Raw genomic sequence first — 112,065 nt, forward strand, 5'->3', positions numbered from 1 at the left:
GTGACCTTTGAGGGTCCAAGCCACTCGCCATCGTCGTCAGCCCGAAAGCGGATTGCACCGAGCCTGGTTTCGTCTGCGGTGATTGCAAGGTAGTCGAAATCGTCAATCGTGCGAGGAGTTGTCGGATCGGTGCGGCGAGCGTTCGCAAGGTCAGCGTCAAAAACCCGCCGACCCCAATCATCGGGGGTGAGGTCCTGGAAGGAGCCGAAGAGGCGTTGGTCATTGCCGGAGAAAATCTGGCCCGACCCGCGCGTGAGCCGAGGGTCGAGCTCGTATGCGCCCGGCACCCGAAAGTAGTCCTGGTCGTATGCGAAACTGCTTCCGCCCAGGTTCCGCCCGCCAGCGAACGAGGCAACCAGCCGTCCTGCCTTTACCGGGGCCCCACCGATCTCAACGTAGACGGTGAGCGCGTCATAGAGCTTCATTTGCTGTCGACCGCTTCAAGCGCCAAGGCCCGTCCAGCTTCGGTTTCGAACGGGTTAGAGGCCTGCACGAAGTGCTCCGCGAACCCGAGGGCTGACACCACCGACATGAGGGAGTCCAGCCGGGGGGTCCCTGTTCCCTGCTCGATCGCACGCAGAGTGTCTCGAGTCACATGGGATCGGCGAGCCAACTCTGAGGCGCTCAACCCTTGCAGCTTTCTCCAGGCACGGATGTTCTCACCAAGCGCCTTCAGGCGGCGATCACGCGCTGGAGACTCTCGACGAACCATGATTAACACCTCCAATGACAGGTAGTAGCAACAGTCTACCACCAAGTTGACCGTTCTAGCTGTCAGTTTAGGGTGGGACCCATGGATCTGAACCGCTGAGATGCGTTACAGATACTGCTGACCACGGGACGAAAACCCAGTGCTGAGCGGCGGCGGTGGAGGTGTCGCTGATGTGAGAAATGGCCCAGATCAAGGTGCTGATCCGAGTCATTTTCCAAATTTCACGATAATTGGGTTCGCTCATTACACGCCACCACCAGGCTCGTAGACTGATTGCATGCACTCCCAAAAAGCGGCGCGACCGGGCCCCTTGGTCGCACCCGTGGCTGGCCCACAGCCCTACGACTGGGGGCGGGTGAGTCGTCAGCTGGTGCTGCCCGAGTTCGGCGATGAGGCGCAGCGACGTCTGGCGGGTGCGCGCGTGCTGATCGTCGGCGCCGGTGGCCTCGGGTGCACCTGCGCTCCACTGCTGGCGGGCGCCGGGGTGGGCACAATCGGGCTCGTGGACGACGATCTCGTCGAACTCTCCAACTTGCACCGCCAGGTGGCCCACCGCACAGCGACGGTCGGGCGACCCAAGGTCGATTCCCTTGCCGAGGCGCTTGAGGCGCTGAACCCAGACGTACGGGTCAATCGACACCAGCTGCGTCTCACCGCGTCACATGCTGCCGAGCTCTTCGCTCACTACGACCTCGTGATCGACGGCAGCGACAATTTCGACACGCGCTACCTCACCGACGACGCGGCCCGGCTGCGCGGTCTGCCCGTCGTGTGGGGTGCGATTCAGCAGTACTCGGGGCAACTCAGCGTGGCCTGGCATCGCTACGGTGCGGGGTACCGGGATGTCTTTCCCGAACCCCCCGCCGAGGGGATGGACTGCGCCGGGGGTGGGGTCTTGCCGAGCCTGTGCGGCACCATCGGGTCGCTGCTCGCCACCGAGGCGCTCAAGCTCATCACGGGCCTCGGCGATCCACTGATTGGGCGCGTGTTGGTCTTCGACGCGTTGCAGGCGCGGATGCGCGAAATTCAGGTGCTGCCAATCGACGTGAGTGATCGGGAGGGCGCGCATGTCTGAAGCAGCGGTCGGGGCGGTGCACGCACGGGTCGTTGATACCCCACTCGACGAGACGGCGGTGCGCGCGGCGGTCGAACACCCGGAGTGCGGGGCCGTGCTCGTCTTCCACGGCGTCGTGCGCAATCACGATCAGGGCCGGGGGGTCAGCCTGCTCGAGTACCAGGCGCACCCCGAGGCGGAGCGTCTGCTTGCCGAGTGCGTCGGGGCGGAGCAGGAGCGCACCGGCGTGCGACTCGCGGCGGCCCACCGATTCGGCACCCTCGCCATTGGTGATGTGGCGCTGGTCGCCGCCGCCTCGTCGCCCCACCGGGCGGAAGCGTTCGCCGCGCTTGAGGCGCTGATCCACCGTATCAAGACCGAGGTGCCCATTTGGAAGCGGCAGTCGTTCGACGACGGGCCGAGCGAGTGGGTGGGGCTGTAGGGCTATCCGCCGATGTACGACATTTCGATGCGGGGCCGTGTCGATGCGTTGATCGTGGATCGGAGCTCCGAGTATCGGTCAGCTCGCAGCCCCCAGGTACCGGCAAGTGCCTCGCGCACGGCATCGTCGCCTGTGGAGTCGCGAAGGATGGCCCGGAGATCCACTCCCTCGGTGGCAAAGAGACAGGTGAACAGTTTGCCCTCGGGCGAGAGCCTGGCGCGTGAACAGGTGCCGCAGAAGGCCTGGGAGACGCTTGAGATGACGCCGATCTCACCGGCGCCGTCGACGTAGCGCCAGCGCGCTGCGGTCTCGCCCTCACGGGTCGGCGCGCTCGGCTCGAGCGGGTAGACGGCTGAGATTTGGCGCACGATCTCGGCGGAGGGCACCACGGCATCGAGATTCCAGCCGTTGGTGTTCCCGACGTCCATGAACTCGATGAACCGCAGGATCTGACCCGTTCCGCGGAAGTGTTCCGCGAGCGAAACGATCTCGTCGTCGTTCACACCGCGGGTGATGACCGTGTTCACCTTGACCGGGCCAAGCCCCGCCGCCGCCGCCGCGGTGATGCCGTCGAGCACCGCCGAGAGGGGAATGCGCACGTCGGCGATCCGCTGAAAGCGTTCCGGGTCGAGTGAGTCGAGCGAGACGCTCACGCGAGTGAGACCCGCGTCTTTGAGTGACTGGGCCTTCAGACGCAGCGCGGCGCCGTTGGTGGTGAGCGCGAGATCGAGCGGTCCTCCGCCCGGCGTACGCAGTTCCGCTAACCTGGCGATCAGTTCTTCGAGACCCGGGCGAAGCAGCGGCTCACCCCCGGTGAGCCTGATCTTCTCGACCCCGAGCGAGACGGCAGCTCGGGCGACCCGCAGAATCTCGTCAAAGCTCAGAAGCGCGGACTTCGGGAGAAACGCATAGTCGGCACCGAAGATGTCGCGCGGCATGCAGTAGACGCAGCGAAAATTGCAGCGATCGGTGACCGAGATGCGCAGATCGTGCAGGGGTCGGTTTCGGGCATCGCGTACCCCGACTGTGTCGGCCGCGCTCTGCGGTTCCCTCATCATGACCCCCTCGAGCGTCTCACCCTAACACCGGCGTTCAGAATGACCGCGAGGTCTTGCCGCCCAGCATCAGGAGCACGGTGAGTGAGGTGACGATGAGCACGAGGGAAAGGGCGAGCGCGACATCCTGGGTGACGCCGGCTCCGTTGAAGGCGCTGTAGATGGCGAGGGGAATGGTGCGCGTCGACCCAGCCGCATTGCCGGCGAACAGGGCGGTGGCACCGAATTCCCCTAAGGCGCGCGTGAAGCTGAGGATCACCCCGGCGATGAGTCCGGGCGCGATGGTCGGCAGGGTGACGCGGAACAGCACGACCAGGGGCGAGGCCCCGAGGGTCGCGGCGGCCTCTTCCGTCGCTGGATCGAGCGCGCGCAGTGACCCCTCGACGGAGATGACGAGGAACGGCAGAGCGACGAACACCTGCGCGATCACCACAGCCACGGTGGTGAACGGTATGCGTACGCCCAGCTCGGCGAGCGCGTCACCGAACACGCCGCCCCGCCCCAGCAGCGTGAGCAGGGCGAGACCGCCCACGAGCGGTGGAAGCACGAGTGGCAGCGTGATCAGGCCGCGCAGCACTCCCGACAGTGCGCCAGACGTGCGCGCGATCACGACAGCGAGGGGCACGCCGAGCACCACGCAGCAGATCGTCGCGATGGCGGCGGTCGCGAGGGAGAGACCGAGGGCACTGGCGGTCTCGGGAGCCACGAGGGTAGCGGGAAGCAACTGCCAGTCGATGCGCAGCAGCAGCGCGATGATGGGGAGCAGCAGCACGGCGGCACCGAGGAGCGCCGGGGCCACGAGTGCGGCGGGAATGCCCCGGGGGTCGATCGCCCGTGTGCGCGGGTTCATGCCGCGCCGAATCCGTGGTCGCGCAGCAGGGCCTGTGCGGAATTAGTGAGCAGGAAGTTCGCGAAGGCCCGCGCGGCCCGCGCATCTCGGGCACTGCCCAGCACGCCGACCTGGTACTCGGTTGCGGCCTCGTCCGCGCGGGTAATCGGCACACCATCGGCGGCATCTCCAGCGCTCCGCACATCGGTGCGGTACACGAGACCGGCGTCGGCGTGCCCGGCGGCGACCTTGCGTAGTACCGCGGTGACATTCTGCTCCTCGCTGGCGGCGCGCAGCACCACGCGGTCGCGATCGAGTAGCATCTGCGCCGAGCTCCCGCACGGCACCTCGGCGGCGCACATTACCACAATGGGCAGCACCCCGACCTCGTCGGGCTCGACGAGGTCGCCGAGCGACTGAATGCCCAGCGGGTTGCCGGGTGCCACCGCGATCACGAGCGCGTTGGTGGCGAAGGGCAGGGGGGGTGCGTCGAGCAGGCCCCCGTCTTCGACCTGCCGCATCGTGCGCTGATCCGCTGAAAGGAACACATCAACCGGAGCCCCGGCCATGATCTGCGTGGCCAGCAGGGCCGAACCGTCAAAGGTGGGAGCGGCAACCGAGTACTCCGGATGTTCGCGCTCGAACTCGGCCGCGAGCTCAGTAAAGACGGGCTCGAGCGAGGCCGCCGCGGCAATGTGGATCACCCCGCCTCCCTCGGTGCCAGCGGACGCGGGAGCCGGGCCACCCGCAGCGCACCCGGTGGCGGCCAGCGTGAGCCCCAGGGCGCACACCCTGAACGCGAGTGGCCAGCGGAGCATGATCTTCACCGTGCTACTGCGTGACCGGTCGGCCCACACCTACCGGTGTGTTCGAAGCCTCGAGGCGGATCACGACCGCCTTCGACACGGGCGTGTTGCTCTCGAGTGCGGTGCTGTCGAGCGGCACGAGCACGTTTGCCTCGGGAAAGTAGGCCGCCGCACAGCCACGAGCGGTGGGGAACGCGACGGTGCGGAAGCCGCGCAGCACCCGATCCGGTTCGTCTTTCCACTCGCTGAAGATGTCGACCGTTTGCCCGTCGTCGAGGCCGAGCTCGGCGAGATCGTCGGGATGCACGAAGATGACCGAGCGCCCCTTCTTGATGCCGCGGTAGCGATCGTTCAGGCTGTAAATGGTCGTGTTGAACTGGTCGTGCGAGCGCAGCGTCTGCAAGAGCAGCCGCCCGGGCGGGCAGGCGACCGGCTCGAGCTCGTTTACCGTGATGCGGGCCTTGCCCGTCGCGGTGTCGAATCTGCGCTCATCGCGCGGCCCGTTGGGCAGGATGAAGCCGTCACGCTGCCGGGTCTTCTCGTTGAAGTTTTCGCAGCCGGGAACCACGCGAGAGATGTGATCCCGAATCGTGTCGTAGTTGTCGATCATGCCGAGCCAGTCGATCCCGTGCCGATCGCCGAGCGTGGCGTGCGCCATGCCGGCGACGACCGCGATCTCCGAGCGCACCTCCGGCCCGATCGGCGGAATCTGTCCGTGGGAGGCGTGCACCGCGCACACCGAATCCTCGACGGTGATGTACTGGGGGCCGGCGCGCTGCACGTCGACCTCGGTGCGCCCAAGCACCGGCAGAATGAGGGCCTCCTCGCCCGTGACCACGTGCGAGCGATTGAGTTTTGTCGAGAACTGCACGCTGAGCCGCGCCTTGCGCATGGCGGCCTCGGCGAGGTTGGTGTCAGAGATGGCCCCGATCAGATTGCCGCCCAGCCCGACCCACACCTTGATCTGGCCCGCATTGAGGGCGCGGATCCCGTCGACGGCATCGACGCCGTGCTTGCGGGGAGGATCAAAGCCGAACTCCGTGCCGAGTGCGTCGAGGAACGAGTCGGGCATCTTCTCCCACACCCCCATGGTGCGGTCGCCCTGCACGTTGCTGTGCCCGCGCACGGGGGATGCGCCGGCACCGGGCTTGCCGATGTTGCCGCGCAGCAGCAGCAGGTTAATGATCTCCTTGATGGTGTCGACCCCGCGACGGTGCTGGGTGATGCCCATCGCCCACGCGATAATAACGCGGTCGGAGCTCATGTACCGCTCGGCGAGCTCGTCGATCTGGGCGCCCGTGAGGCCGGTGGCCTGCTCGACCTCGCGATCGTCGACCTCGGCGATGTGCGCAGCGAAGGCCTCGAACCCGTCGCAATGTTGCGCGATGAAGTCGTGGTCGAGCACCTGACCCGGCCGCTCCGCTTCGGCGGCGAGCACGCGCTTCGAGATCGCCTGCAGCAGCGCCATGTCTCCGCCGAGCCGGATCTGCAGGTACTGATCGGCGATGGCCGTGGGTTTCCCGACGTATCCGCGCAGCTTCTGCGGGTCTTTGTAGCCGATGAGACCCGCCTCCGGCAGCGGATTCACGGCGACGATCTTGGCGCCGTTTTCCTTGGCCTCCTGCAGCGCGGTGAGCATGCGGGGGTGATTCGTGCCCGGGTTCTGGCCCATGATGATGATGAGGTCGGACTCGAGAAAGTCGCTGTAGGCGACGGTCGACTTGCCGATGCCAACGCTGTATTGCATCGCGCTGCCGGTGGATTCGTGGCACATGTTTGAGCAGTCGGGGAGGTTGTTGGTGCCGAGCACTCGCGCGAAGAGTTGGTAGAGAAACGCCGCCTCGTTTGACGCGCGGCCGCTCGTGTAAAACGCCGCCTCGTCGGGGTGATCGAGCCCGTTCAGGCGCTCGGCAATGATGCGAAACGCGCTCTCCCAGTCGATGGGTGCGTAGTGATCTGAGTCGGCCGACTTATAGACGGGCTCGGTGATGCGCCCCTGCATCCCCAGCCAGTACTCGGTCTTGTCTGCGAGTGAGGTGAGCGAATTCTCGGCCCAGAAGGCACGCGGAATCTTCAGCGGGGTCGCCTCCCACGTCACCGCTTTCGCGCCGTTCTCGCAGAACTCGGCGAGCTTGCGGTGCTCGGGGTCGGGCCAGGCGCAACTCATGCAATCGAAGCCGTCTTTGTGGTTGATCTTGCTCATGAGCTTGAGCGTGCGGCCCACGCCCATGTTCTTGATGGCCGGCTCCATGGAGTGCAAGACCCCGCCGAGGCCTGCGGCATACTCCTTCGGCTCGGTGACGATCATGTCGGCGTCAGAGAAGTCCTCGTGCGGGGCGTGCGGGGTCATGGCGTGGGGGCCTTCCTTGTGGCTACGGGGTATCTGCGGTGACGGTCGAGACCGCAGTGAGGCGGGAATCTGCGGGAGCGAGGGAATCTGGGGAATATGACACTTCCTCGTGGCGGATCCGGTCGGGGCGACTGTACACGACCATCGAGGGCCCGCGAAGAAATCCCACCAGGGTGATCCCCGCCTCCTCGGCCAGGTCGGCGGCGAGCGAAGACGGCGCGGAGACGGCGGTGAGCATCGGAATGCCGGCCATCATCGCCTTCTGGGTGAGCTCGAAGCTTGCACGCCCCGAGACCATCAGCACGCACGAACGTGCGGGGATCCGCCCATTCTCAAGCGCCCACCCCACGACCTTGTCGACGGCGTTGTGCCGACCCACGTCTTCGCGCAGCACCAGCATCTCGCCGGTGACCCCATCGAAGAGCGCGGCGGCGTGCAGGCCCCCGGTGCGGTCGAAAATGGCTTGTTGCGCACGCAACGCCTCGGGAAATCGCGCGATGCGAGAGCTGTCGATCACGAGTGGATCATCGCCGACGGCGAAGTGCGACTGGGTACGCACGGCCTCGATGCTGGCCTTGCCGCAAATACCGCACGAACTGGTCGTATAGAACGATCGCTCGAGGCTCGGGTCGGGGGGAGCCACGCCGGGCGCAAGGCCGACGTCGAGCACGTTGAAGGTGTTGCCGTCGTCGACGGTCGCTCCCGCGCAGTAGCGGGCGGTCGCGTAGTGCTCGCGATGGTGGATCACGCCCTCGGAGACGAGGAACCCCGCAGCGAGCTCGAAGTCGTGGCCGGGGGTGCGCATGGTGATCGCCAGGGGACGGCCGTGCACCCGGATCTCGAGGGGCTCCTCGACGGCGAGCGAATCCGGTGCGACCCGGGCCGGTTCGCCGATCGTGAGACGAGTGACGCGGCGACGCGCGGCGATACGGGACATGGTACTTGGATAGCATCGATCACGGGGCGAGGCAAACGGACCCGCCTGTGAACGGACGGGATCGCGATCGTGAGAAGCGTGGCGGAGCACCTCGAGTGGATCCTGGCGCGCACGGAACTGCTGCCGGTGCGCGAGCTTCCACTTGCCGAGGCGCACGGTCTGACCCTCGCGGAGGCGGTCACCGCGCGTCACGACTTGCCCCTGTGGGATTCCTCAGCAATGGACGGGTACGCCGTGCGCGCCGCCGATGTGGTGGGCGCGACCGCCGAACGGCCCATGCCGCTGCGCGTCGTCGCCGAGGTTGCGGCGGGCAGCTCCGACGACCCGAGTCTGCGGCCGGGCGAGGCGGCCCGCATCATGACCGGGGCGCCGGTGCCGAGCGATGCCGATGCCGTGGTGCCCGTGGAGCTCACCCTGGGCGACCAAGCGGACAGCCCGTGGGCGCGAACCGAGGTGCGCGTGCTGCGCGCCGTGCCCGCTTTGGCGAACGTGCGTCAGCGCGGTGAGGATCGAAAGATCGGCGACTCGATGGCCGAGGACGGTGACGAGCTGGGCTCGCTGCGACTCTCCGCGCTCGCCGCAGCTGGGATCGACCGGGTGCTCGTGCGTTCGCGCCCGCGGGTGGCGGTTGTCGTGACTGGCTCGGAACTCGTGCCGCCGGGCCAGGCACCGCGGCGCGGTGAGATTCCGGAGTCGAACTCGCTCCTGTTGGTGGGCCTGCTGCGCGAACTCGGTATCGTGCCGCAGGAAGTTCGCGTGAGCCGCGACACGGTGGTGGGCCTGCGGCGCACTCTCGTCGAGCTCGGCGAACGGGTCGACGTGATCCTCACCACCGGCGGCATCGGGCCCGGCCTGCACGATGTGGTGCGGCTGGCCATTGAGGATGAGCCGGAGATCGAAGCGGTGCGCGTGGCGGTGAAACCAGGTCAGCCGCAATGCGCGGGGCGACTCCGCTCCGGCGCCTGGCTCTTCGCACTGCCGGGCAACCCGGTGAGCGCGGCCGTGGGCTTCGAACTGTTCGTGCGCCCGGCGCTGCTGGCCGCGCAGGGGCGCCGATCGAGCGCGCGGCTGCGCCTTCCCGCCATCGCGGCCGTCGGGTGGCGCGGTGCCGTGGGGCGGGCGCAGGTGCTGCCGGTGCGGCTCCGAGTGAGTGAAGCTGGGCTGGTGTGTGAGCCGACGGTCAACTCGCGGGCGGTCTCGCACGCGGTGGGCGGGCAGGGCGCAGCTGAGGGGTTCGCCTGGGTGCCCGAGCACGTGGGCGACGTTGACCCGGGCGACCCGGTCGAGGTGTGGCGGGTGGGCTCGTGGTAGGTCGTGCCACTGACGCGATCATCCTGGCCGGGGGTCGCGGGTCGCGCCTCGGCGGAATCGACAAGGCCGAGCTGATGGTGCGCGGCGAGCGGCAGGTGGATCGGGTGGTCGCTGCCGCACGCGAGGCTGGCGTCGGCCAGATCGTCGTGGTGGGCCCTGAGCGCTCCGGGCTCGACGGCTGCACGCTTGTCACAGAGTCGCCCCGCTTCGGCGGGCCGCTCGTCGCGCTCGCCGTGGGAATGTCTCCCATTACGGCCGGGTCGGTGCTGCTGCTCGCCTGCGACCTGGTGCACCCGGCGCAGGTGGTGGATCGCCTACTCGCTGAGGAGTGGCCCCCCGTAGGCGCGCAGGCCCTGGTGCTGCGTGACACGGAAGGCCGGCCACAGTGGCTCGCGGGCCGGGTCGATGCTGGCGCGCTGCGGGCAGGTCTTGTCGCGGCTGAACAGCGGGGCGAGCTTTTGGGGAGGCCGCTTCGTGACGCGTTCCGGTCGTTCGAGGTGCGGTTCGTGGACGCACCGGATGCGGTCGTCGCCGACATCGATACCCCCCAAGATCTTGCACGCACGAACACTGAGGAGACCCCCATGTCGAACCCCACGCACCTGCCGCCCGAGGCCCTGGAGGCCTGGCTGAGCACGGCAGCACAGGAGGTGGGCTTGGACGTGGCCGACGTGTCGATCGCGACGGTACTTGACCTGGCGCGCGACGTCGCCCACGGGGTCGCGCGGCCCGCAGCTCCGCTGACGACCTTCCTGCTCGGGCTTGCCTATGGCAGGGCCGCCGCCGGGCCAGACGCCGATGCCACCCTTGAGGAGCTCGCGGCGTCGCTCACTCGCCTCGCCGCCGACTGGGGCGACGCCGCGAGCTGATCCACTAGAGTTTCTCGCCGAGCACCCGGCGCACCGCGGCGCGCGAGAGCATGAGCACCACGATGAGGAGGGTCACGGCGAAGAACCCGCCCAGCTTGACGGCGCCGCCAAACACGAATTCGGTCAACCAGAGAATCGCGAACTTGCTCCCGGGAAGCAGCAAGACCAGCGTGCCGATCGAGATCAGCCGAGCGAGTACTGAATCGGCTCGCCGGAGCCTCTGCAGAGTTCGCTTCTTCGCCCAGGTGATGATCTCGAGCGCGAGTTTCATGAGGATGGCCGTCAAGAGGGTCAGGGAGAACGACTCGGAAATCACGTTCGGGAAGAACTGCACGTACAGGCCGAGCACCACGAGATATGCCAGCACATCGGCGAGGTCGACGGCACGTATCGCGGGTTGCTTCGTGGGCATCGGGTCTCCTCGCGATCGTCTCGGCACCGGGTCGAGGTGGTTTCGATCCTATGCTCTGACCCATCGGGAGATGCCCCGGTTTCAGTTCGGCTGCTCGACATAGACTCGGAGGCCAGTTCACACGCATCTCAATCGGAGGGCCGAGCCATGGCACACAACGAGAACACCAGCCCGACGAATGAAGCGAGCGAGGGTTTCTCGACGAAGGGCGCGTACGTGACCAGCGGGGCCGAATTTGATCGCGACACGAATTACATCGAGGATCGCATCGTCGCCGATCCCGATGCTGTGCGCGCACTCCCCGCGCCCCCGACATCGAAGGTCGGTTCGCTCGGATACGGGCTGAGCGAGGGTGCCGAGGCGTGGCCGGTGGAGCCGGGCCGGTACCGGCTTATCGCGGCGAACGCCTGCCCCTGGGCGAATCGTGCGGTCATCGTGCGCCGCCTGTTGGGCCTCGAAGACGTCATCTCGCTGGGGCGGCCTGGCCCCGTGCACGACGTGCGATCCTGGACATTCGATCTCGACCCCGGCCACCGCGACCCGGTGCTCGGAACCGAGCGGCTGCAAGAGAACTACTTCGCGCGATTCCCCGGGTACCCGCGCGGCATCACCGTGCCGGCGATCGTCGACGTTCCGACCGGCGGGGTCGTGACGAATAACTACCCGCAGATCACGCTCGACTTTTCGACCGAGTGGCGCGAGTTTCATCGCGAGGGCGCGCCGAATCTGCTGCCCGCGGGTGAGCTCGACGAGATGTGGCCGATCCTCGCGCGCATGTTCACGGAGGTCAACAATGGGGTGTATCGCTGCGGGTTCGCCGGTTCGCAAGATGCCTATGACGCCGCGTATGAGCGCCTGTGGTCGGCTCTCGATTGGCTTGAGGATCGCCTCGCCACGCGGCGCTTTCTCATGGGGGGCACGATCACGGAAGCCGATGTGCGCCTATTTACGACGCTCGCGCGCTTCGATCCCGTGTACCACGGGCACTTCAAGGCGAACCGCAACCGGCTCAACGAGATGGAGCATCTCTGGGGCTACGCACGGGATCTTTTTCAGACCCCGGGCTTTGGCGACACCACCGACTTCGTGCAGATCAAGCAGCACTACTACATCACGCACACGGACATTAACCCGACCAAGATCGTGCCCGCCGGGCCGGATCTCGCGGACTGGCTCGAGCCCCACGAGCGGCAACTTCTGGGCGGTGAACCATTCGGTGACGGCACCCCGCCCGGCCCTGTGCGGGAGAGCGAGCGGATCGCGACCGGTCACAACCCGCTGGTTCCCGCGAGTTAGGTCGGCGTTTGCTAGGTGCGCGGTGGCGGCGCCGACCCCGACCCCTGGTTGCGGTCGCGAGAGTGAGCCTTCCCCCAAACATGTCACATGAATGCGACAGTTAGCTATTTTGTTGCTTATTTGCGACACGATTTCTATCCTTGATGTATGAATGTGGGGCTTCAGCAGGTACTCGACGAATCTGCGCTCTCGCGCGCCCAAATTGCTGAGCGCGCCGGCCTCCATCGGGCCACGGTCTATCGTGCGGCCGAGGGCTCCACCGACTTGCGAATAGACACCCTTGAAGAGCTCGCGCTCGCATGCGGCATGGAGGTCGCTTTCTCATATCGGCCCGCCTCGGTGCCCGCGGCCGCGGATGCAGGGCGAGTGATGCTCGATGCCGACAGTCTTGACCCCACGTCCGCAGAGGTTATGACCTGGATTGAGCGTCTGAGGAGATACGCGGGTGAGAACCCTCTGCGAATCGCGGAGGAGGCCGGCCGGTACTCGTCGCTCCTCCATCGCCAGGGCGCGGTGAACATGGTGGGCGACTTCACCCCGGAACGACTCGCTTCTGCCGGATATGCCATTGGGAAAAACTGGGCGCTCTCTGGAGCCGTGGCGCTAGAAGCTATGGAGGCGGAGCTTCCAGCGGACGTGGTCTCCGTAATGTGGGTGAGCGATCCGCTCGCCGTGTCGCGGTTACTCTCAGACAGTGGCAGGGTCGCCCGCCGCGGTGCGAGCAGCGCAAATCTCATCCTCGCGACACCCACGTTCACCACACTGACGGGAATGGTGCCACTCGACGGCCTCCGCTTGGTGGCGCCGGTGCAGGCGGTGATCGACTGCGCGGGGCTCCAGGGGCCAACCAGGGATGCCGCGTTCGATGTTGCGAGGACCTGGTGATGGCTGAGGGAGGCAAATGGGCGGTAGGATCGGGCCCCTACAAGAAGCGCCCAGGAACCCGACCCTTGGGCTCGGCTGCCGCACCAGCGCAACAGCCTCACGGCGATCAACTGTCGAACTGCAGCATTTGGTGGGATGCCGCGAACATCGACTTTGGCAGGATTCCCGAGTCAACGGTCGAACGTTCCCGGCATCGGTTTCGCGAATCACTGCCAAACCTCATCTGGAATGCCGCAGCGCTGGAAGGCAACACGTTCACGCTTCCAGAGGTAAAGACCCTGCTTGACGGGGTGACCGTTGGCGGAAGGCCGCAGCGGGAGGCCAGCCAGATTCTCGCCCTTAGTGAGGGGTATTCGTTTGTCGACGATCTTGTTGGTGTGGAAAAATTCTTGCTCTCCAAGGAGATTTCCGATGCGGTGCATGGGCGCGTTGCCGTCCACGAGGCGATCGAGTCTGGCCACTTCCGAGGTGAGGGCCCAACTGGCGGGGGAGGAACCGTTCAGCTCGCTGGTGGGGGATACGTTGAGGGCTTCGAAGCTGGCGAGTCGGGAAGCCCGCGCATTGACCGGTACCGACGAACTATTGAGTATCTCGAAGAAATCTCCGACCCTCGTGAACGAGCTCTCGTCTACTTCGCCGCAGCGACGAGGCAGCAGTTCTATTTCGACGGAAACAAACGCACGGCGAGACTCATGATGTCCGGCGAGCTGATGACGCATGGATTCGAGGTGGTGTCAGTTCCGTTCGCTCGCAAGTTTGAGTTCAATTTGGCTCTCGACACGCTGTTCACCACAAGCGATGCCACACCACTTCTCTCGTTCCTGGTGACCTGCACCCAGCCAGGGTGATCGCACTCGGCCGCGGGAGCCTTCCACCGGGATCAGGGAGTTGGTCGCCGAACCTGCAACCTCCACAGCGAGGTGACCTCTCGGGCACGCGCGGCGTGGAGGAGGTCTGAGGCATCTGCTGCTCGCCCGTGGGTGGGGGTCGTGTCGAGCAGATCGATCACGCGAAGCCCGGCACGATCGATCGCGTCGAGCAACATTTGCCGGCTCCGGAGGCCCAGGAGTTCGGCGAGATCCGAGATGATCAGCCAGCCCTCACCATCGTCAGTGAGGTGGTGCGGGAGGCCCTCAAGAAACTGCAGCAGCATCTTGCTGCCGGGATCGTAGATCGCCGCATCGAGCGTGGTTGCGGCGCTCCCGGGAAGCCAGGGAGGGTTGCAGACGATCAGGGGCGCCCGTCCCGCGGGAAACATGCTGGCAAGGTGGGCCGCGGCCGATTCCCACATGCCGAGTCGAGCGAAGTTGTCGTTCGCGCAGTCCACCGCGCGCTGATGAATGTCGGTGCCCACGACCTTCTCCACACCGCGGTGCACGAGCACCGCGGCCAGCACCCCGGTGCCGGTGCCGATATCGAACGCGAGGCTTCGATCGTGCAGTGGTGCCCGGGCAACGAGATCCACATATTCGTGGCGGGTGGGCATGAACGTTCCGTAGTGGGGATGGATCTTGGCACCCAGCGCGGGCACATCGACCCCGGCCACGAACCATTGGTACGCGCCCTGCACTCCGCTCAGCTCTTGCAAACTCACCACGGCTTGGCCCTCGCCAAAGCGAGGTTGCTCACCATACCCAAACTGCACCGCCGCACCGATCTCAGGCGCCCGGGGCAGGGGGAGCGTCGCAACCCCGGTCGCCTCATCAAACGTGAGGGGCACCAGCAGCAAAGACAGCATCCGTGACCGTTGGGCTCTGGCCTGGCGGATCCGGTAGAACTCCTCCGCGTCGCTCGTGACTGGCCGGGCCACCGTTCCCCGTCCGCTTTTAGATAGCCGCCGATCGATCGCGCTCAGTATCTGTTTTGCGTTGTGAAAGTCGCCCAGCCACAGCATCGCGGTGCCCTGAGCCGCGTACCTGACCGCCTGCGCGGCGGTGAGCCGGTCGTCGACCACGACCAGGTGTTTGGGCGCTGGCCGGGAGTTTGCAGACCACCATGAGGCGGAGTGCCGCACCCCGAGGTGCTCCCACGTGAGCGGTTGAATTGCGGCAGCGGGCTCCCCGGTCATGTGACACCAACCTCACTCGATCGCGCCGCTAGAGCTGTTGCTCCCGGCTCACGTGTGACCCGACCGTAGCCGCTGATTGCATCCAGCCTACCGAGGACGCGGGGCCTGGCACGGACTCGAACCGGTTCCTCGAGGAGCCGGTTCCGGTGGCCGTCGCCGCCTGGCGTGCCCCACCACGGGGAGAAGGCTCTCATAAGTTCGTGCGGTCGAACTTCGAAACGTAGCTCCCACGAAGTATGTGCTAACTTGACATGCATCGCCGCCCCAATCCGTCGCGGTGGGGATGCACAGCTGAGGAGATCGAGGTGCCCGCCACTACCAGTCCCGCTGCTCCAGCGAAGCCCGAGCGTGCGCTCTTCCGACTGCTTGGCCCGGCGTTCGTCGCCGCTGTTGCATATGTTGACCCTGGCAATGTGGCGGCGAATCTCTCGGCCGGTGCGAAATACGGCTATCTGCTGGTGTGGGTGCTTGTTCTCGCCAATGTGATGGCGGTGCTGGTGCAGTACCTTTCGGCAAAGTTTGGACTCGTGACCGGCAGGAGCTTGCCCGAGCTGCTGGGCGAGCGGATGCCCCGTCGCGGCCGACTCGCCTTCTGGGTGCAAGCTGAGGCCATCGCGATTGCCACCGACATCGCCGAGGTGATCGGCGGCGCGCTCGCGCTCTACATTCTGTTTGACCTCCCGCTCGTTCTTGGCGGCCTCATCGTGGGTGGGGTGTCGATGGCGATTCTCTCGCTTCAGCGCTCGAGCCAGCTTCGTTTCGAGCGAGTGATCATTGGTTTGCTGGCGATGATCGCGATCGGCTTTGTCGCGGGTCTGTTCTTCAGCCCCCTTGACTGGGACGGGGTTGCCAAGGGGCTCGTGCCGCGCTTCGCGGGCACAGAGACGGTGCTGCTCGCGGCGAGCATGTTGGGTGCGACCGTCATGCCGCATGCCATTTATCTCCATTCGTCTCTGGCGCGGGATCGACACGGGCACGAACTCGATCCTGTTCGCCTCGCCCGGCTGTTGAAAGCCACCCGCTGGGATGTCGTGCTTGCTCTCTTCGTCGCGGGGGGTGTCAACCTGGCAATGCTTCTGCTTGCGGCCGCCGCCTTGCCGGGCGTTGAAGGTACCGACACGATCGACGGAGCGGCGGCTGCAATCAGCGCCAGCCTCGGCCCGGCGATCGGCGTGATCTTTGCAATCGGCCTCCTTGCGTCTGGCCTTGCATCGACATCAGTCGGCGCTTACGCGGGCGCTGAGATTATGGGCGGGCTGCTGAAGACGCGGATCCCCATGCTCGTGCGCCGCCTCATTACGCTCACGCCGGCCCTCCTGCTGTTGGCTGTCGGGGTCGATCCGACCTTGGCTCTCGTGCTGAGCCAAGTTGTGCTCTCGTTCGGCATCCCGTTTGCGATCGTGCCGCTCATCTGGTTCACAAGCCGACGAGAGGTGATGGGCGAGCACGTGAACCCCGTCTGGCTGAAGGTTGCGGGCATCGTGACGGCGATCCTGATCGTCGCACTGAACCTCGTGCTGCTGGGGCTCACATTCAGCGGACGGGCGTGATGCAGGGAGCTGTCGTTGGTCACGGTGTGCTGCTGGTAGACAGCACTCGATGCATCACGTCTTGAATCGTGAGTACGTACTGAGTGGATCCCGCCCCACCGACGACCGCAAGTTGCACCTGCGCTTCCCGCATTTGTCGGAGGAGTTCGTATACCGGGAGATCTGGTTCGACCTGAAACACCGGGCGACCGTAATCTGTGGCGGGGGCATCTTGCGGCGCAGTCAAGGTGTCGCGCACATGAACTACGTGCGTGAAGGTGCCGTCCTCATCTGCGACCAGGATTCGAAGGTGCCCACTGCGACGAGACTCGTCTTGCACATCGGCCACCGTGGCAGAGTCTGGCACTGCCGATGCTGTTTGGCCTCTCTGCACGATGTCTGAAGCGGTGGTGCTTTGGAGGCGAATGACTTCGGAGATCTGGGCTTGGAGCTCCAGCTCGAGTGCACCCACTTCAGCCGAGTGCTCGACCAGTTGACGGATGGTGTCTGCATCGCGGCCGCCCACCGCGGCACGTTCAACCGGGGTAACCCCGGATCGTGCGACGAGTGCGTTCGCGATGGAGTTCACCCAGGCGAGGAAGGGCCGCAGCGGCCAGAGAAAAATCCTCGCAGGGATACCGATGAGCATTGCTGCAGTCTCCGGGTGCGCGATCGCCCATGATTTGGGGGCCATTTCGCCGATGACCAGGTGCAGGAACGTGACGATGAGCAGTGATGCCGCAAAGGCGATCCCGCCCGAGAGCCACTCTGCCAGCCCCCACGACATGAGCACCGGACCGAGCCAGTAGTCAATTGCAGGCTTGGTCACTGCGCCGAGCGCAAAGGTGCACACCGTGATGCCAAGCTGTGCGGCGGCGAGCATCAGGGTGAGTTCGTTCATGCCGCGAAGCGCGGCACGGGCGGAAGCTCGCTGGGTGGCTTCACTTTCCAATCGGTGGCGTCTCGCCCCCATCAGAGCAAACTCGATCACCACGAAGAACGCGCTCAACACGATGAGGAACACGGTGACGAGAAGCACGATCCACCCGTTCATGAGTCACCCTTTTCGGCTGAATCACGCGTGTCGGTCTCTGGGTTCACGCGTTGTGGCGTCTCCTCAAGAATCTCAACGATCACACTCGAGGGGATATGTCGCTCAATTTCGACCACCTCAGCGACGAGGATACGAGAGAGGTCTCGACCTTCTGCGAGGTCGGCCCCGGTCTCATCGAGGGGCACCCGAACGACCGCCCCAATTTCGAGGAGATCGCCGTGGGTGGCGATCAAGAGACCTGCCAGTGTCTCGAAGTCTCCCGCCGGGAGATCATGACCGAGGAGTCGTTCGAGTTCGTCAATGTGCAGGGACCCCTCTACGCGCCATCGGTCGTCAGAGAGCCGGAAAACAGCGTCTGACTGGTCGAGGTCATGCTCGTCAGTGACGTCGCCCACGAGTTCCTCGCCGAGGTCTTCAAGAGTGAGGACTCCAGCGAATCCGCCGTACTCGTCAATCACGCAGGCGAGTTCGTTTGCAGATTCCGTCAGGCTGCGCAGCGCATCAGGCAGCTTCATGAGCGAGGGGATCACCAAGGGGGTTCGCATGATCTCGACTACGGGCCGCGGATCGTCCGGCGCGCAGCGGAGGACATCTGCGAGATGAACGACACCGATCGGATCGTCATTCCGATCTACTACCGGATATCGGGTGTGGGCTTCTGCCATCAGGGTTCGGGCGAGAGCGATTGAAGTGTCGGGGGTAAGAGAGTCCGACTGTGATCGAGATACCATCGCGTGTTCAACATCGCGATTGGGAAAGTCCAAGATTCGATCCAGGAGCATCGAGAGATCTTCGGGAAGATCCCCGCTTTGGCGGGATCCTTCCACAATGTGTTCAAGGTCTTGCGCAGACGCACTGCTGTCAAGATCGTGCACGGGTTCGACCCTGATGAGCCTGAGAAGCGCATTCGAGGCTCGGTCGAAGAAGGCAATCAGCCAACCAAATACTGCCAGGTACACCAGAGTCGACTGCGCAAGCGCCCGTGCTAATGGAGTCGGGTTCGCGATGGCCAAGTTCTTGGGAAAGAGCTCACCGAATATCATCTGAAATACCGTCGCGAACACCAGTGCGATGACAGTACCGACCGCTATTCCTGTGGTTTCGCCAACTCCGACCCCGCCGAGGAGTACCCCGAGTGACTCGCCCACGAGAGGCTCCGCAACGTAGCCGACCATCAGGCCCGTCACGGTGATCCCTAACTGAGCACCAGAAAGCATGAATGAGGTGCGATCTGTCACCTTCAGCGCCCGTCTAGCAGCCCTGTCGCCACTTTCTGCACGAGCTCGCAACGTCGAGCGGTCGACCGACATGTACGCGAATTCTTGGGCCACGAAATACCCATTTGCCGCAACGATCAAGACGACTACTGCCAAGCCAAGGAGCAGTAGCAAGGCAGAGAGCATCATGGTCCACACGCAACTTCTGCCAGGCCCCGAGTACTCGTGCTTTCGCGCAGCAACTCACTGTGGGGAAGCACGGAGGGCTCGTCTGCTATCTGAATCGGTTTCGGTAGGTCCACGAGCTGGACTTCGCCTCCTATGCGTCGGGTTTCTGGGTTAAGAGACTACTGTTTCTTGATCTCGCAACGCTGAGACTTAGGCTGTTCCAGGAGAACTGATCCGTGTGATCATGCGGGAGGTGCGCCATCGTGCCCGTGGGATTGTGCCACTGCGCTCTTATCGAACCGGGATCGTGCGGACTGTTTTCCCGTATTCGCGTGCGGGTAACCGCCCTACAGCTCGATGGGCGGGGGCGGTTCCGTCTCGGCAACCTCGGGGTGACGAGCCAGGTTGACAATGGCGGCGACCAGTCCGCCCCACAGCGTGAGGATGGCGATGGTCATCATGACGATGGCGGTAGGTGTCATGAGCGTTCTCCCTTATTCGCCGGATCGAACACCGGCACGGCAGTGGTCTCCGGATCCGGAGCGTAATCCTCTGTGATGAGGAACTCGTCATACTCGGGATCGTCCTTGGCGCGCGAGCGCCCGCTCCACGGCAGGAGCGACAACAGGATCGCGAGCGTGATGAGGGCGATCACCATGCCCCAGCCAAAGACGGCGAGGAACCAGTTTGGGTATCCTCCGTATGGTTCAGAGATCTTGGCGATCAGTTCGGTGATGAACAGGTAGCCGAGCACGATCGGTGCGAGCCCTGCAACGAGCAGCTTCCACAGCAAACCGAGGCCAAAGCTGGAGCGTTCATTGAGGTGGGCCTGCAGCGTCGGCAGCTTGTGCAGCAACCAGGCGACGACGATGACGGCGACGAGCGCTACCGCCATGATGCCAAAGGAATTGACAAAGGCATCCGTGGTGTCGAGTACCGCCAGCGCCGTGGTCGTCGAGAAGAGCCCCGTGGAGACGATTGCCAGTGGAATGGACGCGGTGAGGGTCGTGCGAACGCGCGACCAGCCGAGCTTGTCTTGCAGCGCGGCGACGACGACCTCGAGCACCGAAATGAGTGAGGTGATGCCGGCAAAGACGAGCGCGCCGAAGAACAGCACGCCGATGATCGCTCCTCCGGTCGCCTGCGAGACGATCGTGGGGAAGGCGATGAACGCGAGGCCGATGCCGGAGGTTGCGACCCCGGCGACATCCGTCGACTGCGCCTGCGCCATGAACCCGAGGGCCGCGAAGACCCCGATCCCTGCGAGGATCTCAAAGCTGGAGTTGGCGAAGGCGACGACCAAACCTGAGCCGGTGAGGTCGGTCTTGCGCTTGAGGTACGAGGCGTAGGTCACCATGATGCCGAAAGCGATGGAGAGCGAGAAAAAGACATGTCCGTAGGCCGATGCCCAGACGCCGGGATCGGCGAGGGCCTCCCAGTTCGGCGTGAAGAAAGCGTTGAGGCCGTCCATCGCTCCCGGCAGGAAGAGTGACTGCACGACGAGAATGACGAACATCGTTGTGAGTAGCGGCATGAGTATGGAGTTGACACGGCCGATGCCGCGCCGCACCCCCAGGACCATGATCACAATGACCACGAGCCAGACCACGACGAGTGGGATGCCTACTTGCGGCACAAACGTCGTCGATACACCGCTGTCTGAGACATCTCCCATCTGCAGGAAGTCGGTGAAGAAGAAGTTCTCCTCATTGCCCGCACCCCAGGCGAGGCGCGCTGAGAACCAGGTGTACATCGCGGCCCAGGCGATGATGACCGCGTAGTACACCGCGATGATGGCGCAGATGAGTACCTGCCACCATCCAAGCGGCTCAGCCGCGCGGTGCATCCTTCTGAACGCGAGTGGTGCTGATCCGCGGAACCGGTGTCCGATCGCGTAGTCGAAGAAGAGCAACGGGATGCCGGCGGTCAGCAGGGCACACAGGTACGGGATGAGGAATGCACCGCCACCACCCTCGTAGGCGACGTAGGGGAAGCGCCAGATGTTCCCCAGGCCGAGGGCCGAGCCGATTGCCGAGAGGATGAACACGTTCCGTGAGCCGAATGCCTCGCGCTTGCGAGGCTGCGTCGATACGGTCGCCATGACGAAAACACTACCCCCGCGCGACCGGAGCCGACGCGGCGTGCTCGGAGCGTGTGATCCGGGTTGACCGCCCGGTTCGACGCGACGACCCGTGGAGTTGGGACAGGGCTCCGTGTCGCAGAAGGAGGCACGGCGTTTCACTCGGAACGGAGAACATCACATGAAGTGCTACCATCTGATGAAAGTAAGGGTGTCCTAAGTTTTGGCGTCCAAGCTTTTTAATCCTGACTCACTAATCCTCGGAGTATTCTGATGCCACTCAAGCGTTCTCTCTCCATGCTCGCACTCACTGCGACCGCAGCAGCCCTCCTCGTGGGGTGTAGCTCGAATTCACCTGAAGCGCCCGAAGCCGCAACCGGCGAGAAAGTAAGCGACGGGGAATTCACGCTCTACTCCGGTCGCAACGAAGAACTCGTACAACCGCTGATTGACATGTTTGAAGAACAAAGCGGGATTGCCGTAGATGTGCGTTATGGCGACACGGCCGAACTCAGCGCCCTGCTCATGGAAGAAGGCGAACAGACCCCGGCTCAGGTGTTCCTTTCGCAGGATGCCGGCGCTCTCGGCGCATTGGCGGACGGCGGACTGTTTGCCACGCTGCCCAGAGAAATCACCGAACGGGTGACACCCGGATTCACGTCAACCGACGATATGTGGGTTGGAGTGACCGGACGTGCTCGTGTCATTGTCTTCGATAGCAACGAGCTGAGCCCTGCGGATGTGCCGACGAGCGTTGATTCTTTCACGGATCCAGTCTGGGCGGATCGCTTGGGGATCGCGCCTGGAAATGCGAGCTTCCAATCGTTTGTGACTGCCTATCGGGAGCTAAACGGTGAATCGGAAGCGGACGAATGGGTGAAATCCATTGCGGCGAACGAGCCTCAGTTGTTTGATAGCAATGGTGCAATTCTGTCTGCAGTCAACGATGGGGTGGTTGATGCTGGCTTGATCAACCACTACTACTGGTTCAGACTCGCGTCGGAGCTTGGGGAGTCAAACATGCGGGCACAGCTCGCGTTCCCCGAAGCTGGTGATGCCGGATCCATCGTTAATGTGACGGGGGCTGGGATCCTCAGTTCGGCATCGACTGATGCAGATGCGCTGGAGTTCATCGACTTTCTTCTTTCGCCTCGGGCGCAGGAGTATTTCGTTGCAGAAACCTTCGAGTATCCGCTCATCGAAGGGGTGGCTGCCCCAGAAGGCCTTCCGGGCCTCGACACATTAGTGAACCCCGAACTCGATCTCGGTGACCTGAAGAGCCTTGCTGCGACGCAAGAACTGCTTCAGAAATACGGTCTCATTTAACCTGCAGTCGCGTTCCCGAAACCGTGATGCTGCCGTCGGGGAAGAGTAGCCGCCAACAACGGTCAGCTGTTGGGCGGGCACCAGCCTGGTTGATCATCGCCGCCGCAGTGTGCGCCACTGCGGCGGCGATACCGTTGGCGTACCTGTTTGTCCGCATCGGTGATGCTGGTATCAGGACGCTTGTCGACACGCTCTTCCGGGAGCGCGTGCTGCAGCTTGCACTCAACTCAGCAGCTTTGACCGTGGCAGTGACCGTCACCTGCTTCGGGCTTGGGGCCACTATCGGGGTTGTTGTGAGCCGGATTCGACTTCCGGGAGGATCAGTCTGGTTGTTCTTGTCCGCGCTCCCGCTGGCAGTCCCTTCCTATCTTGCAGCCTACGGATGGTTGGTCTTTGCCCCAGGCCTCAACGGATTTTTTCCGAGCTGGCTAGTCATGACGGCAGTCTGCCTTCCATACGTGGTACTACCAGTCTCAGCAGTTTTGCGAGGACCTTCCAACGACGTGGAAGCGGTCGCCCGAACTCTTGGCAGAGGGCCAATCGGAGCCTTTCGTGTGGCAACTTGGCCCAGGGTACGACCTGCGGCGACGGCCGGGGCTCTCCTGGTTGCGTTATATACGCTCTCGGAATTTGGAGCCGTCTCAATGCTGCGGTACCAAACTCTCACGTGGGGAATTAAGTCTGCCTACGGTTCAAGCTTCGATCGAAATCAAGCCGCCTTGTTGGCACTTGTTCTGGTCATCTTTGCTTTGTTGATTGTCGCTTCGGAGAGACTGACGCGTCGCCAGGCTGTGACTGTTGCGGGCCGAAAACCCGATATGAAGCCGGTGAGAAACGCCTGGGTACCGATCCTGCTTGCTCTCGTGCTAGCGCCTCCTGTCATTGGGGTCGGCGTCCCGCTGTCAGGGCTTTTGCTGCAGCTGACTGATGCGGAGACCCTTCGGGAGATTGACGGCCCGCGATTATTCGGCGCGGTCGGAGCGACCATCCTGCTTGCGGTTGGGGGCGCTTTCTTCGCAGTAGTCCTCGCCCTTCCGATCGCAGTTCTTTCGGCACGTTTTCGTGGTCGTATCGTCTCAGTTATCGAGTCTGTTGGATACCTGGGCCATGCGTTGCCCGGTATCGTCGTTGGTCTCGCGCTTGTATTCTTTTCTTTATCGGTTGTGCCGTATCTGTATCAAACAGTCGTTCTTCTGGTGTTTGCGTATGCGGTACTGTTCATGTCGAAGGCGATCGGATCGACTAGAAGCGGATTGGCCGCAGTGCCGCAGAGCTTGATTGACGTCTCGCGGACGCAGGGTCTCTCTCCGCGGGTGGTCTGGCAGCGGGTAACATTTCGGCTTGCCGCCCCGGCAATTGGTGTAGGTGCACTTCTTGTCGGTATCGCAGTTCTCAAAGAGCTACCTGCAACACTTCTTCTTCGGCCGACCGGGGTATCTACGCTCGCCGTCGAACTGTGGAACCGAACTTCGGTGTTGGAGTACGGTAGCGCAGCCCCGTTCGCGGCGGCGCTGGTGTTCCTCACAGCAGTGCCTACCTACCTATTGTCTGGCATTCGAAATTTGGCGAAGGAGAAACCGTGAGCTGGGTCAGGATCGACGGCCTCCATGTGAAGTACGGACACCAATCGGTCCTTGACGGGATCAACCTCGATATCCCGAGCGGCAAAATTACCTCAGTGCTCGGTCCCAGCGGTTGCGGAAAAACCACACTACTGCGATCAATCGCGGGTTTACTTCCAGTCTCAGAAGGAACGATTGAAGTGGCAGGGTCGCTCGTGTCATCTGCGAAAGTGAGCGTGCCTCCTGAACGTCGTGGAATTGGGTGGGTGCCCCAGGATGCGTCACTCTTTCCTCACCTCAGTGTGGGCGATAATATTGGGTTCGGGTTACCCAAAGGTCCTTCTCGGTCCGCCAGGGTAACTGACCTCGCTGAACTGGTCGGTCTCTCCGAACTCTTGGAACGGTCTCCCTCCCAGCTCTCCGGTGGACAGGCGCAACGAGTTTCTCTCGCCCGAGCACTAGCACCCCGGCCATCCGTGGTGCTACTGGATGAGCCGTTTGCAGCCCTTGACCCGATGCTCCGGGTGGCCTTGCGAAGAGAGGTCTTCGATCTGCTTCGAGTTCAAGGATCAACCGCGCTTCTGGTGACTCACGATCAGGAAGAAGCCCTCTCTCTTTCAGACCACATCACTGTCATGATGGGCGGGCGGATCTTGCAGCGGGGAACTCCCCGCGAGGTGTACGAGCGTCCGGCCACGTCGTGGGTTGCACGGTTTGTCGGCAGCACCGTGGAACTCTCAGGCCGATGGGGAGTCAACTCGGTGAGTTGCGGCCTTGGTGAACTCCCCGCAGTTCTGATGGACGAGAGCGTGAGACAGGGCGACGAGGTGCGGGTGGTGCTCCGTCCGGAGTGGATCGAGCTGGATCCATCCGGAGTTGAGGCGGAAGTCACTTCGGTCTCGTACGCCGGACATGATGCGCTCCTAGAGGTGCGACTTCGCGGTGGCAGTCAAGCCCGAACCCGGGTCGTAGCAACACATCTCCCTCGCGTAGGGGATCGGGTGGGACTCTCGGTGCGACGGGCAGCGCTCGCGTATCGCTAAGTCGGGTAATACTGGCTTCGCATCTAGCCCCCAAAGGGATGATGCCGAAGTTCTCGGTACAGCGCCGAAGACACGAGGGTCTTTATTCGGATCGGCGTCTGCGGCCCACTTCAGGCATCTTCCGGGATTGCAGTCAAGCCGAAAAGTGATTCGATCGCTGAATAAGCCCTCTCGGCCTCACCAGCTCGCCCGAGTTCCCGCACCCGCAAGGAAGGCGCGTGCAGCAGTCGACCCGCGAAGTGTCGAAGTGCTGCTTCAACGCTCGCCGGGTGACCAGGGGCGGCAGGGCAAGACTCCGCTGCGTTGCACGCTGAGGATTTTGCCCGCTGAATTTCGTCGTTGAGGATTGCGTGAACGTGTTCTCGTAAGGCGACAAGAGCGGGCACTGCGTCGTGTTCAGCGCGGAGCGCGGCGTATTCGTTCACCGCTTCTTGGACGATTCCGCGGGCTTCAGCCTCAGCGCTGAGCTCCTCAATCGGGGCGTGTTTTGCGATGATTTCGAGATCCAGAAGCTCGACACCAGGGAGCCGGACTACTTCTGGATCAACGTTTCGTGGCACTCCAAGATCGATCACGAGACGAGGTTGAACGATGGTCGAAGTGTAGGGTCGGCCACGCAACGACCCGCAGTACGGGCCGCGGGCGAGTCGCTGCGTCTTCTCAAAGAGCTCTAAAGCAAGGATCGGTTCTTTCGCGAGACTTGTCGTGATGATGAGGTCAGCTTCCGCTACTGCGGCCTCGAGTTCAGAGCCCTGTATTGCACGAATCTCATGTGAACGGGCGAATTGTTCAGCGCGCCCGGAAGGTGAGTAAACTGCAACATCCGTAGCGCCCCGAGCGCGAAGAGCCGCAAGGCTTGCCCCGGCGTACGTTCCTGTGCCAACTAACAGGATCCGTGCGGTTGACCAGTCACCAATCCGGCTTTGAGCCATAGCGAGTGCAAGCCGCACAAGAGACCGACCCGCCGTTTGAACGCCCGTTCGGTGCTTGATGTCTCGCGATGTACGGGCGGCGAATTGGAAGAGCCGTTCGAGCTCGCTCGTCGTTGAACCGGCTCCACGTGCTTGCTCCAGGGAGCGACGCACCTGGCCAGCGATCTCGCCTTCTCCCACCACCACCGATTCAAGTCCACCAGCGACGGAAAACAAGTGCTCGGCTGCGTCAAGATCAGTATGAACCCGGGCTAGGGAGCGAAGCTTCTGTGAATCTACGCCGGTGATTGCTGCAATTCGACTGAGAGTCAAGTCCACCCGATCGGAAGAGGGGACATCCAAGTAGGCCTCAAAGCGGTTGCAGGTTGCCAACACGACAGATCCAGTTGAGATGGTTGGATCAGAAAGCGCCTCGACCAGCGGTTGTGTGTGGTGCTCAATAGCACCGAGGAGATCAAAATCGATCCGATGATGGTCGAGTGAAAGGCAAACTAACACTGTTGCTCTCCGAAGGTGTGCAGAGCAATCCATCCACCAGAAGAATCTGGAACGGCTCGATTTATTGCATCAACAGGGACGCGTGAGTTTTGCGCATTCATCAGATGACTAGGGTAACATCACCAACGATGAACACTTTATCAGCCTCACATCCGCTATCAGATGGACGGACTTCAACTTCTCCGTTGGTGCAAGCGCTCCATGGTTTCCGGCCTGATCGTCTCCCAGTCTGGTTTATGCGCCAAGCCGGTAGATCTTTGCCCGAATACCGGAAGCTTAGGGAGGGCACGAGCATGCTTGACGCATGCTTGGATCCGCAGCTCGCCGCAGAGATAACGATGCAGCCTGTCCGTCGACACGGGGTAGACGCCGCGATCTTTTTCAGCGACATCGTCATCCCTTTGAAACTCGCCGGGGTAGATGTCGAGATCGTTCCTGGTCGTGGACCGGTGTTCGCGAATCCCATCCGGACTGCACGAGATGTTGCCCAGCTCAGAGAAGAGCACCCCGCAGAGCGGCTTCGCCAGGCGATGACGCCCATTCGGGAGACGGTTCAGTTGCTCATCGCTGAGCTGGAGTCCACACCCCTCATCGGGTTTGCCGGAGCCCCCTTCACTCTTGCTGCCTACCTTGTAGAAGGCGGTCCTTCGCGGGACCATCTCCAGGCTCGATCGCTCATGCACACCGATCCCATTGCTTGGCGAGATCTGCTGGCATGGGCAGCGGAACTGAGCGGGGTGTTTCTCGAGGGTCAAGCTCACGCGGGTGCCAGCGCTGTGCAACTCTTCGATTCTTGGGCCGGTTCGTTAAGCGTGCAAGACTATGCGGCTCATGTTGCTGCGTCTTCGATGCACACGCTCGAGGCGGTGCGCGAGCTTCACTATGTCGACCCGCAAGGGGACGGCTACTCAACACGCTCCCTCCCGCTCCCAACTGTCCACTTCGCAGTGGGTGCGGACCATCTGCTGCACGAGTTTGCGAAGTTGGAGACCAGCGCCATTGGCATCGACTGGCGGATACCGCTGGATGAAGCGAGCCGTCGACTCGAAGACACGCGAACATTGCAGGGAAACTTGAACCCCGCGCTGCTTTTCGCGTCGCCCGAGGCGCTTGAGTTCCATGTCAGAGAGGTCATTGATCGCGGAAGGCGTGCACCCGCTCATATTCTGAATTTGGGGCACGGGGTGCCCCCAGAGACCGACCCGGCAGTACTTACCAGGGTGGTTGAACTCGCCCATGCATACTGACTCACCCCATCGGGTTGCCGTCGTGGGTGGCGGTATCGCCGGACTCGTTGCATCCTGGGAGCTTGCACGCGCCGGGATGAAGGTCGACCTCTTCGAGCGAGATCAGGTTCTCGGCGGCAGAATCAGCAACGGCGAGCTCGGCGGATCACACTACGATCTGGGCGCCGAGTCATTTGCGACACGTGGCGGCGGGGTGCAGCGGTTAGTCGAGGATCTTGGGCTTGCAGGGCGAATCCAAGCCCCCCTCACGCGGCGGAGTTGGGTCCTTAACGCAGGGGCTGCCTCGCCGCTGCCTCCGGCCGGTGCGATCGGAATTCCGGTTTCACCATTAGGCATTGAAGCTCGGCGCATCCTGGGTTTCGCAGGAGCGCTCCGCTGCGCAATAGAGCCACTTCTGCCGCGTCGCATTGGCGCTCAGGCGTCCACCATCGCCGATTTGGTGGGTGCGCGCCTCGGTTCGAAAGCGCTTTCTCGCCTTGTTGCTCCGGTAGTTCGGGGAGTCTATTCCACAGATCCAGCAGCTCTTCCGCTGAGTGCGGTTCCAGGCCTGGAATCTGCGTGGCGTGCGCGCGGCACTCTCCGAGCTGCCGCTCGAGCGCAGCGGGCGAGCAACCGGTCAGCAGGCGGCGCGGTTGCCGGCCTGTCTGGGGGTCTCGGGGTGCTGGTGGCGCATCTCGAGAATGAGCTTCAGCAATTTGCAGTGACGGTGCACCGCGGGGCTCACGTGAGCGCGGCTCGAGAAACCACTGACGGAATCCGTCTTGAAACGCAGGCAATGGGTGATGCTGAAACCTATGATGCCGTTATTCTCACTGTTCCACTCGAGGAGGGTGTTGCGCAACCGGTTCAGGGCGATGCGCTGACTCGGTCGGGGAGCTTTGATGTTGCACGAGACGCTCAACCCGCAGAAGTTGAGGTTGTCGCCTTGTTGCTTGATGACAAGAGGCTGAATTCAGCACCTCGAGGTACGGGGGCCTTGGTGGCAAGTGAAGCGCAACAGGGTCCATCGCCGATTCGTGCGAAGGCGCTTACCCACGCATCGGCAAAATGGCAGTGGCTCGACGAGGAACTTCCACCCAATCATCATCTCATCCGCTTGTCATACGGGGAGTTTCAGGGACGAAGCTCTCGGAATCTGGATGCATGCACGATCGGTCTTGACGATGATTCAGTCCGGAGTATTGCTCGCACCGACGCCAGCAGAATCCTCGGGATTGATATCGAAGAGTCGAGCATCGTCGGTATGGCTCGTCAACGGCATACCATTCCACCGCGGCGAACTTCCTTGGTGACTGATGGGCCACGAAACGAACCCACCTCTGGGCTTTTCTCCGCTGGAGAATGGGTATCCGGTACCGGACTTGCCGCCGTAGTACCGTCTGCTCGACGAGCAGCGAACGACTGCCTCTCTCACTTGTCAAGTCCCAATACCGTGACTGCCAAGAACGGAGATCAACCCGGATGACCAGAATAGCCAGCCTCACCGCTTCGCGATGGAGTAGGTGTGAAGAGACTTCGTTCTCTAGCGGTCGTCAAATTCCCACAACCAAAACTACGGAGGTCCTGTGATGAGTGTCGACAACCTGGCACCCCGCGTATCGCACGCGACTGAGGCTGCACAAGCTGGCCCGGAGCATGTCGAGTCCCCGACGGCGTACGACGCGATTCTTCTCGCGGGTTTTGGTGGACCGGAGGGACAGGATGATGTGATTCCGTTCCTTCGAAATGTCACCCGAGGGCGGGGTATCCCTGACGAACGGCTCGAAGAAGTCGCGCATCATTACCGTCATTTCGGTGGTGTGAGCCCGATCAACGATCAGAACAGAGAGCTCAAGGCTGCGCTTGAAGGTGAGCTTTCACGCCGCGGTATCAATCTTCCGGTGATCTGGGGCAACAGGAATTGGGACCCTTACCTCTCCGATGCGTTGCGAGAAGCGGATGATCGTGGGTTCACACGACTGATCGCGATCGCGACGAGCGCGTACTCCTCATTCTCTTCGTGTCGTCAGTACCGTGAGGATTTTGCTCGCTCGCTCGAAGAGACTGGTCTCGCGGGCACGATCATGATCGACAAGGTTCGTCCGTTTTTCGATCATCCAGGCTTCGTTGAGCCCTTCATTGAGCGAGTTCGTGAAGGCATGCGCGAACTCAAGGATCAGTTGCCCGACCTGGATGTGGCGCGAGAGGTGCGGATACTTTTCACCACGCACTCGATTCCCACTGCTGATGCTGAACGTTCAGGGCCGCGAGACCGAGACTATGGTGCGGGGGGAGCATACGCTGCCCAGCATCTCGCCGTGAGTGAGGTTGTTGCTCATGCGGCAGGAGAGGGCGCCGCGTGGGATCTGGTCTACCAGTCGCGAAGCGGCCCCCCAACGCAGCCGTGGTTGGAGCCCGACATCAACGACGCGATCACGGCACTCCCTGCGCGGGGCATTCGCGCTGTGCTTATCGTCCCCATTGGCTTCGTGAGTGACCACATGGAAGTCTTGTGGGACCTTGATACTGAGGCAATGGAAACCTGCCGAGAGAACGGGCTCACTGCTGTGCGCGTGCTCACGCCAGGCAGCCACGACACCTATGTGCGCGGGCTCGTTGACTTGGTGCTTGAACGGCGAGACGGAGTGCCCGCTGCGGAACGGCCAGCACTCACCGACCTGGGCCCCTGGTTCGATGTGTGTCGACCGGGTTGTTGCGAGAATGTTCGGGCCGGCTTCAAACCCGCGGCTGCCGGTATCGCGCCGTGACTGGTCGTGTCTTGCGACCGGAGCACCCGCTGCCTCCCGCCCCGGGCCTGATCCGTCTCGGTACTCGGCGCAGCCGACTCGCGGTCGCACAATCCACGCAGGTAGCGCAGGAAATCGCCAGGACGACCGGTGCGGATGTCGCTCTGGTGACCGTGACGACTGAAGGTGACGTTTCCCGCGCACCATTATCGCAACTGGGCGGCACAGGGGTGTTCGTGAGCGCTCTTCGGGAGGCTCTTTACGCGGGTACATGCGATATGGCTGTGCACTCGTTCAAAGATCTCCCGACTGCCCCCTGCCCAGGAATTTCAGTTGGTGCTGTGCCGCTGAGGGCTGATGCGCGGGATGCGTGGTGCGCCCGCGACGGATTGACCTTGATCGAGATGCCGCCGGGCTCTCGAGTGGGTACCGGCTCACCGCGCAGAGCGGCACAGATACTCTCTCGCCGCCCCGACCTCATCATTGAAGATATTCGCGGCAACGTAGATACCCGGCTGGCGCGCGTCGGGGCTGATCTTGATGCAGTGATTTTGGCGGCTGCAGGCCTCGAACGAGTGGGCCGCGTCGATGCGATCACCGAGAGGTTTTCCCTTGATTTGGCCCCGTCGGCACCGGGCCAGGGCGCTCTGGCTATCGAGGTGAGGAGCGATGACCTGAGCCATGAACTGATATCGCAGGCTCTGCAGGCAGTTGAGCACGCGGAAACCCGCGCTACGGCGGCAGCTGAGCGGAAGCTTCTGGCAGCGCTAGAGGCCGGATGCGCAGCACCGGTCGGCGCATCGGCTAGCCTCGCCCACGATCAGCTTTCGCTTCGTGCAACGGTTTATCAGATCGACGGCCAGTCACAGCTGGAATCGTTGAAGACGGTGACCTGGGACGCAGCGAATGCACGCGAGGGAATCGCGTCGGACCTCGGTAGCGAAGTTGCGCGTGATCTTCTTGAACGAGGCGCGGCCAAACTCGCCGATTTAGGCCCGAAGGATAATCGCACATGAGTGCTCGGTCCAGGCAAGACTCACAGGCCAGTGACTCGTCTGCACAGGACTTGAAAGGTGCCCGGTTGTGGATCCTCCGAGGGGAGGAATGGGGAAGGCGTGTAGCCGCGAAGATCCGGGAACGCGGGGGTGAGTCTCAGATGGTTCCCCTCCTCGAGATCGTTTTCTCCGGCCAAGAGCCCCTTGAAAGGGAAGTGCACAACTGGAATTCGGGAAAATACGACTGGATGATTCTCACGAGCATGAATGCCGTGCGAGCAATCGAACGAGCCGGCGCCCGAACACCGTCCGAAAGACAAGGGCCCGGATCGATTCCAGAAAAATTCGCCCGGGTAGCCGCAGTCGGCCCCGCGACCTCACGTGCGGCGAGCGAAATGGGTCTGGTGGTGGGCGTGGTCCCAGAGCACGAATTCTCGACGGAGGGACTGGTCGACGCGATGCTCGTTGAGATGGGTGAGAGCCCGACACGCGTACTGTTTCCGGTGTCGAACCTCACAGATGATCGCCTGCAACACGCACTTGAAGCGGCGGGCCATCACGTCGAGAGAGTCACCGCGTACCAAACAGTCGATATTCGCCCGGTGATCGACCTACAGGTAGCCCTTTCCGAGCATCCAAGAACGGTTGTCCTCGTGACGAGCGGGTCAGCGGCACATGCTCTATCGCGGCAAATCAAAGACCCACCAGAAAATGTCCATATCGCGGCTATCGGACACTCAACGGCTCGAGCACTTGACAGCGTTGGTCTTCCCGCCGATGTCGTTTCTCGGACTCACACAATCGACGGGCTGCTCGATGCAGTTGCAGCGCACTTGCGTGCAGAAAACAAGAAGAAAGTTCAGTGATGGAATCGACACTTCCCGCCCCGAAACATCGCCCTCGCCGGCTGCGCAGCACTCCCGCGATGCGCAGACTTGTGGCTGAGACACGGATCCACCCGGCGAGCCTGGCTCTTCCAGTGTTTGTTCGAGAGGGAATCGACGAGGCACGCCCGATTAGTTCCATGCCGGGAGTGGAACAACACACTCTTGAGTCGGTGCGCCGGGTGGCAGTGCAGGCTGCCGAAGCAGGGATCGGCGGCATCATGCTCTTTGGTGTGCCAGAGATTCGCGACCCTAACGGTTGCGCTGGGGACAACCCCGAAGGGATTCTGAACCGTGCCGTGCGGGCTGTCCGGGAAGAGGTCGGCGACGACCTGGTCGTTCAGACAGATCTGTGCCTGGACGAGTTCACCTCCCATGGTCACTGCGGTGTACTTGATGAGCTGGGTCGTGTAGATAACGATGCCACCCTCGAACGGTACGCGTCGATGGCGATTGCGCAGGCCGAAGCCGGTGCACACCTTCTCGGACTCTCCGGGATGATGGATGGACAGGTCGCTGCAGTGAGGCATGCGCTCGACGAGGCCGGGCATACGGATACCGTGCTTCTCGCCTACGCCGCAAAATATGCCTCGGCCTTTTACGGACCCTTTCGAGAGGCCGTTGATTCACAACTTGATGGTGACCGCCGAAGCTATCAACAGGATCCAGCGAACCGTCGCGAGGGTGTTCGTGAGGCGCTGCTCGACATCGATGAAGGCGCCGACATTGTGATGGTGAAGCCTGCGATGAGTTACCTCGATGTGCTGGCAGACGTGGCCGCAGTTAGCCCGGTGCCGGTGTGGGCATATCAGGTCTCTGGCGAGGTGGCGATGATTGAGGCTGCCGCGCAGAACGGCTGGATTGATCGAACAGCGGCTATTCACGAATCGCTGATCAGCATCGCCCGTGCTGGTGCAGACGTCACCCTTACCTACTACGCCTTGGAGGTCGCCACATGGCAACGATGAGTACGCACCAGCCCACAAATGCAGAATATGCTGAGCGTGCCGAACGAGTAATTCCGGGCGGCGTCAGTTCACCAGTTCGCGCGTTCGGGTCCGTGGGCGGAACGCCGCGCTTCTTCGTCTCTGGGAACGGTGCGCGCGTTGTCGACGTAGAGGGTCAGGAATACATCGACCTCGTGGGCGCCTGGGGTCCTGCACTGCTGGGTCACGCCGATCCACGGGTCATCGCCGCGGTACACGAGGCTGTCGATCGGGGGCTGGGGTTCGGTGCGTCTGCACCCGCGGAAGTTGAACTCGCCGAACTGCTAGTGGAGCGCTTGCCCGAAGTTGACAAGATTCGGATGGTGTCGACCGGCACAGAAGCGACGATGACCGCGATCCGAATTGCTCGTGGGGCTACGAACCGACCGCTCATCGTGAAGTTCGCTGGCCACTACCACGGACACTCTGACGGGCTCCTCGCCGCCGCCGGGTCCGGACTCGCGACCCTCTCACTTCCAGGCTCAGCTGGGGTGACACCGGAGAACGCCGCACAAACAATCGTGCTGCCGTACAACGATGAAGATGCCCTGGAAGCGGTGTTCAACGAGCGAGGCTCACAAATCGCAGCAGTGATTGCTGAGGCGGCGGCGGCGAATATGGGCGTGCTCCCGCCAAAACCTGGCTTCACTCAGCGCATGCTCGAAATCGCGCACAAACACGGCGCACTCGTGATTCTCGATGAGGTACTTACCGGATTCCGCGCAGGCCCCACCGGGTATTGGGGTATCGAACGAGATTCTGTGATCCCCACGCAACGTCCGGATCTTTTCACATACGGGAAGGTCGTCGGAGGCGGGCTGCCGATGGCCGCCGTTGGCGGGCGCGCGGATCTCATGGATCTCCTTGCGCCGATGGGGCCTGTCTATCAGGCCGGCACGCTTTCTGGCCACCCGATCGCTGCCACCGCGGGGCTTGCAACACTGCGGGCAGCCGACCCCGCGGTCTATCAACGTCTGGGGGCTGCTGCGGACTCGCTGGTTGCTGCGATTGCCGAGGCGCTCACCCACGCGGGAGTTCCCCACCGAATTCAACGCGCCGGCACACTCTTCAGCGTGTTGTTCGGCGACTTCCCGGAGAGTCCTTCCAACTACGATCAGATGCAGCTGCAAGACACCGCGGCATATGGAAGGTTCTTTCACTCGATGCTTTCATCCGGGATCTCGCTTCCGCCAAGCGCATTTGAGGCTTGGTTTGTGTCAGCTTCACACGATGAAGCAACGATTGCTCAGATCGCTGATGCGCTGCCACACGCAGCGAAAAGCGCAGCACAGGCCAATCCCGCTTAGCCACCAAAAACAGTGAGTGGATCGTTGTAGTTTTTGCGTGTCTCCAATCTGTCGTTGTGGGCGGCCCCAAATCACACGTGCATCCATTTGCTCCTCACAAGCTCGCGCTCGGTGAAGTTAGATTCTGTCCTCACGCGAACCACGCTCATGGGGTTACCATGAGCGTGTCAGGCGGTCGTGCCTGCAACTAGGGAGGTCGCCATGATGTGGGGACACGGTTGGGATATGGGCTGGTGGTGGCTCTTCGGGTTGCTCGTACTGGTTGGGAGTGCGCTTCTTGTCGCGTTTATAGTGCTTGCTGTACGAATGTCCGGTGGAAACAAAGGCCGGGATCAGGGGTATGGTTCAACTGGGCCGACACCTGGCCTGACTCGGGCACGGCAGATTCTTGATGAACGATACGCCGCAGGTGAGCTGACTACTGAACAGTACCGGGAACAAATTGAGGTGCTTGGCGAGAATCGGTAGCAGATCAAGCCAGTCTGATTTGTGCCCCGTTAGCTCACTGTCTGCCGCCTTCGCGCATGTAGGGCATGGGGTCGATCGGAGTTCCGTTCAGACGGAGCGCGAGATGGAGATGGTTCCCGAAAGACATGCCGGTGTTTCCGACTCGTCCAACCATGTCACCAATCGTGATGACATCGCCAGCCTGGAAATTGTGTGAATTGGATTCCATGTGGCAGTACCGACTTGTGAGTGTTTGGTCGTCAACTCGGTGCTGTAGCTTCAGGCCGAACCCGCACCCGTCGCTCGCAAACCCGGCCTCCACCACTACTCCGCTGGCGATTGCCCGGATCGGGGTGCCGCCAGATGCGGCAAAGTCCTGCGCGTCATGGAACTGGGCGACAGGTGCCGTCCGGTACCCAAACGGATCAGTCAGTGGCACTTCCTGATCAAATGGGTATCTCACATCAGAATTCTCAAGCGTGTTGGGATCGGTAAGACCTGGTTCGTTCACGACACTGGGAAGGGCGATGGGGGTGGCACCCACCACACCCATTACATCGAGCGCCGCAGCACTCGAATCAAATGTGAGGTTGTCCAGGCTCATCTGCTGTGTTTGAAGGCCAGTGTCAGACACCATGCCCACTGCGGAAGCAGAAGAGCTTGCAAACGGAAAGACATTTGCCACTACGAGCCCACCGACCGCCACGGTGACACTGGCGACAGTGAGCAGCTTGCGAGCTCTTGAGCGAAACGACGGTTTGACTGGATCGGGCGCCGTGCTGTCCATCGGTACCGAGTCCGAACTCTCGATCGAAATCCTTCTCAGTGGTGTCTTGACCGACACGTTTCCCTGGCTGGCGAAGTCATATGGCTTCGGTTGTCCCTGTGGGTTTAGCACACTATTCTCCTCTCGCATCATTTCCGCACCGGACTCAGCACTGTGCTGTCCTGCGAAGTGACCCTCACGACCCCGCGATCGTCAACCACAACGGGCGCATCGTTCGTGCCCAGGCCGAGCGCCTCTGCGGAGCCCGAGACGGCTCCCACCTGCTCCCAGCCACCGTCGCTGGTTTCCGACCACAGGTACCCGTCCGCGCCCACTCCCACCAGCGTTCCCGAGGATGTGGCTGCGATCAGGTACATGAGGGGCGCATCGACGATTTGCGAGAATGTGGCGCCCTGATCCACGCTCGTCAGCAAACCCTGCTCGGTTGCCGCATACAGCGTGTTCCCGCTCACCGCGAGATCCACCGCCGGAACCGTCGATCGGGGTTCCCACGTTGCTCCGGCATCAGAGCTCAGGAGAAGCTCAGGGGTGCTCGAGCCGATCCCGTAGAGGGTTCCGTCAGCGCCTGCTTCGAGCACGTGGAAATCTTCAACATTGGTCAGTGCGACCGGAATCCAGTTTTCGCCAGCATCGTCGCTTCGGATGATGCCTAGGTCGGGGCTTCCAAGCTCGACGGGTGTCCTCGGCCCAGGGTGTCCGGACGCAATAAGCGAGTCTCCAAGCACTGTGAAGCCCATCGCGTCAAAATCAAATCCCCCAATCGGGCCGCTGACGAGCCCATCTTCAGCGACTCGGAAGATCCCATTGTGAGTGGCCAATAGCAGCTCCGCAGAGCGGGGATCCTGAGCGATACCGTGTACGTGTTCGATGACGGGGGCTGATTGTTCTTCAGGGGCGCTCACCGCGGAGCTGCAGGCGGTGAGCGCGAGGGCCAGTGTCGTCACGGCCGACAGGCCAAGTAGCGGTTTCAATATTTGATCTCCAATTGTGACAAGCGCAATCCTTTGCGAGTGAGCGGTTCGCGCCTAGAGCTGCGTGAGCAGATCTTCCATCGTGGCGATCTCGGCAGTTTGGTCGTCGACAACCTGCTGTGCAAGCTCGACCACATCCGGGTGCTGGCCACCGCTGGACGCCATGCGCGCCATATCGACCGCGCCTTCGTGGTGCACGATCATCTGCTCAAGAAAGAGTCGACTCGCTTCCGCGCCTGTCGCCTCCTGCAGTGCGGTCATGTCTTCGACCGACATCATGCCGTCGCCCGACATCAAGTCGTCGCCTGACCCGTGATCCATTCCGTGCCCGTTTGAGGAGTTTGGGTCGTATGCGATCCCCCAGTCCTCTAGCCAGCCCAGCATGCGCTCTATCTCCGGGCCTTGTGCAGCTTTCACCTGTTCAGCCAGGTCAGAAACACGTGGATCGACATCGTCCTTGGCAAGCACGATGTCTGCCATCTCAATGGCTTGCTGATGATGCGGGATCATCATCGTTACGAACATTTCGTCGACAGCGTTGAACGACGCAGCCGGTGATTCAGATACCGAGGGTGTGTTGGATCCGTTATCGGTGCTGGTGCTGCACCCGGTGAGCGCAACTGTCAAGGCGAGTGCGCTGGTTCCAAGCAGCATAGGGAGCTTGTTCATGGTTGTTCTACTTTCAATCGCAACAAATATGGTTCGGGTGCGCACCACCGAAGCGGCCGCGCACATCCCGACGACACGTCGGGCGAAACACATCACGTACGACTAATGGAAAGAACAATCAATGACGGTGGGTGGGGAAGGACCTCGCGTATTCTCAGCTCCACCTGTTGAGACAGCCGTCGGAGAGACACGGAGGTGTGAGTCAACCGGGCGAGGGGGAGGAGTAAGACGAAACCCGCAAGCAGCGCAAGAACACAGGCCATCATCATGTCGTCGTGGCTCATCGGCTGGTGAGCGGCCGCCACGCACCCGTCGTCACAGTTTGCCGACGCCAATGCGGTGGCCGCGTGGGTTGCGCCCATCACATGGCTCGGATCAGCCGCCTCGTGCGAGACGCTCGAGTGCGTGGCTGAAGCGTGACCCGATGACCCGGCGCTAAACGTGTGCATACCCAGCAAGCCAATGATGACCAGAAGTACTGCTCCGACAATCGTGAGAATGGTGCGAACAGATGAGTCGCCGCGAACACGAACCGGGGTTCGCCGCGAAGTCATCTGAGTGCTTTCCACCCCTGCACCGTAGCAACGATTAATGGGTGCTTGCCTGGAAGAAACTCCTGAGGGGTATCCTGCTCGGTAACTCCCGGTTTTGATCTGGCAGGGCGTTTCCACGGCAACCTCAAGGAGCAGCGGAGCATGCACAACACGCAAGAACACCCGGCTGAAGACTCCCACACGCACAGCACAGGGACCCAACATCGCGCAGCTGCCACGGAGCAACCTGCCGAGCTTGCCCCCCATCAGCATGGTGGTGGAGGAATGAATCATTCCGGGCATTCCGGGCATTCCGGCACCGGTGATCACGTCGCGCAGTATCGTCGCCTGTTCTGGATCATGCTTGTGCTGTCGATCCCCACAGTTGCCCTGTCCGAAATGTTCGCGATGATCCTGGGCTACTCGCTCCCTGACGTCCCCGGCCTGAAGTGGGTGGCACCGGTGCTGGGCACCGTCATGTACGTCTGGGGTGGCAGGCCCTTCCTCGTTGGGGCGATTACTGAGATTCGAGCACGCAAGCCAGGCATGATGCTCCTGATCGGGCTTGCGATTACTGTGGCGTTCGTCGCTTCCTGGTCCGCGAGCCTGGGTCTGCTCGATCATGCGCTCGACTTTTGGTGGGAACTCGCCCTCCTGATTGTCATCATGTTGCTCGGTCATTGGATCGAGATGCGCTCCCTCGCCCAAACCACCTCCGCCCTCGACTCTCTCGCAGCGCTGCTGCCGGATGAAGCGGAACGCCTCGATGGTGACGAGGTGGTACCCGTTCCGCCTTCGGAGCTCGTCGTTGGGGATGTGGTCGTAGTTCGCCCGGGTGGAAGCGTGCCAGCGGACGGGGTAATTGTTGATGGTCGCGCCTCGATGGATGAGTCGATGGTCACCGGGGAATCGCGCACGGCGACCCGTTCCGTGGGTGAGCCCGTCACCGCGGGCACCGTCGCGACGGATTCGGGCCTGCGCATTCGTGTGACCGCGACCGGAGACGACACCACCCTTGCGGGGATCCAGCGGCTCGTGACTGAGGCACAAAACTCGACCTCGAAAGCGCAACGAATTGCCGACACGGCTGCTGGGTGGTTGTTCTGGTTTGCCCTCGCGGCCGCGGGTCTCACCGCGACAGTGTGGTCGCTGATCGGGCAACCGGATTACGCAGTGATCCGGGCAATCACGGTTCTGGTCATCGCCTGCCCCCATGCGCTGGGGCTTGCGATCCCGCTGGTTGTGTCCATCGCGACCGAACGAGCCGCTCGCGGGGGTGTCCTCGTGAAGGATCGACTCGCGCTCGAAAGCATGCGAACCGTCGACACGGTTCTCTTTGATAAAACCGGCACTCTCACCAAGGGTGAGCCGGTCGTTGCCAAGACTTCGGCTGCCGAGGGGGTGGATCCGCAGCTCGTTTTGGCACTCGCCGCCGCCGCCGAGGCCGACAGCGAGCACCCACTCGCCCGGGCGATCGTTCGGGAGGCCCGGGAGCGGACACTGCCCATTCCGGCTGCGACCGGCTTCACTTCGTCGCCTGCCGTGGGAGTCACCGCGACGGTTGATGGAGCCGTCGTGCGGGTCGGCGGTCCACACCTGTTGACGGAAGAGTCGCAGGCTGAACTCGGTGTCGCAGACGCGTGGCGGATCGACGGCGCAACGATCCTGCATGTGCTCCGCGATGGTGTGGTGATTGGGGCGCTCAAACTCGTAGATGCGATTCGCCCGGAGTCCCGGGATGCCGTCGATGCGCTGCATGCGCTGGGCATTCAGGTGGTGATGATCACCGGAGACGCCGAGTCAGTTGCGCGGTCCGTTTCGCGCGAATTGGGGATCGACCGGTACTTTGCGGGGGTGCGCCCCGAGGAGAAGGCTGCGAAGGTGCGGCAGTTGCAGAACGAGGGGCGAACGGTCGCGATGGTGGGGGACGGGGTGAACGATGCCCCCGCCCTGGCCCAGGCCGATGTTGGTCTCGCCATCGGTGCTGGGACGGATGTGGCGATCGCCTCCGCGGGCGTCATACTCGCGAGTGACGACCCGCGCTCGGTGCTATCCGTTATCGAGCTGTCTCGGGCGGCATACCGCAAGATGAAGCAGAATCTCTGGTGGGCGGCGGGCTACAACATGATCGCCGTACCCCTCGCTGCCGGAATCCTGGCACCCATTGGATTCGTGCTTCCGATGTCGGTGGGCGCGATCCTGATGTCGCTCTCGACCGTCGTGGTAGCGGTCAACGCTCAGCTCCTTCGTCGCTTGAACCTTCACCCCGATGCCACCACGAATGCTGCTATGCAGCGATAATCCCAATTTTCGCAATAGCGTGTTGACGGGCTGGATCGTTTCCCGGCACGCGGATCGGATGCCCGGCCACAATGTTTCGAGCTCCTGTTGATATACACCGAGTGTTGAGAACCCGACTGCTGGGCTTCCGTGCCACCCGAAGTCGCGATGGAGTGATTTCACTCCGGCACCCGTGAACTGAATATCTGAAACGACGAATAGCCCGAAAGGGATCCGCAGACCCCTCAGAAATGGTTTTCCACGGCACCGAGATAGTCCGGTCTACGACTACAAGTACACGGACCTCGGCCCCCAGGGGTCGGTGCCGGGGAAGCCGTACACGCTCGAAAAGCGCGAAGAAATTCACGCGGCGCGAGCGGTCTACCAAATGATCCCGAAGGGCAAGATCGACGCTGATGGGCATCAGCGGTTCACCTACCCTGACCCGCGCACCTACGTGGGGTTTGACCCTGGCACGGGGAAGATCACGAAGGACAACCCGCGGGGGAGTGTGACGCTCGGCCTCGAGAAGGACGTCATCAAGCACCTGCAGAAGTTCCCCTGGAAGTCAGAGGACTGGTTCCGTGCGTATGGGCAGCGGAACCAGGTCGAGATGAGCAACATGCTGCTGAAGCGACCCGGAAGCACAAATCTTGCTCAGCAAGTGGTGCGCACGGGCCGCGGGTACGCGTACAACTACTTCGCGTCGATGATCGCTTCCGTCGCGACGAACATCCGTCGCATCATCCAGGGCCTCATCAAGCTCAACGCCACCGACAGTGACGGTCAGCCCAAGCACCGTGTGCGGAAGCGGCGCGATACCCGCGGCTGCCGACTGAACCACAACACTGAAACGCACGTGCTCAGTGCTGCCGAGGCGGCACTACCCGAAGTCGCGACGGAGTAGTCATACTCCAGCGCACTTGAACTGAATATCTGAAACGACGAATAGCCCGAAAGGGTTATTCGTCGTTTCTGCGTTACGGCTGATTCCGCCGGTGGCGCCATTTCGGGGTGGGTGGCGGCGCTATGAGCGTCGCTGAGACGAGAAATGGCTCAGATCAGGGTGCTGATCCGAGCCATTTTCCAATTTCACGATAGTGGTCTCGCTAATTTCGCGACACCACCCGCGTGCGCGAGGGGGGACTTGAACTGACCTCGACCCCCGAGCGCCGCGAATCTCCATACGGCGTTCTGCCGCATAAAATCAACGATCTACGGCATGTGCCCTGTGGATAAGTCCACCGCGATACCCCGACCTACAGGTTGCTTAGCACTTTCGTTAGCACTTTTCGCGGCGCAGCCGAAGCATCCGGGCCAGATGCGCGGGGTCGACTGCAGGTCAAGCCCCAGTGCGTGGTGTAGCCGGTGGTGATCCTTCTTCTGTTGGTTAGGCGCTGAGTTCGAGGACGTGTTCGGAGGTCACCTCGCTTCCGGTGTCGGGGAGGAGAGTGAGGCGGCTCTTGGCGAGGATCTCGAGTCCGAGGTAGCGGCGTCCTTCGACCCATTCGTCTGTCTGCTCGGCGAGGACCGCGCCGACGAGGCGGATGATCGCGTCGCGGTTGGGGAAGATGCCGACCGAGTCGGTGCGGCGACGGATCTCGCGGTTGAGGCGCTCGTTGGGGTTGTTGGACCAGATCTGCTGCCAGAGCCCGTCGGGGAACTGTGTGAACGCGAGGATGTCCGCGCGGGCGGTGTCGAGGTGTTCGAACGCGTCGGGGAGCTTCTCGTCGACGTAGTCCAGGAGCCGGTCGAACTGGGCGTTGACGGCTTCGGCGTCGGGTTGGTCGTAGACGGAGTGGAGCATCGCTTTCACGGCCGGCCACATGCTCTTCGGGCAGACACTCATCAGGTTCGCCGCGTAGTGGGTGCGGCATCTCTGCCAGACAGCTCTGGGAAGGTTCGCGGCGATCGCGTCGACGAGCCCGGCGTGAGCGTCGGAGGTGACGAGGCGGACCCCGGCCAGGCCGCGGGCGACGAGGTCGGCGAAGAAGCTGTTCCAGGCAGCTCCGGTCTCCGATGTCGCGACCCGCAGCCCGAGGACTTCGCGATGCCCGTCTCCGTTCACGCCGGTCGCGACGAGCACGACCGCGTTGATCACGCGGCCGCCCTAACGGACCTTCATCGTGAGCGCGTCGGCGGCGACGAACGTGAACGGTCCCGCCGCGTCGAGGGGGCGGTGGCGGAACTGGTCGACGTGCTCATCGAGGTCCGCCGCCATCCGTGACACCTGCGACTTCGATAGCGAGTGGATCCCGAGGGTCTTCACGAGCTTGTCCATCCGGCGGGTCGAGACTCCGGCGAGGTAGCAGTCCGCGACGACGGTGATCAGCGCGGTCTCGGCTCGTTTGCGGCGCTCGAGTAGCCATTCTGGGAAGTAGGTGCCTTGGCGCAGCTTTGGAATCGCGACATCGATCGTGCCGACGCGGGTGTCGAGGTCGCGGTGCCGGTACCCGTTGCGTTGCGCTGTTCGGTCGGGGCTGGGCGTTCCCCATTCCGCTCCGACGACGGCATCCGCGTCCGCGGACAACAGCGCGTTGATCGTGGTCTGCAACAGCGAACGCATCAGATCGGGCGACGCGTCGGTCAGGGCTTCAGCGAGCACGCTCGCAGGGTCGACAATATGAAGTGCGGTCATCGTGATGATGCCTTTCGAGTGGGATGTGAGAGTTTCCTCGAAGGATCACACGGTGACCGCGCCTACGTCGGAAGCGACGAGCCGGCCACCGCGGGCTACACCACTTTATGGGGCACTACTGCGCGAGGGACCGAGCGGGCTGGGGCATCGGCAAGTCTCACCTCTCGAATCGGCACACAGGAATGAAGGCCTGTGAGATGGACGATAGCGCAGCCACCATCCTCGAGACACGCACCAGCACGCGATCCCGCAACCCCGAAACTCAAGAACGGCACGCCACGTGGAATCAGCCGCTTCAGATAGCGAGACGCAACACGATGATCGTCGAACCTAGTCCCAAGGCGAGAGCGCCTGCCCCGATGACGGCGAGCGCCGCACCGCCGGGCATTTGGACGGACCCAAGCCCACGCATCACCGCAGCGACCCGTCTGTATCGTGCGCGTGCTGTCAGCCACATCACAGCGGCAGCCGCCACGCCCCCGACCCCGGCGAGCATCCATCGCGGGTCTTGCAGCGCATCAGGGAGGACGCGCAGTGCCACCAGCGAGCCCAGGGCAACGGCGAGTGACGTTCGACGCCACGCCAGTTCTGTGCGCTCCGGCTGCAGGCCGGGATCCGCGAGCACCTCAGCCCCCGGCCAAGATCGCGATGCCGGCCAGCACACCGGCGACGACGACCGCTAGCCCGAGCCACGGCCCGATCAGTGAACGCGGGAGTGGTCTCGCCAACCGCAGCGCTCGCTCGGTGAGCATCCAGCCCGCCCACGCGAACGGAGGAAGCGCGACGCCGGTGCCGAGCAGCACGAGCGAAGCTGCCAACCGAAAAGCGGGATGCATCGCAGGCCCCAATAGCTCCAACGCGACGCCCGCCGCGATCATCGCGAGAGCGGTACGGATCCAGGCGAGGAACGTACGTTCATTCGCAAGCGTAAACCGTGCATCCGGCTCCTCGCCGTGCGCATACACGGACGCCGGAAACCGTCGGCTTTGCCCTCGAGCCATCGTCACGCCCCCAGGACTGCTTCGGCGGCGCGTCCGAGCCGCACGGGATCGATCGACAGTCCATCCGCCTCCACTTTCCGAGCGATCGCTCGGGCGGCCAGTCGCAGGACTGGCACGATGATGCCGATGTTTCGCGGGGCTTCCTTGGTAACGACTCCCAGCGCCAATCTGGTCACCCCGTGTTCAACCACGGGAACTGCGATTCCGAAGTTGTTGACGCCCAGTTCCTCGTTCGTCACTGCGTAGCCGGCCCGTCGCACCTGCACCAACTCTGCCGCCAGCTGTTCGTGCGAGTCGATGGTGTGTGGTGTGAACGCCCGAAGTCCACTCCGCCGCAGACTCTCGCGCAGTGCATCTGATCCGTACGCGAGCAGCACCTTTCCCGCAGCGCTCGCGTGCAGCGGGAGCCGTTCCCCGACCTGGCGCAGCGGGTCACCGACGTTCGTCCCGGAAATGCGGGTGACGAGCACGGCTTCGGTGCCGTCGAGAACGAACAGGTTCACGACACTCTGCGTCTCATAGAGGACGTCTTGCATGTGCGGGGAGGCGAGTTCGATGATGTTGCTGCGTCGCGGTGACAGCAGCGCGATCTCCCAAAGTCGCCGCCCCACCACGTAGTGCTGAGTAGGCGTTGATTCCAGCGCGCCCCATCGGCACAATTCCCCGACCAGCCGGTGCGCGGTTGCGACGGGCATGCCTGCACGTCTCGCGATCTCCGAGACCGACAACGCTCGATGCGCGCCATCGAAGGTGTCGAGCACTGAGAGTGCCCGGGAGGTCACGGAGCGTCCGGACCTCCCAGGCGAATCTGCAGCGCGTTCAGGATTCATGTCACTTCTGGATGAAGAAGGTCGACACATCCGGCACCGACGAGATGAATCCGGTGTCGACCATCAGCGATGCCATGTACTCGATACCGGGTACGTTGAATTCCGTGTTGTACACCGGCAGCTTGACGGTGCTGGCGACCTCCTCGCTCATCTTCCCGTAGGTGATCAGCGCCTGGCGCAGTTCCGTGTCGTCCGCGGCGACGAAAGCATTGGCTTTCGCGATCGCCTCCTGGAACTTCTCGACCACTTCCGGGCTCTCCTCCAGGAAGGCCTGCGAGGTGAAGAAGAGCGTGTGCGTCGTGCCGGACTCGTACACGCCGGCGTACATGGGGGACAGCGACACTCCCCCGGCGCTCAGTGCGGCTGTCATGAACGGCTCGACAGAGAGTAGAGCGTCCACGCGCCCCTGTTCCAGTGCGCCCTGCATGTCGGGGAACGGCATGGCGACGAACTGCACCGCGTCGATGTCGACTCCGGCCTCGGCAAGCTGAGCGGCTGCGGCGACGTGCGGCAGCGAGCTCAGCGCGTTGGTCGCGACGATCTTGCCTTCGAGGTCTTCGAGCGTGGTGATCGCACTGTCAGCCGCGACGACGATGGCCCCCGTGTCGGCTTCTGCAGAGTCCGCGGTGTTCGCCGCGTTCGCGATCGCCCGAACCGGCAGACCCTGCTCCGCTGCGACGAGGAACGGAGGAGTGGCTGCGGTGCCGAACGTGAGTTGACCGTTCATGACCGAAGGAACGATCGACGCCGCGTTCGATTGCACCTCGATCTGCACATCGAGCCCGACTTCGTCGAAGAAGCCCTGATCCTGTGCGATGTACACGGTGTTGAACTCGGCGACGGGGATAATGCCGACGGTGACGGAATGGCGCTCGGTTCCGGATGCCTCGCCGGATGTTTCATTGCCGGCTGATTCACCTGAGCAGGCCGTCAGTGTCAGCGCTGCGACGCCAAGCAGCGCCACCGTGGTGAGAAGAGTGCGTGACCGCATAGGGTTCCTTTCGATGGGTTCTGCGTGAGGCAATCGGACTACACGCGAGTTTTGGCAGCCTGGATCTGTTCGAAGACGAACGTTCGGAGTTCGACGAACCGCGGGTTCGCCTTTGTCGTGATCTGGTCCCGAGGCGAAGGGACGTCCACCACCACGTTGTGACTGACCGTCGTCGGCGCACCAGACAGGACGATCACACGGTCCGCGAGATAGACGGCCTCGTCGATGTCGTGCGTCACGAACAGGATCGACATGTTGTACTTGTCGCGAACACGCAACACGAGGTCCTCGAGATCGATGCGGGTCTGGGCGTCCACCGCAGCGAAGGGCTCGTCCATGAGCAGCACATCCGGCTGATAGGCCAGGCCACGTGCGATCGCCGCGCGCTGCTGCATCCCGCCGGACATCTGCCACGGGTAGAGGTCGCCCTTCCCCTCGAGCCCGACGTTGCGCAGAATCTCTTCGATGCGCTCGCGGCGCTCAGCGGCTGAGAACTTCTTGCGGATGGGCAACTCGATGTTCTTGTACACCGTCATCCAGGGCAGCAGGCTTCGCGAGTAGTCCTGGAAGATGACCGCGAGTTTCTCCGGCGGACCGTTGACGATCTCGCCTTCGAACTCGACCGACCCCGCGGTCGGTTCGCTGAGTGCCGAGATGCAGCGCAGCAGCGTGGTCTTCCCGGATCCGGACGGACCCACGACGCACACCAGCTCCCCACGGTTCAGCGCGAAGTCGACACCGGCGAGCACTCGATTCGACCCATAGCTTTTCTCGACTCCCTTGAGTTCGAGAACCTTCTCGGTGGTCACGTGAGCACCTCCATCGATTGAATACATCTGTCCACTCCTAACTTCCTGCGAGCTCGGCGCGCATGCCGTACTGCCACTTCAGCGCCCGCTTCTCCAGCACCAGGAAGATGACCGACGCGAGATAGCCGATGATGCCGAGCACGATTGTGCCCGTCCAGGTGTTGACGACTGCGAACGTCTGCTGCGAGTGCAGGACGAAATACCCCACCCCCTGGGTGGCCGCGACCATCTCGCTGACGACGATGAGGATCACCGACAGCTGGAGCGTGACGCGCAGCCCCGAGAAGATCTGCGGGCCGGCACTGGGAAGGATCACCTTGAACAGGCGCTCCCTGAAGTTGAGCCGGTACACCGCTGAGAAGTCTTCGAGCTCCTTCGAGACGGCTCGCACACCCGCCGTCGTGTTCATCACCGTCGGCCAGATCGCACCGATGACGATCATTGCGATGTTCATCTCTGCGGTGATTCCCCAAAAGAGCAGCGCCACAGGCAGGAGGACCGGCGGCGGCAACGAGCGCAGGAACTGGACGATCGGCTCGGTTGAGCGCCGCAGCCACGGAACCAGGCCGAGCACGGTGCCAAGGATGACACCCAGGCCCGCCGCGATGAGGAAACCAGCGATGAACTTTCCGAGCGAGGGCAGGAGATCCGTGGTCACATTGGTGCCGATGCCGGGCACCCACTGCTCGACGAACGTGGTGAGGATGACTCGCAGTGGAGGGAAATACATCGACTGTGATTGGTCGGATGCCACCCACCACACTGCAAGCAGCAGCACCAAGAGCCAGAGTCGGGTGACCCAGTAACCGGGCTTGAGGTAGTTGCGTCGAGCGGTCACGATGCTGCCTCCTTTCGGTACGTGGCGTGCCAGAACAGCAGCGGACGCTCCGCGGCCTCGAGGAGGTAGTTGATCGTCAGACCGAGGACACCCGTGAACAGGATGAGCGCGTACATCGTGTCGAGACTGCCGGAGGACTGCGCCACCATGATACTGCGACCGAGGCCTCGAGCTCCGCCGATCAGCTCAGTCACCACTGAGACGATGAGGGCGATCGATGCCGACACGCGGAACCCGGTGGTGGCGAACGGCAGCAGGCTCGGAAGGTACACGCGAGTGATCACCGTCCACGGTGAAAGCCGGTAACTCTTCGCCATGTCAGAAGCGACCGTGTCGATCTCTCGAACACCGTAGGTGAGCTGGGTGTAGAACGGCCAGAACGCGCCGAACACGATCAGCACGAGCTTCATGGTCTCCGACGGGCCCCACAGCAGTAAACCGAGCGGGATCATCGCCACCGGCGGGATCGGCTTCAACAGCTCGAACGGAAGCGACGTCGATTCCCTCGCGAACTTTGAGAGTCCGGTAAGGATCGCCATCGGAAACGCGATGATGGCCATGATGACCAGTCCGACCACGGTACTGAAGAGGGTCTGTCCGGTGGCAGCCCAGAAATCACCACTGGTGACCAGGGCCGGCACGGCCGACATCACTTCACTGAACGGCGGCAGGGCGCTGCTCGGCACAAGGCCCGTTCGCGAGCTGACTTCCCAGAGCAGCAGCACCGCGATCACCGCAAGTGTCGGCTGCCAGAAACGTGCCGCCGGCGAGGCGTCCCGGCGACGCCGGCTGCGACGCGAAGCCGTTCCGATCAGTGTGGTGATGGGCGCCGCGATGCCTTGCTTCGGGGGCAGAGGCTTGGTGACGGTTTCCACGAACTGTCCTTTGCTGTAAGCAGCGTTGCCTTCAGGAGAAGGGTCTCGCCGTCGAGACTCATTGAAGTCTGACACCCGCCACACCATACGTCTAATACGCAGTTCTTGCGTCTGCCATATGCTGTGGATATGGATTTCCGACTGTTGAGATACTTCCTTCGTGTCGCGTCGGAAGGGTCCATCTCGCGCGCGGCCGAGAGCCTGCACATGTCACAGCCGCCGCTGTCACAAGCGATCGCCCAGTTGGAATCGAACCTTGGGCACGCACTGTTCATCCGGGAGTCTCGAGGCGTCACGCTCACCCCGGTCGGCGCTCATTTCGCGCAGCGAGCTTCCCAGCTGATGGCAGATCTGGACGAGCTGGAGGAGCTCACCCGACATGGTTTCTTCGCGGCAGAGGAACCGTTGCGGATCGCCTGCGTGCCGACGGTGAGCTGGCTTGTGCTGCCCGAGCTTCTCAGCGCGTTCGCGGTCCGACACCCGCAGGTGCGCTTGGATCTGGACGACCCACCACCAATCGAAGTCATCGAAGCGGTGATCGACGGCTCCGCAGACATCGGACTCATTGCGACGCTGAGCCACCGGCAGCTGCAGGACTCGTATCGAACGTCGCTCGCGGTCACCCGGCTCAGCCTGATGCCGCTCAAGATCTGCATGCCGGTCGAATTGAGCACGGGGTCGGATCGGGTCTCGTTCCGGGAGTTGCATGACCACACCTGGATCCTTCCTCGCCGCTCATTGCGAATCCGTGGTCTCCCGGAGTTGTTTGACGAGATCTGGCACACGCTGGGTTTGACCCCTCCGCCGGTGCAGCGGGTTCGAACGTTGCAGACCTCGGTTCCGCTCGTCCAGGCCGGTATCGGGATGTCGCTGATGCCGGCGACCGTTCTCCAGACCTCGCCGAACGGGCTTGCGTTGCGCGAGCCCATCGAACCGATCGCCCCACTTGAAGTGGCGATGTTTCACTCCACGCAGCGGCCGCTCAGTGTGACCGCCGAACGGTTCATCGATCTCGCGACCAGCCTGTACCCGTCCGACGACCCGGAACTGTGACACAGCTCAGCAACATCACTCCGCCGCAGGGGGCCGGAGCAGGTGAGCGATCAGAAGGACGCAGCTGATTCCGAGCGCCGCTGCCGCACCCACGAGCACCATGCTCCCCTGCCAACCGCCGACCGCGCCGACGATGATGGCGAGCAGAGGGGGCCCTACGAGGTTGCCGACGTTGAAGATCTGCTGCATGAGCCCGAACGTCACCGGCGGCGAACTGCTCCGGGGCGTGATCGTGACGCCCAGACGCGTCAGCGCTGCAGCGATGATGCCGCCGAGCGCGGAGAACACTGCAAGCCAGCAGGTGACCCAGATCACCTGTGCGGACGTGTGCATGTCGACAGCGAACGCGCAGATGATGCTGAGCGCGGTGCCCCCGAAGCACCACTGAACGAGCCGCGTGATGCGCATGCCCGCGTGCATGAGGCGTGCGCCGAGCAGCGCGCCGGCCGCATTAGCGAGCCCGACCATTCCCGCGAGGAGGCCCACGAATCCGGGCCCGATGCTGTCGACCCCGTCGAATACCGTCGGCAGGAATCCGAGCACCGCGAGCCAGGGGCCGCTGTAGCACGCGAATGCCACCCCGGCGAGCCAGATCCTCCCGGTCTTCAGTGATGCCAGCACACCGCTGAGCCCCCACCGGCCACCCGATCCTGCGCCGTCTCCCGGCGCCGGCCGCTGCGCATCGGGTGGCAGGGCGAGCGTGAGGACGAGCGACAGCACCAGTGTCGCCAGCGCCAATATCAACCACCACGTGCGCCACGACATCACAGTCAGCACGATCGGGGTCAGCGCAAGCCCGAGGAACGCCGCGATCCCTTGGAACATCGCCCATGCACCGACTGCGAAGTCCCGCTGGAGGGGTGCTGCGTGCGCGGCGATCAGCGATGGTGCGAGCACGGTGAACACCAGAAAGCCGACGCCTTCGAGTCCACGAAGCAGCACGAGCGCAAGGTAGCTGTCAACGCCGGCGCCCGCCGCTGATGCCACTGCCAGCAGCACCAGTCCGCCGCACGCGAGACGTTTGACGCCAACCGCACCGGCAAGCCAAGCGGTGGGCAGCCCACCGACGATGCTGGCCGCCTGGATGATCGCGAAAAGGACTCCCGCGCTGACGAGTGACATCTGAAAGGTGGCCAGCAGCTCCGGCAGTGCCCCGGCCAGTTTCCAGATGTGCGCAGCCGAGAGCACTCCCCCGAGGATCAGCAGCGGCCACGCCCGGGAATGCAGCTTTGGGAGCGTGCTCCCCAGGCGCGGGTCGGAGTTCACGCCGGAATCAGGCGAACCGGGATGCGCGCGTAGCCACGAAGCGAGTTGTGCACCAGAGGTTCGAACTCGGCGGTCGGTTCAATGGACTCGACCCGCTCCAGCAGCGACTGGAGAAGCGTCTCGATCTCGACGCGGGCGATCGGTTGCCCGATGCATTGATGCAGGCCCATGCCGAAGCCGACATGTCCGGACGCGTTGCGGTCGAGATCGAATGTGTCGGCGTCATCGCCCCACTTGCGCGGGTCGCGGTTCGCAGCGCCGAGGAACAGCAGTACCTTGGCATCCTTCGGCAAACGCACGCCGCCGAGCACCGTATCGGCACTGACAGTCCGATGGAACTTCTGGAACGGCGACTCGAACCGGAGCGATTCGTCGATGGCGAACTTGGCCAGGTGCGGCTCGCGACGCAGACGCGCCCACGCCTCCGGACGCTCGGCCAGCACGGCAAGCAGATTGCCGATGGCCAGCACAGTCGAATCGACTCCGGCCGAGAGCAGCGCGCGCATCAGCAATTGCGCCTGCTCGTCGGTAATGAGCCCTTCGTGCACTCGATCCCATATCCGCACGCCGAGACCGTCCGGATCGAGTGACTCATACGTGCAGCTCTCGAGAATGAGGCGCGAGAGCTCATCGGCGCGGGCGGCGGCGCGAGTCAGGATCGCGTTCTCCGGACCGAACGCGTTGAACACGATATTTCCGTACGGCAACAGCGCCTCACGCCCTTCGTGCCGAACACCGAGCAAGTCCGGAATCACCTTGAGCGGGAATGGCTCAGCGAGCTCACTGATGACTTCAATCTCGCCCTGCGCAAGCACGCGGTCGACGAGACTGTCTGCCGGCTCAGTGATGCGCGCGCGCAGCTGTCGGGACACATTCGGGTTGATGACGCCGGCAAGCGCACGCCGCATGACGGTGTGCGTCGGCGGGTCTGATTCGAGGATGCTCGGAGGCCGCCACGCCGCTTGCTTGCGAATGTCCTTCGGGCCCAGCCCACCCGCTGAGCTGAAGGTCTCGAAGTCGGTGAGGATCTCCCAGACTTCCTCGTACCCGCCCACTGCGAACACCCCGATGTCTTCGAGCCAGCACACGGGGCCGGCCTCTCGGATGCGCTGGATCAGCGGATACGGGTTCGTGATGTTCTCAACGCTGTACGGGTCTCCCTTGACCGATGCCGGCGCCACGACCTCTACCGGAGTCGTCATGTTCTTTCCCTTCTCGATTGCGTGTCAAATCAAATATCAAGTGCAAGCGTGTGGCAGCCGGCCGCCGCCCGCGAGACACACACCAGCATGACGTCGCCGGCATCCTTCGTCGCGTCGTCCAACACCGCATCGCGATGCTCGATGTCGCCTCGCACCACCCCGACCTCACAGGTTCCGCACAGTCCAGCCCGACAGCTCGACAGGATTCTGATCCCCTGCCGCTCCAACTTGTCCAGCACGGTCTCGTCGGGCCCCACCGTGACGGTGCGCCCCGTGCGAACGAGCTCGATGTCAAAGGGATCGGTATTGCTGCCTTTTCCGAGGGCATCGTTGCTGAAAAGTTCGGCGTGCAAGACACCAGGGGGCCACCCGAGGCAATAATCCTGGACTTCATCGACGAGGGCAGCCGGCCCGCATGCATACACGAGCATGTGTGCCCTCGGCATCGCCAGAATGGTGCGCAGGTCCAGGCGCCCGGCGACCGAACTGGCGTGCAGTTCCACCCGGTCGGCGCCGTATCGTTCGCGCAGCGACTGCGCGAACGCCATGTCCTCGGAGCTTGAACCCAGATAGTACAGGGTCCAGTCCCGCTGTTCGCGGTGTGCTCTCTCGACCATGCTGAGCATCGGTGTGATCCCGATCCCGCCCGCGATGAACAGATACTTCCGTGATGCCAACAGCGGGAAGTTGTTGCGCGGTTCCGACACCGCGAGCAGGTCGCCTTCGGCGATGTGCTCGTGAATTCGACTCGACCCGCCTCTGGAGTCGCTTTCGCGCAGGACCGCGATCCGCAGCCTGGTGCCGTCGCCGTCGGGCACCGGGCACAGGGAGTACTGCCGCGTCAGTTCGTCGCTCAGGTGAATGTCGATGTGCGCGCCGGGATCCCAGGAATGGAACGAACCTCCATCGACCCGCTCCAGCGTGAGCGAGACCACGCGCCGTGCCACATCCTCCTTGCTGACGATGCGAACGGGGATGCGGGCGGGTTCGTCCAGGTCAATCGACGGGGAGCCTGAACCCATGACCTTTGTCATCTCTTCCTCCTAGAGCGCCAGTGACGTCTGCGGAGCGCTGGACTCCGTTGCCAGGGAGAATACGTCTCCGCTGCGGGCCCGCGCGATAGTCCCGCTGTACGTGGAACGCGCTTCCGATACCCAATACTCGTCGTCCGCGACTCCCGCCAGGTGGGAGAGCACCAGCGTACGCGCCCGCGCCGCTTCTGCCACCCGGCCCGCGTCCGCCGGCGAGGTATGCGAAAGCTCCTGGTGCTGCAGGAAGGCAGGGTCCGCGCCACGTACGCGAAAGTAATCGAGATTCACGGCCTCATGCACCAAGATGTCGGTATCGGCGGCGAGCCGTTCCAGGGTGGCACTTCGAGCAGTGTCGCCGGAGAATGTGATCGACCCGTACTCGGTATCGAATCGAAACGAGTACGAAGGGAAGACCGGCGGATGCGGAGTGAGGACGGCGCTGACGCGCACCCGTGAGTCCTCGAAGATGACGAACGGTTCGCAGTCCTGCTCCGTCGCACCGGTCGGCGGGGTGATCTCCGCGACCTCGACCAAGTCGCGCAGCGGCGGCCGGCCTTCGTCCAGTTCGCGGATACGCAGATCGTATGAGTAGGCATCCAGGGATCGCTCCACGAACTGCCTGAAACCAGCCGTGCCCGGGTGCGCCGGATCCGCGCCGGGTCCGAAGAATCGCACCGGTTCGACGAACCCGGACACCTGGCGGCCCCAGTTCCACAACAGCAGCGCGGGCAGTTCGACCATGTGGTCCGAGTGGAGGTGGGTCAGGAAGCCGGCGACCACATCTTTGCCCTGTAGACCCGCTTCGTGCAGCCGACGCGTGATGCCCAGCCCGAAGTCGACGAGATACGCAGCGCCGTCGACGACGACTGCACTGGCGATGCCCGACTCTGCAGACCGTATCGCCGGTCCGGCCGCCGTGCCGAGTGTGATGAGATGCGCACCACCGGAATTGTTCATCTGTTCAAAGCCTTTCATTGAAAGTCAGCAGACCCGAGGTCGTCAGAGCGCTTCCGCAACGTTGATCGTCCGAGGTTCGAGATACGGGTCCAGGCCGGCGCGGCCGCGTTCCCTGCCCAGTCCCGACTGCTTCCATCCCCCGAACGGGGCATCGAGTTCGACGACCGTGTGCTGGTTCACCCACACGGTTCCCGCCTCGAGCCGCCCTGCGACATCGTCCGCCCGCTCCAGATCCGTCCCCCACACCGAGGCACCCAAACCGAACTCGCTGTCGTTGGCCTGCGCCACCGCATCGTCAAGATCCCGGTAGGCGACGATCGGCAGTGCATTGCCGAACTGCTCCTGATCGACCAGCGCCATACCTGCACGACAGTCGGCGACCAGTGTGGGCTCGTAAAAGTAACCCGGCAGTCCGACCTCGGCGGCACGCCCGCCGGTGACCACGCGTCCGCCGGCGGCACGAGCCTCATCGACCAGACCCGACACCACCTGCAGCTGGGACTGATTGTGCAGTGGGCCGTGCGATGTGTCCGGCTCAAGCCCATGCCCGAGTGTGAACTCATCGATCACCGCGGCCGCCGCATCGACAAACGACGACGCGATCGACTCCGGGACGTATATCCGCTTGGCGGCCATGCACACCTGCCCGGAGTTCTTGAAGGCACTGCCCATGAGCTGTCGGGCGACCGCCTCAATGTTCACATCCTCGAGCACGATCGCAGGATCGTTACCGCCGAGTTCGAGAGTGACACGCTTCACCGTGCCGAGGGCTCGCTGAGCGAGGGAGATGCCCACGCCTGTCGACCCGGTGAACGACAGCTTTCGCACGCCGGGATGGTTCGCCAGCGCAACACTGACTGTGCGATCCTGTCCGGTGCAGACCTGCACGACGTCTCCGGGCAGCACCCGGCCGAGCGCCTCGAAGAGCTGGATCGTCGACATCGGCGTCGTCGCAGACGGTCGGGCAACGACGGTGCATCCGGCGAGCAGTGCGGGTGCCGTCTTCACCATCAGCAGCGACAGCGGGAAGTTCCACGGCGTGATCGCACCGACGACGCCGACGGGACGATACTGCACGCGCGGGGTTCTGCCGGACCGCTCCGGCAGGTGGACCGTGTCCTCGAACGGGAGGGTGCTGTAGTAGTCGAGCAGATCGGCGCAGACACCGACTTCTGCCATTGCGTCCCGCACGGGCTTTCCCTGCTCCAGCGTCAGCGTCGATGCGATATCCGCCTGGTGTGCGCGCACCTGCTCCGCAGCCTGGCGCATCAGCACACGGCGTACTTCGAGATCCCTCGACCACTGCACGGCAGCGCGCTCAGCGGCCTCGACTGCGCGCGCGACGTCGGCCTCCCCGAAGTCGGGGACCGTGCCCAGCAGCGTCAGTGCAGCAGGGTCGAAAACCGAGTACTCGTTCTCGTACATCTCTCGCGATCTCCGTCGGTCGTCTGGCGGTCGGACTTCGTCAAAGTATGAGCGGAACCGATCAGCGTGATGCAAAAGCTTTCCGTTCGATGGAAAGCCAGAGCGCAGATGCGATCCTTTCGCGGTTTCCTAGAACGGTATCCAGATGCGTGCACACTGTCGGCACCATGCAGCGCGCACGGGAGACTACTGATGCACGTTGAACCCACGAAGGGAATATGCATGAACACGTCTGAGATCGTCGTCACCGGCGCCGCATCGGGAATCGGTGCGCAGACCGTAGAAGTTCTCCGCGCACTGGGGGCGACCGTGATCGGTGTGGACCGTGATGCGCCTGCCACCGAGGACATCTCGTTCGTGCAAGCCGATCTCTCCACACCAGCGGGCGTCGAACGTGCAGTCGACGGCATCCGTAATCTCGCGCAGGGGAGCATCCACGGCGTCGCCAACATCGCCGGCGTCCCCGGCACCGCACCATGGGAGTTGGTGCACCGCGTGAACGTGTTCGGGCTCCGCGACCTCACCACCGGTCTGGTGCCTCTGATCGTGCCCGGCGGATCAATCGTCAACCTCGCGTCAGCCGTGGCGTATCGCTGGCGGGAACTGATGCCCGAGCTCGCGCAATTCTGTGCACACCCCTCGATCGACGACGCGCTCGCAATGGCTGCCGACGCTCCCGCCATTCGTGAGCATTCATACCTCTTCTCCAAACAGTGTGTGCGCTACTTGACCGAACTGCAGGCGGCAACGCTTGTCGAGCATCGAATTCGTGTGAACTCCGTCAGCCCCGGGCCCATCGAGACACCGATCCTCGACGACTTCAAGGCCGATCACGGCAAAGACAAGGTGGAAGGCGCACGAGAGGCACTTGGCAGGTTCGGGCAACCCACGGACGTGGCGAATGTTGTCGCGCACCTCTTTAACGACTCGATGAGTTGGGTGAACGGGACGGACATCCGAGTAGACGGAGGACTCACCGCACTGCGCGAAATGGCTGCGGCTCGCGTGCAATAGTCGGTTGGCGCACGAACACGCCCAGGGCGGATCGCCGCCCTCTGCTTCAGACGCGATGGCAGGGAGATCCGGACGTTTCCACAACGGCCGGCATCGAAATTCTGGATTGTACTGGAAGTGGCGTCTCGCGCTAACTGGTGCTTGGAACTCCGTACTCTGCGTGCATCCAAGATTGTTCACGCGTTTAGTCGTTCCCGTGTTGATTGGTCATTGGATGCCAACTTCGTGGTGTCGTCGTTCAACGAGTCCCATTCAGCCGCGCTGTGGCCGCAGGGTGAACGTGTGGAGCCCGGTCGTGACGACTGCCTGAAATAATGATCCACATGCCCGAAGAAGTCTCCCTCGTCCCGATCTGGCCCGTATTTGTCGTCCCGACACTTCAAGTGCTCTCCGACGCCAAAAGCCGCCAGCGCCGGGAGATCTTCGACGCCGTGGCCCAGCACGTCGACGTCAGCGACGGCGCACGCGCAGAGACACTGAAATCAGGCGGGTCCCGCTACGAGCAGCGCATGGGGTGGGTCCTGAGCCACTTGGGTAAGGCCAATTGGGTAGACCGCCCGGAGCGTGGACACTATGTCATAAACGACGCAGGTCGAGCTGCCCTCGCAAAATACCCGGACGGCTTCGACTACGCGCTCGCGCGGGAAGTGTTCGCGCCGTTCTGGCCAGAGAAGCGCGAGTCCGTCGCGCCCACCAATGTGCCCGAACAGCCGTCCGACGAGATCTACGACCCAATCGAGGTGATCGAAGACGCCGTCGCACGTATCGAAGCGAGCGTCGGCGATGACCTGCTCGACCGTCTCCGCAACAGCCACCCCGACTTCTTCGAGCAAGCCGTCGTGGATCTCCTGCTCAGGATGGGCTACGGAGGAGCCGCACAGCGGGGTCGGCGCATTGGTGGAAGCAATGATGAAGGCATCGACGGACTTATCGACCAAGACGCACTCGGCCTCGATCAGGTCTACATCCAGGCGAAGCGCTACAAGGTAGGTAATAACGTCGGCCGAGAACCGATACAGGCGTTCGTCGGCGCGCTCCATGGCTTCGGGGCATCACGTGGTGTCTTCCTCACCACTAGCGCTTTCACTTCGGGAGCAATTGACTACGCGCAGAAGGTGCAGTCGAGGATCATCCTGATCGACGGGTCGAGGCTCGTCGACCTCATGATCAAATATCGGGTCGGCGTGCAAGAAAAGCAAAAATTCAGTGCCGTCGAAGTCGACGAAGACTACTTCGAGTAACTTACGTCGCCGGAAGCATCCCGGCGGCCGGTTGGGGCCCTCATCCCGCCATTCGACAGGGGCGCTCATAAGGTCACCCCCACACGCCTCCGCGACAGGCGACGATGACACTCTGCAATAGGCTCGGGGCGTTCTTGCTCTTTTTCGCACCAGGGGGGAACCATGAAGTCTCGCTCGCTCGCCGTCGCCGCAGCGGTTCCGCTGCTCGCCGCGCTGCTCCTTGCGGATGTGCCAGCGCCGGTAAACCCACGACCACCCCGGAACCGACCTCAGACCCCGTCGAGACGATGATCGTTGAGGCAGAAGACGTCAAGGAAGCGCCGAAGTCAGACATTCAGGAAGCCGTCGACACGTTCGTCGCGGCACTGGACGAGCTCGGCATCGAACACAGCGAGCCCGTTCGAGAAGAGGTTCAGCTCTCCGGGGCGAAGGCTCGCTTCGGCATGACCGTGAACGGGTTCGATGCGGGTATTAACGTCTTTCCAAACGCGGAGCGGCTAGAGGCGTGGGGCGAGGCAAGCGATGCGTTCGGTGGAATCTACGTCTCGTGGGGCACCTCCGCCCTGACGCTGAACTCAAGCGAAGGAGTCGCAAACTCTGCTGAGATCGCACCGCTGATCGCTCAGACGGTCGGTGGTGAAGCGCACGGGGTCTGACCCACCAGCACGAGTCAGTGAGTCCCCGTTCCGCGACGGGGACTCACTGCGAAACTCATACGAACCCCGCACACATAAGGGGTAGACACGTTCGGATCAGTAGCAAGACACGTCGGTCAACTCGATCCTGGTTCCAGTGTCGCTGAAGGCGTTCAGCGTGAGTACGGCTTTCTCACCTTTACGGACGGAACCGAGGAGATCATTCGTGTAACCAACGATCGTCCCAGCGGCATTCAGCACGTTAGCCTCGACGTACAGAGCATTGCGACAGTCTCTGAGCGCTATGGCTTCAATCTGCGAGCACCGGCCAAGTTCGCACACGGGATCAGCAACAAATCGAATCGCTACACCGGCGCCGGTGTCTTCAAAGCCGGGTGGGATACCGGAGTCCCTATCCGAACCGCTCGTATCCGGCTGCGAAGCTGCGGGACCCTCATCAGTGACCGAGGGGACGTCTGCAATGAGCGGACCGGCGTAGTTCGTTCCGACGTATACGAAGAACACCGCCAACCCAGCAATGGTGCCGACTGTCCACACGCCGAGCGCGGTGATCCCTGACCAGTAGTGCCCCTTAAGGTGGTGTAGCTCGCGGTGGCCGGCTCGTCGTTCCCGACGTGAGCGCGGTCACCGTGTGATCCTTCGAGAAGTCTCTAACCTCCACTCGAAAGGCATCATCACGATGACCGCACTTCATATTGTCGACCCTGCGAGCGTGCTCGCTGAAGCTTTGACCGACGCGTCGCCAGATCTGATGCGCAACCTGCTGCAAACCACGATCAACGCGCTGTTGTCCGCTGATGCGGACGCCGTCGCCGGCGCGGAATGGGGCACGCCGAGCCCTGACCGCGTCGCGCAACGCAACGGCTACCGACACCGCGACCTCGATACCCGCGTGGGGACCATCGACGTCGTGATCCCGAAGCTGCGGCAGGGAACGTACTTCCCGGAGTGGCTGCTGGAGCGCCGCAAACGCGCCGAGACCGCGCTGATCACCGTGATCACGGACTGCTACCTCGCCGGAGTCTCGACGAGGCGGATGGACAAGCTGGTGAAGACCCTCGGGATCCATTCCCTCTCGAAGTCGCGGGTGTCGCGGATGGCCGCCGAGCTCGACGAGCACGTCGACCAGTTCCGCCACCGACCACTCGGCGACGCCGGCCCGTTCACGTTCGTCGCCGCCGACGCTCTCACCATGAAGGTCCGCGAAGGCGGCCGAGTCATCAACGCCGTGGTGCTGGTCGCGACCGGCGTCAACGCCGACGGACGCCGCGAAGTCCTCGGACTTCGTGTCGCGATGAGTGAGACCGGGGCGGCCTGGAACAGCTTCTTCGCCGACCTCGTCGCCCGCGGCCTCAGCGGCGTCCGCCTGGTCACCTCCGACGCCCACCAGGGCTTGGTGGAGGCCATCGCGGCGAACCTGCCTGGCGCGGTCTGGCAGCGATGCCGCACCCACTACGCCGCGAACCTGATGTCCGTGACGCCGAAGGCCATGTGGCCGGCGGTCAAAGCCATGCTGCACTCGGTCTATGACCAGCCCGACGCGAAGGCCGTGAACGCCCAATTCGACCGGCTCCTGGACTACGTCGACGACAAGCTCCCCGACGCGCACGACCACCTCGACACGGCGAGAGCGGACATCCTCGCGTTCACCGGGTTCCCCGAGGGCCTCTGGCAGCAGATCTGGTCCAACAACCCCAATGAGCGATTGAACCGGGAGATCCGACGCCGCACCGACTCCGTCGGGATCTTCCCCAACAGAGACGCCATCATCCGCCTCGTCGGCGCCGTCCTCGCCGAGCAGACCGATGAATGGGCCGAAGGACGCCGCTACCTCGGCCTCGACATCCTCGCCAAGTCCCGACTCACCCTCATCCCCGACACCGGAACCGAGGAGGTGAGCGACCCCGTCCTCGAGCTCACCGCCTAACCAACACCCGAAGGATCACCAACGGCTACACCACGTCCTGGGGCTTGACCCGGGCGACATTGTCCATCGTCGCGTCAATCGTCAACCACACCGCTACCGTCAGCGACCGCACCCTCCGTTCGTTCACATTCGTTCCCCTCACGTTCCACTGCCTTTTCTCGCTTGCATGGTTCCCACTCAGCAGTCGGCCCAGCACCTACGGCGCTCATCAGAACTCACAAGATTCTCCAGCCTCCCAACCATATCCCTTCTGAATGAACGTATGCTACCGTGGTAGATACTTTAGATTCCATATTAGAAACTCTTGGCGGTGAGTCCTGTGTATGGCGGTGTGATTCTGTTCCGGGGAACCGGGGCCGATGCGCGCCGTTATGTCGAGGCCGACCGCTCTCGCGCCGATGACTACTACCTCGGCGCTGACACGTCCGTGGCGGATTTCACCGCCCTCGACGGCGAGGGGAACGTGACCGCCGCGCTGGGGCTCGCCCCGGAGGCATACGCGGGCTGGGTGGACTGGCTCAACCCGCTCACGGGTGAGTCGATGGGGAGGCCGCGTCTGCCGGGGGAAGGGCGGCAGGGGTCTCCGCGGTTTGCGGAGTTGGTGGTGAACGCCCCGAAGTCGCTCTCCATCGCCGCAGATCTCCACCCGGAAGTCTCCGACGCTTTCGACCGGGCGCAACAGGACGCGGTGGCGGAGATTCAGGCGTGGCTCGCCCTGCACTCCGTGACCCGTGTCGGGCCGCGCGGCAAGCAGGAGGTGGTGCCTGTCCAGCAGTTGCAGACGGTGGCGGTGTCGCACCGCACCAGCCGGGCGGGTGATCCGCACCGGCATATCCACTTTCAGATCGGCACTCGCGTGTGGGTGGCCGGGAAGTGGCGCGCGCTGGACACGGCGGCGCTGTTCCGGCAGCAGGGCGCGATCCGTGCCCTTGGCACTGCCGTGATCGCCGCGCACCCTGAGCTTGCGGAGATGCTGGATCGGCACGGCCTGACGCTCGATCCGGTGTCGGGTGAGGTGGTCGAGCTCGAGCGGTTCAACGGTGTGATGAGCAAGCGCGGCGAGCAAGTGCGCAGGCACCTGGAACGGCTCGAGGCGGAGTGGGAGGCGACGCATCCGGGCGAGGCAATGGGGCCGGTGGTCTCCGCGCGTCTCGCGGCGAGAGCGTGGGCGTACGAGCGGCCCGCGAAGAAGCCCACGACCCTCCGCGAAGAGCAGGCCTGGGTGACCGAGTTACGGGAAGCTGGCTACGACCCGGACACGTTGCGCCGGCCGGTGCGTCGTGCGCGGGCGTCGCTGGATGACCTCTCCGTGCAGACCGTCGCAAGCCGGGCGCTGGACCGTTGCGCGGCAGGTAGTTCGGCGTGGACGAGACATACGGTGCAGGAGCACGCGACACGGATCATGACCGAGTACGGCGTGCAGGCAGCACCCGCCAAGATACGCGAGTTCGTGAACATCGCAACATCGTTGGCGATGGAGGATTGCTTCTCGATCCTCCCGCCCAGCGCGCCTGCCCCGGAGCATGTGGCGCATCTCACATCGCTCAGGGTGGTGCAGTCGGAGACGGAGCTGCGCGACCTCATCTCCGCGCGCAGCTCGCAACAAGACCTTGAGTACCCGGACGTGCGCCGGGCGGCGCGCAGGGGCGGGCTGGATGCCGGGCAGGAGCGCGCCGCCGCCGCGGTCGCATCGACCGATCCGCTCGTGGTTGTAGAAGGTGCAGCAGGTAGCGGGAAGACGACGATGCTCGGTGCTGCAATCGAGGTCGCCGCACGACACGGGCGGGTGTCGCGGGTGGTTGCGCCGACGTTGCGCGCCGCGCAGGTCGCGCACGATGAACTCGGTGTGCCCGCGACCAGTGTTGCGGCGCTCGTGCACGCGCATGGGTGGCGCTGGAACGGTGACGGCGTATGGACGCGCCTCGCACCCGGCGACGCCGACCCCGACACCGGACGCACCTACCGCGGCCCGTCCAAGGACGCACAGCTCGCGCGGGGTGAGCGAGTGATCGTGGACGAGGCCGGGATGCTCGACCAAGACACCGCCCTCGCCCTCCTGACTGTCTGCGATGAAGCGGGCGCAACGGTCGCGCTCGTCGGGGATCGCGCGCAGCTCGCCGCCGTGGGTCGCGGCGGGGTGCTCGACATGGCCGCACAGCTCCGCGGGCGCACGTTCGACATGGCGCAGGTGCACCGTTTCACTGACCGCGCCTACGCCGACCTGACAGTGCGGATGCGCGACGGTGACAACCCCGGCGCGGTGTTCGACCAGCTCACCGCGCTCGGCCTCGTTCGCCTGCATGCCAGCAACGAGGACGTGCGCGAGCACATCGCCAGGCCAAGCCGGGAGGGAGAAGCCGTCACGGTCCCGTCCAACGACGAGGCCCGCACTGTCAACGCCCGCATCCGGGAGGAACGAGTGGCGCGTGGTGAGGTCGACGGCACCCGCACCGCGACCGGCAGCGACGGCCTCCCCATCGGTGCCGGGGACGTGATCCAAACACGCAAGAACAACACCAGCATCGGTGTGGCGAACCGGCAGAACTGGATCGTGCAACGCGTCGAACAGGACGGGGCATTGCGTGTGCGCGAAGCAGGGAACGGGCGGAAACGGCAGCGCACCGTACTGCTCCCGGCCAAGTATGTGGCCGAGCACGCACACCTGTCGTATGCGGCCACCGCCTACGGGGTGCAGGGCGCGACCGTCACCGGCTCGCACACGATCCTCACCGATGCCACCAGCGCCGCAGGGGTCTATGTCGGCATGACCCGCGGCCGCGAGCAGAACCTGTTGCACGTCGTCGCCGAGAGCCAGGAGCAGGCGCGGGAGCAGTTCGTCGCGGCGATGGAACGCGACCGCGCCGACCGCGGCCTCACCGACGCGACCGAACGCGCAGCAGATGCTGTGCGAGGGCTCGTGGAGGACGGGCCAGTGCGGCTCGTGCAGACGGAGCGGGCACGCCTCACCCAGCTCATCGAACGCGCAGAGCAGCACGCGGCACTGTTCGAGGATGCCGCTGCGCGATTCGCCGCACAGAAGCAGGCGCATCACGTCGAAGCCGAAGAGCACGCCGAGCTTGTGACCCATGCGAAGAAGACCGCCGAGCACACCCGCAAAACGGTCACCGCCGAGGTAGAGACGCGAACCCGCGCGGACGGGCAAGAACTCGTGAAGGCTCGCGCGCATCTTCACGCCGCTCGCGACGAGGCGCGGGCGGCGTGGTTCGGGCGCAGGCGCACCGCCGCCCGGAACATCGACACCGCGGAGGAGTCGGTCGAGAAGATCGAGCGGCACGTCACCCAGACATGGGGCACCGCCCCGTCTCTCTTGCGTCCCGTCGCCGAGTGGGCGCAGACGATCGCAAACGGACATGCCGCCGCCCACCCCGAGGTGCGGGCGGCTGAACAGGCCCTCAGCGACACCGAGGCCGCGAGGCAGCAGACGGCCCAGCGGCAAGCCGTCGAGCGGGATCGTCTCACCGTCGAGGTGTACGGGGCGGAGCAGGCACGGCAGATGCGAGGCACCTTCCGCATCCCCAACCCCAGAGCAGACGCCGAACACGCCAGGAGACGGGCAGCCGAGGCGCGGCGGGTCATCGCGGAGCTGGACGCGCGCCCCGTCGCTGAGGCCGCTGAATGGCTCACCCAGCGGCGAGAGCAGCAGCGGGCCGAGCGCGAGGCTCTGCAAGCCCGTCAGGAGGCCCTCACGCGCCGCAACGTCGGGCTGACCAGGACTGGCCCGGATCAGCGGCGAGACGGGCCGGGGCGCAGCTTGTGATCTGGCCTGGTGACGCTACAGAGACAGCCCGCCGTGGGGTGTTGGCGATTCCGGGCGGCGTGTCTCCGTGCCGAACGACTCCGCGGCCGAGTGAGAACGGCGGCGGCGAGCTGCGTCGAGTTCGCGATCCAGAACGTCCGGCGTCCGCGAGATACCCCGCGCTTGGAAGCTGCGCACCTGCTCCACCGTCAACGCCTCCCCAGGTCGCATGCTCCCGTCGAGCCGGTGGAGGTTCGGCCGGATCAGCGCGTCGATCCCGCTGTGATCCTCCACAATCGCGAGGGTGCGGGCGTGGGCGAACACGTCGCCGGGAATCTGCGACCAGTCGATGACCCATCCGGCGTCGCGGGCGAGCTGGTTGAACATGATGTGCTGACTGCGCGTGTTCACGTCGCGGAACGGATGGATCGCGGTCGTCTCACCCCACACCCATGCCAGCCTGTCGGAGAACGCATCCGCGTCCAGGCCGCGGAGATGGTCGCGGGCAGCGAGTTCGCCGAAGACGCGCTCAGCCTCGGGCACGATGAACGGCGGACGGCAATGCGCGATGCCCGTGCCTCCGGGGTGAGTGTCGGTGTCGCGGATGTCACCGCCCCAGACATACAGATCGGCGGTCAGATGCTGGTGGATGGTCTGCAAGTGGGCGAGGTCGTACCGGCCGGGGATGGGGTGCTCGGTGAGTTCGACCATGCGCTGATGGATCGCGGCCGTCTCGACGGCTTTCCAGCGGTCGTAGTCGGTGATGCCGAGCTTGTTGATCAGAACGAGGCTGTTCGGGTAGCTGTAGCGGTCGGGCACTGGTGCTCCTGCCCGGACGGGTTACTTCGCGGGGAAGCGGTCAAGCGCCGCAGCGATCGCCTCGCGCACCGCTTCATCCGCGGACAGTTCCCCGCGCACCTGACGGCGGGCAATCTCTTGATCCGCCTCAGTGACGACTGCACCGGCCGTGACCTGCCCGGCCTCGACCTCCGCGAGCACACGCCGGACATGGGCCTCGGATACGGGAGTCTTGAGAGCCATTCGGGGTGCCTCCTTGTGGTCGGCGTTCTTGGGTTAGTTTACGTTGCTCCGCTGACATTCGCCGGGAGGCCAGGGGCGGGGGTGCCGACTCGGCACGGCCAGTGGATTGTCAGGCTTCGCCGATGTCGGTTGCGGCGTCGGCGAAGAGGGCGAGGAACTTCTCGCGGGGGATCACGATGCGCCGCCCGAGCTTCACATGCGGGATGGTGCCTTCGTTGATGCTCGTAGTGATCGTGCGGGGATCGACGCCGAGGGCTTCTGCGGCTTCTTTGCGGGTGATGACGAGGCTGCGCCGCTTACGGAGGTCGTCCATGTCGAGGGTGCTCTGCCGCATCGTCACACCATCCGTTCGTGTCAGCGCCGAGAAATGTGGTTCCTCCCACCGTAGAGAATCGCACTTGCGCTGTCAAGCATTGCGCTGTAGTTTTCTACTATGGAAACAGACAGGGTGCGGGGCAACCCCGCAGGCATCACGAACACGCACGTCGCGCAGAACATCCGAGCCGCCCGTCAAGCGATCGGCATGGACTTGCGCACCATGTCCGACGGGCTGAAAGCCGCCGGGCGCAAGCTCTCCACCTCGGGCATCAGCAAGCTCGAGGCCGGGGATCGCCGCGTGGACGTGGACGACCTGACCGTGATCGCCTACCTGCTGCGCACCACCCCCGCCGCGCTGCTGACCCCACCCGACGAGCAGACCACGCTTACAGGCGTTCCGGAAGGGTATGAGCCGGAAGAGATCGACAGGTGGATGCGCGGGGAACTCGTCCTCACCGACGAGGGACTGTTCAACTACTGGCAGCAGGAATGGGTCATCTGCACCGACCGCATCCACCACCTCGAAACCACCCTCGCGGGCATGACCGCCCCCAGCAAAGACGACCCCGAGAAGACCCAGGCACACCCCAAGACCATCGCCGCCTACCAAGAGCGGCTGGACACGGCCAGAGCACGAGCGCGCGCAATCCGGGAACGCGGCGTGCAGCTCGATCCCGAGGGGAGAGTGTTCAACGCCGCCGACTACATCGACAACTACGCCCAGACACACCAGCCCGGCACGACGAGGGCAAGGAGCACACGGTCATGATCGCGAAAAGGCAGCCCGCCGAGCAGGGCAGCGGGGGTGAGAAGCAGCAGCGGCGTTCGCGCTCACGGCAGCCCGGCTCAATCCAGGCTTACGACACCGACAAGGGCAAGCGGTGGCGGTTCCAGATCTACGCCCTGAAAGACCCCGAATACCCCGAGATGGGATCGCGGCGGCTGACCCGTTCGGGATTCACCAGCACCGACGAGGCGAACGACGCCTTGCAGGAGGCGTTGAAGCAGCGGAAGCAGAACGAGAAGTTCGGCAACAAGGTGCCGACCGTGGGCACCCATGCGGATGAGTGGGTGGCGGGGTTGAAGCTCGCGGCGTCCACGATCAAGGGGTACAAGAAGATCATCCGCAACCACATCCGCCCCCAGCTCGGCGCGATCCGGCTCGACAAGCTCACCGCCACGAGGATCGCGCGCCACTACCGCGACCTCGAAGACCACGGCCGCCGCGACGAGTACGGCAAAGGCGAGCCGCTGTCGGCTAACAGCGTCCACAAGGTGCACGTCGTGCTCGGCGCGATCCTCGACGCCGCGATAGACGACGGGCACCTGACGGTTAACCCGGCGAAGAAGAAGCGCACCGTGAAGCCCCCGAAGTCCAGCGAGGTGCGGGCGCAGAAACCCGAGATCGCGACGTGGACGGCCGAGCAGTTGCAGACGTTCCTCACCTGGAACCGCGACGAGTTGGAAGACGAGCTGTTCCCACTGTGGCGGCTCATCGCCTACATGGGAATGCGTCGCTCGGAAGCACTCGCCCTCAAGTGGTCGGACATCAACGCGAAAACGATGCGGGTCAGCATCCGTCGCGCCGTCGATACCGACGACTGGACGAAGACGAAGACCACCAAGACCGGACAGGCCCGTGTCATCGACGTGGACGCCGAGACGTTGAAGGTGCTCGCCTCGTACAAGGTCACCCGCGCGGAGGTGTCGTTCGAGCTGGCGAAGGCCGACGCCTACGTCTTCGGCGACGATGACGGGAAGCTCCGCTCACCCGACGCAATGACGAGCCGCTGGGATCGACGCCTCAAGTGGGTGACCGCGAAGTTCGACAGCCTGCATCGGGTCACGATCAAGGGGCTGCGTCACACTCACGCGACCCTGCTGCTGGAACTCGGGGAGCATCCCAAGGTCGTGCAGGAGCGCCTGGGCCACTCAACGATCACCACGACGATGAACATCTACTCCCACGTCACTCCGACCATGCAGCGCTCGGCAGTAGACCGCTTCGCCGCCCACCTGAACGGCTGATCCAGGAGAGCGACGATTGTAAGACTCCGAACCGCTAAGCCGAGCGTCGAGGGCGGGTAACCGCGTAGATCTCGAAACAAATCCCGAGCACGATGAGGACGAAGCCGACGACACCGAGGGCTGTAAAGGTGATAACGAGAGCACCCGCAAGGACCAAGGCGATCGAGAGAATCACGCCAACAAGCGCCGCTGTGCTCAACTTCATACTTCGAGCCTATCCAACGCTGCTCTCATCGACTGAGGTGGCTGCGGCCTCACCTCACGGAACCGCTAAGCACCGTTTCTGTGGCCGTCCTGAACCACTCGCACATCGCCCTTAGCACTTTTTCTAGCACTTCCGACGCGAATGACCCCCAACCCGAGAGATAAAATCCCAGGTCAGGGGCCATTTCATTCGTGTGCGCGAGGGGGGACTTGAACCCCCACGCCCTTGCGGGCACTGGCACCTGAAGCCAGCGCGTCTGCCATTCCGCCACTCGCGCGAGTCATCACCCAGCACAACATCACTAGACAACTCAGTTAGCTTAGCAAGAGGGGGCGCTCAGCGCCAAAACAAAGGCCACTGATCCACTCCAATGACACCGCTCAACTGACGATGTCGCTCCAGAGGCACCGTGCAACCGTGTTTTTTCCCGCGAGCTTGGCTCTGTACATCGCCTGATCGGCGGAAGCGATGAAGTCGCGGGCAAACGGCGCACCCTCGCCTGGGCGCGGCGACCAGAGCACCGTCCCGATGCTGGCAGAGAGTGGTCGATCGCCAATGAGCTCGGGCAGGGGCAGGCGCACCTGCTCCAGGACTCGCTCTGCAAGCAGAGCCAGCGATGCCTCGTCGGTCGGGCCCCCGGCCAGTACGAACTCGTCGCCACCGAGTCGGCTCACAACTCCGCCTTCCGGGCTGATGCTCCGCAGTCGATCCGCGATAACGCGCAGCAGTTCGTCACCCACCGCGTGCCCGCACTCCTGGTTGAGGGCGCGAAACCCGTCGAGGTCGAGGTAGAGCACGGCACACGGTTTCTCCGCGCGAGTCGCCGCAAGCAGGATCCGACCCAACTGCTCTTCAAGAAGCGACTGGTTCGCCAGTCCAGTGAGGGGGTCATGCAGCGCCTGGTGGCGCAGTTGCTCCTGCAGGTCGTGGAGTTGGTCGTTGGCGCGATCCGCACTGTGGCGCGCTTCGATGAGTTCGCGTTCGAACCGGCCCCGCTCGGTCGCGTCGATGAGCGCGACGTGCAGCCGCATCTGGCCGTTCGCGTCGAAAACGAGGTCGGCATTCAAGATGATGGGCGAGAATTCGCCATTCATAGCACGGCCTTCAATGACGATCTCGCGAAACTGCTGCTCGACGGGTTCCTCCGCCGAAAGCAACGCTACGCAGCGCGCGAGAGAATCGGCCGACAGCCAATCCAGGGCGTTCTCTCCAATCAAGGCGCCCGACGCATCGGCCGCGGGGTGCCCGCGCCACAACGCGAGCATGAGGTTGTGGGCGACCACGGTGCCCTGCATGTCGATCGTCATGAGGCCCACGGGTGCGTGCCGCAACAAATCGCTCTGGGCCGCCTCCGACAATCGGGTCTCCGCATCTTCGACCTCGGTCAGCACCTGGGTCTCGGTCGTGCCTTCGATCAACACATCTCCCCGATTTCTCGCGTGAACACTCAAGTTTAGGCGCTCACCGCGAGACCCGTTGAACAACCTCCACAGCACTGCAATGGTGGATCGCCCAAACGTCTCGGAATGATCCCAAATACGCGCCGAAGCTCTATCGCGGGGTGGCCCCGCGGTAGGCTCCAGATGTAATGCGGGCCTGGCCCGTTCACGCATGAATGGTTTGTTTTAACGACAGAAGAGGATATGGATCGATGAAGATTCGATTTGTACTGCCCGCACTCGCCGCAGTAGTTGCGCTTGCACTCACTGGCTGCACGAACACCGAGGGCGACACGACCGCCAGCGTCGACGCGAGCGGGATCCAGCCCGACGCTGCCGCGGTAGCGTTGCTGCCTGACGAAGTGAAGGAATCGGGTGTGCTCGTCATGGGCACCGACGCCGAGTACCCGCCGAACGAGTACAAGGACGCGTCGGGCAAGCCGGTCGGCTGGGGCATCGAACTCGCCGAGGCGATCGCCGCGAAGCTGGGCCTGGCGCCCGAGTGGGAGATCCTGCCCTTCGACAGCATCCTTCCCCGCATCGAGGAAGAGGCGTTGCAGGTCGGTGCCTCATCGTTCACCGACAACCTCGAGCGTCAGAAGACGGTCGACTTCGTCAACTATCTGAACGCGGGTAGCCAGTGGGCCGCTCCGGTGGGTTCCGATGTGGATCCCGAAAACGCCTGCGGCCTCACCGTGGCCGTGCAGGCGGGCACGATCCAGCACACCGATGAACTGCCCGCCCGCAACGACGAGTGCGTCGCGGCCGGCAAGGAAGCGATCACCGTCCTGCCGTTCGACGGTCAGCCCGAAGTGACGAATGCCGTGGTCAACGGTCAGGCCGATGCATTCTCCGCTGATTCCCCAGTTACCGGCGCTGCGGTGACCGAGCTCGAGGGCGAGCTTGAGCTCGTCGGCGATCTCTTCGACGCGGCACCCTATGGTTTCGCCACCCTCAAGGGCAGCGACATGACCATGGCGGTTCAGGCGGCGCTGCAGTCGCTCATCGATGACGGCACCTACCTCGAAATCCTTGAGGCCGCGGGTATCGCCCCGGGCGCTGTGGAATCGGCCACGATCAACGCCGGTACCGAGTAGTCGAACCGGATTCGCGAGTCATGTCTGACACGCAGTCCCCGGCCGCGGGGCCACGTGCCCCGCGGCCCGACAGCCACGCGGTGCCGGAGGAGATCGTAGCGATCAAGCTCCGGCACCCGTGGCGCACGGTGTTTGCCGCCGTCCTCCTGCTGCTCGTGGTGCTGTTCATCGTCGACGCAGCGTTCAACCGCCCCGTGTACTCGTGGGGCGAGGTAGGCAAGTACCTCTTCGACACTCGCGTCATCGAGGCGATCGGGTACACCCTGCAACTCACGGTGTACTCGATGATCATCGCGGTGCTGCTCGGTGTCACGCTCGCGATCATGCGACTTTCGCCGAACCCAGTCTTCCGGTCGGTGGCGTGGGCGTACCTGTGGATCTTCCGCGGCACCCCGGTCTACGTGCAGCTGGTGTTCTGGGGCCTCATCGGGGTCATCTACAAGAGCATCGATATCGGCATTCCCTTCACCGAGCCGTGGCTCTCGTTCAAGACGCAGGATCTGCTGAGCTACTTCGTGCTCGCGGTCATCGGTCTCGCCCTGAACGAAGCCGCCTACATGGCAGAGATCGTGCGGGCCGGCCTGCTCTCGGTCGACAAAGGCCAGGAGGAAGCGGCGACCGCTCTCGGCCTCGGCTGGGGGCACACGATGACCCGCGTGATCCTGCCTCAGGCGATGCGCGTCATCATCCCGCCGACCGGCAACGAAGTCATCTCGATGCTGAAGACGACATCGCTCGTCACGGCCGTGCCGTTCACGCTCGAGCTCTACACGCGCACACGCGACATCGCATCAGTCACCTACAAGCCGGTGCCCATGCTGATCGTCGCCTCGATCTGGTACCTCGTGATCACCTCGATCCTGATGGTCGGTCAGTACTATCTCGAGCGACACTTTGCGAAGGGCGTTGACGCGCGCCCCGATACGCCGAAGATCTCGCTCGAGACCGGCACAATCGGTGTCGCTTCGGGCACGGGCAACCGTGGCGGTAGGGCCAGCACGGTTGGCACGCTCGGCACCGACGCAGGCGGTGGCGCACCCGCGACGCCCCCAGGTCCAGCAGCGCCACCCGCACTTGGAGGTGATGGACGATGAGTGGATCCGCCAGCGAGACCCCCATGGTGAAAGCCGAGGCCGTCTCGAAGTCGTTTGGCTCGAACGAAGTGCTGAAGAGCATCTCGCTCGAGGTGAACCGGGGCGAAGTGCTCTGCCTCGTGGGCCCGTCGGGCTCGGGCAAGTCCACGTTTCTGCGCTGCATCAACCACCTCGAGACGATCAGCGGGGGCCGGCTGTGGGTCGACGGTGAGCTCGTCGGTTACCGTCAGCAGGGCGACAAGATCTACGAGCTGCGCCCCGCCGAGGCCTCGAAGCAGCGCCGCGACATCGGCATGGTGTTTCAGCGCTTCAACCTGTTTCCGCACATGACCGCGCTCGAGAACGTGATGGCCGCGCCCATGCTGCTGAAGAAGGGCAGCAAGGCGAAGCTGAAGACCAAGGCCATGGAGCTGCTCTCGCGCGTGGGTCTGGCCGAGCGCCACGACTACTACCCGGCGCACCTGTCGGGCGGGCAGCAGCAGCGCGTCGCGATCGCCCGGGCGCTCGCGATGGAGCCGAAGCTGATGCTCTTTGACGAGCCCACCTCCGCCCTCGACCCCGAACTCGTCGGCGAGGTGCTTGACGTGATGAAGGGTCTTGCCGAGAGCGGCATGACGATGATCGTCGTGACGCACGAGATGGGCTTCGCGCGGGAAGTAGCCGACACGCTTGCCTTCATGGATGGCGGCGTGGTCGTCGAATCCGGAGACCCGGCCGAGGTGCTCGCGAACCCGCAGCGCGAGCGCACGAAGGCCTTCCTCTCGAAGGTGCTGTGAGGCACGACCATTGCACGCAGCAGTGGATCGGCCCGCAACCTCCGTCGGAGGCGCGGGGCCGATCCACTTCTGCGTCGGACACCGGTGCCGCGCCCGATTCTGCCGCGCGGACTGTGCCTTGTTCGCTTCAGGGTGCGCTATTTGCGCAAACAAGGCACCCTGAAGTGAATAAGGCACCGTCGGTACGCGTGTCGGCGAAGCTGCGGCACCTGTGCTCTAGTCGCGCGGGGGGAGCGGAGGCCCGCCGGGGAAGTCACTGCGGGTGAGGTCCATGAACAGTGCGTCCTCCAGGTGCCCCTCCGGGCGCACCTGGTAGTCGCGCAGCACCCCGATACGCTGAAACCCGAGCCGCTCATAGCTGCGGATCGCGCCCTCGTTGTTGATGTTCGGGTCGAGGGTGACGCGGGTGACCCCCTCGCTGAACTCGTGACGAATGGCCAGCGCAACTGCCTCCTCGCCAATGCGGCGTCCGCGGAAGGCGGTGCCGAGGAAGATGTGCATGATCGTCGTTGGGTACTCGGGATCCTCGCCGCGCAGCACGAACATCGCGCCGGCGGTCAGCCCGTCCACTTCGATCACGCGGGCGGTGTCGGGGTGCGCGAGGAACTCCTCGCGGATCCGCTCGGGGGTGTATCCCACCCACCACACCGCGACCTCGGGTTCGACGAGAATCGCGGCCAGCGGATCCACATCGCGCTCTTCGGGGTCGCGCAGGGTGACAAGGGGACCGTGCAGGGTCGGCTGGGCGCTCACGCGTTGATGCCCAGGTCACGCTTGATCTTGGTGGTCGAGATGCCCTCGGTGCGATCGAGGTATACGACGTCGCAATAGTCGGTGAGGATCTCAAAGCGCGGGTCACCCTCCCAGTCGCCGCCCATCACGACGACATCGATCTCGTAGCGCTTCACGTCGTTGATCTTCTGATCCCACGAGTCCTCGGGAATCACCAGATCGACGTAGCGCACCGCCTCGAGCATCTTCTTGCGGGTCTCGAAGTCGTGATACGTCTTCTTTCCCTTGCCCTCGTTGAACGACTCGGTCGACAGGGCCACGACGAGGTAGTCGCCCTGGGCGCGGGCGCGCTGCAGCAGGCGAATATGCCCCCAGTGCAGGAGGTCGTAGGTGCCGTAGGTGAGCACGCGCTTCATTCGGCGGTCTCCATTCGTCGGGTGATGGCCGGGGGCGGCCGCGATCCACTGTATTTCTGAGCGTAGTGCAGGGGCAGGTGCGCTGGGTGGGTGCGAGCCGGGTGGGTGCGGGCGTACGCTGGGTATGAGGGCCCGGAGCTCCGCAGCCCGTCACGAGAGGAGCCACCATGAACGAGAACAGTCAGTCTGGCACGCAGGATCATGACTCGGATCCGGCGCACACTCCCGACCAGGGATGGGGCGAGGAGGGCGGTGCATCGCACCTCGGGCCCGCCACGCACATTCAGTCGGGACAGCCGGGTGACGTTGACGTCGCGGACGATGAAGAAGACGCAGACGAAGACGAAGAAGAGTAGGTCGATTGCATGAGCGATTTTCGCCATACGGTGCGCAAGTGGGTGAAGCCCGAAGATCTGAACCAACACGGCGCGCTGTTTGGCGGTCGACTCCTGCAGTGGGTCGATGAGGAGGCCGCGATCGTGGCGGTGACCCAGTTGGGCACGATCGACGTGGTCACTCGGCACTTCTCGGCACTCGATTTTGTGGCGAGGGCGGATCGCGGCGACCTGCTCGAGCTCGAGTACCGGGTACTGAAGTTCGGCAACACCTCGCTCACCATCAGCTGCCGGGTCGAGAACGCGGTGACCGGGCAAGAAGTGCTGACGCTGGAAGAAATCGTGTTTGTGGCGGTGGATGCCGAGGGTCGGCCCCAGCCGCACGGGTACGGTGACACGACCCTGGGTACCGAACGCATTCGCGGACTGGGGCACTCGAATGCGGTCGAAGGGCGAAATCGAGGGTGAACTTTCCGCGCTCCCGGCTGGGGGTACCGCTCAGGGGGTATCAGGGTGCATCATAAAACAGGCACCCCAGCGGGTCGCTGATTCCTGAGTTCGTCACGTGAAAGGCACCCCTATGGCTGGCCCCTCTACCCTCAACACCGAGCATCGCGCGGTCGATGCGATCCGCACCATGCTGGGAGTCGGTGGACTCGTCGCGCTGATCGTCGGCATCCTGATCCTCGTGAACCCGGTGAAGTCGGGCGCGGTGATGATGCAGATCGTTGCCGTCATCGTCGCGCTGTACGCGGCGGGCGTGGGCGTGGTGTATCTCGGGTCAGCGCTCTTCGCGAAGTCGATGAAGGGGTGGCCGCGCACCGGCAACGTCGTGCTTGGCCTGCTCTACATCGTCGGCGCGGTCATCATCTTCGCAAACCTCGCCGCGACGGCCGCAGTTCTGACCGCGTTCCTGTCGATCATGATCGGCGTGCTGTGGATCATCGAGGGCATCTTCTCGTTCACCACGCTGAAGGGGTCGGGCCATCGCGTGCTCACCATCGTCTACGGCATCATCAGCGTAGTCGCCGGCCTCGTGCTGATCCTGTCGCCGCTGCTCGGTGCCATCACGCTGTGGCTGCTGCTCGGCCTGTCGATGATCGTGATGGGCGCGGTGCAGATCGTGCGCGCGTTCGCGTTCAAGCCGTCGGTGTAGTCGACTCCGGGACGGGATTGAGCCCAGGGCGGAACGCTCGGCGCAACCCCGTTCGGTGTCAGTCCGTCTGTGTCAGCTGGAGGCTGCCGGGCTCAGATCGTAAGTGACCCAGGGGGTCTGGCGTGCGACCCGATCGTAAAGGCTTCGGGCAGTCTCGTTGTCGCCAGCGGTGATCCACCGCACCACGGTGGCCTGCTCATCGCGAGCAATCTCGGCGAGCCGCACAAGCAGTGCCGACCCCACGCCCTGTCCGCGGGCCGCGGGGGCGGTGAAGAGGTCATCGAGAAAGAGGCCCCTGGCCCCGACGATCGGGCGCGCAAACGTGCGATAGTGGGCAAGGCCGACGATCGCACCACCGGCCTCAGCGACCAGCCCGCGAGTCTCGTGGAGTGGATCCATCAGCCATTCCCAGACGGTCTCGAACACCTGAGGGTCGTGGGGCATCCCGTAGAAATCTCGATAGCCGCGGTAGGCGGTCACCCACGCGTCGCGGTCTGCTGCCGCGACGGGTCGAACTACGACGTCGGTCACGATAGCTTTTCGATCTCGACGAACACGACGGGAGCCGCGGAGGTGCGGTTTTCGACCTGGTGCTCGGAGCCCGCGGGCCGGGTGTAGCTGACGCCCGCGGTGAGTTCTGCCACGATTTCGCTGCCGTCGGCGTTGGTCACGTGCATGGTGTCGGTGACCATGGGCACCACCACGTACTCGTGTTCGTGCACGTGCATCGGAATGACTCCGCCGGGATCAATCGTCCACTTTGTCACCCGAAAGTGTTCGTTCTCGAGCTGGGTTTCGCTGTGTGCTCCGGTAGTCATGTGGTCTCCTTCAGTGGGTTCGGCAAAGTGACTGTTTGGGACAGCCTAATGTGGGTCGGTGCCATTGGCTCGCGTTGCACGAAGCTGAGTCGCCGCTATCTCAGGGCGCAGGCTGAGCACCAGATTGGCCAGCGCCGGAGCCGACGTAATCGGCAACCCCAGGGCCTCCTCGACTCTTCCGAGCCGGTACCTGATTGTGTTTGGGTGCACGAAGAGCGCCTCGGCGGTGCGTCCAATGTGCTGCTCGGAAGCGAGATACGTGACGAGCGTTTCCCGCAGGCCCGGGTCGTGCAGAGGAGCGAGTGTGGCTGAAATCCGGGCCTCGAGCTGCTTCGGATCGACGTGTGAAAGCAGCCAGGTGGCGAGATCGATGCGGTCGATCCAGATCGGTCCGATGACCGCCGGGTCGTCAGACGCGGCGGCCCATTGCCGACCAATGTCAAGCGCCGTCTCGGCTTCCCTCACGCTTTCGGGAACTCGGCTCAGCGCGTCGAACGGACCTGACACGCCCACGAGGTAGCGGCGAGACACCGCCTTCAGCCAGGCTTCGCCGCTCGCTGATTCAGGGACGATCGCGGCGATGGCAGCCGGGGCCTCGCGGTCGGTGCGATGCAGCATCAGGAGCAGAGGAGTTCCGCTAGATCGGGCCTGTGTGACTAGCTGCGAGACCTGGGACTCCCGGGCTGACTCGCTGCCAAACGGCGCCAGCTCGACCGCTCGAACCGGAGCGTACGCAGGGAAATCGAACTGGGTCATGCGGCTCCAAAATCGATGCTCTCGAGAGGGCAAGATTCCGTCATGCAGTGAGGCAATGAGTTGCTCGTTATCGCGTCGATCCCTGCGAATTGCTCCGTATTGAATGCCGTGCACCGCACCGAGCAGTCGCTCAGAGGTGTCGAGAATGAGTTCGCCCAGGTGCTCGATCGTTTCTGGCCCCCGGCTCGCAATCGCGATGACGTGGATCCCGTCACGCAGCGCGACGCGGCGACTGCGCACGTGCCAGCGCCCAATTTCCGTCGCAAGATCGCTTTGGTTGGTTGCCGCGATCTCGTTCCAGATGAGTTGGGCAGGAGCAGTGCCCGTGCTTGCGACGATCTTGCCGTCGACATCGTAAATGATGGCGGTTCCGTGGCACAGGACGCCGATGCGATTCGCCAGCGTATTCACGGGTTCCGTCGAGGAAATCGCGGTGAGAAGGGTGTTTGTTATCTCAATGGTGTCGCGCAGACGCTCAAGCTCCGACGGTGGCCCTGAAGAAGTTGGCACGCAAGTCTTCCTGAAATTGTGTGAACTGGATGTTTCGTGTGTTGATTATCGTCTAATTTTGTGGATATTACAACGAGGCTTCGATAATGCTTCGAATTTTCTAATGACCCCCGCGGGTGAGCGGACGAAGGTTGAGAACACCCGAGCTCAACGTTGAACTTCTGGAGGAGCCAATGAGCACAGTCCGTGTAGCAGTCGATGTCGGTGGAACATTCACCGATGTCTGCATTTTTGATGACGAGACGAAACAGATGCGCGTCACCAAGGTGCCATCCACCCCTCACGATCCGATGATCGCGGTGATGAATGGTGTCGAACGTGGCGAGATTGACCTCAGCAATGTCTCCCTCTTCTCCCACGGCACCACCGTGGCGACGAATGCGTTAATCACCCGAAACTTTCCGGCTGCCGCCCTCGTGACGACGCGCGGATTTCGAGACGTGCTCGAGATTCGCGATGGCACCAAGGATGATCTCTGGGACGCCTACAACGATGTGTCGGCACCCTACATTCGCCGGCGCGATCGCTTCGAGGTGACCGAGCGCGTGGATTATTCCGGGAACACGCTCACCGCACTCGATGAGGGTGAAGCACGGGAACTCGCCGAGTTGCTCAAGCGTCGCGGGGTGAGCACCATCGCGGTCTGCTTCCTGAACTCGTATGCAAACCCCGCTCATGAAACCCGGATGCGCGAGATTCTCGAAGAGGTCATCCCCGAGGCCACGGTCTCGACCTCTGCAGAGATCCTGCCCGAGATTTTCGAGTACCCCAGATTCAATACGGCGGTCGCCAACGCGGTTCTGGCGCCGCTCGTGTCGGGGTACGTCAACCGGCTTTCGGATCAGCTCCGGGATGGCGGCTACAAGGGTGACCTCCTGTTGCTGCACTCTGGCGGCGGATCCATGACCCCACGGCTCGTCGAGAAGTTTCCGGTGCGGCTTGCTGCCTCGGGCATCGCGGCCGGTGCGATCTCTGCCAAGCACATCGCGCAGCAGTGCGGATACGACAACGCGGTGAGCCTAGACATGGGCGGCACCTCAACCGACATCGCCCTCGTGGCTGACGGAGAGTTGCGCATCACCCAGGAGTGGCAGGTGGAGTATGGCCACCCGATCATCTTCCCATCGATCGAAGTGCTCACGATCGGTGCGGGCGGCGGATCACTCGCACACATCGACATTGCGGGATCCCTTCGCAACGGCCCGCAGTCGGCCGGCGCAGATCCCGGCCCGGCCTGCTATGACACGGGTGGCGATCAGCCGACGAACACTGACGCGAACGTTGTGCTGGGGCGCCTCGGCTCCTCCCTCGCGGGCGGAGTGAAGCAGCTCGAAAAGTCCTTGGCTCAGCGGGCGGTTCGCCGGGTCATCGCCGAGCCCCTCGGGATGGGCCTGGAGGAAGCGGCACAGGCCATTGTCTCCGTGGCGAACGCCAATATGGCGGACGCGGTTCGCCTGGTGTCGATTCGTCGCGGATATGACCCGCGAGATTTCGCGCTCCTTGCCTTCGGCGGAGCCGGTGCCCTGCACGGCGCGGATGTCGCGCGCGAACTCGGGATCCCCACCGTCGTCGTGCCCCCGAACCCCGGGGTGACGTCGGCCATGGGCTGCCTGCTCGTCGATATTCGTCACGACCTGGCCCAGATGTACACCGGCCTGGCGGCGGCTGCCGACGAGGACAGCATCGAGGAGGCGTTTGTCGCTCTCGAGACCGAAGCCTCGACTCGCTTGCGTCACGAGGGTGTCTCTGACGAGAACGCCATGCTGCAGCGCAAGATCTCAATGCGCTACTCCGGGCAGTGGCGCTCACTCCAGGTGCCCATGGGCAGCGGGCCTGGTGCGCTTGAGCAGGCCGTTCGCACCTTTCACGAGGAATACGAGCGTGAGTTCTCCTTCCGGCAGGACGATGCTCCGGTTGAGGTGTACCAGCTGCATCTCGCGGCCGTCGGCAAGACTCCGAAGCCCGCGTTCCGGCCAGCTGAGGTGATTCCGCAGCCACCGGGCAGCCCAGCCGAGCGTCGGCCGGTCTACTTCGGCGGGCACGGATGGCTCGATACGCCCGTGTACGACCGCGAGAAACTTGCCGCTGGAACCTACTTCCACGGCCCGGCAATTGTCAACCAGCTCGATTCCACCACAGTCGTTCCCCCGCACACCCGGGCCGAGATTGACGAGTGGCTGAACATTCGCATCCACCTTGAGGAGGCCAACTGATGAGTGAAACACTCGCCCGACCGGTAGCGACCGCACGGGAAACGACCCTCGACCCGGTGACGTTCGAAGTGCTGAAAAACGCCTTCGCCACCAGTGTCGACCTGATGAGTGAGCAGATTCTGCGCACGTGCTACTCGTTCGTGATCTACTCCCGTGACTTCTCGTCAGCGCTGTGTGACGCCACGGGGAATACCGTGATGCAGGGCTCTGGCGACATCGCCGTGCACGTGGGCACCCTGCACTTCCAGTGCAAGGCGGTCATCGAGGAATTCGGCGATGACATTCATCCCGATGATGTCTTCGCCATCAACGATCCGTACCGCGGGGGCACGCACTTCAACGACGTGTCATTCATCCGGCCGGTGTTCTCCGAGGGTCGCATTATCGCCTTCGCGCAGAACAAGGGCCACTGGGCAGATATCGGCGGCCGGGTCCCGGGTTCCTTCGATGTTGAGGCCGTCGAGCATTTCGGCGAGGGCCTTCGCATCACCCCGGTGCGAATCTGGTCGAAGGGCGTCTTCTTGCACGATGTGGCTCAGCTGCTCGTCTCGAATACCCGTGCACCTGAACAGGCGATGGGGGATCTGCATGCCCAGTCGGAGGCCACCGCGGTCTGCGAGCGTGAGATTCAGCGCCTGGTCGCCCGCTACGGCACCGAAACCGTCGAAGCGGCGATGCAGGAGACGCAGGATTACGTGGAGCGGACCGTCCGGCGTCGTCTGGAGGGGCTGCCGAATGGCACCTGGGAGACGGTCGACTATCTCGACCTCGACCCTGGTGCGCCCGAATCGCTCGTGCCCGTGCGCATCAAAATGACCCTCGAGGGCAGCGGGATCCACTACGACATCAAGGGTGGCCCGGCGATCAAGACGTTCTTGAACTCAGGGTACGGCACGACCTTCTCGGCGATCTACGCCGGAACGAAGACCTTCTTCCCCGATGTCCCGCTGAACTCGGGCTTCTACGCAGCGGTAACGGCCGACATCGGGCCCGAGGGTACGGTCGTCAACGCCGGTTGGCCCTACGCGGTGACCGGCACCGTGTCTGGCCCGTACGAGAAGCTGATGAACGGCATCTTCGAGCTGTGGTCGCAGATCATGCCCGAGCGCGCGATGGCCTGCGCTTTCAACCTTGAGTACCTCCTCGTGGGTGGCCGAGACGCCCGCACCGACTCGAAGCCGTACTTCATGTGGTACGACTGGATGGCCGGCGGGTGGGGCGGCCGAGTCAGCAAGGATGGCTCGAGCGCGACGGCACCCGTATTCGGCGTCGGACTCGCGGTGCAGCCGTGCGAGGGCCAGGAGCGGCTGTCGCCGGTGATCACCACCATGCTCCAGATCGGCACGGACTCCGGCGGGCCCGGACGATTCCGCGGAGGCTGCGGTATCGAGAAGGGCGGAATCCTCACGGATGCCGAACAGGCCGTGATGAGCTACTGCTGTGACCGCGCTCGCTCGATCACCTGGGGTATTGAGGGCGGTCTGCCCTCGATTCCCCACGGGGTCTGGATGAACAAGGACACCGAGAGCGAGCGGTTCCTCGGATCGATCTTCTCCTCGGTTCCCGTGGAGCCGGGCGACACGTTCTATCGTCCCTCTGCTGGCGGTGGCGGGTTCGGTGACCCCCTCGAGCGCACCCCGGAGGAGGTGCTCGAGGATGTGATTGACGACTACGTGTCGATCGGTCGCGCGGCCGAGGACTACGGCGTGGTCATTCGCGAGATCGACCCGGAACTCGACCAGTACGAGATCGACAAGGATGCGACGCGTGCGAAGCGGACGTGGATCCGGGACAACCGGGCCGCGTGGCTGCACACCGACCCGGCCGAGGTTGCCGAGAAGTATCGCTCTGGCGATCTCGACCTCCTTGATGTCATCCGGCGTCACGGCGTGATCCTCGACTGGGGCACCGGCGAGCTGTTTGAGGAGACCACGCGTCAGCATCGCGAGCAGATGCAGCGGCGTTCGGCAGACCACTGGGGCGCTTAGCCCCTCGGTGCAGCGCCAAGATTGACGCTTGCGCGGAATGGGTCGCCCGTACGGGCGATCCATTCCGGAAACATAGATTTGTGCAAATGACAGAAATATCGCCGCTCATTCCGGCTCATGCCCAGTACTTCTCGGCGGATCCACTGACAACAATGAGATGGCTACGCGGAACTTTGGGATTTTTTCCCGGAAATACGCACCAGCTTCGCCGCGGCCCCGGCCGTTGACGAAATCCCCCGCTGCAGGGACGTGTGCACGCACCGACGCGAGTACACGGGCTGAATCCCGCAGCATCTACTGGAAAAACCAATGGAGGTACAGACAGTGAGTCTCAACCTAACCGGGAGCAACGACGACGTCGAAGCAACCGATGCTCTGGCTCGAGAGGGCAACGACAGTGACCAGATGAGCCGCGGCTCGTTGTCAATGGCCTGGTACGGCGTCGCGAGCGCCATGTTCTATGTCTACGTCGGCGCGGCCATGGCCGTCGCCTATGGCACCGTGAACGCGCTGATTGGCATCGTGCTGACCATCATCGTGTACGGCGTGATTAACGCCATTCTGTCGAAGTACGCGATCAACAACCGCACCACGGTGGCGCAGTTCTCCCGCACCATCCTCGGGACCGCTGGCTCCTCGATCGCGACGATTATCTTCGCACTCATCGCGATCTACTACTCCGTGTTCGAGGGTTCGATCGTCGCCTATGCATTCATGACCGCATTCGGCGGCGAGATGTGGATGTGGAGCCTCATCGTTGTGGCCTACTCAACCCCGCTCATCATCGGTGGAGTGCGTCGCTTCCTCGACAAGCTCAACGGTTGGTTGCTGCCGATCTACTTCTTCGGCCTGATCGCAGCGGTCATCTGGGCGGGCGTGGTCTACGGATTCAGCGACAACTGGCTCACCCAGGCACCTGAGATGCCGGTTCCGTTCGCCATGGGTGGCCCGGGCTGGCTCGCAACCTTCGCCGGGTACATGGGCGTATGGATCCTCATGATGTTCACAATGGACTTCGCGGCTCTCGGCAAGCGCAAGGACACGAAGTTTCACCAGTGGGTCTCCTTTGGTCCGGTCTTCTACGTGCTGGCCTTTGGCTTCTCGGCCGTCGTGGGTATCTTCCTTACCTTCACGATTCCCGGAATGGAGGCCTCGGAGACCGGCATCGCCGGGGGACTCGTGACCATGATGGGCCTCCTCGGCTTGCTCGTCGTGTGGACCTCGCAGACTCGCATCAACACCGCGAACTACTACCTCGGCGCCTCGAACCTGCGGGCCTTCGCTGAGCGCGTATTCCGCGTGAAGCTGCCGAACCTGTTCTGGGTGCTGCTGTCGTCGGTGATCATCTTCCTCCTCATGCTGCTCCCGATCGTGCAGTACCTGCTCCTCGCCCTCGCGTGGCAGGGTGTGCTCGTGACCGCGTGGGTTGCGATCGCGCTGACGCACGTGCTGCTGAGCCGCGGAGGGAGCCAGGAGCACTCTGCGATCGGTGACCAGCACTACCGACCGTTCAACTCGAATGGCCTGATTGCTTGGATCGTGGCAACAATCATCGGCATCGTCATGCTGCAGCTCGGCCAGTTCAACCCTGATCTCGCAGGCATCGGCTCGACCTGGGGCCCGATCCTCACGGTCATTGCAGCCTCGCTCGTGTACGCGCTTCTCTGGCAGGTGCGGCCCTCGAACCGCACCGGCCTGATCAAGGTTGTCGCAACTCGATAGTCCGAAATCCTCTCGGCGGTGTGCCTCGTGTTTCTCGAGGCGCACCGCCGATTGGTGCCGGTGAGCGACTATGCGTGGCCTAGTACGGCTCGAGCTCCACGAGCCGGAGCGCCATCAGGCAGGTCGCTCGGCAATCGAGCGTGTCGAGTGAAATGCCCAGCAGATCTTCAATGCGGCGCAGCCGGTAGCTGAGTGAATTGCGGTGGATAAAAAGCTCTTCGCAGGTGCGCGAGGGCTGCGCGTCGTTACGCAACCAGATCCGCAGCGTTGGGAGCAGTTCGGTCGTGCGCTGCTGATCGTGCTCAATCAGCGGCGCAAGGAAGCGCTCAGCTGACTCGCGAGCGCCCCTTCCCGCGGCTGCCGCCACCACCGCACTCAGGCCAAGCGCCGGTGCCCGAACTGGGCCAGTCACATGCCGCACCAGGTCGAGGGCGTGAACCAGAGAAATGCGCAGCTCGTCGATCGTGCGGGCCGGGCCGTGGAGCACCAGAGGGATCTCGGTCCCGATCCCGAGGAGGCGGGCTGAGATCTCGGCAAACTCTTCACGCGGAAATTGGGCCAAGGCTACGAGGTTGTCGTCGAGCTCGGCCACCCGCACATCGTGAAAGCTGTCGTGCAACGCGACGCGCAGCTTCCAGCCGGCGGCCGCGTGTTCCCCGCTCATGTCGGCGACGAGCAGCGTGGTCTCGGTGCGGCGACTTAGCCCAAGCTCCTGGAACGCATTCGCCACATCGCTGCGCGTGGATTCTGACCAGGCGACGCAACGGTTCACGAAGCGCAGCATGTCTTGGTGGCTGCTTGCGTCGACCACGACGGAGCGGTTGAGCTGGAGTGCGAGAATCGAGGTGACCGAGGCCAGGAGGGACTCGACATCGCCCGGTGATCCATACAAGCGGACCGCCAGCTGGCAGGGGTTACTGAGCCCCATGGGCAACGGCACGGTCAGCACGTCGGGCTGAGCCGCGCGCGCAGCGCCGGTGCGCCACGTCACCGCCTCCGGATACTGTGCGATCAGGGAGTCAAAGGCGTCGTAGACGGCGATTGGCCGTTCGAGCGCGGCGTAGATGGTCGCGAGCAGCGTCGACACCTCGGCACCCTGACTCGCCAGTCGGGCGCAATCGTCGGCGAGTGACCAGCCCCGATCGAGTACCGCGATGCGCTCTGCTTGCAGCATGCCTTCCACGTGCTGATCGATCTTCAGCAGGGGCACGGTGGTCGGCACTTCGAGGAGCGGCACATCGTGTCTCGCACAGGCGTCCACGAGCCCACGAGGGAGCGTGCGATGCGCGGTGCCGATGGCGAATGCCACCGCCGCAACGGGCACGCGAGTGAGTCGCTCGATATAGCCGTCCCAAATGCTCTGCTCCGTGAAGTTCATTCCGATGCCGGAGGTCAGGAGCAACACATTGGGGTCAAGAAAGGGAGTTGGGTCTAGGTGTTCAGTCGGCGCGCACCGAAGGATTTCGCGGCTTAAACGCTCAGCTCCGCTAGGTGTCTCTAGGCGGAGGTGGAGGGAATGCTCGGTGAGCAGGTCCGCGACACGCATGGGTGTACCCTCTCGCATTTGCACAATCACAGCACATTCTTTCTTGCATATGCATAGTAACGCGATCCAGTAACTCGGCGTACCTTTGAGGCCATGACAGCTCAACGACGCGATGTGGTTTCACTGAACTCAGATATGGGCGAGGCCTTTGGCCTGCATTCTTTCGGGAATGACGAGACGCTGATGTCGGTGATTGATGTGGCCAATGTGGCCTGTGGTTTTCACTCCGGAGATCCGGGGACCATGGATGAAACCGTGCGCCTTGCGAAGGAAAATGGCGTGAAAGTCGGTGCCCACCCGGGCCTGCCCGATCTCGTCGGATTCGGCCGACGTGAAATGAAACTCACCCCCGAAGAGGTCGAGTCGATCATTCGCTATCAGGTGGGCGCCTTGAGCGGCTTCCTCACCAAGTACGATCTGCCACTTAACCACATCAAGCCGCATGGCTCTCTCTATGGCATGCTGGCCCGCGACGAGGAACTCATGCTCGGGGCGGTGCGCGTCGCCCGTGACTACGGTGTTCCTGTGTTTGGTATCGCCGGGAGCGCTCACCAGCGGGTTGCGGAGCGAGAGGGAGTGGAATTCATCGGTGAGCTCTACGTCGATCTCGACTACAACTCGGACGGCGGTCTCATCATCCTGCGCCAGCCCCACGAAACCAACATCGAGGCTGCAGCGGAGCGCGCTCGCCGCGCGCTCGCTGACGGCACCATCCTGTCGATAGACGGTGCCGAGCTGCCTATTGAGTTCGGCAGTATTTGCGTCCATTCCGATACTCCGAATGCGGTCGACGTTGCTCGAGCCGTGCGCGCGGTGTTGGATAGCTGAACCGATCACGACTTTCATCACCCCTTCGAACAGAGAGCATCATTCATGAGCACCCAGGTCATTGCCCCGATTCCCGGCATCTTCTACCGTCGACCGGCCCCCGATAAGCCCCCATTCGTGGAGGAGGGAGACACCGTTGCGGTAGGGCAGACCATCGGCGTCATTGAGATCATGAAGCAGTTCACCGAGGTGAGAAGCGAAACGTCTGGCGTGGTCAGCGCATTCGCAGTCGAAGACAACGGAATGGTCGGCCCAGGCGACATCATCGCCACCATCGACTAACTCGCGACACTTTCAGACTGTAAAGGACTCCATCTTGAAGAAACTGCTGATTGCCAATCGCGGTGAAATCGCGGTACGCATTATTCGTACCGCACGTGAAATGGGCATTTCGACGGTCGCGGTCGTCAGCGAAGCAGACCGAGGCTCCAACGCCGAGCGGCTCGCCGACGAGTCGGTGGTGATCGGCCCAGCTCCGGCGGGCCTGAGTTACCTCAACCACGATGCCGTGATTGCTGCTGCGCAAGAGACGGGCGCAGACGCGATCCACCCGGGATATGGATTTCTCTCAGAGAACGCCGCATTTGCGCGCAAGGTGGAGGCCGCCGGACTCACGTGGGTGGGCCCGAGCCCGCAATCGATCGACCTGATGGGCGACAAGTCGCGTGCTCGGCAGGCTGCGCTCGCGGCTGGTGTGCCGGTGCTGGCTGGCACCGAAGGCGCGCTCGACACCTCGGGTGACATCGAAGCGATTGCCGACGCAATCGGGTATCCGATGGTCGTGAAGGCATCAGCCGGCGGCGGTGGACGCGGCATTCGACGCATCGAATCGCGCGACGACGTGCGATCCACCGTTGAAGTCGCCCAGGCGGAGGCCCAGGCCGCGTTCAACTCGAGCGATGTCTACTTCGAGCGCTTCGTCACCCGTGCTCGGCACGTGGAGGTGCAGGTGCTCGGAGACGGTGAAACCTGGGTGCACCTGGGCGACCGAGATTGCTCGATGCAGCGTCGGCAGCAGAAGGTCATCGAGGAGGCACCCGCGCCCAACATTCCCGACCATTTGCGTCAACAGATGCGCGAGAGTTCGGTCGAGCTTGCCCGGCAGTCGCAGTACCTGGGTGCCGGCACGGTCGAGTTTCTCTATGATCCGGAACGCCAAGAAGTGGCGTTCATCGAGATGAATACCCGATTGCAGGTCGAGCACCCGATCTCTGAAGCGATCACCGGTATCGACCTGGTGCGAGAGCAACTGCGCATCGCTTCGGGGGAGAAGCTGGGCTACACCCAGGAGGATGTCACGTTCACCGGGCATGCGTTCGAGTTCCGCATCAATGCTGAGGATCCGGACAACAACTTTCTGCCGAGCCCGGGGCGGATCGACAGCCTTGAACTCTCCGGCGGGCCCGGCGTGCGCACCGACTTCGGATTCTCGGCCGGGCAGACCGTGGTGCCCTTCTACGACTCGCTCCTGGGCAAACTCATCGTGTGGGCAAAGGACCGCGATCAGGCGATCGCCCGGGCGGCGAGGGTGCTGGGCGAAACCGAGATTACCGGCATCAAGACCACGGTGCCGCTGATGCGTAGGCTCGTCGCCCTCGAGGACTTTGCCCAGGCGAAGCATCACACCACCTACATCGAATCCGTGCCTGGCCTGTTGGGAGAATCCGCATGACACTGCCTGAACATGCTCGTTACAGCTGGGGAGGCGACGAGTTCCTGCTCGTGGAGATCGCCCCGGACATGTCGTTGGAAGCAAACTTCGTCTCGAATTCGATCGCGGTCGGTCTCGAAGAACGAGCGCTGCCCGGCATCGTTGACATCTGCCCGGCGAACGCATCGCTTTTGATCCGCTTTGACCCTGATGTGCTCGGGTACCGTGACCTCGAGGCTGCGGTGAAAGAACTCGAATCCGAGGTTCGTCATGCCACGGTGCAAGAGCTTGAAACTCGGATCATCGAAGTGCCCGTCTGGTACAACGACCCGTACACAAACGAGACTGGGGCACGATTTCGGGAGGGCTATCATCAGCGGCCCGAGGGAACGGATCTGGACTACAGCGCCGAGGTGAATGGACTGGCGAACGCGGAAGAATTCATTCGTCGCCACCACGAGACGCCCTGGCTAGTCTCCATGGTGGGCTTTGTGGCGGGTCTGCCGTTCCTGTTTCAACTCACCCCTCGTGAGCGGCAACTCGAGGTTCCGAAGTATCTGAGCCCGCGCACCGACACACCACCACTGACCATTGGTTATGGGGGCTGCTTCACCGCGCACTACTCGGTACGCGGGGCTGGTGGGTATCAAATGCTCGGCATCACGCCCACACCGATCTTCGATCCCGAACAGAAGCTTCCCGATTTCTCCGACTTCATGGTGCTGTTCCGCACGGGAGACATCGTGAAGTACCGGCCGGTTGACGAGGCTGAATACCGGAAGATCGAGGCCGAGGTTGCGGCGGGCACCTACCGCTACAAGCAGGCCCCGGTGACCTTCACCCTCGCCGACGCACTTGCCGATCCCGATGGCTACAACCGCACACTCTTGGAGGCTCTCGATGGCGCTTGAGATTCTTATCCCCGGGCTCGCGACGACCGTGCAGGATCGCGGCCGGTTTGGGTACTACCGCTTCGGGATTCCGCAGGGCGGTGCGATGGATCAATACGCCGCGGGCCTCGCCAACCGACTGGTCGGAAACACCGCCGACGAGGCGCTACTCGAGTGCACGTATCTCGGGCCAAAGTTCACGGTGGACGCGCCCACGGTGATCGCGGTCACCGGCGCACCCCTTGAGGTCTTGGTCAATGGCGAGGCGAAGCCCTCGAATTCGCGGATCGAACTCGCCACAGGAGACGAGGTGTCGTTCGGGATGCTGAAGGGTGGCAGCAAGTTCTTCATTGCGGTTGCCGGAGGGATTGACGTGCCGGAGGTGCTGGGATCCCGATCTACCTACCCCATCGGCAAGATGGGCGGCTTCAAAGGGCGCTCCCTGCAAGTGGGGGATGTCGTGCCCGTCGGAGCACCGCTGCCCGAGACACTGCCCCGGCTAGATGCGGTTCCAGACGAGCTCCTTCCGACGTACGAGCGTGAGGTCACCGTGCGGATCATGCTCGGTCTCTACGATCACAAGCTCACCGACGAAGGGCTCGCGAATCTCACCGAGTCGGTGTGGACGCTCACACCGGTCGCGGATCGCATGGGCCTGCGGTTTGACGGGCCGGGGGCACCCTGGAAAGCCGAGGAGCAGCCGTTTGGTGCGGGGCAAGACCCCTCGAACATCACCGACGCGGGTTACGCGGTTGGCTCGATCCAAATTCCCGGCGGCACCCAGCCGATCGTGCTGCACTGCGACGCGGTCTCGGGCGGTGGCTACGCGCAGGCGGGAACGGTGATCAGTGCTGACATGGACCTGTTCGCGCGCATGGCGCCGGGCACCAAAGTTCGGTTCCAGTCGGTCACGATGGATGAGGCCCTCGCCGCGCGGGCGGAACGTCGGGCGCGTCTCGATCGCGTCTGGTCATAGGTCGAAAGGGAGCAGGGATATGCCACTGGTCACCGTGAAAATGTTTGAGCACCGGCTGCAGCAAGACCCGGAGCTTGCCGAGCGGCTTGCCGTCGCGATCGACGAGGTTGTGGCTGAATATTGCACGGGGCCAGACGGGAAACGCCCCGACACCTGGGTGACCGTCGAGGGCGTACCGCGCACTCAGTGGACGTTTAATGGGGAGACGCGTTAGAGATAGTTGAGCGCTGACCCCGCGTTCCGAAGGCGCGGGGTCAGCGCATCGCTTCGAGGCTGGCGGCATCGATCGGGTCGTCACCCAGAGCGAGGTCGATGTACTTGCGCAGCACGACCAGGGCATCCGATCCCGCGTTGAACTGGGCCGCGACGAATTTGCCCGTGTGGATCAGGCGCAGCGCCTCGTCGATCGGCATGATCGCGCCCTTCGCCTGCTCGCCCTTGCCCTTCGGCAGGGCCGCCCGCAGTTCGTCCATCGAGGTGAAGAGGGGTAGCAGCAACTGCCCCTTCGTCGAGCGGATCGTGCGAATGTGCGTGGCCTTCTTCTTCGCGGTGCCCGTGACGTCGACCACGAGAAACCCCTGGCGCAGCGTGGTCAGAAACGCCGCCAGGTGCGTGTAATCGGGTGCTTGCTGCAGGGCGTGGATCGCCTCACGCACCCCGGTGTTCTCGTAGTCGGCGGTGAGCCCCTCGGGAATCTGCGCTTCAGCCATGCCTCTAGCCTACGGGCCTGGAGCCCTCGAAACGGCGTGTTTGCGGGTGCCTGGGCCCGCGGGCCTGCGGGCGTGTGGTGGAGTGCCGTCAGTCGTCGCCGAGGCCCCGGGCTTGTAACGCCTCGCCTGTGTGGCGGGCGTGCGCGACCATGCGCAGCACGAGCGGGGTGGCGTAGGCGCGCAGGTTGCGGTCAAGGCCGCGCGCGCGGGCGGCGGCGCGGGTCTCGTGCGCGATGTCGATCGCGAGCGGGATCGCGCGGAACGTGAGGGAGAACGCGAGGGCGACGCGCTCAGGGGAGACCCCCAGCGGGCGCAGCGGGCCGAGCGTCCACACCAGAGTGTCGAGCATGTCGTCGGTGGCGGTACTCGCGGTGACCGCGCTCGCCGCAAGAATGAGGGCGAGGAGGTCGGCCGCGACCTCGAGGCCCCGCTCCCACCCGTTCTGCCAGGTCTGAAAGGCGAACAGCAGCACGGCAATGATCGCGAAGCCCCGCACCGCGCGGATCAACCCGCGCGCACCCATGCCCGAGACGATCGCGAGCGCCAATCCGAGGCCGAGTGCGACGAGGGCCGACGGCCAGCCGGGTGCCGCGACGACCGCGATGCCGAGCACGAACAGCCCGAGCAGCTTCGCGCCCGGGCGCATGCGGTGCAGCACGGAGCTGCCAGGACGGTACGCGCCAAGTACGGCGCTGGTCACGCGCGCTCCCGGTACCAGTCGACCGCCTCAGTTGGCGAGGTGGTGCCTGGGGCGGCGCTGTCGTGTACCACCCGGCCCCCGGCGACCACGAGCACCCGGTCACAGCGCGCGGCCAGCTCGAGGTCGTGCGTGGCGACGACCAACTGTTGCGGGAGACCGAGCAGCAGCTCGGAGATCTGCCGACTGTTGCGCAGATCGAGCAGCGTGGTGGGCTCATCCGCGACGAGGATTGCAGGCTCGGTTGCAAGCACGCTGGCGATCGCGAGCAGCTGCTGCTGCCCGCCCGAGAGCGTGTGGACGCTGCGGTCGGCCAGCGCCTCGAGGCCGAACCGCGCGAGCGCGTCGCGCGCGGCGGCGAGGCGATCCACCTTGCGCTTGTGCTGCCGACGTAACGACAGCGCCACATCCTCGATCACCGTGGGCATGACGAGTTGGGTGGCGGGGTTCGTGAAGACGAAGCCGACGAGTTGCCGCACCGCACCGCCATCGTGGGCGGTGTCGAGCCAACGGTCCGAACTGTCGGTGCGACTCGCGCTTCTGCTGTCAGTCTCGCGAGTGGATCCGCCAGCCGGAACCGTGGCTCGCGCCTCGGCGCGCACCCGAACGCTGCCAGTGGTCGGCAGCACCAGCCCGTTCAGCAGGCGCGCGAGCGAGGACTTGCCCGAGCCGTTGGCCCCAATGAGCGCGATGCGGTGCTCGGTCAGGGTGAGGGTGGTCGGCTCGAGGACGCGCACTTCGCCGTCGTGGGTGGGCGCGACAATCGAAGCTTCGTGCAGTTCAATCATGCGTGGTCGGTGGCCACTCGCTCGTTCGCTGCAGGGGTCGAGTCATGGCCGTCCAGGCTGTCGGTCGAGCGTGCGCGGTGTCGCGGCAGCAGGTCGGGAAACGCGCGGTGCACCGCAGTGGCGACGACCGCCGTGAGTGCGATCTTTGCGAGATCTGCGGGGACGAATGCGAGGTTGATGATGAACGCCTCGCCGAGCGTCAATCCGAGCCGCCATGCGAGACCCGCGATGCCGAGCGTGTACACGAGAGCGAAGTTTGCCACGAGGGCCGCGGCGAAGATGAGCAGGCCATTGGTGGCGACCGAGCGGCGGGGGAGGCGTTCGACGATGAAGCCGGTGAGCCAGGCCGCGAGGGGCATGCCGATGAGGTAGCCGACGGAGGGGCCGGCGAACACGGCGAGGCCGGCGGATCCGCCAGCAAAGACCGGTAGGCCGATCGCGCCGATCGCGAGGTAGAGCAGCACCGAGAGGAAGCCGCGGTTCGCGCCGAGCACGGCGCCGGCAAGCAGCACGGCGAAGGTCTGCAGGGTGACGGGCACCGCGCCGATCGGGAAGGCCAGTACTGAGGCGGCGACGATGAGCGCAGCGAAAGTGGCGATGAGCGCGAGGTCGGTGGCTGGGCTGCGGCGAGCGCGGATCTTGGCCATGGGTCTTCCTATTCTCGTGAGGGGGCGTGCGCCTGTGCAAGCACATGAACAGTGTTCACCCTACACTGAACGCTGTTCAGGTGCGACATGTAGGATCTACTGTATGGGTCACAGCCGCACTGATGTCGTCGCCGCCGCGCTGCGCGTACTTGACGAACAGGGTCTCGAATTCTGTTCGATGCGTCGGGTCGCCGCCGCGCTCGACGTGCAGCCGAGCGCGCTGTACCACCACGTGCCCGACAAGCAGACGCTGCTCGCGCTCATGGCCGATGAGCTGGTTTCTGGTGTCGATGGGTCGGGCCCCGCGCAGCTGTGCCGCGAACTGCGACGGGCCATGCTCGCGGTGCGCGACGGTGCCGACGTGGTGGCGACCGCCTCCGCGTATCGGTTGGGAGCGTCGGCGGTCGAGGCTCGGCTCGCCGAAGTTTTGCGCGAGCGTTTCGACGATATGACTCTGGGCGAAGCTGTCGAATCAGCACGCACCCTGCTGCACTTCGTGTTCGGACACACGCAGTCCACCCAGATGTTGCTGCAGGCGCAGGAGTTCGCGGCGCTCGCCGCGGGTCGCCCTGCCGACGCGGCCGCAGATCCACTGGGTGCGTCGCGAGCCGACCTCGAGGCTTCGTTCGACCGCGGGGTTGCCGTCATTCTCGCCGGACTCGCCGTGCGGCTGCAATCGGTGGGCACCTCGGGTTGACGCCGGCGCAGGGTTCAGCGTCCGCGAACCCTGCGCGAGCGTCCACCTCGCGCCGGATTGGGTGAGCGGGGAACGGCTTGATTGCTCGGGTGGGCGTCGGCGCAGGGTTCGAATGCGCTGAACCCTGCGTGAGCGTCCACCCCGCGGGGAAGAGGCAGTCGGTGCCGCGATCCACCAGCGAAGGGGCGAGCTTAGGCCAGTTGGGGTCTGCTGGGGCTAGAAGAGGGTGTTGAGGTTCTGCATGCCACGCAGCGCGTCGTAGTCAAGCACCACACAGCGGATCCCGCGGTCCTCGGCAAGCGTGCGCGCCTGCGGCTTGATCTCCTGCGCGGCAAACACGCCCCGCACGGGCGCGAGCACCGGGTCGCGGTTCATCAGCTCGAGGTAGCGCGTCAACTGCTCCACCCCGTCGATGTCGCCGCGCCGCTTGATTTCGACGGCCACCGATGCCCCGTCAGCGTCGCGCGCGAGAATGTCGACCGGCCCGATCGCGGTCATGTACTCGCGGCGCACGAGCGCATGTCCCTCGCCGAGCACGTCGATCTGCTCGGCGAGTAGCTCCTGCAGGTGCGCCTCCACGCCGTCTTTGATGAGGCCCGGGTCGACCCCGAGGTCATGCGAGGAATCGTGAAACACCTCGAAGACCGAGACGGCGAGCTGATCCGCTGTCTTTGCGTGCACGACCCGCCACACCTCGGTGATGCCGAACTCGCGCTGCTCGTCGTCTGGTTCTTCGGTGGCAATCGAGCACGGCGGGCTCATCCAGTTCAGCGGCTTGTACGAGCCGCCGTCGGAGTGCACCAGAATCGAGCCGTCGTTCTTCAGCATCAGCACCCGCCTCGCGCGCGGCAGGTGCGCACTGAGCCTCCCGGCATAGTCCACAGAGCAGTCAGCCACCACGATTCTCACCGTGACAGCCTACCCGTTTCGAAGCGGGGTGGATCCGCCCTCGCGTGCCGCTCGGGCGACCAGCGCGGTGATGGCGGTAAAGAGCAGCAGTGCCCAAAACGCGGTGAGGAGGCCGATGAATTCGCCGAGCAGACCGAACGCCATCGGTCCAAGCAGCATCGACCCGTAGCCGAGCGCGGAGACCGCGGCGACGTCGCGCACGGCTGTCTCGGATCGATCCGCTGCCGCGGAAATGGCGATGGGCCAGCCGAGCCCGCCCCCCAGCCCCCACGCGATCGTGCCGAGCAGAAGGCCAACGGTTCCGGGAACTACGAGCACGGTAACGATGCCGACAGTGCTCAGGAGGGCGCACGCGTACAGAATCTTGACGCGCCCGAAGCGGTTCAGCAGGGCCGAACCTGTGACGCGCACGAGCATGATCGAGGCGAAAAATACACCCAACATGAGCGCGCCAGTCTGGTTTGCGACCCCCCGTCCGTCGACGAGCGCCAGCGGAAGCCAGTCGGCCGCGGTGCCCTCGACGATGCCGGTGGCGAGGGCGATGAGGCCGATGAGGAGCACACGTCGGTCGCGCCAGGGGGAGTACCCGACGGGCGGAGCGACGCGCGAAGGTGCGGCAGAGGGTGGCTGTGTGGTGGGTGATGGAGACTGCACGGGAATTGGCGAGGTAACGACGGGGATCGCCCCGGTCATGGTCGAGAACGCAGGCTGCCGCCCAGCTGCCGAATCAACAATCGGAATGGGGCCGGTCGCGTCAAACGCGGCGGTCTCGGGGGCGAATGCCCCGGACGCGGTGTCGCTCGAGTTGTTCGTGTCGTGCGCACTCGCGGTGCGGAAGCCGTCTGGAGCAACGTCAGTGTTCGCGGCACCCACAGCGTCTGCGGTCTCCGCGGCCCGTGCACGCAGGCCCTGCTCGTCGGAGGGCACATTGCGCAGGAGAATGATGAGCGCAATTCCGATGACCGCGAAAATTGCAATGAAGTGCAGTTGCGGGCCGATGCCCACTGCCTCGGCCAGGGCCCCCAGACCCATCGCGGCGACGGTGCCGGTGCTGTATCCGGCGTGCATGAGGGGCAGTCGGGCACGGCCCAGGGCGCGCTCGGCGTTCGCGCCGCTCACGTTCATGGCCACATCGGCGGTGGCGAAGAAAAACCCGAACACGAAGAGCACGACGAGCCCGAGCGGGATCGCGCCGGCCAGGATGATCGCCACGGCCACCGGCAGGGCGACCACCTGCGCGAGTCCGGTGATCAGCATCGTGCGCTTCGGGCCGAACCGCTGCACAACCTGGCCGGAGATCACCAGACCGACGACGCTGCCCGCGGCAAGACACAACCCGTAGACGCTCATCTCAAGGGTCGACGCGTCGAGCCGATCGCGCACCGCAGGCAGTCGGCTGAGCCAGGTGCCGAAACTCAGGCCCAGCAGGAGAAAGATGGCGAGCATCGTGCGCACCCAGCGCACGACGATTTGCCGCTCGGTCAGGCCACGCTCAGTCACCACACGAGTGTAGTGGATCAGCGCCACCTCACCGGGTTCGAGCGCCTGCGAAAGCACTGGTCAGCGCAAGAAATTCATGTCTCGGCCATCAGTTCACCGCTCACACACTGGCCTGGCGCTTGGAGCTGGGCGATCCGACGGGTCTGAGTGCTGCACCCAGAGGGCCTCAGCCCGGCCCGCTCATCGCAGGATGCCTCTCAGCCGGGCCGCAGACACCGCCGCGGTGCGGGAGGAGACATCAAGCTTCGAGTAAATGTGCGCCAGATGTGACTTCACGGTGGTCTCGCTCAGGAATAGCCGGTGCGCGACCTCGGTGTTGGAGCAGCCGCTGGCGACGAGTCTGAGCACCTCGATTTCGCGACTGCTGAGGTTGACCTGTGGGGCGCGCAGCCGATCCAGCAGCCGCGATGCTATCACCGGCGCGAGGGCGCTCTGTCCAGCCGCCGCGGCACGCACCGCCGCGATGAGCTCGTGCGGGGGAGCGTCTTTGAGCAGATACCCGCTCGCACCGGCCTCGACGGCGCCGAGGATGTCGGCATCGGAGTCGTAGTTGGTGAGCACCAGCACATAAGGCGGCGCCTCGAGCGCCCGAATGCGGCGGGTGGCCGCCGCGCCGGTCGAAACGCTGGCCGAGTCGCCTCCGGCCGTGCCGCTCGCGCCGCCCAGGCCGCTCGCGCCGCCGAATTGCAGATCCATGAGCACCAGGTCGGGGTTTTCGCGTTCGGCTGCCTCGACTGCCTCGTCAGGGGTGGCCGCTTCCGCCACCACGCACACGTCGTGTTCGAGGCTCATGAGTGCGACGAGCCCAGCGCGCACGATCGGATGATCATCGGCAATGACGATGCGGATCATTGTGCCCCCAAGCCGGGCAGCGTCACGGTGAGAGTGGTGCCATGCCCCGGAGCTGAGCCGACGGAAAGCGTGCCACCGAGCTGCTGCACCCGTTCGCGAGTTGCGTGGAGTCCAAACGAGTCAGAGGTGCTGGGCGACCCTGTCTCCAGTGCGCGCGGGTCAAACCCGTCGCCGTCGTCGGTCACAACGAAGCTGAGGGTTTCGGAATCGGTGGCCAGGCTAATTGTCGCCGAGCTCGCGCGCGCATGTTGAATCACGTTGGCGATGGCACCCTGAGCGATGCGCAACAACGCCGTCTGTACGTGCATCGGCAGGGTCACGGAATCTGACACGCGCACCTGCACCGTCAGGCCCTGCGCAGCCCAACGGGATTCGGCGAGCCGCCGCAACGCGCCGCCAAGGCCGTCATCGTCGAGTTGCGGCGGGGTGAGTTCACGAATGAAGCGGCGCGCCTCGGTGAGGTTCACCGCCGCGGTCTCGCGAGCCAGCCTGAGGTGTTCGACCCCAGGCCGCTCCGGGTCTGCCCGCTCGGCGGCGTGCAGCAGCATGCCGATGCTCGACAGCCCCTGGGCAAGGGTGTCATGGATCTCTCTTGCCAGGCGCGCGCGTTCAGCTAGAACTCCTGCTTCGTGTTCGGTCGCCGCGAGCTGGCTGCGCGCGTCGATCAGCTCGCGCACGAGCTGTTCACGCTGTGCGGCCTCGCGGGCGAGTTCTTGCGTGCCCAGCCCGATCAGCAGAGCGACCCCGGCTCCCACGAGCGGGCCCACCACGCCCCCTACGCTCCACCCATCGTGCAGACCCAGCGCAAAGATCGCTGCCGCGGTCGCCGCGAGAATCGCCACTGGCCCCCACCAACGCCCAAAGAAGTAGAGATAGAGAAAGAACAGCGGGAATACAAGGTAGGCGGCCTCGGAACTGAACCAGAGGAGGATGACCCATTCGAGACTGAGTGCGCCGATCCACCACAGCCCAAGCCGGCCGAAGCGTGGCCCTCCGGGCCGCGCGAACACCGCGCCGAGCGCGTAAGTGATCAACAGCACCGCAGACAAGCCGATGACCATGCCGCTATGCGCGCCGGGGGCGAGCGCCTCGCGAATCAGGACCAGGGCGATCAGGCCGAAGAACAGTAGGTGCGCGCCCACGCGCAACACCACGAAGACCGGGGTCATCGTGGGGGAGGTCATGCGCTGAATCTTACGGGCCTGCGGCGCGAATCACATCGTTCAAAAGGATGAGCCGCGCTTCCGTCGTTTCGCCGCTGCGCGCTGTGCGGACGGCCGATGACGGGCGGGCTGCCCGGTGGAAAAGTGGGACTGTCATCGAATTCGTTGGCGTGAAAGGAACCCACATGTATGTCGCACTCAGAGACCTCCGCTTCGCCCGGGGCAGGTTTGTGCTGATCGGATCGGTGGTGGCGCTCATCACGGTGCTCGTTGGATTCCTGAGCGGGCTCACCGGAGGGCTCGCCACCCAAAACATCTCTGCGGTGCTCGCGATTTCCGCAGACAGGATCGCTTTCTCGGCCCCAGCCGGCGGCGAAGCCGGTGCCAGCTTCTCGGACTCGGCGCTCACGCAGGAGCAGGCGAGCGCGTGGGCGGTGACCGACGGCGTGACCGCTGTGGAGCCCCTCGGGATCAGCCAGACGCGAGGTGAATCAGGCGACACTCGAGCCGCGATCGCCCTCTTCGGAGTGCAACCAGGGTTCGACGCGACCTCACCCACCGGCGACGGGCGACTGGGGCTGTCTGAGCCAGCCGCGGCCGCGCTGCAGGTCGATGCCGGTGATGAAGTGGCGATCGCAGGGGTGCAGTACACCGTCGAGACCGTGGAGGGCGACGGTTGGTACAGCCACACACCGGTCGTGAAGATGACCCTGAGCGACTGGCAAGCCTATGCGGCCACGACAGGCAGCCCCGACGCGTACGCGACCGTGCTGGCGATCAGCGGCACGCCCGACTGGGAGGCGGGGGACGCCGCGAACGACACGCTTTCGGAGGGCACCCTGGGCTCACTGATGGCCCTCAGTGCCTTCCGCTCGGAGATCGGCTCGCTCCTGCTCATGGTCGCTCTGCTTTTCGGTATCTCGGGCCTCGTCATCGGCGCCTTCTTCACTGTGTGGACGATGCAGCGCAAAGGCGATGTTGCCGTGCTGAAAGCCCTCGGCGCGAGCACCCGCTCCCTCGTGCGCGATGCGCTCGGCCAGGCGCTCATCGTGCTGGTGCTCGGGATCGGCACTGGCCTCGGTCTTGTCGCTGTCATGGGCACGTTCGCCGGCACTGCCCTCCCCTTCATGCTTAGCCCGATCACCACGCTGCTGCCCGGCGCGATCATGATCGCACTCGGACTCGCAGGGGCCGCATTTGCCCTCCGCTCGGTAACATCCGCCGATCCACTCACAGCACTCGGGAGCAACCGATGATTCGCCTCGATAACATCACCCTCACGTTTCCTGACGGAGATGCGCGCATTACGGCCGTCGACCGGGTCACCCTCACCGGCAGGCCCGGTACGGTGACCGGGATCACCGGGCCGAGCGGCTCAGGAAAATCGAGCCTCCTCGCCGTCGCGGCGACCTTGATTCGCCCCGACTCGGGCAGAGTTCTGATCGATGACATCGATGCCGCCGAGCTGAGTGCTGGCGAGACGACCGAGCTGCGCCGACGCACAATCGGCATCGTGTTCCAACAATCGAACCTCATTCCCTCGCTCACCGCGCACGAACAGCTGGCGGTCATGAACGAACTCGGTGACCCACACAGTCACCGCAACCGGGCGAAGGCGAACGCCCGCGCGAACGACCTGCTCGACGCGGTGGGCCTCGCCGCGCAGCGGGACAAACGCCCGCACCAGCTCTCTGGAGGGCAGCGGCAACGAGTCAACATCGCACGCGCGCTCATGAACGACCCAAAGGTACTCCTGGTTGACGAGCCGACGAGCGCGCTCGACCAGGAACGCGGTGCCAGCATCATCGACCTGATCCTGCAGCTCACTGATCAACTCAACACGTCAACCTTGCTCGTGACTCACGACCTGGTGCAGCTTCCCCGTATGCACGGATCGGTGCACCTCGTCGACGGCAGACTCTCGTTGGCAGAGAGCCCCACCGCGCAAAGCCCGATGCCCAGCGGGACGTAGACGAAAATCCAATCTTGGATGGTGTGCAATGGGATGCATTTTTCCCACTAGCATTTCCCTATGGCCACGAATCCCCCCTCTCGCACGCGGCGGCGCACGCGACCGAGCGCGGCACTGCTTGCCGGGGTTCTCGCCGCGGGCCTCGCGCTCAGCGGCTGCAGTTCACTGTTCGGCCTGGGAATGGGTGCGGGCGCACCGGCTGAGGTTGACCCGCTCGATCCACGCAGCATGAGTAGCGAGTGGCAGGCGGAGAATTTCGCGGCCTACTACGAGCAAGAGATCGAGTGGTACGCGTGCGGCGAAGAGGAGGGCCTCGACGAGTGGTACGCCGATGAGCTTGCGGCCGCCGGCTTCGACCTCGAGCAGATCGGCTGTGCGTATATTCAGGCACCGTACGACTGGGAAAACCCATCGATCGAAGAGTCGATCGAGCTGAACATTGTGCACATCCCGTCGACCAGTGGCGAACCGCTGGGCACGCTGCTCGGCAACCCCGGCGGGCCCGGCGCCCCGGGGGTCGAGTACATGCTGGGCATGGCTGTTGCACCGGGCTTCGAAGCGGTGGCGGCCAATTACGACCTCCTCGGCTTTGACCCGCGCGGCATCGGGCGATCCACCCCCATCGATTGCGACGGCGGTGGATCGCAGCTGCCCGTCGTGCAGCTGGGCGCCTGCATCGCCGACAACCCCCTCACCCACACCATGGGCACCTCCCAGGTCGCGCGCGACATGGAACTCATGCGCGCGCTCATGGCCGACGAGAAGCTCAACTTTCTTGGGTACTCGTACGGCACGATGCTCGGCGCGACGTACGCCAGCATCTTCCCGGAACGGGTGGGTCGGATGGTGCTCGACAGCGCCGAAAACGCGGAGTGGGCAAGCCTGATCCACCTGTTTGATCAGTCGGTGGCGATCTCAAACGCCACGATTGCGCTCGCGACCGCCTGCCGCACGGAGTACGAGGACGAGGTGGAGGTGTGCCCGTTCGTCAACGAGAAGACGCTGCTTGCCGTGCTGGCGCAACTCGATGCCGAGCCGCTCGTCGCGACCGACGGCACGGCGATCACGGGTCGGTTGCTGCAGGAGTACCTCACCGGCGCGCTCTACCAGAGCCACTTCGAGCGGGGGCGCACGCTCGACACGATTGCCCTGGCGCTCTTTGGCGATCAGGAGGCGATCGACACGATCGGGGCCGATTTCTCGGGGGAGCATGTGCCCGACATGGCGATGCGGGTGGTGACGTGCCACTCGTTCCCGATCGAACCCGACATTCCGGGGCTGCTGGAGCACATCGAGAGCGTCGGCATGCCCAGGCTGCTCGGTGGGCCCGAGATCACCGACGAGACCCTCGCACCGTTCACCGACCTGTCGTGCTACACGCTGCCCGGCAGCGGGCTTGACTTCACCGAGTCGTACGATGCGACGGGGGCGGATCCGATCCTCGTCATCGGCATCACCGGAGATCACGCGACCCCGTTCCAGTACGCCGAGGTGCTCGCGTCAGAGCTGGGTGATGCGACCCTGCTAACGCTTGATGGCCAGGGGCATGCGGCCTCGTACTCGGCGCGATCCACGTGCATTGATGAGCGCACGACCCGATACCTGGTGGCTGGAAAGATGCCTGCGGCCGGCACGGTCTGCCTCGATGACTGACGCGTCACACGCGATCTCTGTTTCTCACCTCGTTTAGCGGTGTGTTTGTTTGGTTGTTTGTTTGTTTGTCTGTTGCTCTGCGCGCTTGACCCCTGTTTTCCCCCGTCTCTAGACCCAAGGAATCACCCATGACCTCTGTGCCCGAAACCGCATCTCCCGCGCCCGCAACGGCCCCAACCCACGCAGAGCCCGCTCGCGAGAGCTGGTTTAGCCGCCAGTTCGAGCTCGTCATTGCCGTGCTGTTGGGTGTCGCCTCGGTGATCACCGCCTGGGCCTCGTTCCAGGCTTCGCTCTATGACGGCGAGATGTCGGCGGCAAACACGAAGGCGAGCGTCTTGGCGGCAGAGGCCGAGTCGCTGTACCTCGAGGGCAACCAGCAGTACGTGAGCGACGGGCAGCTCTTCGATCGCTTGACCGAACTCGAGATCCAGTCGACGAGCGCCGACGCTGCGGCCGCGGCCGTCGCGCTGGAAACGGTTGAGGTGTTGAGCTTCCAGTCGATGACCGAAGATTTCGCGGCGGCCATGGACTGGGCTGCGGCGGAGAACGAGGCCGACCCCGAGTACTTCACCCACCCGCAGGCCAGCGAGGACTACCAAGCCGTGCTCTTCGGCGGCTACCAGGAGGTCAAGGCCGAGGCTGACGCGGCTCTCGAGAGCTCGGCCAAGTTCAACGAACTGGGCGATCAGCTGACCCTCGGAACCGTGTTGCTCGCCATCTCGCTGTTCCTCTTCGGTATTGCCGCGATCATCCGCAGCTTCCGCCTACGCCTCATCATCACCGGGGTGTCGACGGTCGTGATGGTCGTTGCGACGGTCATGTCGGTCATCGTGGTGAACACCCCCGTTTCGTAAGCGAATCGGCTGCGCCCCGCGCTCGGATGCGGGCGGAGCAGTGCGTTTCGCATATGCTGGACACAGTGTAAGTTTCACGCGACCGTTGACCGCGTGATGAACGCCCGAGGGGGATGTCATGGTTCGAATCGGTGGAATAGTTGCGACGGTGACGACGATCGGTCTCACCCTGGCGCTCGGCGGGTGCGCGGCTGAGAGCGCCGACCAGGGGGCGAGCGGGCTGCAGGAAACGAGCTTTCCAGGGGTCTACGCGCAGAATGTCGAGTGGCAAGAATGCGGCTCCGAGTTCGGGTTCCGGGAGGGTTTCGAATCGGCAGTGGCTGATGCGGGCGGCACCGCCGAGGGCGCCCGCTGCGCGTTGATCGAGGCCCCCCTCGACTGGAGTGACTCCGGGAATCACGAGACGATCACCCTGTCGGCGGTGCACTTGCCCGCAACTGGCGACGAGTCGCTCGGCACACTGTTCAGTAACCCCGGCGGACCCGGCGGCAGCGGAGTTGACTTCGCGATCGGACTGACTACCATTCGAAGCTTCGATGCGGTGCATGAGCAGTACGACCTGTTGGGCTTCGATCCCCGGGGCATCGGCCGCAGTACTCCCGTGCAGTGCGAGAACGATACCGAGATCTTCGAACTGGCGATCGCGCTGTGCGCCGACGCGAACCCACTGGCCGACTCGATGGGCTCGGCGCAGGTCGCCCGAGACTTGGAGCTGCTGCGCCATCTCATGGGCGACGAGAAGACCCACTACGCCGGCTTCTCATACGGAACGGTCATCGGCGCGACCTACGCGACGCTCTTTCCCGAGCGCCTGGGGCGCATGATGCTCGACAGTGCCTGGCCAAGCGATTGGTCGAGCCCGCTCGGCTCTCACCAGCAGCGGGAGGCGATTTCGTTCGCGCTGAACGACCTCCTGCAGCAGTGCGCCACCGAGTATGGGCTCGCCCTGTGCCCGCTGAACGGCGAGGATGCCCTGGTGGATATCTCCGATCAGCTTGATCTCGCGCCTCTGCTTGCGAGCGACGGCACTCAGATTGACGGCAGCCTGCTGTCGGGGTATCTGACCGCTGCGCTGTACCAGGCGCCCTCGGGGCGACAGACCGCGCTCGACGTGGTGGGCCGGTCGTTGAGCGGGGAGCAGGCGGCGATCGATCAGATGGCCGACGCGATGAGCGGCGGCGGATCGAGCGTCGGTCTGAGCGGCATGATCGTTCGCTGCCTCTCCTCGCCCCGGGATCCGAACCTGGTCGGGCTGTACGAGTACGTGCGGGAACACGGGCTCCCGATCCGCCTCGGTGGTCCCGAGATCACCGATGAGACGCTTCGCCCGATGTTTGACCTCTCCTGCGATGCGCTTCCTCGCAGCGGCGACGACTACATGATGTTTGAAAACACGAGCGACGTGCCGATCTTGGTCTTCGGGGTCACGGGCGATCACGCGACGCCGTACGCGGGCGCGCAGCAGATGGTTGCCGAACTCGGCAACGCCAGGCTGCTCACGCTCGAGGGCAGCGGGCACATCGCCTCATACTCGAACCGGTCGACCTGTGCTGACGACGCGGCGACGGCCTACCTGCTGCGGGGTGAACTACCCCCCGAGGGCACGGTCTGCGCCGACGACTGACCACGTTGCCGGGGCGCTACACGCCCAGCACCACCCACCGCTCGGTGCGCACGCGCAGCCCCAGCGTCACCGCACGCGCGGCCATGAAAGCGATGGTGAAGGCAGCGGTGAGCGCAGTGAGCCCGCCGACACCTGTGGGCCCGGGGCCGGGGGCAGCCGCGGCCGTGACTTGGGTGATGACCCAGAGCACCGGCAGGTAGGCGGCGAGATTCACGAGGCTCGTCCACGCGAGGTAGCGCGCGTCGCCCGCGCCCATCAACACCCCGTCGAGCACGAACACGAAACCGCCGAGGGGGAGCGATATTCCGAGCACGAGGAGCGACGGGGGAAGCGCAGCCAGCACCGCCGGGTCGTTCGTGAAGATGCGACCGACGACGGGGCTGAGGGCCGCGAGCAGCGCGCCGATGGCCGTGCCGCTGGCGAGGCCCCAGAACACCGATCGGCGCAGAATCGCCCGCGCGCGCTCGGCGTTGCGTGCGCCCAGTGCGTCGCCGATGAGCGCCTGCGCGGCAATCGCGAGCGCATCGAGGGCGAATGCCGCGGTCGAAAACAGGGTGAAGACCACCTGGTAGCCGGCGGTGGCGACCGTGCCCTGGGTCGCCGCGGCCCCGACCGTGAGGAGGAGCGCGGCGCGCAGGCCGATCGTGCGGACGAACAGCCACCCCCCGCTGCGGCCCGCGTGCCCGAGTCCGGCTCGCTGTGGCCACGCGGTGACACCGTGCGCGCGGGCGTGCCGGGAGACGACCACCAGGTAAACCGCCACCATGCCCCACTGCGCCGCGACCGTGCCCCAGGCGCTGCCCGCGATGCCCCAGCCGAGCCCATAGATGAAGATCCAGTTCAGCAGGGCGTTCGCGGCGAAGCCAATGCCCGCCACATACAGCGGAGTGCGGGTGTCTTGCAGGCCGCGCAGCAACCCCGTCGCCGCGAACACCACGAGCATGGCGGGCAGCCCCGCGCACGAGATCGCGAGGTAGGTGTGGGCGTGATCCACTACCTGCGGGTCGCGCGTGAAGAGGCGCACGACCGGCGCGCTCGCCGACCATAGCCCCGCCGCGAGTAGGAGGCCGATGCCGCCCGCAAGCCACAGGCCGTCGACCCCCGCCTGCACGGCGCCGCGCAGGTCACCCGCCCCGCGCCGCCGCGCCACGAGCGGGGTGGTCGCGTAAGCGAGGAAGACCATGAGCCCGACCGCGGTCTGCAGCACCGTCGCCGCGATCGCGAGGCCCGCGAGGGGAATCGCGCCGAGGTGCCCCACGAGTGCGGTGTCGACGACCAGAAACAGCGGCTCGGCAACGAGCGCCCCGAGCGCGGGCACCGCGAGCGAGGCGATGCGGCGGTCGAGGCGGCGGCGGGCGATGTGGCCGCGGTCGCTGATGCGCCGGTTGCTGTTGCGGCGATCCACTGGGGTGGGCATGCTCACCACGCTAGCGCGCACCCTGTGACCCAGGTCGGGTATTTGACTCTGGTCGGGTCGATCTGCCCACATTTACCCGACCAGAGTGAGATCCCCGACGGGGTGAGGCCGCGCGACTCCGGAACCGTACTGCTCGAGCGCGTGCGGCGGGTGGATCGAAGGTCAGCGCCGGGTACGCTGAAGGCATGACATCCACACCGAGCCTCGACACACGCTGGGAGCCACTGTCGGCTGAGAGCGTGGCGGAGCTCTTCGGCGGCACGCCCGCGCGCTGGTGGATCTCGGGCGGCGTCGCCCTCGACCGCTGGCTCGGAGAGCCGATCCGTGACCGCGTCAACATCGACGTCAGCACGACGAGGGCCGATGTCGCACAGTTGGTCGCCGCGCTCCCGGCGCGATACAGCGCGTGGATCCCGGACGGCGACGACGCGGTGAAGCCCTGGCCCGACGCGGCTGACGCGGCCGAAGACGCCGATCTACAGCCGGTGCGCGTGCACGACGATGAGACCGGTGCCTGGGTGCTGCAAATCAACGTCGAGGACGGCAGCCCGCGCGGCTGGCTCTACCTGCGCGATCCGCGGCTGCAGTTGCCGTGGGATCGCGCCGTGCTCGACATCGACGGCATCCCGACCGGCGCGCCGGAGGTGCAGCTCGTGTGGAAGGCGCTGCGCCCTCGTCCCGAGGACGAGCTCGACAAGGATGCCGTGTTCCCCAGGCTGTGTGATGAGGCCAGGGCCTGGTGGGAGAAGGCGATCCTCTCGATCCACCCCCACTCGACATGGTCCATCCACGTGCGCAGCCCACTCACTCCGGCGAAGGCCAGCTGGAATCGTCCGCGCCGCTAGTCGGTGTGCTCGCCGCGATCAGTCTCGACCCCGTCGGCAACGGCGCCCACCACGAGCGCTCGGAACCAGCGCTGCGCGGGTGACAGGCTTGCCTCGCGCCGGGTGTAGAGGGAGACTGGCGTGCTCTGGCCGGGCCAGGGCAGCTCCGCGATCCGCAATCTGGGAAACCACCCACAGAACACCTCGGCGACGTGCCGCGGCAGCAGCACGACGAGGTCGGTCGCCTCGAGCACTGCGGGCACGGTGGCGTACTCCTCGACCGTGAGCGCGACCTGCGGCAGGAGCCCGTGCTCCGAGAGAGCGCGCAGCGGAAAGACGTGGCCGCCGCGGGCCGACACCCGCACGAAGCGGCGATCCGCGAACATGCGGGGCCCGGTGGGGGGCAGCGGGTGGGAGCCGGAGGAGAGCGCGACGTACTCGACGGCGCGTACCCGGGTGCGCCACAAGCTCGGGGTCGCGATCAGCGAGACCGTCATCGCCAGGTCGATGGTGCCGCGGATCAGCCCGTCCTCAACCTGGTCCGCGTCTAGGCGCTCAACCTGCAGGTGGGGGCCCGCGGCCTCGCGTGCGAGCGCCGCCATAATCGGGGGAAGAAACGTCTGCTCGCCGATCGAGGTGAGCCCGAGCATGAGTTCGCCGGTGAACTGCGCCGGCTCGAAGTCATCGGGCACACTCACGACGGCATCGATCTGAGCGAGGGCCTCGTGCAGCGGGCCAAACAATTGGGTGGCCCGGGTGGTCGGCACCATGACGTGGCCCTCGCGGCGGAAGAGGTCGTCGCCGAACCGTTCGCGCAGCCGCGCGAGGGTGTAGCTGACGGTCGGTTGGGTCACGTGCAGTCGGTCGGCGGCGGCGGTGAGACTGCGCATCTCGTAGAGCACGACGAAGGTGCGCAATTGGTTGAGGTCGGGGAGCGCCATGTATCGATCCTATCTATGGGCTGCGCGTGATATATCTATTGGCCCATACCGGCAAACCCGCCTAGAGTCGTGAGTACCAGCATCCGGCATCGTCGCCCGCTCCCGGGCTCCGGTATGCAGCCACCCGCATTCCAATGACAAGGACGCCACACGTTGATCATCGACATCCACGGCCACTACACCACCGCTCCCGCGCAACTCGGAGCCTGGCGTGACCTGCAGATCGCCTTTGCGAACGGTGAGGGCGAGGCCCCCGATCCCGCCGCGCTCCGCATCAGCGACGACGACATCATCGAGACGATTGAGGCCAACCAGCTGCGCCTCATGAACGACCGGGGCAGCGACGTCACTGTCTTCAGCCCCCGCGCCTCGTTCATGGCCCACCACATCGGTGACCTCGAAATCTCCGAGACCTGGGCACGCATTTGCAACGACCTGTGCGCGCGCGTCAGCGAACTCTTCCCCGATCGCTTCCTGCCCGGGGCGATGCTTCCGCAGTCTCCGGGTGCCGCTCCCGAGACCGTCCTCGCCGAGCTCACCCGCGCCGTCGAAGAGTTGGGTGCGGTCACCGTCAACCTCAACCCCGATCCGTCGGGCGGCAAGTGGACGGCACCGGCGCTGACCGATCGCTCCTGGTACCCGATCTACGAGAAGCTCGTCGAGTACGAGCTTCCGGCCATGATCCACGTCAGCACCTCGTGCAAGTCGGTCTTCCACACCACCGGCGACCACTACCTCAATGCCGACACCACCGCCTTCATGCAGCTGCTCAAGGGCGACCTGTTTCGCGATTTCCCCGATCTGAAGTTCGTGATTCCGCACGGTGGTGGCGCGGTTCCCTACCACTGGGGTCGCTTCCGCGGGCTAGCGATGGCACTCGGCAAGCCCGAGCTCGAAGAACACCTGCTGAACAATGTGTTCTTCGACACCTGCGTCTACCACCAGCCGGGCATCGACCTGCTCACCTCGGTGATCCCCGTCGACAACATCCTGTTTGCCAGCGAGATGATCGGTGCCGTGCGCGACATCGACCCGCGCACCGGCCACTACTTCGACGACACGAAGCGCTACGTCGACGCGACCCCGAACCTGACCGACGAGCAGCGGCAGCAGGTCTTCGAGGGCAACGCCCGCCGCCTGTACCCGCGCGTCGACCGCGCGCTGACTGCACGCGGGCTCTGACCGCGGGCAGTGATCCACTGTCTCACCACAGCCCCTAAACCCCAAGAACTCGACCCGGAGAAGATCTTGCGCCTCAACAACCTCGGCATCGTTCACACCAACATCGAGCGGCCCGACCCGGCCGACGTCGCCCGGCTCTCGCAGTTCGGCGTCGCCACGATTCACGAGGCCATGGGTCGCGTGGGCCTCATGCGCCCCTACATTCGGCCCGTGTACACCGGCGCCAAGCTGTGCGGCCCAGCCGTGACGGTGCTGCTGCAGCCCGGTGACAACTGGATGTTCCACGTCGCCGCCGAGCAGGTGCAGGAGGGTGACGTGGTGGTCGCCGGCTGCACCACCGAGAGCGAAGACGGTTTCTTTGGCGACCTCCTCGCCACCTCGCTCACCGCACGCGGCTGCAACGGCCTCGTGATCGACGGCGGCGTGCGCGATGTCGCCGACCTCGAAAAGATGGGCTTCCCGGTCTTCTCGCGCGCGATCAACTCGAAGGGCACCGTCAAGGCGACCCTCGGCTCGGTGAACGTGCAGGTTGTCGTGGCGAATGCCGTGGTCAACCCGGGTGACGTCGTGGTTGCCGATGTCGACGGCGTCGTGGTCGTGCCGCGCGAGCTCGTCGGCGCGGTCGCCGATGCCAGCCAGAAGCGCGAAGACAACGAAGAGGCGAAGCGCCAGCAGTTCGGCGAGGGCGTGCTCGGGCTGGACATCTACAACATGCGTGAACCGCTGGCCAAGGCCGGCCTCGAGTACGTGGAGGACTGATTACCATGGCACACGGCGACACCAGCGGCGGCTTCGAAAAGTCGCCCGGATGGCTCGACTGGTATGACGGGCCCACGACTCCAACCTTCCGCGTGCCCGCGGGCGCGGTGGACGCGCACTGCCACGTGTTCGGTCCGGGCGAGCAGTTCCCGTACGCGCCGGAGCGCAAGTACACCCCGTGCGACGCCTCGGCCGACCAGCTGTTCGCACTGCGCGACCACCTCGGCTTCGAGCGCAACGTGATCGTGCAGGCCACCTGCCACGGCGCGGACAACCGCGCACTCGTCGACGCGCTGCAGCGCAGCGAGGGTCGCGCCCGCGGTGTCGCCACGGTTCGCCGCGATGTCACCGAGGCGGAGCTCGCCGAACTGCACGCCGCCGGCGTGCGAGGCGTGCGCTTCAACTTCGTGAAGCGGCTGGTCGACCGCGTGCCGACCGAGTCGCTCGACGAGATCGTTGCGAAGATCGCCCCACTCGGCTGGCACGTCGTCATCTACTTCGAGGCCGAGGATCTGCCCGAACTGTACGACTTCTTCTCGGCGATCCCCACCGACCTCGTCGTCGACCACATGGGTCGCCCCGACGTGACCAAAGACCCGAACGGCCCCGAGTTTGAGCTGTTCCTGCGCTTCATGCGGGAAAACCCGAACGTCTGGACCAAGGTCTCCTGCCCCGAGCGACTCTCCACCAGCGGCCCGCGCGCGCTCGGCGGCGAGCAGAACGCGTACACCGATGTGGTGCCGTTCGCGCGTCGCGTCGTCGAGGAGTTTCCCGATCGCGTGCTCTGGGGCACCGATTGGCCACACCCGAACCTGAAGGATCACATGCCCGACGACGGGCTGCTGGTCGACTTCATCCCGCACATCGCACCCACCCCCGAACTGCAGCAGAAGCTGCTCGTAGACAACCCCACCCGCCTCTACTGGCCAGAAGGAGCATGACATGGCACTCGATAAGCCATATAAAGACGTCCCCGGCACCATCATTTTTGATGCCGAAATGGCCCGCAAGGGGTACCACCTCAACCAGTTCTCGATGTCGCTGATGAAGCCCGAGAACCGTGAGCGCTACCTCGCCGACCGCGAGGCGTACCTCGACGAGTGGCCGCTGAACCCCGCGCAGCGCCAGGCGGTGCTCGACATGGATCTCAATGCCATGATGGCCGAGGGCGGCAACATCTACTTCCTCAGCAAGATCGGCGCCACGCACGGCCTGAGCTTCCAGCAGATGGCTGGCTCGATGACCGGCATGAGCGAGGCCGCCTACCGCGACATGATGATCGGTGGTGGCCGTCGCCCCGAGGGCGTGCGGCTGAAGGATCTCGACGGGTGGACCCCGCCGTCGACCGAGAAGTCAGAGGTCATGCGGCCCGACGCGCCCGCGAAGTACACCTCGGCGCTGTTCACCTCCCACGTGCCCGCGATCGGCGCGGCGATGGATCACGGCAAGACCGAGGAGCCGTACTGGAAGAAGGTGTTCAGCGGCTACGAGTGGACCCGCAAGTGGGCCAAGGAGAACACCCCTGACGTCGTGATCCTCGTGTACAACGACCACGCCACCGCGTTCGACTCCTCGATCATCCCGACCTTCGTCTTGGGAACCGGCGCCGAATACCCGGTCGCCGACGAGGGCTACGGCCCGCGCCCGGTGCCCGATGTCCAGGGCTACCCCGAATTCGCCGCCCACCTCGCGCAGTCGGTGATCCAGGATGATTTCGATCTCACCCTGGTGAACGAGATGGTGGTGGATCACGGCCTGACCGTGCCGCTCTCGCTCGTATTCGGCGATGTCGAGGAATGGCCATGCAAGGTCATCCCGCTCGCCGTGAACGTCGTGCAGTATCCGGTGCCGTCAGGCCGCCGCTGCTACGAGCTCGGTAAGGCGCTGCGTCGGGCCCTCGACAAGTGGGACGGCCCCGAACTCAACGTGCAGATCTGGGGCACCGGCGGCATGAGCCACCAGCTGCAGGGCCCGCGCGCGGGCCTCATCAACGAGGAGTGGGACAACGCGTTCCTTGACCATCTGATTGCCGACCCGCTGGGGCTTACCGAGTGGCCGCACATGGAGTACGTTGACGAGGCGGGTTCGGAGGGCATCGAGCTGGTCGATTGGCTTATCGCCCGCGGCGCGATGGACGATCAGTTCGGCGGCGAGGCTCCCACAGTGGATCACCGGTTCTACCACGTGCCGGCTTCCAACACCGCGGTGGGTCACCTCGTGATCTCCAACCCCTCGGCGTAATCGGCACCCGCACGCTCCCATTTCGACACAGCAGAAAGACACACGCATGAGTAGTGACAAGGTACGGATCGCCGTCGTCGGCGCAGCAGGCGCCTTCGGCATGAAGCACCTCGACGGGCTGAAGAACATCGAAGATGCGGTGGTGACCGTGGTGAGTGCCACCTCGCAGGAGAAGGCGGATGCCGTCGCCGCGCAGTACGGCGTTCCGAACGCCGTGGTCGGCCTTGACGCGGTGCTCGAGCGCGACGATGTCGATGCCGTGATCCTCGCCACCCCGACGGGCCTGCACGCCTCGCAGACCCAGGCGGTGCTCGCCGCGGGCAAGCACGTGCAGGTCGAGATCCCGCTGGCCGATTCCTTCGCCGATGCCGAGGCGGCGTTCGCCGCGGCTGAGACCGCCGAGGCCTCCGGCAAGATCGCGATGGTCGGCCACACGCGCCGGTTCAACCCCTCGCACCAGCTTGTGCACAACCGAATCACGGCGGGCGAGTTCAACGTGCAGCAGATGGACGTGCAGACGTACTTCTTTCGCCGCTCGAACACGAACGCCAAGGGCGAGCCGCGTTCGTGGACCGATCACCTGCTGTGGCATCACGCCGCCCACACGGTGGATCTGTTCGCCTACCAGGCGGGCAAGATCGTGCAGGCCAACGCCATCCAGGGGCCGATCCACCCCGAGCTCGGGATCGCAATGGACATGTCGATCCAACTGAAGAGCGAAACCGGGGCCATCTGCACGCTGTCGCTGTCGTTCAACAACGAGGGTCCGTTCGGCACCTTCTTCCGCTACATCGGCGACACCGCGACCTATGTCGCGCGCTACGACGACCTGTTCGACGGCAACGAGCAGCAGATCGACGTCACGAACGTCGCGGTGAGCATGAACGGCATCGAGTTGCAGGATCGCGAGTTCATTGCGGCGATCCGCGAGGGGCGCGAACCGAACTCGTCGATCCGTCAGGTGCTCGACTGCTACCGCGTGCTCGGCATGCTCGAGGAACAGCTCGCGTGAAGCTGCCTCGTTTCGGCCTCGGGTGCATGTCGCTGAGCCATGCCTATGGTGTGCCCCCGGCCGAGGCCGAGGGCCTGGCGCTGCTGCGCGCGGCCCTCGATGCCGGCGTGGAGATGCTCGATACGGCGACGCTGTACGGTGGCGGTCGCAACGAGGAACTCGTGGGCCGCGCGATCGCCGGGCGTCGAGATGAGATCGTGCTCGCAAGCAAGGGCGGCATGTCGATCGTCGATGGCGTCAAGGTGATCGATGGCCGCCCAGAGACCCTGCGCGCGCAGGTCGACGCCTCGCTGGGCCGGCTCGGTGTCGATCACGTCGACCTGTACTACCTGCACCGGTGGGACAAGAAGGTGCCGATCGGCGAGAGCGTTGGTGCTCTGGCCGAGGCGATGAGCGCCGGCAAGATCGGCGCAGTCGGCCTCTCCGAGGTGTCGGTCGCGCGGCTGCGCGAGGCGCAGTCGGTGGCACCAATCGCGGCCGTGCAGAACGAGTATTCGCTGTGGACGCGCAACCCCGAACTCGGCATGCTCGAGGCCACGCGACAGGATGGGGTCGCGCTGGTCGCATTCTCACCGGTGGCCCGCGGCTTCCTCGCCGACGGTGTTGCCGACCCTGCGCGGCTCACTGAGAAGGACATCCGCCGCGCGATGCCCCGCTTCCAGGCGGAGAACTGGCCGATCAATGCTGCGCTGCTGCCGCGGTGGCACGCACTTGCCGCCGAGGCTGGCTGCACTCCCGCGCAACTCGCGCTCGCGTGGCTCTTGTCGCGAGGCGAACACGTGATCCCGATCCCCGGCACGACGAACATCGCACACATGCGTGAGAACTTCGCGGCTCGTGACCTGGCGGTTGATCCGGCCCTGCTGGCACAGGCAGGTGAGTTGATCTCGCAGGCGACGGTATCGGGTCCCCGCTACAACCCGGTTGGCAACTCCGAGGTCGATGCCGAGACATTCGAGGACGCGGTATGAAAGCCATCTCGTCGATGGCGACGCGTCACGTGCTCGCCGATTTGGCCGCCGCGTCGGCACAGGCCGGTTTGCCCGAGCTTGAGATCGAATCGGTCGGCGGCGTCGATGCCGCGAAGCGCGTCGCCGCAGGGGAATCGTATGACCTCGTCTTCCTCGCCTCCGATGCGTTGGCACGCCTCGCGGCAGATGGGCAGGTGGATCCCGCCACCGTGCGGCCACTCGTCCTATCGCAGGTTGCCGTCGCCGTGCCGTCGGGCTCGACCGAGCCCGCGATCCGCCCCGAGGGTGTCGCGTTCACCGACGCCGACGGCGTGCGAGAAGCGCTGCAGGCCGCGACCC

The 112,065-nt window shown here is 64.2% G+C and carries 110 protein-coding genes, 1 tRNA gene and 1 pseudogene (2 of these 112 running past the window's edge); 58 read left to right on the top strand and 54 right to left on the bottom strand.

The features are described 5' to 3' along the window. Positions 1 to 425, bottom strand: partial view of a type II toxin-antitoxin system HipA family toxin gene (locus ACR0R4_RS01040; protein ID WP_433645470.1) — the 5' end (the start) only. Its footprint begins 880 nt before the window's first position; only the first 425 of its 1,305 coding nucleotides appear in the window; it begins with the start codon at positions 423 to 425; its stop codon lies beyond the left edge, outside the window. Further along, positions 422 to 712, bottom strand: a complete 291-nt coding sequence (locus ACR0R4_RS01045) for a helix-turn-helix domain-containing protein (protein ID WP_433645471.1) — start codon at positions 710 to 712, stop codon at positions 422 to 424. Before ACR0R4_RS01045 ends, ACR0R4_RS01040 begins: the two co-directional genes overlap by 4 nt. 277 nt (positions 713 to 989) lie before the next feature. Between ACR0R4_RS01045 and ACR0R4_RS01050 the strand changes: the two genes are divergently transcribed. Further along, the gene (locus ACR0R4_RS01050; protein WP_433645472.1) at positions 990 to 1,787 is read left to right on the top strand and encodes a HesA/MoeB/ThiF family protein; all 798 of its coding nucleotides are present in this window, start codon (positions 990 to 992) and stop codon (positions 1,785 to 1,787) included. Then, entirely contained in the window at positions 1,780 to 2,208 is a 429-nt protein-coding gene (locus ACR0R4_RS01055; RefSeq protein ID WP_433645473.1) for a molybdenum cofactor biosynthesis protein MoaE, read from the top strand. The genes ACR0R4_RS01050 and ACR0R4_RS01055 overlap by 8 nt, the downstream gene beginning before the upstream one ends. 2 nt (positions 2,209 to 2,210) lie before the next feature. Here ACR0R4_RS01055 and moaA read toward each other — a convergent pair whose 3' ends face one another. The 5 genes from moaA to fdhD are packed head-to-tail and all read right to left on the bottom strand — an operon-like array spanning position 2,211 to position 8,185. After that, a complete protein-coding gene (moaA, locus tag ACR0R4_RS01060) occupies positions 2,211 to 3,263 on the bottom strand; it encodes a GTP 3',8-cyclase MoaA (protein ID WP_433645474.1) in 1,053 nt (350 codons plus the stop codon). A gap of 37 nt (positions 3,264 to 3,300) precedes the next feature. Further along, positions 3,301 to 4,113, bottom strand: a complete 813-nt coding sequence (locus ACR0R4_RS01065; RefSeq protein ID WP_433645475.1) for an ABC transporter permease — start codon at positions 4,111 to 4,113, stop codon at positions 3,301 to 3,303. Next, the gene (gene modA, locus ACR0R4_RS01070) at positions 4,110 to 4,910 is read right to left on the bottom strand and encodes a molybdate ABC transporter substrate-binding protein (RefSeq protein ID WP_433645476.1); all 801 of its coding nucleotides are present in this window, start codon (positions 4,908 to 4,910) and stop codon (positions 4,110 to 4,112) included. The genes ACR0R4_RS01065 and modA overlap by 4 nt, the downstream gene beginning before the upstream one ends. A gap of 13 nt (positions 4,911 to 4,923) precedes the next feature. Further along, positions 4,924 to 7,248 (bottom strand): FdhF/YdeP family oxidoreductase, encoded by a 2,325-nt coding sequence (locus ACR0R4_RS01075; RefSeq protein ID WP_433645477.1) that lies wholly within the window; start codon positions 7,246 to 7,248, stop codon positions 4,924 to 4,926. Positions 7,249 to 7,270: 22 nt separating this feature from the next. Next, positions 7,271 to 8,185, bottom strand: a complete 915-nt coding sequence (fdhD, locus tag ACR0R4_RS01080; protein ID WP_433645478.1) for a formate dehydrogenase accessory sulfurtransferase FdhD — start codon at positions 8,183 to 8,185, stop codon at positions 7,271 to 7,273. 78 nt (positions 8,186 to 8,263) lie between these two features. Here fdhD and ACR0R4_RS01085 point away from each other — a divergent pair, with 78 nt between their 5' ends. Both ACR0R4_RS01085 and ACR0R4_RS01090 read left to right on the top strand, forming a co-directional pair. Beyond that, complete coding sequence (locus ACR0R4_RS01085) at positions 8,264 to 9,496, top strand: molybdopterin molybdotransferase MoeA (RefSeq protein WP_433645479.1); 1,233 nt, start codon at positions 8,264 to 8,266, stop codon at positions 9,494 to 9,496. Beyond that, complete coding sequence (locus ACR0R4_RS01090) at positions 9,490 to 10,365, top strand: NTP transferase domain-containing protein (RefSeq protein ID WP_433645481.1); 876 nt, start codon at positions 9,490 to 9,492, stop codon at positions 10,363 to 10,365. The genes ACR0R4_RS01085 and ACR0R4_RS01090 overlap by 7 nt, the downstream gene beginning before the upstream one ends. A 4-nt stretch (positions 10,366 to 10,369) precedes the next feature. Here ACR0R4_RS01090 and ACR0R4_RS01095 read toward each other — a convergent pair whose 3' ends face one another. Next, complete coding sequence (locus ACR0R4_RS01095; RefSeq protein WP_433645482.1) at positions 10,370 to 10,777, bottom strand: hypothetical protein; 408 nt, start codon at positions 10,775 to 10,777, stop codon at positions 10,370 to 10,372. A 147-nt stretch (positions 10,778 to 10,924) separates the two neighbouring features. Between ACR0R4_RS01095 and ACR0R4_RS01100 the strand changes: the two genes are divergently transcribed. From ACR0R4_RS01100 to ACR0R4_RS01110, 3 genes are all read left to right on the top strand, one after another. Then, complete coding sequence (locus tag ACR0R4_RS01100; RefSeq protein ID WP_433645484.1) at positions 10,925 to 12,073, top strand: glutathione S-transferase C-terminal domain-containing protein; 1,149 nt, start codon at positions 10,925 to 10,927, stop codon at positions 12,071 to 12,073. 147 nt (positions 12,074 to 12,220) lie between these two features. Then, positions 12,221 to 12,958 (top strand): helix-turn-helix domain-containing protein, encoded by a 738-nt coding sequence (locus ACR0R4_RS01105; protein WP_433645485.1) that lies wholly within the window; start codon positions 12,221 to 12,223, stop codon positions 12,956 to 12,958. Continuing rightward, positions 12,958 to 13,806, top strand: a complete 849-nt coding sequence (locus ACR0R4_RS01110) for a Fic family protein (RefSeq protein WP_433645487.1) — start codon at positions 12,958 to 12,960, stop codon at positions 13,804 to 13,806. The genes ACR0R4_RS01105 and ACR0R4_RS01110 overlap by 1 nt, the downstream gene beginning before the upstream one ends. 32 nt (positions 13,807 to 13,838) lie before the next feature. Here ACR0R4_RS01110 and ACR0R4_RS01115 read toward each other — a convergent pair whose 3' ends face one another. After that, entirely contained in the window at positions 13,839 to 15,026 is a 1,188-nt protein-coding gene (locus tag ACR0R4_RS01115; RefSeq protein WP_433645488.1) for a methyltransferase, read from the bottom strand. 305 nt (positions 15,027 to 15,331) lie between these two features. Between ACR0R4_RS01115 and ACR0R4_RS01120 the strand changes: the two genes are divergently transcribed. Next, positions 15,332 to 16,576: an Nramp family divalent metal transporter gene (locus ACR0R4_RS01120; RefSeq protein ID WP_433645489.1), complete on the top strand. Its 1,245-nt coding sequence runs from the start codon at positions 15,332 to 15,334 to the stop codon at positions 16,574 to 16,576. 19 nt (positions 16,577 to 16,595) lie between these two features. Here the strand turns inward: ACR0R4_RS01120 and ACR0R4_RS01125 are convergent, their stop codons facing one another. The 4 genes from ACR0R4_RS01125 to ACR0R4_RS01140 form a co-directional block, all read right to left on the bottom strand. Continuing rightward, positions 16,596 to 17,609, bottom strand: a complete 1,014-nt coding sequence (locus ACR0R4_RS01125) for a hemolysin family protein (RefSeq protein ID WP_433645490.1) — start codon at positions 17,607 to 17,609, stop codon at positions 16,596 to 16,598. Then, on the bottom strand, positions 17,606 to 19,015 hold the full coding sequence (locus ACR0R4_RS01130; protein WP_433645491.1) for a hemolysin family protein: 1,410 nt from the start codon (positions 19,013 to 19,015) through the stop codon (positions 17,606 to 17,608). Before ACR0R4_RS01130 ends, ACR0R4_RS01125 begins: the two co-directional genes overlap by 4 nt. A 326-nt stretch (positions 19,016 to 19,341) precedes the next feature. Further along, on the bottom strand, positions 19,342 to 19,476 hold the full coding sequence (locus ACR0R4_RS01135) for a methionine/alanine import family NSS transporter small subunit (RefSeq protein WP_433645492.1): 135 nt from the start codon (positions 19,474 to 19,476) through the stop codon (positions 19,342 to 19,344). Then, positions 19,473 to 21,095: a sodium-dependent transporter gene (locus ACR0R4_RS01140; RefSeq protein WP_433645493.1), complete on the bottom strand. Its 1,623-nt coding sequence runs from the start codon at positions 21,093 to 21,095 to the stop codon at positions 19,473 to 19,475. The genes ACR0R4_RS01135 and ACR0R4_RS01140 overlap by 4 nt, the downstream gene beginning before the upstream one ends. A gap of 252 nt (positions 21,096 to 21,347) precedes the next feature. On the opposite strand from ACR0R4_RS01140, the gene ACR0R4_RS01145 reads away from it, so the two are divergent. The 3 genes from ACR0R4_RS01145 to ACR0R4_RS13065 all read left to right on the top strand — a co-directional run bounded on the left by ACR0R4_RS01145 (position 21,348) and on the right by ACR0R4_RS13065 (position 25,005). After that, a complete protein-coding gene (locus tag ACR0R4_RS01145) occupies positions 21,348 to 22,400 on the top strand; it encodes an iron ABC transporter substrate-binding protein (RefSeq protein WP_433645494.1) in 1,053 nt (350 codons plus the stop codon). A gap of 644 nt (positions 22,401 to 23,044) precedes the next feature. Next, entirely contained in the window at positions 23,045 to 23,983 is a 939-nt protein-coding gene (locus tag ACR0R4_RS01150) for an ABC transporter permease (protein WP_433645495.1), read from the top strand. 26 nt (positions 23,984 to 24,009) lie between these two features. Further along, positions 24,010 to 25,005: an ABC transporter ATP-binding protein gene (locus tag ACR0R4_RS13065; protein ID WP_504362683.1), complete on the top strand. Its 996-nt coding sequence runs from the start codon at positions 24,010 to 24,012 to the stop codon at positions 25,003 to 25,005. Positions 25,006 to 25,115: 110 nt separating this feature from the next. Here ACR0R4_RS13065 and ACR0R4_RS01165 read toward each other — a convergent pair whose 3' ends face one another. Further along, entirely contained in the window at positions 25,116 to 26,468 is a 1,353-nt protein-coding gene (locus tag ACR0R4_RS01165; protein WP_433645496.1) for a glutamyl-tRNA reductase, read from the bottom strand. Between the two features lie 95 nt (positions 26,469 to 26,563). Here ACR0R4_RS01165 and hemE point away from each other — a divergent pair, with 95 nt between their 5' ends. From hemE to ACR0R4_RS01205, 8 genes are all read left to right on the top strand, one after another. Next, the gene (hemE, locus tag ACR0R4_RS01170; protein ID WP_433645497.1) at positions 26,564 to 27,682 is read left to right on the top strand and encodes a uroporphyrinogen decarboxylase; all 1,119 of its coding nucleotides are present in this window, start codon (positions 26,564 to 26,566) and stop codon (positions 27,680 to 27,682) included. Next, positions 27,672 to 29,147: a protoporphyrinogen/coproporphyrinogen oxidase gene (locus tag ACR0R4_RS01175; protein ID WP_433645498.1), complete on the top strand. Its 1,476-nt coding sequence runs from the start codon at positions 27,672 to 27,674 to the stop codon at positions 29,145 to 29,147. Before hemE ends, ACR0R4_RS01175 begins: the two co-directional genes overlap by 11 nt. Before the next feature lie 103 nt (positions 29,148 to 29,250). Beyond that, complete coding sequence (locus ACR0R4_RS01180) at positions 29,251 to 30,429, top strand: ferrochelatase (RefSeq protein ID WP_433645499.1); 1,179 nt, start codon at positions 29,251 to 29,253, stop codon at positions 30,427 to 30,429. Further along, positions 30,426 to 31,424, top strand: a complete 999-nt coding sequence (hemC, locus tag ACR0R4_RS01185; RefSeq protein ID WP_433645500.1) for a hydroxymethylbilane synthase — start codon at positions 30,426 to 30,428, stop codon at positions 31,422 to 31,424. Before ACR0R4_RS01180 ends, hemC begins: the two co-directional genes overlap by 4 nt. Beyond that, positions 31,421 to 32,269, top strand: coding sequence for a uroporphyrinogen-III synthase (locus ACR0R4_RS01190; protein WP_433645501.1), 849 nt, complete (start codon positions 31,421 to 31,423; stop codon positions 32,267 to 32,269). The genes hemC and ACR0R4_RS01190 overlap by 4 nt, the downstream gene beginning before the upstream one ends. Further along, a complete protein-coding gene (gene hemB, locus ACR0R4_RS01195; RefSeq protein ID WP_433645502.1) occupies positions 32,269 to 33,255 on the top strand; it encodes a porphobilinogen synthase in 987 nt (328 codons plus the stop codon). Before ACR0R4_RS01190 ends, hemB begins: the two co-directional genes overlap by 1 nt. After that, positions 33,243 to 34,580 carry a glutamate-1-semialdehyde 2,1-aminomutase gene (hemL, locus tag ACR0R4_RS01200; RefSeq protein WP_433645503.1) on the top strand — a complete coding sequence of 446 codons (1,338 nt, stop codon included), beginning with the start codon at positions 33,243 to 33,245 and terminating at the stop codon, positions 34,578 to 34,580. Before hemB ends, hemL begins: the two co-directional genes overlap by 13 nt. Before the next feature lie 201 nt (positions 34,581 to 34,781). After that, a complete protein-coding gene (locus tag ACR0R4_RS01205; protein WP_433645504.1) occupies positions 34,782 to 35,048 on the top strand; it encodes an SHOCT domain-containing protein in 267 nt (88 codons plus the stop codon). Between the two features lie 34 nt (positions 35,049 to 35,082). Here the strand turns inward: ACR0R4_RS01205 and ACR0R4_RS01210 are convergent, their stop codons facing one another. From ACR0R4_RS01210 to ACR0R4_RS01225, 4 genes are all read right to left on the bottom strand, one after another. Continuing rightward, positions 35,083 to 35,631 carry a M23 family metallopeptidase gene (locus tag ACR0R4_RS01210; RefSeq protein WP_433645505.1) on the bottom strand — a complete coding sequence of 183 codons (549 nt, stop codon included), beginning with the start codon at positions 35,629 to 35,631 and terminating at the stop codon, positions 35,083 to 35,085. Positions 35,632 to 35,942: 311 nt separating this feature from the next. Then, entirely contained in the window at positions 35,943 to 36,785 is an 843-nt protein-coding gene (locus ACR0R4_RS01215; protein ID WP_433645506.1) for a F510_1955 family glycosylhydrolase, read from the bottom strand. Positions 36,786 to 36,839: 54 nt separating this feature from the next. Then, positions 36,840 to 37,454 (bottom strand): DUF305 domain-containing protein, encoded by a 615-nt coding sequence (locus tag ACR0R4_RS01220; RefSeq protein WP_433645507.1) that lies wholly within the window; start codon positions 37,452 to 37,454, stop codon positions 36,840 to 36,842. Positions 37,455 to 37,546: 92 nt separating this feature from the next. Then, on the bottom strand, positions 37,547 to 38,299 hold the full coding sequence (locus ACR0R4_RS01225) for a DUF6153 family protein (RefSeq protein ID WP_433645639.1): 753 nt from the start codon (positions 38,297 to 38,299) through the stop codon (positions 37,547 to 37,549). Here ACR0R4_RS01225 and ACR0R4_RS01230 point away from each other — a divergent pair. After that, positions 38,273 to 40,288, top strand: a complete 2,016-nt coding sequence (locus ACR0R4_RS01230) for a heavy metal translocating P-type ATPase (RefSeq protein ID WP_433645508.1) — start codon at positions 38,273 to 38,275, stop codon at positions 40,286 to 40,288. The genes ACR0R4_RS01225 and ACR0R4_RS01230 overlap by 27 nt on opposite strands. Positions 40,289 to 40,589: 301 nt before the next feature. Continuing rightward, entirely contained in the window at positions 40,590 to 41,174 is a 585-nt protein-coding gene (locus tag ACR0R4_RS01235; RefSeq protein WP_433645509.1) for a hypothetical protein, read from the top strand. A 483-nt stretch (positions 41,175 to 41,657) separates the two neighbouring features. Here the strand turns inward: ACR0R4_RS01235 and ACR0R4_RS01240 are convergent. The 8 genes and pseudogenes from ACR0R4_RS01240 to ACR0R4_RS01275 all read right to left on the bottom strand — a co-directional run bounded on the left by ACR0R4_RS01240 (position 41,658) and on the right by ACR0R4_RS01275 (position 48,249). Then, positions 41,658 to 42,905 (bottom strand): annotated as a pseudogene (locus ACR0R4_RS01240) (IS256 family transposase). 295 nt (positions 42,906 to 43,200) lie between these two features. Continuing rightward, a complete protein-coding gene (locus ACR0R4_RS01245) occupies positions 43,201 to 43,530 on the bottom strand; it encodes a DUF202 domain-containing protein (RefSeq protein WP_433645510.1) in 330 nt (109 codons plus the stop codon). 1 nt (position 43,531) lies between these two features. Beyond that, positions 43,532 to 43,906, bottom strand: a complete 375-nt coding sequence (locus ACR0R4_RS01250) for a YidH family protein (RefSeq protein ID WP_433645640.1) — start codon at positions 43,904 to 43,906, stop codon at positions 43,532 to 43,534. Positions 43,907 to 43,908: 2 nt separating this feature from the next. Beyond that, positions 43,909 to 44,736: an IclR family transcriptional regulator gene (locus tag ACR0R4_RS01255; RefSeq protein ID WP_433645511.1), complete on the bottom strand. Its 828-nt coding sequence runs from the start codon at positions 44,734 to 44,736 to the stop codon at positions 43,909 to 43,911. A 1-nt stretch (position 44,737) separates the two neighbouring features. Continuing rightward, positions 44,738 to 45,727, bottom strand: coding sequence for an ABC transporter substrate-binding protein (locus tag ACR0R4_RS01260; RefSeq protein ID WP_433645512.1), 990 nt, complete (start codon positions 45,725 to 45,727; stop codon positions 44,738 to 44,740). A 38-nt stretch (positions 45,728 to 45,765) separates the two neighbouring features. Next, positions 45,766 to 46,536: an ABC transporter ATP-binding protein gene (locus ACR0R4_RS01265; protein ID WP_433645513.1), complete on the bottom strand. Its 771-nt coding sequence runs from the start codon at positions 46,534 to 46,536 to the stop codon at positions 45,766 to 45,768. A 37-nt stretch (positions 46,537 to 46,573) separates the two neighbouring features. Then, complete coding sequence (locus ACR0R4_RS01270; protein WP_433645514.1) at positions 46,574 to 47,374, bottom strand: ABC transporter permease; 801 nt, start codon at positions 47,372 to 47,374, stop codon at positions 46,574 to 46,576. Further along, the gene (locus ACR0R4_RS01275; RefSeq protein WP_433645515.1) at positions 47,371 to 48,249 is read right to left on the bottom strand and encodes an ABC transporter permease; all 879 of its coding nucleotides are present in this window, start codon (positions 48,247 to 48,249) and stop codon (positions 47,371 to 47,373) included. Before ACR0R4_RS01275 ends, ACR0R4_RS01270 begins: the two co-directional genes overlap by 4 nt. 129 nt (positions 48,250 to 48,378) lie before the next feature. Between ACR0R4_RS01275 and ACR0R4_RS01280 the strand changes: the two genes are divergently transcribed. Next, positions 48,379 to 49,302, top strand: a complete 924-nt coding sequence (locus tag ACR0R4_RS01280) for a LysR family transcriptional regulator (RefSeq protein WP_433645516.1) — start codon at positions 48,379 to 48,381, stop codon at positions 49,300 to 49,302. A gap of 15 nt (positions 49,303 to 49,317) precedes the next feature. Here ACR0R4_RS01280 and ACR0R4_RS01285 read toward each other — a convergent pair whose 3' ends face one another. Genes ACR0R4_RS01285 through ACR0R4_RS01305 form a run of 5 tightly spaced genes read right to left on the bottom strand, consistent with a single transcriptional unit; the run spans position 49,318 to position 55,183 of the window. Continuing rightward, entirely contained in the window at positions 49,318 to 50,568 is a 1,251-nt protein-coding gene (locus ACR0R4_RS01285; protein ID WP_433645517.1) for an MFS transporter, read from the bottom strand. After that, positions 50,565 to 51,770, bottom strand: a complete 1,206-nt coding sequence (locus ACR0R4_RS01290) for a cytochrome P450 (protein ID WP_433645518.1) — start codon at positions 51,768 to 51,770, stop codon at positions 50,565 to 50,567. The genes ACR0R4_RS01285 and ACR0R4_RS01290 overlap by 4 nt, the downstream gene beginning before the upstream one ends. Before the next feature lie 29 nt (positions 51,771 to 51,799). Beyond that, complete coding sequence (locus ACR0R4_RS01295) at positions 51,800 to 52,804, bottom strand: PDR/VanB family oxidoreductase (RefSeq protein ID WP_433645519.1); 1,005 nt, start codon at positions 52,802 to 52,804, stop codon at positions 51,800 to 51,802. 9 nt (positions 52,805 to 52,813) lie between these two features. After that, positions 52,814 to 53,758, bottom strand: coding sequence for an MBL fold metallo-hydrolase (locus tag ACR0R4_RS01300; RefSeq protein ID WP_433645520.1), 945 nt, complete (start codon positions 53,756 to 53,758; stop codon positions 52,814 to 52,816). Positions 53,759 to 53,800: 42 nt separating this feature from the next. Next, a complete protein-coding gene (locus tag ACR0R4_RS01305; RefSeq protein WP_433645521.1) occupies positions 53,801 to 55,183 on the bottom strand; it encodes an aldehyde dehydrogenase family protein in 1,383 nt (460 codons plus the stop codon). Between the two features lie 222 nt (positions 55,184 to 55,405). On the opposite strand from ACR0R4_RS01305, the gene ACR0R4_RS01310 reads away from it, so the two are divergent. The 3 genes from ACR0R4_RS01310 (at position 55,406) to ACR0R4_RS01320 (ending at position 58,094) form a co-directional block, all read left to right on the top strand. Beyond that, a complete protein-coding gene (locus tag ACR0R4_RS01310) occupies positions 55,406 to 56,197 on the top strand; it encodes a coniferyl-alcohol dehydrogenase (protein ID WP_433645522.1) in 792 nt (263 codons plus the stop codon). A 323-nt stretch (positions 56,198 to 56,520) separates the two neighbouring features. After that, positions 56,521 to 57,438 carry a restriction endonuclease gene (locus ACR0R4_RS01315; protein ID WP_433645523.1) on the top strand — a complete coding sequence of 306 codons (918 nt, stop codon included), beginning with the start codon at positions 56,521 to 56,523 and terminating at the stop codon, positions 57,436 to 57,438. 287 nt (positions 57,439 to 57,725) lie between these two features. Beyond that, positions 57,726 to 58,094: a hypothetical protein gene (locus ACR0R4_RS01320; RefSeq protein ID WP_433645524.1), complete on the top strand. Its 369-nt coding sequence runs from the start codon at positions 57,726 to 57,728 to the stop codon at positions 58,092 to 58,094. A gap of 96 nt (positions 58,095 to 58,190) precedes the next feature. Here the strand turns inward: ACR0R4_RS01320 and ACR0R4_RS01325 are convergent, their stop codons facing one another. Then, positions 58,191 to 58,631, bottom strand: a complete 441-nt coding sequence (locus ACR0R4_RS01325; protein WP_433645525.1) for a hypothetical protein — start codon at positions 58,629 to 58,631, stop codon at positions 58,191 to 58,193. A 142-nt stretch (positions 58,632 to 58,773) separates the two neighbouring features. Here ACR0R4_RS01325 and ACR0R4_RS01330 point away from each other — a divergent pair, with 142 nt between their 5' ends. Together ACR0R4_RS01330 and mobF are read left to right on the top strand one after the other, a co-directional pair. Beyond that, a complete protein-coding gene (locus ACR0R4_RS01330) occupies positions 58,774 to 60,021 on the top strand; it encodes an IS256 family transposase (RefSeq protein ID WP_433645526.1) in 1,248 nt (415 codons plus the stop codon). 310 nt (positions 60,022 to 60,331) lie between these two features. Beyond that, positions 60,332 to 63,799, top strand: coding sequence for a MobF family relaxase (gene mobF / locus ACR0R4_RS01335; RefSeq protein WP_433645527.1), 3,468 nt, complete (start codon positions 60,332 to 60,334; stop codon positions 63,797 to 63,799). A gap of 15 nt (positions 63,800 to 63,814) precedes the next feature. Here the strand turns inward: mobF and ACR0R4_RS01340 are convergent, their stop codons facing one another. The 3 genes from ACR0R4_RS01340 to ACR0R4_RS01350 form a co-directional block, all read right to left on the bottom strand. Further along, positions 63,815 to 64,597 (bottom strand): Fic/DOC family protein, encoded by a 783-nt coding sequence (locus ACR0R4_RS01340; protein WP_433645528.1) that lies wholly within the window; start codon positions 64,595 to 64,597, stop codon positions 63,815 to 63,817. Positions 64,598 to 64,618: 21 nt separating this feature from the next. Further along, the gene (locus tag ACR0R4_RS01345) at positions 64,619 to 64,819 is read right to left on the bottom strand and encodes a hypothetical protein (protein WP_433645529.1); all 201 of its coding nucleotides are present in this window, start codon (positions 64,817 to 64,819) and stop codon (positions 64,619 to 64,621) included. A 109-nt stretch (positions 64,820 to 64,928) separates the two neighbouring features. Further along, positions 64,929 to 65,153: a helix-turn-helix domain-containing protein gene (locus tag ACR0R4_RS01350; RefSeq protein ID WP_433645530.1), complete on the bottom strand. Its 225-nt coding sequence runs from the start codon at positions 65,151 to 65,153 to the stop codon at positions 64,929 to 64,931. Positions 65,154 to 65,252: 99 nt separating this feature from the next. Between ACR0R4_RS01350 and ACR0R4_RS01355 the strand changes: the two genes are divergently transcribed. Both ACR0R4_RS01355 and ACR0R4_RS01360 read left to right on the top strand, forming a co-directional pair. Beyond that, positions 65,253 to 65,906 (top strand): helix-turn-helix domain-containing protein, encoded by a 654-nt coding sequence (locus ACR0R4_RS01355; RefSeq protein ID WP_433645531.1) that lies wholly within the window; start codon positions 65,253 to 65,255, stop codon positions 65,904 to 65,906. Then, positions 65,903 to 67,165, top strand: a complete 1,263-nt coding sequence (locus ACR0R4_RS01360; protein WP_433645532.1) for a tyrosine-type recombinase/integrase — start codon at positions 65,903 to 65,905, stop codon at positions 67,163 to 67,165. Before ACR0R4_RS01355 ends, ACR0R4_RS01360 begins: the two co-directional genes overlap by 4 nt. A gap of 34 nt (positions 67,166 to 67,199) precedes the next feature. On the opposite strand, the gene ACR0R4_RS01365 is transcribed toward ACR0R4_RS01360, so the two are convergent. From ACR0R4_RS01365 to ACR0R4_RS01375, 3 genes are all read right to left on the bottom strand, one after another. After that, the gene (locus tag ACR0R4_RS01365) at positions 67,200 to 67,370 is read right to left on the bottom strand and encodes a hypothetical protein (protein WP_170214177.1); all 171 of its coding nucleotides are present in this window, start codon (positions 67,368 to 67,370) and stop codon (positions 67,200 to 67,202) included. 194 nt (positions 67,371 to 67,564) lie between these two features. After that, positions 67,565 to 67,647, bottom strand: a tRNA-Leu gene (locus tag ACR0R4_RS01370). A gap of 103 nt (positions 67,648 to 67,750) precedes the next feature. Next, entirely contained in the window at positions 67,751 to 68,788 is a 1,038-nt protein-coding gene (locus ACR0R4_RS01375; RefSeq protein ID WP_433645533.1) for a GGDEF domain-containing protein, read from the bottom strand. 233 nt (positions 68,789 to 69,021) lie between these two features. On the opposite strand from ACR0R4_RS01375, the gene ACR0R4_RS01380 reads away from it, so the two are divergent. Genes ACR0R4_RS01380 through ACR0R4_RS01390 form a run of 3 tightly spaced genes read left to right on the top strand, consistent with a single transcriptional unit; the run spans position 69,022 to position 71,776 of the window. After that, complete coding sequence (locus ACR0R4_RS01380; protein ID WP_433645534.1) at positions 69,022 to 69,906, top strand: ABC transporter substrate-binding protein; 885 nt, start codon at positions 69,022 to 69,024, stop codon at positions 69,904 to 69,906. Positions 69,907 to 69,926: 20 nt separating this feature from the next. Beyond that, positions 69,927 to 71,000: an amino acid ABC transporter permease gene (locus ACR0R4_RS01385; RefSeq protein WP_433645535.1), complete on the top strand. Its 1,074-nt coding sequence runs from the start codon at positions 69,927 to 69,929 to the stop codon at positions 70,998 to 71,000. Then, positions 70,997 to 71,776: an amino acid ABC transporter ATP-binding protein gene (locus ACR0R4_RS01390; protein ID WP_433645536.1), complete on the top strand. Its 780-nt coding sequence runs from the start codon at positions 70,997 to 70,999 to the stop codon at positions 71,774 to 71,776. The genes ACR0R4_RS01385 and ACR0R4_RS01390 overlap by 4 nt, the downstream gene beginning before the upstream one ends. 216 nt (positions 71,777 to 71,992) lie before the next feature. Here ACR0R4_RS01390 and ACR0R4_RS01395 read toward each other — a convergent pair whose 3' ends face one another. Both ACR0R4_RS01395 and tagD read right to left on the bottom strand, forming a co-directional pair. Continuing rightward, positions 71,993 to 72,529, bottom strand: coding sequence for a GNAT family N-acetyltransferase (locus tag ACR0R4_RS01395; protein ID WP_433645537.1), 537 nt, complete (start codon positions 72,527 to 72,529; stop codon positions 71,993 to 71,995). Beyond that, positions 72,526 to 72,924: a glycerol-3-phosphate cytidylyltransferase gene (gene tagD, locus ACR0R4_RS01400; protein ID WP_433645538.1), complete on the bottom strand. Its 399-nt coding sequence runs from the start codon at positions 72,922 to 72,924 to the stop codon at positions 72,526 to 72,528. The genes ACR0R4_RS01395 and tagD overlap by 4 nt, the downstream gene beginning before the upstream one ends. Before the next feature lie 167 nt (positions 72,925 to 73,091). On the opposite strand from tagD, the gene ACR0R4_RS01405 reads away from it, so the two are divergent. The 3 genes from ACR0R4_RS01405 (at position 73,092) to ACR0R4_RS01415 (ending at position 74,415) form a co-directional block, all read left to right on the top strand. Next, entirely contained in the window at positions 73,092 to 73,280 is a 189-nt protein-coding gene (locus tag ACR0R4_RS01405; protein ID WP_433645539.1) for a hypothetical protein, read from the top strand. Between the two features lie 9 nt (positions 73,281 to 73,289). After that, the gene (locus ACR0R4_RS01410; protein WP_433645540.1) at positions 73,290 to 73,727 is read left to right on the top strand and encodes an acyl-CoA thioesterase; all 438 of its coding nucleotides are present in this window, start codon (positions 73,290 to 73,292) and stop codon (positions 73,725 to 73,727) included. 112 nt (positions 73,728 to 73,839) lie between these two features. Next, positions 73,840 to 74,415 (top strand): HdeD family acid-resistance protein, encoded by a 576-nt coding sequence (locus ACR0R4_RS01415; RefSeq protein ID WP_433645541.1) that lies wholly within the window; start codon positions 73,840 to 73,842, stop codon positions 74,413 to 74,415. A 72-nt stretch (positions 74,416 to 74,487) separates the two neighbouring features. Here the strand turns inward: ACR0R4_RS01415 and ACR0R4_RS01420 are convergent, their stop codons facing one another. The 3 genes from ACR0R4_RS01420 to ACR0R4_RS01430 are packed head-to-tail and all read right to left on the bottom strand — an operon-like array spanning position 74,488 to position 76,499. Further along, positions 74,488 to 74,946 carry a GNAT family N-acetyltransferase gene (locus ACR0R4_RS01420; RefSeq protein ID WP_433645542.1) on the bottom strand — a complete coding sequence of 153 codons (459 nt, stop codon included), beginning with the start codon at positions 74,944 to 74,946 and terminating at the stop codon, positions 74,488 to 74,490. Further along, positions 74,943 to 75,233, bottom strand: coding sequence for a cupin domain-containing protein (locus tag ACR0R4_RS01425; RefSeq protein ID WP_433645543.1), 291 nt, complete (start codon positions 75,231 to 75,233; stop codon positions 74,943 to 74,945). The genes ACR0R4_RS01420 and ACR0R4_RS01425 overlap by 4 nt, the downstream gene beginning before the upstream one ends. 45 nt (positions 75,234 to 75,278) lie before the next feature. Then, entirely contained in the window at positions 75,279 to 76,499 is a 1,221-nt protein-coding gene (locus tag ACR0R4_RS01430) for a PucR family transcriptional regulator (RefSeq protein WP_433645544.1), read from the bottom strand. 173 nt (positions 76,500 to 76,672) lie between these two features. On the opposite strand from ACR0R4_RS01430, the gene ACR0R4_RS01435 reads away from it, so the two are divergent. The 3 genes from ACR0R4_RS01435 (at position 76,673) to ACR0R4_RS01445 (ending at position 82,422) form a co-directional block, all read left to right on the top strand. Further along, the gene (locus tag ACR0R4_RS01435; RefSeq protein ID WP_433645545.1) at positions 76,673 to 78,712 is read left to right on the top strand and encodes a hydantoinase/oxoprolinase family protein; all 2,040 of its coding nucleotides are present in this window, start codon (positions 76,673 to 76,675) and stop codon (positions 78,710 to 78,712) included. Then, complete coding sequence (locus ACR0R4_RS01440; protein ID WP_433645546.1) at positions 78,712 to 80,700, top strand: hydantoinase B/oxoprolinase family protein; 1,989 nt, start codon at positions 78,712 to 78,714, stop codon at positions 80,698 to 80,700. The genes ACR0R4_RS01435 and ACR0R4_RS01440 overlap by 1 nt, the downstream gene beginning before the upstream one ends. A gap of 324 nt (positions 80,701 to 81,024) precedes the next feature. After that, complete coding sequence (locus ACR0R4_RS01445; RefSeq protein ID WP_433645547.1) at positions 81,025 to 82,422, top strand: purine-cytosine permease family protein; 1,398 nt, start codon at positions 81,025 to 81,027, stop codon at positions 82,420 to 82,422. A gap of 79 nt (positions 82,423 to 82,501) precedes the next feature. Here ACR0R4_RS01445 and ACR0R4_RS01450 read toward each other — a convergent pair whose 3' ends face one another. Further along, a complete protein-coding gene (locus tag ACR0R4_RS01450; RefSeq protein WP_433645548.1) occupies positions 82,502 to 83,968 on the bottom strand; it encodes a PucR family transcriptional regulator in 1,467 nt (488 codons plus the stop codon). A 93-nt stretch (positions 83,969 to 84,061) separates the two neighbouring features. On the opposite strand from ACR0R4_RS01450, the gene pxpA reads away from it, so the two are divergent. Genes pxpA through ACR0R4_RS01480 form a run of 6 tightly spaced genes read left to right on the top strand, consistent with a single transcriptional unit; the run spans position 84,062 to position 88,527 of the window. Then, positions 84,062 to 84,796 carry a 5-oxoprolinase subunit PxpA gene (gene pxpA, locus ACR0R4_RS01455; protein WP_433645549.1) on the top strand — a complete coding sequence of 245 codons (735 nt, stop codon included), beginning with the start codon at positions 84,062 to 84,064 and terminating at the stop codon, positions 84,794 to 84,796. Between the two features lie 45 nt (positions 84,797 to 84,841). Next, positions 84,842 to 85,078: an acetyl-CoA carboxylase gene (locus ACR0R4_RS01460; protein ID WP_433645550.1), complete on the top strand. Its 237-nt coding sequence runs from the start codon at positions 84,842 to 84,844 to the stop codon at positions 85,076 to 85,078. Between the two features lie 34 nt (positions 85,079 to 85,112). Then, positions 85,113 to 86,468, top strand: coding sequence for an acetyl-CoA carboxylase biotin carboxylase subunit (locus ACR0R4_RS01465; protein WP_433645551.1), 1,356 nt, complete (start codon positions 85,113 to 85,115; stop codon positions 86,466 to 86,468). Continuing rightward, the gene (locus ACR0R4_RS01470; RefSeq protein ID WP_433645552.1) at positions 86,465 to 87,358 is read left to right on the top strand and encodes a 5-oxoprolinase subunit B family protein; all 894 of its coding nucleotides are present in this window, start codon (positions 86,465 to 86,467) and stop codon (positions 87,356 to 87,358) included. The genes ACR0R4_RS01465 and ACR0R4_RS01470 overlap by 4 nt, the downstream gene beginning before the upstream one ends. Next, positions 87,348 to 88,313 (top strand): 5-oxoprolinase subunit C family protein, encoded by a 966-nt coding sequence (locus ACR0R4_RS01475; RefSeq protein ID WP_433645553.1) that lies wholly within the window; start codon positions 87,348 to 87,350, stop codon positions 88,311 to 88,313. The genes ACR0R4_RS01470 and ACR0R4_RS01475 overlap by 11 nt, the downstream gene beginning before the upstream one ends. Before the next feature lie 19 nt (positions 88,314 to 88,332). Beyond that, entirely contained in the window at positions 88,333 to 88,527 is a 195-nt protein-coding gene (locus tag ACR0R4_RS01480) for a tautomerase family protein (RefSeq protein ID WP_433645554.1), read from the top strand. Positions 88,528 to 88,567: 40 nt separating this feature from the next. Here the strand turns inward: ACR0R4_RS01480 and ACR0R4_RS01485 are convergent, their stop codons facing one another. From ACR0R4_RS01485 to ACR0R4_RS01500, 4 genes are all read right to left on the bottom strand, one after another. Further along, positions 88,568 to 89,023, bottom strand: a complete 456-nt coding sequence (locus ACR0R4_RS01485; RefSeq protein ID WP_433645555.1) for an SseB family protein — start codon at positions 89,021 to 89,023, stop codon at positions 88,568 to 88,570. An 88-nt stretch (positions 89,024 to 89,111) separates the two neighbouring features. Continuing rightward, positions 89,112 to 89,723, bottom strand: a complete 612-nt coding sequence (locus ACR0R4_RS01490) for an energy-coupling factor transporter transmembrane component T family protein (RefSeq protein WP_433645556.1) — start codon at positions 89,721 to 89,723, stop codon at positions 89,112 to 89,114. Then, the gene (locus ACR0R4_RS01495; RefSeq protein ID WP_433645557.1) at positions 89,720 to 90,508 is read right to left on the bottom strand and encodes an energy-coupling factor ABC transporter ATP-binding protein; all 789 of its coding nucleotides are present in this window, start codon (positions 90,506 to 90,508) and stop codon (positions 89,720 to 89,722) included. The genes ACR0R4_RS01490 and ACR0R4_RS01495 overlap by 4 nt, the downstream gene beginning before the upstream one ends. Next, the gene (locus ACR0R4_RS01500; protein WP_433645558.1) at positions 90,505 to 91,155 is read right to left on the bottom strand and encodes a biotin transporter BioY; all 651 of its coding nucleotides are present in this window, start codon (positions 91,153 to 91,155) and stop codon (positions 90,505 to 90,507) included. The genes ACR0R4_RS01495 and ACR0R4_RS01500 overlap by 4 nt, the downstream gene beginning before the upstream one ends. A gap of 103 nt (positions 91,156 to 91,258) precedes the next feature. Here ACR0R4_RS01500 and ACR0R4_RS01505 point away from each other — a divergent pair, with 103 nt between their 5' ends. After that, positions 91,259 to 91,852: a TetR/AcrR family transcriptional regulator C-terminal domain-containing protein gene (locus ACR0R4_RS01505; protein ID WP_433645559.1), complete on the top strand. Its 594-nt coding sequence runs from the start codon at positions 91,259 to 91,261 to the stop codon at positions 91,850 to 91,852. Positions 91,853 to 92,068: 216 nt separating this feature from the next. Here ACR0R4_RS01505 and nucS read toward each other — a convergent pair whose 3' ends face one another. From nucS to ACR0R4_RS01525, 4 genes are all read right to left on the bottom strand, one after another. Continuing rightward, a complete protein-coding gene (gene nucS / locus ACR0R4_RS01510; protein ID WP_433645560.1) occupies positions 92,069 to 92,761 on the bottom strand; it encodes an endonuclease NucS in 693 nt (230 codons plus the stop codon). Between the two features lie 9 nt (positions 92,762 to 92,770). Then, positions 92,771 to 94,261: an MFS transporter gene (locus ACR0R4_RS01515; RefSeq protein ID WP_433645561.1), complete on the bottom strand. Its 1,491-nt coding sequence runs from the start codon at positions 94,259 to 94,261 to the stop codon at positions 92,771 to 92,773. Positions 94,262 to 94,441: 180 nt separating this feature from the next. Then, the gene (locus tag ACR0R4_RS01520) at positions 94,442 to 95,113 is read right to left on the bottom strand and encodes a response regulator (RefSeq protein WP_433645562.1); all 672 of its coding nucleotides are present in this window, start codon (positions 95,111 to 95,113) and stop codon (positions 94,442 to 94,444) included. After that, positions 95,110 to 96,297, bottom strand: coding sequence for a sensor histidine kinase (locus ACR0R4_RS01525; RefSeq protein ID WP_433645563.1), 1,188 nt, complete (start codon positions 96,295 to 96,297; stop codon positions 95,110 to 95,112). The genes ACR0R4_RS01520 and ACR0R4_RS01525 overlap by 4 nt, the downstream gene beginning before the upstream one ends. 164 nt (positions 96,298 to 96,461) lie before the next feature. On the opposite strand from ACR0R4_RS01525, the gene ACR0R4_RS01530 reads away from it, so the two are divergent. From ACR0R4_RS01530 to ACR0R4_RS01550, 5 genes are all read left to right on the top strand, one after another. After that, positions 96,462 to 97,532 (top strand): FtsX-like permease family protein, encoded by a 1,071-nt coding sequence (locus ACR0R4_RS01530; RefSeq protein WP_433645564.1) that lies wholly within the window; start codon positions 96,462 to 96,464, stop codon positions 97,530 to 97,532. Then, positions 97,529 to 98,248, top strand: a complete 720-nt coding sequence (locus tag ACR0R4_RS01535) for an ABC transporter ATP-binding protein (protein WP_433645565.1) — start codon at positions 97,529 to 97,531, stop codon at positions 98,246 to 98,248. Before ACR0R4_RS01530 ends, ACR0R4_RS01535 begins: the two co-directional genes overlap by 4 nt. Positions 98,249 to 98,308: 60 nt before the next feature. Then, entirely contained in the window at positions 98,309 to 99,901 is a 1,593-nt protein-coding gene (locus ACR0R4_RS01540) for an alpha/beta hydrolase (RefSeq protein WP_433645566.1), read from the top strand. Positions 99,902 to 100,029: 128 nt separating this feature from the next. Beyond that, positions 100,030 to 100,755: a hypothetical protein gene (locus tag ACR0R4_RS01545; RefSeq protein ID WP_433645567.1), complete on the top strand. Its 726-nt coding sequence runs from the start codon at positions 100,030 to 100,032 to the stop codon at positions 100,753 to 100,755. A gap of 118 nt (positions 100,756 to 100,873) precedes the next feature. Beyond that, the gene (locus ACR0R4_RS01550) at positions 100,874 to 102,379 is read left to right on the top strand and encodes an alpha/beta hydrolase (protein ID WP_433645568.1); all 1,506 of its coding nucleotides are present in this window, start codon (positions 100,874 to 100,876) and stop codon (positions 102,377 to 102,379) included. A 16-nt stretch (positions 102,380 to 102,395) separates the two neighbouring features. Here ACR0R4_RS01550 and ACR0R4_RS01555 read toward each other — a convergent pair whose 3' ends face one another. Further along, positions 102,396 to 103,796 carry an MATE family efflux transporter gene (locus ACR0R4_RS01555; RefSeq protein WP_433645569.1) on the bottom strand — a complete coding sequence of 467 codons (1,401 nt, stop codon included), beginning with the start codon at positions 103,794 to 103,796 and terminating at the stop codon, positions 102,396 to 102,398. Between the two features lie 185 nt (positions 103,797 to 103,981). Between ACR0R4_RS01555 and ACR0R4_RS01560 the strand changes: the two genes are divergently transcribed. After that, positions 103,982 to 104,641, top strand: a complete 660-nt coding sequence (locus tag ACR0R4_RS01560; protein WP_433645570.1) for a nucleotidyltransferase domain-containing protein — start codon at positions 103,982 to 103,984, stop codon at positions 104,639 to 104,641. On the opposite strand, the gene ACR0R4_RS01565 is transcribed toward ACR0R4_RS01560, so the two are convergent. After that, entirely contained in the window at positions 104,638 to 105,561 is a 924-nt protein-coding gene (locus tag ACR0R4_RS01565; RefSeq protein ID WP_433645571.1) for a LysR family transcriptional regulator, read from the bottom strand. The genes ACR0R4_RS01560 and ACR0R4_RS01565 overlap by 4 nt on opposite strands. A 216-nt stretch (positions 105,562 to 105,777) precedes the next feature. Between ACR0R4_RS01565 and ACR0R4_RS01570 the strand changes: the two genes are divergently transcribed. The 7 genes from ACR0R4_RS01570 to ACR0R4_RS01600 all read left to right on the top strand — a co-directional run. Continuing rightward, positions 105,778 to 106,743 (top strand): amidohydrolase family protein, encoded by a 966-nt coding sequence (locus tag ACR0R4_RS01570; RefSeq protein WP_433645641.1) that lies wholly within the window; start codon positions 105,778 to 105,780, stop codon positions 106,741 to 106,743. A gap of 66 nt (positions 106,744 to 106,809) precedes the next feature. After that, positions 106,810 to 107,502 (top strand): 4-carboxy-4-hydroxy-2-oxoadipate aldolase/oxaloacetate decarboxylase, encoded by a 693-nt coding sequence (ligK, locus tag ACR0R4_RS01575; protein ID WP_433645572.1) that lies wholly within the window; start codon positions 106,810 to 106,812, stop codon positions 107,500 to 107,502. Between the two features lie 5 nt (positions 107,503 to 107,507). Further along, entirely contained in the window at positions 107,508 to 108,443 is a 936-nt protein-coding gene (locus ACR0R4_RS01580) for an amidohydrolase family protein (RefSeq protein WP_433645573.1), read from the top strand. 1 nt (position 108,444) lies between these two features. Then, positions 108,445 to 109,743 (top strand): protocatechuate 4,5-dioxygenase subunit alpha/beta, encoded by a 1,299-nt coding sequence (locus ACR0R4_RS01585; protein ID WP_433645574.1) that lies wholly within the window; start codon positions 108,445 to 108,447, stop codon positions 109,741 to 109,743. A gap of 46 nt (positions 109,744 to 109,789) precedes the next feature. Further along, positions 109,790 to 110,755 (top strand): Gfo/Idh/MocA family oxidoreductase, encoded by a 966-nt coding sequence (locus tag ACR0R4_RS01590; protein ID WP_433645575.1) that lies wholly within the window; start codon positions 109,790 to 109,792, stop codon positions 110,753 to 110,755. After that, the gene (locus tag ACR0R4_RS01595) at positions 110,752 to 111,726 is read left to right on the top strand and encodes an aldo/keto reductase (RefSeq protein WP_433645576.1); all 975 of its coding nucleotides are present in this window, start codon (positions 110,752 to 110,754) and stop codon (positions 111,724 to 111,726) included. Before ACR0R4_RS01590 ends, ACR0R4_RS01595 begins: the two co-directional genes overlap by 4 nt. Continuing rightward, a protein-coding gene (locus tag ACR0R4_RS01600) for a substrate-binding domain-containing protein (RefSeq protein WP_433645577.1) crosses the window boundary here: on the top strand, positions 111,723 to 112,065 show its 5' end (the start). 359 nt of this gene lie beyond the right edge of the window; the window shows 343 of its 702 coding nt (coding positions 1-343); the start codon lies at positions 111,723 to 111,725; the stop codon falls past the right edge of the window. The genes ACR0R4_RS01595 and ACR0R4_RS01600 overlap by 4 nt, the downstream gene beginning before the upstream one ends.

It is taken from the genome of Leucobacter fengyongliangi (assembly GCF_050971685.1).
Classification (GTDB): Bacteria; Actinomycetota; Actinomycetes; order Actinomycetales; family Microbacteriaceae; genus Leucobacter.

Bases quoted from the DNA above. Each gene is read 5' to 3' on its own strand.
- ACR0R4_RS01280 (WP_433645516.1), top strand. From the start codon at position 48,379: ATGGATTTCCGACTGTTGAGATACTTCCTTCGTGTCGCGTCGGAAGGG.
- ACR0R4_RS01175 (WP_433645498.1), top strand. From the start codon at position 27,672: ATGCATACTGACTCACCCCATCGGGTTGCCGTCGTGGGTGGCGGTATC.
- ACR0R4_RS01300 (WP_433645520.1), bottom strand. From the start codon at position 53,758: ATGAACAATTCCGGTGGTGCGCATCTCATCACACTCGGCACGGCGGCC.
- ACR0R4_RS01470 (WP_433645552.1), top strand. From the start codon at position 86,465: ATGACACTGCCTGAACATGCTCGTTACAGCTGGGGAGGCGACGAGTTC.
- ACR0R4_RS01320 (WP_433645524.1), top strand. From the start codon at position 57,726: ATGATCGTTGAGGCAGAAGACGTCAAGGAAGCGCCGAAGTCAGACATT.
- ACR0R4_RS01355 (WP_433645531.1), top strand. From the start codon at position 65,253: ATGGAAACAGACAGGGTGCGGGGCAACCCCGCAGGCATCACGAACACG.
- ACR0R4_RS01225 (WP_433645639.1), bottom strand. From the start codon at position 38,299: ATGCCCGGAATGCCCGGAATGATTCATTCCTCCACCACCATGCTGATG.
- ACR0R4_RS01115 (WP_433645488.1), bottom strand. From the start codon at position 15,026: ATGACCGGGGAGCCCGCTGCCGCAATTCAACCGCTCACGTGGGAGCAC.
- ACR0R4_RS01360 (WP_433645532.1), top strand. From the start codon at position 65,903: ATGATCGCGAAAAGGCAGCCCGCCGAGCAGGGCAGCGGGGGTGAGAAG.
- ACR0R4_RS01365 (WP_170214177.1), bottom strand. From the start codon at position 67,370: ATGAAGTTGAGCACAGCGGCGCTTGTTGGCGTGATTCTCTCGATCGCC.
- ACR0R4_RS01550 (WP_433645568.1), top strand. From the start codon at position 100,874: ATGGTTCGAATCGGTGGAATAGTTGCGACGGTGACGACGATCGGTCTC.
- ACR0R4_RS01520 (WP_433645562.1), bottom strand. From the start codon at position 95,113: ATGATCCGCATCGTCATTGCCGATGATCATCCGATCGTGCGCGCTGGG.
- ACR0R4_RS01405 (WP_433645539.1), top strand. From the start codon at position 73,092: ATGAACGAGAACAGTCAGTCTGGCACGCAGGATCATGACTCGGATCCG.
- ACR0R4_RS01310 (WP_433645522.1), top strand. From the start codon at position 55,406: ATGAACACGTCTGAGATCGTCGTCACCGGCGCCGCATCGGGAATCGGT.
- ACR0R4_RS01055 (WP_433645473.1), top strand. From the start codon at position 1,780: ATGTCTGAAGCAGCGGTCGGGGCGGTGCACGCACGGGTCGTTGATACC.
- ACR0R4_RS01330 (WP_433645526.1), top strand. From the start codon at position 58,774: ATGACCGCACTTCATATTGTCGACCCTGCGAGCGTGCTCGCTGAAGCT.
- hemB (WP_433645502.1), top strand. From the start codon at position 32,269: ATGGAATCGACACTTCCCGCCCCGAAACATCGCCCTCGCCGGCTGCGC.
- ACR0R4_RS01435 (WP_433645545.1), top strand. From the start codon at position 76,673: ATGAGCACAGTCCGTGTAGCAGTCGATGTCGGTGGAACATTCACCGAT.
- ACR0R4_RS01350 (WP_433645530.1), bottom strand. From the start codon at position 65,153: ATGCGGCAGAGCACCCTCGACATGGACGACCTCCGTAAGCGGCGCAGC.
- ACR0R4_RS01385 (WP_433645535.1), top strand. From the start codon at position 69,927: ATGTCTGACACGCAGTCCCCGGCCGCGGGGCCACGTGCCCCGCGGCCC.
- ACR0R4_RS01555 (WP_433645569.1), bottom strand. From the start codon at position 103,796: ATGCCCACCCCAGTGGATCGCCGCAACAGCAACCGGCGCATCAGCGAC.
- ACR0R4_RS01450 (WP_433645548.1), bottom strand. From the start codon at position 83,968: ATGCGTGTCGCGGACCTGCTCACCGAGCATTCCCTCCACCTCCGCCTA.
- ACR0R4_RS01540 (WP_433645566.1), top strand. From the start codon at position 98,309: ATGGCCACGAATCCCCCCTCTCGCACGCGGCGGCGCACGCGACCGAGC.
- ACR0R4_RS01165 (WP_433645496.1), bottom strand. From the start codon at position 26,468: ATGGATTGCTCTGCACACCTTCGGAGAGCAACAGTGTTAGTTTGCCTT.
- ACR0R4_RS01305 (WP_433645521.1), bottom strand. From the start codon at position 55,183: ATGTACGAGAACGAGTACTCGGTTTTCGACCCTGCTGCACTGACGCTG.
- fdhD (WP_433645478.1), bottom strand. From the start codon at position 8,185: ATGTCCCGTATCGCCGCGCGTCGCCGCGTCACTCGTCTCACGATCGGC.
- ACR0R4_RS01415 (WP_433645541.1), top strand. From the start codon at position 73,840: ATGGCTGGCCCCTCTACCCTCAACACCGAGCATCGCGCGGTCGATGCG.
- ACR0R4_RS01180 (WP_433645499.1), top strand. From the start codon at position 29,251: ATGAGTGTCGACAACCTGGCACCCCGCGTATCGCACGCGACTGAGGCT.
- ACR0R4_RS01580 (WP_433645573.1), top strand. From the start codon at position 107,508: ATGGCACACGGCGACACCAGCGGCGGCTTCGAAAAGTCGCCCGGATGG.
- ACR0R4_RS01050 (WP_433645472.1), top strand. From the start codon at position 990: ATGCACTCCCAAAAAGCGGCGCGACCGGGCCCCTTGGTCGCACCCGTG.
- ACR0R4_RS01205 (WP_433645504.1), top strand. From the start codon at position 34,782: ATGATGTGGGGACACGGTTGGGATATGGGCTGGTGGTGGCTCTTCGGG.
- ACR0R4_RS01250 (WP_433645640.1), bottom strand. From the start codon at position 43,906: ATGGCTCGAGGGCAAAGCCGACGGTTTCCGGCGTCCGTGTATGCGCAC.
- ACR0R4_RS01255 (WP_433645511.1), bottom strand. From the start codon at position 44,736: ATGAATCCTGAACGCGCTGCAGATTCGCCTGGGAGGTCCGGACGCTCC.
- ACR0R4_RS01045 (WP_433645471.1), bottom strand. From the start codon at position 712: ATGGTTCGTCGAGAGTCTCCAGCGCGTGATCGCCGCCTGAAGGCGCTT.
- ACR0R4_RS01485 (WP_433645555.1), bottom strand. From the start codon at position 89,023: ATGGCTGAAGCGCAGATTCCCGAGGGGCTCACCGCCGACTACGAGAAC.
- ACR0R4_RS01525 (WP_433645563.1), bottom strand. From the start codon at position 96,297: ATGACCTCCCCCACGATGACCCCGGTCTTCGTGGTGTTGCGCGTGGGC.
- ACR0R4_RS01500 (WP_433645558.1), bottom strand. From the start codon at position 91,155: ATGGCCAAGATCCGCGCTCGCCGCAGCCCAGCCACCGACCTCGCGCTC.
- ACR0R4_RS01105 (WP_433645485.1), top strand. From the start codon at position 12,221: ATGAATGTGGGGCTTCAGCAGGTACTCGACGAATCTGCGCTCTCGCGC.
- ACR0R4_RS01535 (WP_433645565.1), top strand. From the start codon at position 97,529: ATGATTCGCCTCGATAACATCACCCTCACGTTTCCTGACGGAGATGCG.
- ACR0R4_RS01460 (WP_433645550.1), top strand. From the start codon at position 84,842: ATGAGCACCCAGGTCATTGCCCCGATTCCCGGCATCTTCTACCGTCGA.
- ACR0R4_RS01220 (WP_433645507.1), bottom strand. From the start codon at position 37,454: ATGAACAAGCTCCCTATGCTGCTTGGAACCAGCGCACTCGCCTTGACA.
- pxpA (WP_433645549.1), top strand. From the start codon at position 84,062: ATGACAGCTCAACGACGCGATGTGGTTTCACTGAACTCAGATATGGGC.
- ACR0R4_RS01145 (WP_433645494.1), top strand. From the start codon at position 21,348: ATGCCACTCAAGCGTTCTCTCTCCATGCTCGCACTCACTGCGACCGCA.
- ACR0R4_RS01260 (WP_433645512.1), bottom strand. From the start codon at position 45,727: ATGCGGTCACGCACTCTTCTCACCACGGTGGCGCTGCTTGGCGTCGCA.
- ACR0R4_RS01495 (WP_433645557.1), bottom strand. From the start codon at position 90,508: ATGATTGAACTGCACGAAGCTTCGATTGTCGCGCCCACCCACGACGGC.
- ACR0R4_RS01100 (WP_433645484.1), top strand. From the start codon at position 10,925: ATGGCACACAACGAGAACACCAGCCCGACGAATGAAGCGAGCGAGGGT.
- ACR0R4_RS01530 (WP_433645564.1), top strand. From the start codon at position 96,462: ATGTATGTCGCACTCAGAGACCTCCGCTTCGCCCGGGGCAGGTTTGTG.
- ACR0R4_RS01135 (WP_433645492.1), bottom strand. From the start codon at position 19,476: ATGACACCTACCGCCATCGTCATGATGACCATCGCCATCCTCACGCTG.
- ACR0R4_RS01380 (WP_433645534.1), top strand. From the start codon at position 69,022: ATGAAGATTCGATTTGTACTGCCCGCACTCGCCGCAGTAGTTGCGCTT.
- tagD (WP_433645538.1), bottom strand. From the start codon at position 72,924: ATGAAGCGCGTGCTCACCTACGGCACCTACGACCTCCTGCACTGGGGG.
- ACR0R4_RS01505 (WP_433645559.1), top strand. From the start codon at position 91,259: ATGGGTCACAGCCGCACTGATGTCGTCGCCGCCGCGCTGCGCGTACTT.
- ACR0R4_RS01290 (WP_433645518.1), bottom strand. From the start codon at position 51,770: ATGACGACTCCGGTAGAGGTCGTGGCGCCGGCATCGGTCAAGGGAGAC.
- ACR0R4_RS01390 (WP_433645536.1), top strand. From the start codon at position 70,997: ATGAGTGGATCCGCCAGCGAGACCCCCATGGTGAAAGCCGAGGCCGTC.
- hemE (WP_433645497.1), top strand. From the start codon at position 26,564: ATGAACACTTTATCAGCCTCACATCCGCTATCAGATGGACGGACTTCA.
- ACR0R4_RS01345 (WP_433645529.1), bottom strand. From the start codon at position 64,819: ATGGCTCTCAAGACTCCCGTATCCGAGGCCCATGTCCGGCGTGTGCTC.
- ACR0R4_RS01590 (WP_433645575.1), top strand. From the start codon at position 109,790: ATGAGTAGTGACAAGGTACGGATCGCCGTCGTCGGCGCAGCAGGCGCC.
- ACR0R4_RS01425 (WP_433645543.1), bottom strand. From the start codon at position 75,233: ATGACTACCGGAGCACACAGCGAAACCCAGCTCGAGAACGAACACTTT.
- ACR0R4_RS01065 (WP_433645475.1), bottom strand. From the start codon at position 4,113: ATGAACCCGCGCACACGGGCGATCGACCCCCGGGGCATTCCCGCCGCA.
- modA (WP_433645476.1), bottom strand. From the start codon at position 4,910: ATGCTCCGCTGGCCACTCGCGTTCAGGGTGTGCGCCCTGGGGCTCACG.
- ACR0R4_RS01075 (WP_433645477.1), bottom strand. From the start codon at position 7,248: ATGACCCCGCACGCCCCGCACGAGGACTTCTCTGACGCCGACATGATC.
- ACR0R4_RS01295 (WP_433645519.1), bottom strand. From the start codon at position 52,804: ATGACAAAGGTCATGGGTTCAGGCTCCCCGTCGATTGACCTGGACGAA.
- ACR0R4_RS01560 (WP_433645570.1), top strand. From the start codon at position 103,982: ATGACATCCACACCGAGCCTCGACACACGCTGGGAGCCACTGTCGGCT.
- ACR0R4_RS01440 (WP_433645546.1), top strand. From the start codon at position 78,712: ATGAGTGAAACACTCGCCCGACCGGTAGCGACCGCACGGGAAACGACC.
- ACR0R4_RS01475 (WP_433645553.1), top strand. From the start codon at position 87,348: ATGGCGCTTGAGATTCTTATCCCCGGGCTCGCGACGACCGTGCAGGAT.
- ACR0R4_RS01095 (WP_433645482.1), bottom strand. From the start codon at position 10,777: ATGCCCACGAAGCAACCCGCGATACGTGCCGTCGACCTCGCCGATGTG.
- ACR0R4_RS01565 (WP_433645571.1), bottom strand. From the start codon at position 105,561: ATGGCGCTCCCCGACCTCAACCAATTGCGCACCTTCGTCGTGCTCTAC.
- ACR0R4_RS01480 (WP_433645554.1), top strand. From the start codon at position 88,333: ATGCCACTGGTCACCGTGAAAATGTTTGAGCACCGGCTGCAGCAAGAC.
- ACR0R4_RS01150 (WP_433645495.1), top strand. From the start codon at position 23,045: ATGCTGCGGTACCAAACTCTCACGTGGGGAATTAAGTCTGCCTACGGT.
- ACR0R4_RS01190 (WP_433645501.1), top strand. From the start codon at position 31,421: ATGAGTGCTCGGTCCAGGCAAGACTCACAGGCCAGTGACTCGTCTGCA.
- ACR0R4_RS01585 (WP_433645574.1), top strand. From the start codon at position 108,445: ATGGCACTCGATAAGCCATATAAAGACGTCCCCGGCACCATCATTTTT.
- ACR0R4_RS01230 (WP_433645508.1), top strand. From the start codon at position 38,273: ATGAATCATTCCGGGCATTCCGGGCATTCCGGCACCGGTGATCACGTC.
- ACR0R4_RS01140 (WP_433645493.1), bottom strand. From the start codon at position 21,095: ATGGCGACCGTATCGACGCAGCCTCGCAAGCGCGAGGCATTCGGCTCA.
- hemL (WP_433645503.1), top strand. From the start codon at position 33,243: ATGGCAACGATGAGTACGCACCAGCCCACAAATGCAGAATATGCTGAG.
- ACR0R4_RS01410 (WP_433645540.1), top strand. From the start codon at position 73,290: ATGAGCGATTTTCGCCATACGGTGCGCAAGTGGGTGAAGCCCGAAGAT.
- ACR0R4_RS01110 (WP_433645487.1), top strand. From the start codon at position 12,958: ATGGCTGAGGGAGGCAAATGGGCGGTAGGATCGGGCCCCTACAAGAAG.
- ACR0R4_RS01315 (WP_433645523.1), top strand. From the start codon at position 56,521: ATGCCCGAAGAAGTCTCCCTCGTCCCGATCTGGCCCGTATTTGTCGTC.
- moaA (WP_433645474.1), bottom strand. From the start codon at position 3,263: ATGAGGGAACCGCAGAGCGCGGCCGACACAGTCGGGGTACGCGATGCC.
- ACR0R4_RS01130 (WP_433645491.1), bottom strand. From the start codon at position 19,015: ATGATGCTCTCTGCCTTGCTACTGCTCCTTGGCTTGGCAGTAGTCGTC.
- ACR0R4_RS01125 (WP_433645490.1), bottom strand. From the start codon at position 17,609: ATGAACGGGTGGATCGTGCTTCTCGTCACCGTGTTCCTCATCGTGTTG.
- ACR0R4_RS01545 (WP_433645567.1), top strand. From the start codon at position 100,030: ATGACCTCTGTGCCCGAAACCGCATCTCCCGCGCCCGCAACGGCCCCA.
- ACR0R4_RS01210 (WP_433645505.1), bottom strand. From the start codon at position 35,631: ATGAGCCTGGACAACCTCACATTTGATTCGAGTGCTGCGGCGCTCGAT.